Genomic DNA, 115,343 nt, shown 5'->3' on the forward strand with positions numbered 1-115,343 from the left:
TTTTTAGAAAGAAATCACAAATCAATTTTGATGAAAAAAGAACTAGATATTTTCTTTACAGCTTTAATGTTTTTCACTAGAATCCCATGTCCAAAATGGATCGATCATTCTAGTGAAATTCTGAATAAAAGCACACGCTATTTTTCGATAATAGGTTTTATTGTTGGTGGTATTTCCGCACTTATTTTCTATGGTTCTAGTTTTCTTTTTCCAACTTCTATTTCTATCATCATCAGCATGATTAGTTCAATCTGGATTACAGGAGCTTTCCATGAAGATGGGTTTGCTGACGTCTGCGATGGGTTTGGAGGTGGCTGGACCAAGGAAAAAATCCTAACAATTATGAAAGATTCTCGCTTGGGAACCTACGGAACTGTTGGGCTTATAGGAATTTTAGCATTAAAATATCTAACTCTATCTCAATTCTCATATAATTGGATTATTTTTGCAATCATTTCTGGACATATGATTAGTCGTTTTTTTGCGACGGGGATAATTTATTTCCTTCCTTATGTTCAAGACATAGATAAAAGTAAAGTAAAACCTTCAGCAGACAGAATGCCTTTTTCTTCGCTTTTTGTAAATGCAATTTTTGGTATCGGAAGTTTATTTTTATTCCAAGATTTTAAAATTTTCTTGGTATTAATTTCGATGACCATTGCTACTTATCTTCTTGGAAGATATTACAAAAAATGGATTGGCGGACATACTGGTGACTGTGCTGGTGCAGCGCAGCAGATTAATGAAATAGTCTTTTATCTTTCAATAATAGCAATTTATGGAAATTAAAATAATACGACATACAACTCCAAATATTGAAAAAGGCATGTGTTATGGCCAAAGCAATATTGGTGTAAAAAATACATTTGATGAAGAAGCTGAAGTGGTTTTAGAAAAAATCGGTTCTGTTTCTGATTTCAAAATTTATAGCAGTCCTTTGAATAGATGTGCTTTATTGGCTCAAAAGATTAATCCAAATTTTACGGTATCTAGAAAGATTTTAGAAATGTTTTTTGGAGATTGGGAGTTGGTAGCTTGGGATGAAATTCCTAGAGAAATCTCTGATCCATGGATGCAAGATTTTGTAAACACAAAAGTTCCAAACGGAGAATCTTATCTAGATTTACACAAAAGAGTTACTTCTTTTTTCGATGAAATTGTTGCTAAAAATGAAAATGCTGTAATCGTTACGCATTCTGGAGTTATTCGTAGTATTTTATCTCATATAACAGATTTAGATTTAAAAGATTCTTTTTCATTCGAAATTCCATACGGATGTGTTATTTCTGTTTTTTATGAAAACGGAGAATTAACTACAAATTTCAAACTTCAAGAATATGCTTAAAAAAATTATTCCATTTTTCTTAATTGCTATTTTTAGTGCTTTAATTTTAATTTCTTGTGAATCTAAAAAAGAAGAAAAAAAAGAGGTACAGAAAGAAATAAAAATTGCTCCATCTAACATAAAATACGCAGAAGGTTTTCAATTAGAATCAATTGAAAATGTGCAAAAACTTACTATTTCTTCACCAAAATCTGAGAAAAAAGAAACTTTTGTTTTAGCAAAAAAAGGTGTAGAAATTCCAGAAAATTTAAAATCATATACAAAAATTGAAGTTCCTATCCAGAAAATTATTGTTACTTCTACAACACATGTTCCGATGTTAGAAGCAATCAATAAAGAGAGAACTTTAGTTGGTTTCCCGAATACTTTTTATGTTTCTTCAAAGAGAACTCGTGCTTTGATCAACGCTGGAAATGTAAAAGAAGTTGGAAATCAAGCTGAATTAAATAGTGAAAAAGTTTTAGATCTTTCTCCAGATATTTTAGTTGGTTTTATGGTGGACAATGAGCCAAAATCGTACACAACAATTCGTAGAGCTGGAATTCCGATTCTTTTAAACGGAGATTGGCTTGAAGCTTCTCCGCTAGGAAAAGCAGAATGGATTAAGTTTTTTGGAGCTTTATATGGAGAAAATGATTTCGCGAATAAAGTTTTTAATAATATTGAAACAGAATATCTGAAAGTAAAAGAATTAGCAAAAACAGCGAAAAATGTTCCAACGCTACTTTCTGGACATATGTATAAAGATATTTGGAATCTTCCTGCGGGAGAAAGTTATGCAGCTGTATTTTTTAAAGATGCAAACACAAATTATTTATGGAAAGATTCAAAAGGAACTGGAAGTTTATCTTTAAATTTTGAATCTGTTTTGGATAAAGCTAAAAACGCTGATTTTTGGGTTGGTGCAGGAAGTTATACTTCTTACGATGAATTAGCAGAAGCTAATAAACATTACACAGAATTTAATGCATTTAAAAATAAAAAGGTATATTCGTTTGGAGCAAAAAAAGGAGAAACAGGCGGATTATTATATTATGAGTATGGAATGCTTCGTCCTGATTTGATTTTAAAAGACATTGTAAAAATTACACATCCGGAACTTTTAGAAAATTATCAAAATACTTTTTTTGAACCTTTGAAATAAAAATATGTAACAAAAAAAATAAAACTATGAAATATATTGTCTTCGATTTAGAAGCAACTTGTTGGGAAAAAGCAAATGGGAGAAAACATGAAGTGATTGAAATTGGTGCTGTAATGGTAAATGAAGAAAAAGAAATTGTATCTGAATTTGTACAATTTGTAAGACCGGGTAATCAACCAATTTTAAGTGATTTTTGTACAGAACTAACTTCTATCACACAAAAAGATGTAGAAAATGCTCCATTTTTTACAGAAGCAATCGAAAATTTCAAAAAATGGATTGGAACAGAAACAGAAGATTACGTTTTATGTTCTTGGGGATTTTTTGATAGAAACCAATTAGAAGCAGAATCAAAACAAAAAGGTTTAAACTATGATTGGGTACAAAAACATATCAGTATTAAACATCAATATACCGATGTTAGTTCTGCCAAAAGACACATGGGAATGAAAGGAGCTTTAGCTCGAGAAAAATTTTCATTAGAAGGAACACATCATCGAGGAATTGATGATGCAAGAAATATTACAAAGATATTTTTAAAATATTTTGACCAATGGTCTATAACTGAAAAAACTGTTTAAGAGAAATCCTAAACAGTTTTTTTATGTTTTATTTAAAAGCTTATTTCAACAGAATTAAGCTAATTCTTTTAATCTTTTAATAGTCTCCGAAGGATTTTCACTACCAAAAACAAAACTTCCTGCTACAAAAGCATTTGCTCCTGCTTCAGCTAATTTTTCGATATTTTGATCTGTTACTCCACCATCTACTTCGATAATTAATTCAGGATTAGCCTCGTTTTTCATCTCCGTTAATTTCTGAATTTTCTTATAAGTAGCTTCAATAAATGATTGTCCTCCAAAACCAGGATTTACACTCATAATTAAAACTAAATCAATTTCTGAAAGAATATCTTCTAAAACAGAAACAGGCGTGTGTGGATTTAAAGAAACTCCAACTTTCATTCCTTCCGCACGAATAGCTTGGATTGTACGGTGTAAATGTGGACAAGTTTCGTAGTGCACTGTAAGAATATCTGCTCCAACTTCTTTGAATTGTTTGATATATCTATCTGGCTCTACAATCATTAAATGTACATCCATTGTTTTTTTCGCATGCTTATTAATCGCTTTGATTACTGGCATTCCGAAAGAAATGTTTGGAACAAAAACTCCATCCATCACGTCAATATGAAACCAATCAGCTTCACTATTATTAATCATCTCAATATCTCTCTGTAAGTTTCCAAAATCCGCAGATAATAAAGATGGTGCTATATATTTTTTCATAAAATTATAATGTTGTGTTGTATGCGCAAAAGTAATTTAAATCAAAATAATTTCCATAAAAAAACTCTCGAAAAATCGAGAGTTTATATTTTAACCTAAATAAGTTTTTAAAATCTTACTTCTAGAAGTATGTTTCAATCTTCTGATTGCTTTTTCTTTAATCTGACGAACTCTTTCACGAGTTAAATCGAAAGTTTCTCCGATTTCTTCTAATGTCATTGGGTGATTTCCACCTAAACCAAAGTATAATTGAATAACATCACCTTCTCTTGGAGTTAATGTTTCAAGAGCTCTTTCAATCTCTACTCTTAATGATTCGTGTAATAAATCTTTATCTGGATTTGGAGATTCTCCTGAACGTAAAACGTCGTATAAGTTTGAATCTTCTCCTTCGATTAATGGAGCATCCATTGATACGTGACGACCAGAATTCTTCATAGATTCTTTTACATCACTAATAGACATATCTAATTTTTTTGCGATTTCTTCAGCAGATGGCGGACGCTCATTTTCTTGCTCTAAGAACGCATACATTTTATTAATCTTGTTAATCGAACCAATTTTGTTTAATGGTAAACGTACAATTCTTGATTGCTCAGCTAGAGCTTGAAGAATCGATTGTCTAATCCACCATACAGCATACGAGATAAATTTGAATCCACGAGTTTCATCAAATCTTTTTGCTGCTTTAATTAATCCTAAATTTCCCTCATTAATTAAATCTGGTAATGTTAACCCTTGATTTTGATATTGTTTGGCAACAGATACTACGAAACGTAAGTTTGCTTTTGTCAATCTTTCTAATGCAACTTGATCTCCAGCTTTAATACGTTGTGCTAATTCTACCTCTTGTTCTGCAGTAATAAGATCTACTTTACCAATTTCTTGTAAATATTTATCTAATGATGCAGTCTCTCTGTTCGTTACCTGTTTAGTAATTTTAAGTTGTCTCATCTAAATTTATGAAGGATTTAATTTTAACTTTACTTTCTATTGATATATACGTCACACTTCAAAAAAATGTTACAAGAAGTTACAACTTTTTTTAGTTTTTATAAAATATTAACAAAAAACAGTCTTTTAATTGCTGTTTATTTTAAAAAAGTAATTATAATATATTACTAAATAAATAAGGATTGAATTAATAATTTTAAAAAATCACAGAAATAAACTTTAAATTAAAGCAATCTAAAAAGAATACTTTTTTCTTTTAAAAATCTAATTTTAAGAAAATTACTTTGCTTGATTCCAATAGAAATCCATTTCTTCCAAAGTCATTTCCGTTAATTCCAGATTATTTTCTTTTGCTTTTTGCTCTAAATATTGAAATCTATAAATGAATTTTTTATTAGTTCTTTCTAAAGCGTTTTCTGGGTTAATGTTTAAAAACCTTGCATAATTAATAATCGAAAACAAAACATCTCCTAGCTCAGATTCCATTTTATCCTGATCATTTTCTTTAATTTCATGCTGTAATTCTTCTAGTTCTTCTTGAACTTTTTCCCAAACTTGCTCTTTATTATCCCAGTCAAAACCTACACCACGAGCTTTTTCTTGAATTCTACTCGCTTTTACCATCGCTGGCAAAGATTTAGGAACTCCTTCTAAAACAGATTTCTTCCCTTTTCCTTCTTTAAGTTTCAGTTTTTCCCAGTTTCGTTTTACTTCTTCTTCATTTTCAACTTTTACATCTCCATAAATATGCGGATGTCTATAAATTAATTTTTCGGAAATAGAATTTGCAACATCAGCAATATCAAAAGCTTTTTTCTCCTCTCCTATTTTTGAATAAAAAGCGATATGTAACAATAAATCTCCTAGCTCTTTTTTTATTTCTTCTAAATCATTTTCAATAATTGCATCTCCCAGTTCGTAAGTTTCTTCAATGGTAAGATGACGTAAAGATTCTAAAGTTTGTTTTTTATCCCAAGGACATTTTTCTCTTAAATCGTCCATAATATCCAACAAACGACCAAATGCTTTTAGTTTTTCTTCTTTCGAATTCATTATTAAAATGATTTATAAAATTTATGATTTGCAATTCTTAAAATACCTTTATCACCAGAACTATCTCCGTAAGCGTAAATATCTTCGTAAGAAGCTAAATCTACTACTTCAGAAATTCTGTTTACTTTTTCTTCACCGTAGCAGTTTTTTGTTCCTAATTTTCCGTTGAAAATTCCTTTAGTATAATCAAATTCCGTAGAAATTAATTTTACTCCATAATATTTAGCAAAAGGTTCTACCCAAATATTTATAGAAGCAGAAACGATAAACACATCATGGTTTTCTTTCTGATGCCATTTTAATTTCTCAACAGCTTCATCACGCATCATTTCTAAACCTTTTTCCTCAAAAAATAGAACTGCTTGCTCTTCCAACCACTCTTTTAACTTTCCTTCGTAGAAATAATCCATTACGATTTCTTTCAACTTTTCATTCGAAATAATTTTAATTAAATATAATTTAATGTAAAAAGAACGAAGCAGTAAACCAACATACATTTGTGTTTTTCCATGTGTAAATTTGATGAATTCAAACATGGTATCTTTTGTAGTTAGCGTTCCATCAAAATCGAAAATGGCTAATGTTTTTTTCATTTTTTGTATTTAAGAATTATCATATCATCTTCATTGTGAATCACTTCGTAATCTTCTGTTTCCTGAAGATCCGAATCTTTCACATCGAAAGCTTTTTTAAATTGATTATCTAATACAATATACTCATAATCTCTATCTTTTGTATTTTCGATAAGCTCTTCAAAATTATACGCTTCCATTCCTTTTACTTTTCTAAAGAAAGAAAACTGATTAATATTGATAATTTTTTCTTGATTTTTTATTTGGTCAAAAATTAAGTTTCCGTTTGATAAAATTTTATTTTCTGAACCAATAATTGATTCTACTTTCTCCCCATAAGCTTCCCAATCTTTTGATTTATAAATATTAGAAACTGTAAGTTGCACCATAAAACCAACAGAACTAACTAAACAAATCAGAACGAAAATAGAACTGAATTTTTGTTTCCAATTTTCTTCTTTTTGTAAAATCTGAAAAGATTCTGTAAACAGTAATAAAAGCATTGGATAGAAAAGTAAAATATACTTTGTAGTTTTTGTATAAGCATATAATCCAAAAAGAATCATTGCTAAAAAAGTATAGATTACCAAAAATGGATTTTGTTTTTTAAGTCTTTTAAAAGTCAAGATTATAAAAAGCGTCAAAGGAACTGTAAAAACTAACCAGAATCCTTCTGAGTAATATCTTTCATGTTCCCCAATAAGTTTTGTCAAAGGAGAATACCAATAGAAATCCGAATGTGCTAAAGATGGGTCATCCGAAAATTGGTGAATAAAATATGGAATATCTGCATAAACCAAAATATCTGCAAAATAAAGCCCGAAAACAGCTGAAGAAATTAATCCATAAATCACTGCACGAATATATTCTCTTTTGAAAAAGAAAAGATAAATCGTTGCTGCTCCAATATATACAACTCCGTTAAGATGTGTAAGAAAAGCTAATCCGGCAAAAATCGCAGAAAAAATAAAAGGTAAATTTTTCTTTGTATTTATATATTTATCTAAGAAAATAAAAGAAATAAAACCTATTGTCATTTGCATGATTTCTGGGCGAAAACTAGAGGCAAATTCTTGAAATTCGTTGGTAAGTAATAAAACACTAAATGGTAATAATAACACGGTATCATTCCACTTAACTTTGTATTTATTTTTAATATAATAATAGAAAATCCCTAAAAAAAGAATAGCATAAAGTAGTCCATTCATATGCAATGTAAAAAGAGACCAACCAAATACTTTTGTAATTCCATATCCGCTATAAACTAAAAATTTATGGAAAACAGATTGGTATTCATCAATACCTAAATTTCCAAATTCTCCAATTAAATTAGAATGTACTTTTCCGTCTTTTAATAACCAATAAACTTGTTCACCAATATAATCATCATCTAGACGAGCATTTTGGTTGAAATTAATAATAAAGAAAAATACAATTCCTATTACTAGGAAAACTTGTAAATATGTCTTTTTTAGGGGAGTTATCATCTTTTAGAAATAAATTATATAACAGAAAAATAAAATCCAAAGAATTAAAGAACTTTGAATTACACCATCTTTGTAAATTACTTTTGTTGGTGATTCTGTATTATTAAAAAGAATTGTTTGTTGTAAATAGCGTAAAATTCCTAGCAATACGAAAATTGCTGAAATGAAAATATAATCTGATTTAAATTGCTCGATAATATCATCAGAAGTAACATACATAATATAAGATACAAAGGTGATACTACTCATCATCGTAATCAGAATATCAATAAATTGTAGAGAATATCCTTTTAGTGCTGTTCTAGATTTTTCACCTGAACTATGAATTTCTCCTCTTCGTTTTGCTAAAGCTAAAATCAGAGAAAGGAAAAAAGTTAATAAAATCAGCCATTTCGAAATCTCGATTCCTGTAGCAAATCCTCCTGCAAAAACTCTTAAAACAAAACCAGTTGCAATAATTAGAATATCAATAATCGCTATATGTTTTAGTTTAAAGCTATAAGCTATGTTTAAAACAATATACCCGATAATGATATATTTTACAGACGGAACAATAACAAATAAAAATAATGCTAAAATAGAAAGTAACACACCCATAATTATTTTAGCTTGTGTTTTAGAGATTGTTCCACTTGCTAATGGTCTAAATCTCTTTTTTGGGTGCAATTTATCTTTCTCTATATCGACATAGTCATTAAGTATGTATATACTACTAGAAGCAATACAGAAACTTAAAAATGCGTAAATAGAGTTCAGATAAATATCTTTCTCAAAAAAAGAGCCTGCAAAAAATGCAGGCATAAATATAAAAAGATTCTTTATCCACTGTTTTACGCGTATCAGCTTAAATATTTCAGTGAAAAATTTCATTCTTTATTAGTTTTCTTCAGAAGCAGCTTCTTCAGTTTCTACTTCTTCTTCGTTTGCGATTGCAGTAAAGTCTAAACCAGCTTTTGCTAATAAGTTATACCATTGAATTACCTTACGAATGTTTGAAACATACACTCTATCTTCATCATATTCTGGTAAAATTTCACGGAATAATCCAACGATTTCTTTTTCATCTGCTTTGTGACTTACAGCAGCTTTTCCGTCAAATTTCTCTGATAAATCTTTGAAAATATCTCTTAAAGGTACTTCCTCTGTATATGAATAAATTGCGATATCATTTAAAGCACTTACATTGTGTGCAGCATTGATAGGAAAACGCTTCTTATCAACAATGTTTCCAACGATAAATCCTCCTTTTGATTGTGCAATAATCTCGTATAATCCAGGCTTACCTGCAATTGAAATAATTTTTTCTAAAGTCATATTATTAATATTTTATTTTCTTTTTAATTTAGGAAAACGCATTCTATATTCTGGTGTAATTTTCCCTTTTGCTATGTTTTCTAATTTCTTTTTGATCAATCTTTTCTTTAAAGAAGTAAGATGATCTGTAAATAAAATTCCATCAATGTGATCATACTCATGTTGGAAAACTCTTGCTGCTAAACCAGTAAGTTTTTCTGTATGCTTCTGGAAATTTTCATCTAAATACTCTACAACAATTGTGTCTTTTCTAAAAACATCCTCACGCACATTTGGAATACTTAAACATCCTTCGCTAAATGCCCATTCATCTCCTTCTTCCTCTACAATCTGTGCATTGATAAATACTTTATTATAATTTGCTAGAAAAGCTCTTTCTTCTTCTTCTAAATCTTCATCATCTGCAAATGGTCTCGCATCTACAAGAAAAAGACGAATCGAAAGTCCTATTTGAGGAGCTGCTAAACCTACACCATGAGCATTTGCCATAGTTTCACGCATGTTATCGATAAGTTTATCCAATTCAGGATAATTTTCATCAATATCAACTCCTACTTTTTTCAATACGGGATCTCCGTATGCTACAATTGGTAAAATCATTTTCTTTTGTTTACTTCAAGGCTGCAAAAATACAAAGTTCGACCGATTTTTCAACCTCTTACTAAAAGTTTTTATAAATCTGGGGAATATCTGATTATAAGTTGTGTAAATAATCTTGTAGAATGATTGTTGCACTAATTTCATCGATAAGTGCTTTATTCCTACGTTGTTTCTTTTTCAAACCACTATCAATCATCGTTTGAAAAGCCATCTTAGAAGTAAATCTTTCGTCTACTCTTTTTAACGGAATTTTAGGAAAAGTTTTCTGAAATTTGTCTGCAAATTCATTTACTAACACAGCACTTTCGCTTGCAGTATTATTCATTTGTTTTGGATCTCCAAGCACCACTGTTTCTACATTTTCTTTTGAAAAATATTTCATTAAAAAAGAAAATAATTCTTTAGTATCTACAGTTGTAAGCCCTGAAGCTATTATCTTCATTTCATCAGTTACCGCAATTCCAGTACGTTTCATTCCGTAATCTATCGCTAGTATTCTTCCCATATTTTCATTTGTTTTGTTGAGCAAAGATACTCAGAAATCGATGACAATTCTATCAAAAACGATTCCATTTTTCAAATATTATGTATTTTTGAAATAAAATGATGAAATCAACGATTTATTCTTTTCTGACACTTTTTCTAATTTTAGCTTGTACAAAAAAAGAAACTCCAAAATTTCAAATAATTGGAGATTTTAATGGTGATAAAATTTCTGAATCACTTTTTGAAAATAAAATAAAGAATGAAACTTACGAAATTAAAAGTTCCAACTCTTTGATACATAACTTCGAGATTCCTACAAGCACAAATAACCTTTTGTTACTGGAAAATATTGGTGATTTAAACCAAAATGGAAAAGATGAAGTTGCAATTATTTATAACCTTCCCGATTTCTCAAATTTAAATAGTGTTCATATTTTAGAATATAAAAATGAAAAGTGGACAAGAACCCTAAAGTTTTCTTTTCTAGAACTCGATTTATATAGTTCTGATTTTAATATCAATAATTATATTTATTTAAACCCTAAGAATAAAGTTTGTATTAAAAAATATATTGGAGGAGAACATTTGGATCTTGAAATTCCATATCCGTAAAATTCTCATTATTTTTGTAAAAAATTCAATCCGATGTTTAAGAAATATTTCAAGTACTTTTTTTTAGTTTCAGTTTTAACTGCAGTCAGTGTTTTAGGAATTTATTATTTCGTTGAAAATCAAACGAAAGACAGAATCTATACTTCCACTACAAAAATTCCAAAAAATAAAGTTGGTGTGGTACTTGGAACAGGAAAATTTACCAGTAGAGGTCATGTAAATCTTTTTTATAAATATCGAATTGAAGCGACTTTAAAACTTTATAAAGCTGGAAAAATCGAATATGTTTTGGTCAGTGGAGACAATAGTCGAAAAGATTATGATGAACCTTCTTTGATGAAAGAAGATTTGGTAAAAGGTGGAATTCCTGAGAATAAAATCTTTTTAGATTATGCTGGTTTTCGAACTTTAGATTCTGTTGTACGAGCAAATAAAGTTTTCGGTCAAGATTCTTTCACGATTATTTCGCAAAAATTTCATAATGAAAGAGCTGTTTTTATTGCTGAGAATAAAAATCTTAATGTTGTTGGGTTTAATGCTAGAGAAGTTTCTTCAAGATATAGTATAAAAACTGTTATCCGAGAATATTTTGCTAGAACAAAAATGGTTTTGGATTTAACTTTTAATGTACAACCTAAATTTCTAGGAGATCCTATTAAAATTTAAACCAAAAAAAACATTTAATTAACTCTAAAACAAATTTTTAGAAATATAAAATATTTGCAACTTATTGATAATAAACGTAATTTAAGTAAGAGTTACACTAATCAAATTACTTATTAAATTATTATCAAGATGACGAAAACCAATCCTTTTATCAAAAGACATCAAGAAGTTGCAGAGAAAGTTTCACAAATCAAGTCTAGCGAAAATGAAGAAGCAAAAAAATTGCTAAAAGAATTGATTTTAAAAGAAAGTCTGGAAGAATTGAATGTGGATATTCAGAATAATTTTCAGATTGAAGAAGAGAAAGTAACAAGAAACAAATCGGATTTTCCTTTAAGCTATGATGTTTTTTATGAGAATGAACATGAGTGTGTAAAATTCAAATATCGTTTTCCTACAGATTCTAAAGATGTAAATTTTTATTTTGAAGTTTTATCTTCAAGTTTTCCAAATCCTATTACTTTTAAAAAAGAAGATGACAAGCATCAACTAGAAATTGATTTAAAGACTTTTATCAAATGGGAATATCGAAATTATGATGATATCAAAAAAGAATTGAATTCAGAAAAAGAAGTTTTCTCAGAAAAAACTTTAAATCCATTAGAATTTGAAATCAAAAAAATGAATTTTAATATTCGAGCTTATAATCAGAGTTTAGAAGCTTTAATTAAATAAAAAACACAAAAGGTTCAGTTATTTGAACCTTTTTTTATTCTTGTTGTAACCATTGGAATTTCCCATTTTTCCAAAATATAAATCCTCCTCCACAAGATTCTGTAGCATGAAGATATAAAGCGTTATAATTTAAATAGACTTTTTTATTATCTGGAACATTTGCAAATTCTATAAAATCATCTTCATAATTTGACCAAAGCGGCTCATTCTCTCCAACTAATTCAAAAATTCCAGCCCAAGAATAATCTCTTACTTCAAAAGTTGAATTCTCTTTATTCACGAAAATAATTTCATTTTTCTTTTTAATATTTAAAATAACTAAACGACTTACATCTTCGTTTTTTTCTTTTAAAATAAAAGCATAATCAGAAATTCCATCTCCAAAAAAATCTCCATGTAAATATTCTGAAGAAAAATCTTCAAATAATCCAGTTTTTAGAATTTCTTCTTTCAACTTATTATCAAATTCTACATTTGAACCTAGAAAACCAGAAAACACATACCCTTTCTCAAATTTATCATCAAAGTTTTTAACTTCCAGCCATTCTCCTGAAATTTCTTTACCTTCATCTGTAATGGTTAGAGTTTCTCCAGTGTTTTTTATTTCTCCAACATTTTTACCAAAATAAAATTTGCCAATTTTGTTAGATTTCAAACTCGGTGCATCTCGTATCACAAGACCGTTAAAAGCTGTAACTATACTTTTATTTTGCGCATAAGAATTTTGTAAAAAGAATAAGAAAAAAGCAGTCAGAATAAGTATGTTTTGTTTCATAAAACCTTATTTAAAACGATAATAAATTAATTTAATTCACAAAAATAAAAAATACCATAATTAATTAACACTAATTCTTTTTTTAAAATATTTATTTAACCAATTTTAAGTTTTAATCAAATTTGGCATCCATTTTGTAATTCGATGAATGATTTAAGAAAAATCTTATATATATTTACAAACGATTTAAACATAACAACAGATGAGAAAGACAATTACACGAATTTCAATATTTTCAATTTTATTAGCATCATTCGCAGCATGTAAGTCAACGCCAAAAGCTGTAAACCAACCAGGAGAAGTAGAAATTATCGTTCACTGTTCTGGACCAGATTACTATTCTACAGACAAATTTATTAGAGGAAACTCTATCGGAGAAAGCTCTGATATGACACTTTCTAAAAAGAAGTCTAGAAACAACACTTTACAAGAATTATCTTCAAAAATTTCTACTACAGTAAAAGCTGTAATTGACAACTACGAAAAGTCAGTAGAAACTGCATCTGGAGAAGATATCGAGAAAAGATATGAGGCTTTAACAAGAGAGGTAATCAACCAAAACATCAGCGGATATAGAACTATCTGTGAGAAAGTTACAAAAACTAAAGAAGGAAAATACAAGACTTATTTAGCGTACGAAATTTCTATCGATAATTTAATCAACCCATTAATTAAGAAATTAAACAAAGATGAGCACATCAAAGTTGATTATGATTACGAGAAGTTTAAAGAAACTTTCGAAGAAGAATTAAAAAAGCAAGAAAACAGATAATCTCTGATTTTTCTATAAATAATACGAAATGAGGCTGCTTTTTGCAACCTCATTTTGTATTAATACGTTTTAGTTTTACACTTTACACCTTTCAATATCGCTTTATTTAAAAATTACCTACTTTAGCAAAAATCAATTTCAAAATGAAAAAAAATTACCTTTTAAAAATTTCTTCATTATTAATTTTTAGCTTATTTATTGTCCTTTCTACAGGTTGTGCTGCAAAAAAATATCGAAAACAAGCCATGCAATTAGAAAAAGCTGGTTTGGTAGAAGATGCTGCAGAATTATATCGAAAATCTTTGACAAAACAACCAGACAATATTGAAGCAAAACTTGGTTTAAGAAAAAATGGTCAAATTGTTTTGGACAGAAAATCAGATGTGTTTTTAAAATCATATAACACTGGAACAAACAAAGAGGCTGTTTATAAATTTCTTGAAGTTCAAAACTATTATAACAAAATTAAAGCTGTAGGAATTACTTTAGATTTTCCGACAGAGCACAATGCTTATTTTGAAGAAAAAAAGAGTCTTTATTTAGGCGAATTATATGATGAAGGTAAAATTTTATTTGACAAAGATAATTTTTCTCATTCTGGACAGAAGTTTAGTGAAATTGTTAAAATTGATTCGAAATTTAGAGATGCTAGGCATCAATTAAACAGAACAAAAGCAGAACCAAAATACAGACAAGGAATTGAATACCTGAACAATAACACACCTAGAAAAGCTTATTACGAGTTTAAAAGTGTTGCTTCAATTATTCAAGATTATAAAGATGTTGTACAGTTAAAAAATGAAGCACTTGAAAATGCTACGATAAATATTGTTGTGATCCCTTTTCAAAACGAAAGAAGAAATTCTACGCTTCAAAATGAACGTTTACAGTCAATTGTTCAAAATGAATTAAACGGAATAAATTCTCCTTTTTATAGAATTATTGATGGAAGTTCTATTGCTTACAATGATGCTAAAAAAATGGAAAAAGCAAAAAAATTAGGTGGTCATGCAATCTTTACTGGTGTAGTTTCAAAGAATTATCACAGAACAGGAAAACTTCGAAGAGAATCAAAAAGAGGATATTTAAGAAAAAAATATAAGCAAGAAAATAAAGACGGAACTACAACTACGGTTACCAAATATGAGAAGATTGAATATTCAGAATATTCGATGACAAATCAAGCTAATTTAGAATTGAGATATCAATTAATAGCGACAAATAATAATGAAATGTGGATTTCTGATGAAATTTCTATCGCAAATCAAGATGCAATTCATTATGCAAAAAGTAATCATAATTACAAGAATATTGTAAAAGGATATTGGGAACATAAATCTAAAAAATCATCTTCTGATAAGGTTTATGATGATTATAGAAATAATAAAGAGTTGAAAAATTTATTCAAAGGTTCTAAAGAAATAAGTTCCTCTGATTATCTACTAAAAACTTTGATGCAAGAAGCTGGAAAACAAATTAAAAATGAAGTTGAAAGATTTAATCCTGAAAACTAAAATGAAACAAACCATCTACAAATCGACAATATTTTTCTTCTTTATTTCTTTAATCATTTCTTGTGGTTCAAGCAAAGAAGTAGAAAACCCTCAGCCAAATTGGTTGGTGCAAAAACCTATTGACAATGAATATTTTTATGGCGTTGGTAAAAGTCATAAATACGGAGATCCAACAAAATATATTTCAAAAGCAAGAGGAGAAGCTTTGAATGATTTAGCACAAGAAGTTTCTGTGAATATTTCTTCTAAAAGTGTTTTGTATAAATTTGAGAATGAAACTGGAATTTCAGAATATTATCAAGATAGAATTAATACGAGTTCTAAAGATTATTTAGAAGGATTTACTCCTGTAGATTCTTATGAAAATCAAAATGCATATTGGGCTTTCTATAAAATTAAAAAAACGACCTATTATAGAATAAAAGAAGAAAGAAAACAAAAAGCTTTCAATGAAGCTTATGCTTTATATAATGAAGGGAAAAGTGCCGAAAAAGCAAATTATGTAGATGCTTTTAAGAAATATATTTTGTCTTTTGAAAGAATCAAAAATTATTTAGGAGAAGACATGATTTACCAAATGAATGGAGAAGACTTTAATATTTCTAAAGAAATTCTTGTGGCAATTCAAAATTGTTTAAATCAAATAAAATTTAATGTTCCCAACAAGAAATTAAACTATAAAAGAGGAGATCAAATTCTTCTTGATGATTCAATCATCACACTTGTAAATCTTAAAAATAATCCTTTAGAAGAATATCCTATTATTTTAAATTCTAAAGCGCTTGAAATTTATAAAACAAAAAGAGAAACTAATACTTCAGGAAGTTTAGATTTTGATTTTAAACTAAATTCTACAAATGATTTAGAGAGATTGAATATTGAGTTTGATTGGAGGTTTTTGGTAAATTCTACTACAAATGATTTATTGATAAGAAAAATTCTTTCTGTTGTAAATGTTCCTAAAACGGAATTAACTTTCCAGATAGAGCAACCAAAATTATTTTTAAATAGTTCTAATGCTACAAATTTAACTCAAAGTATCAATCAGAGTATTTTATCTTATTTCCAAAAGAAGAAAATAAAATCTAGTACAGAATCAAAAGCAAGAAATATTTTCAAACTATCTTATAAAACAAAGAAATATAATTCAAAAGGAAGAATTGTTTTTGAAATATCTTATGTGATAAAAAAACAACGAAAAGTAGTTTTAGAAAATGTTTTCAGTAAAAGTTTTGACAAAAATATGTATGGAAGTTTTGATGCACAAGAACTTTGGAAAAAGACAAAAAGTGAATTTGAAAGAAAGCATTTAAATTCTATTTATAAAAAAATGATTCAAGAATAAAACACTTGATTTTATAAAAGAAAAAATCCAAAAGACTCTGATGAATCTTTTGGATTTTTTTATTTTGAACAAAGTGTAAATTACTTAATAATGAATTTTCTTGTAGTAATTTGTCCTTTATTATTTTCTAATTTTAAAATGTAAGTTTGAGCTGATAAATCAGAAACGTTTACAGTTTGAGATCCTGTAGTTAATTGAGTTTTCTTAACTAATCTTCCTGATAAATCGAAGATAGAACCTGCAACATTTTCTTTTACATTGATAGTAATGTTTTCTTTAGCAACCGTTGGGAAAATCTCAACTGGGATTTGGTTGAATTCAGAAACATTGACATGGTTTTTATCATATTTATAAGTCATTGTTAACTCAAAATCACTATTTGCATCTTCAAATTTGATTGTGTACTCAATTGTAGCATCACCTTCAGTATCAGAATTATTCCAGAAATAGTTTCCAGCACTATGTAACTGACCATTAGCATCAATAATCACATCAGCATCACCTGCTGCAGGATATTGAGCACCATTTTCTACTGAAAAATAACATGTAGTTCCATAACAAAATTGTAAATGAGAACCATCACTTCCAACAATATCAGCAATTGTAACTTTTAAGTTAACTGGAGCATCAGTATTATTATCAACATAAAACACTAATTTTCCTGAGTTTTCAATTGTATTTGTTGTGATTAAATCCCCATCATTGATTGGTGTACCATCTTTATCTGTGATTGAGATTTGAGCAAAACTAAAAAGTGTAAAAAATAAGAATAGATTTAAAAAAAGTAATTGTTTTTTCATTGTAAAAAATTTTTATGTTAAAATTAAGGATTTAAAAAAGAGAATGCTAAAAATAACATTCTCTTTATATTTTATTTATCAAATATAATAAAAATTATTCAATGATAATTGACTTACTGTAAGATCCTTTATCAGAAGAAACATTGATAATGTAGTTTCCTTTCTCTAATGAAGATACTGGAATCTCTAAGTTTTGAGCTCCTTTTAAGTTAGTATAATCTTTAGATAATACTTGTTTTCCTAACATATCAAAGATTTGAACTGAATAGTTTCCTTCTGCTTCGAAAGAAACAGTTAATCTATCAGATGCAGGGTTCGGGAAAATGTTCATTTTAGATCCTGTAGCTACTTCTTCAGTATCTAACCATCTATCTAAATAAAGTTGAGTTCCTCCAACAAATTCTCCTGAATCGTTATCAATAATTACAGGAATAACATGCATTTTAGTAATATCTGATCCTGATGGTACTTCATATGTAAAGTCATAAGAAACAGTGTTTCCATCCATAACATCTGAAGCTCCAATAGATCCTTCTTGTCCATTATATCCTCCTAATAAAGCCCTACCTACGTGGTCGTAAACCATATCAGCAGCTGGAACTGGGTTTGCTAAACTTTCATAACCTCCCATTGCTCCTTGATCACCTCCAGAATAGTAGTTAGCTTGAGCATATCCAGAGTCTGTTCCTGTTACACCATCTTCAGTAATGATTACTCCTAATCTATAGTTATGAGTAGAAACATTAGCTTTAAATGTTGCGTCTACAGAAATAGTTACAACTCCATCTTCTGGATAAGAAGTATCAGCTTCAACAGATGCTACTGCTGGTAAATCTTTTAATAAGTTATAAGCTTGCTCCATTGCATCTTGAGAAACTCCTTCTCCTAAGAATCTTCTATTTACATTCATTGAAGGATATCCTGTAAATCCTGCACTAGAATCATATTCAGTTACAGTCATTGGATCACCATTATGAACAGCAACTCCGATAAACTGCTCTGGATAAGTATCAGCCATATAATCCATAGCTACAGCACCACGAGGACACCATCCACACCATGTTCCAGTTCCTTCTTCAACAATAACTGGTCTATCAATATGCTCACTTAAAGTACTATATTTTCCTGACATTGAATTATTATCCATGTTATCGTCATCTCCTCCATTTACAGAAACAATTTCGAAGTTGATATCATTTTCAACAATTCCAGAAACGTTTAAATTCACAGGGTGAGAAATATTTTGGAATCCAAATGCAGCAATAGGTTCATCTAAAGTAATAGACTCTGTATTATCTCCATTAGCATCACTCCATTTTAACTCCACTGTATTAATAGTTTCTACACCATTATTTACAACTGTAAAGTTAAATGTGTAATCAGTATCTTGAGCGATAAATCTATCAAAAGTAACAGCATATAATTCTGCATCATTAGAAGCATCTAAGTTTTCAACAGAAACATTATCAATTCCTACAACGAAAACATCTGAACTATCATGGTGACGGAAAGTAATATATACTTCACTTTCTCCAGCAAATGAAGATAAATCAACACCTCCAGTGAAGATAGTTCCTCCTGCAGTTAAAGTTTGAACAAAAACAGCATCAGAAGCTAAAATTGCTTCCGTATCATTTGATGTTGTTACATAAACTGAAAATTTCTCAGCAAAATAAGTTTGATCAAAAGCTAAATAGTTAAATTTTAAAGCTAAACCATCAGCTGAAGCAGATGATAAATCAATAGCTGTAGAAGTCATTAAGTTATCAGGACTTAAAACTGTATTATCTTTCCAAGAATAAGAACCTGCTACATTAGATCCTAATGTTGCATTAGCATTCTGTAGTTGAACTCCTTCCCAGTTATTTCCGTCCCCATCTTCATCAGAAAGAGTCCAGTTTCCCATTCCAGATTCAAAATCATCTGACCAAATTTGAGCTTCAGTAGCTTGAGTTAGCATTAATGAAAATGCAAAAAGAGTAGTAATTTTTTTAATCATAATCTTATATATTAAAAGTTAAAACAAAATTAATTTAACATTAATTTCCGCCAAATATAACATATAATTTATTTTATTTAAAATTATTTTAAAATTATATTAATTTATTTTGATTTTTTTTCCATCATTAATATTTAAGAATTACTATAAACATTATTATTTCAGTAATTTTTAAGCTTTTTTCTTTAATATAATATTAACAAACAATTAACATCTAAAAAGTTTTTAAGAAAATCGTAAAAATAATATAGTATATTGCTCTCAAAACAAAAAAACACGAAAAAATTTGAAAACAATTTTAAAAAGAGGTGATAAAAAGCTAATCAACTCTTGGGCTTTTTATGACTGGGCAAATTCGGTGTATTCTCTTGTGATCGGAACCGCAGTTTTCCCTATATACTATGAATCAATTACCAAAAATGAGCAAAATGAAAACCTTGTTAACTTCTTAGGTTTTGAAATACACAATACCGCTTTATATTCTTATGCTTTATCTTTTTCTTTCTTAGTCGTAGCATTTCTTTCTCCAGTTCTTTCCGGAATTGCAGACTACACTGGAAATAAGAAAAAATTCATGCAATTCTTCTGTTACCTAGGTGCTTTATCTGTTTCTTCTCTTTTCTTTTTTGAAGGACAAAGTACGCTTTGGGTTGGAATTTTCGGAACTATTTTAGCAAGCATTGGTTTTTGGGGAAGTATCGTTTTTTACAATGCATATCTTCCCGAAGTTGCTTTTCCAGAACAACAAGATAGGGCTAGTGCCAAAGGTTTTATGTTAGGATATATCGGTTCTGTTCTTTTACTTGTTTTTAACTTATCTATAGTGATGATGCCAGACATGTACGGAATTACAAATGACAAACTTCCAGCTCAAATTTCCTTCCTAAGTGTTGGTATTTGGTGGATTGGTTTCTCACAAGTTACTTTTTCGAAACTTAGAAATAATGTATATCAAAAGAAACCTAAAAACGATTATATTTTCAAAGGTTTTAAAGAATTAGCTAATGTTTGGAAACAATTAAAACATTTAAGAGAATTAAAAATCTTACTGATTTCTTTCTTTTTATACAGTGTTGGTGTTCAAACAATCATTTTATTATCGAGTGTTTTTGGAACAAACTTAGGTTTAGAAACACAAGATTTAATCATCACAATTATTTTAGTACAATTAGTAGGGGTTGTTGGAGCTTTTCTTTTCTCAAGAATTTCAGAAAAAATCGGAAATATCAAAGCTTTAAAAATCACGATTATTATTTGGGCGATTGCTTGTTTTGGTGCTTTTTTATTAGAAAAAGAAGACCCAAATGTTACGCTTAAATTCTATATTTTAGGAGCTTTCTTAGGATTTGTTTTAGGAGCTACACAAACGCTTTCTCGTTCTACATATTCTAAACTTTTACCTGAAGACACGGAAGATCATGCAACTTATTTTAGTTTCTTCGATGTTACTGAAAAAATCGCGATTGTTTTAGGAATGACACTTTCAGGAATTATTGTTGCTGCAACAAATTCTTTAAAACCATTTATCTTACTTCTTGGAGTTTTCTTCATCGCAGGATTTATCGTTTTAAGCTTTATGAAAAAAACAAAATATGTAAAATAATATTTTTAATAAATCTATCTCTATCCAACAAATAGAGATAGATTTATTCTACAATTATCTTATTTACCAAAGTCTTTTCTTGTGTGATTTTGATTTTATATTTCTTATCTAATTCCGAACAAAACACTTCAAAATCATCAAAATACTCCATCTCAAAATTATAAGTAGTTGTATCTTTTATTTTACTAAAAATCGAAATTGCATACCACTCTTCTACTTGCCTGATCAGATCTTGCATTGTCACACATTTCCCCTTCCAATACTTCCCTCCTAGTGTTTCCAAACTTATTTCTCCATCCTTTTTTATGCAGTGTTCTAAATTTTCATTCGTATTTTTTTCCGCATAACACAAAACAACTTCTTCTGTGATAGATTTAATATTTATTCGAAAAATATTTTTGATAGATTCCTGAATTTTCGATAAAATCTCATCGGAATTTACTTGTTCTAAAGACACAATTTTCACATCCACAGTAGAAGAAATTGTTTTTAGTCTAGCGTCAATATTTTTTTCTTCGAGTTTCATATATTCCTTCAAAAAATCAAAAACTTTATAATTAGAAAAAATCTGATATTCTTTTCCTTTTAAAGTTTGAACTTCTAAATTTCGAGAGTTTTCAGAATCTTTTGATTTATTTATTTCGATTAAATCTTGAGAAAAACATGAAATATTAAACAGTAAAAAAGCAACTAAAATTATATTTTTCATAAAAAAAGAAAGAGTTTCATTAATGAATTTACATTTTATTTTCAAAAAACTGATATACAATATATTAAATTTAAAATCATTCTTAAATTCCTAAGATAAAAACTCTTTTAATTTCTTATCATTCTTTTTTCTAAAAATTAAGTATCTTAAATCTCTATTACCAAACCAAAATTAAATTGAAAACAACAACTACAATCGATAATTTAAAAAAACTAATTCCTTCTCTTGATGGCGAATTGCATTTAGATAATTTACACAAAGACATATACGCAACAGATGCTTCTGTCTATCGAAAAATTCCGCTTGCTGTTTTTTATCCTAAAACAAAAAATGATATAAAAAAAATCATTCAATTTGCTGAAGAAAATCAGATAAGTATTACACCAAGAACTGCGGGAACTTCTCTTGCTGGACAAGCAATTGGGCATGGAATTATTGTCGACACTAGTAAACATTTCAATCAAATTTTAGAGTTTGATGAAAAAAATAAAACCATCACTGTAGAACCGGGAATTGTTCGAGATGAATTAAATGTTTTTTTAAAACCTTATGGTTTATTTTTTAGCCCGATTACTTCTACCGCAAATCGCTGTATGATTGGTGGAATGGTCGGAAATAATTCTTCTGGAACTACTTCTATTAAATATGGCGTAACACGCGATAAAGTCAAAAAACTAAAGTGTATTTTGAGTGATAGTTCTGAAGTTGTTTTTAGCGAACATTCTGAGCAAAGTTTTATTCAAAAAGGACATGGTTTTAACTTAGAAAATAAAATTTACAATTTCCTTCATAAAAATCTTTCCAATAAAGAAATTCAAACGGAAATAGATAAAAATTATCCAAAAAAATCTATTCATCGAAGAAACACAGGTTATGCTATCGATATTTTAAAAGATACTTGTGCGTTTACCAATTCTGAAAAACCTTCAAACATCGCTTCTTTGCTTTGTGGAAGTGAAGGAACTCTAGCTTTTACAACTGAAATCACCTTACAATTGGATGATCTCCCTCCAAAAAACAACCGATTGATTGCTGCTCATTTTCACAATTTAAATGATTGTATGAATGCAGTTGTAATTGCGATGAAACATGATTTGTATTTGTGTGAGTTAATGGATAAACGAATTTTAGATTGTACAAAAACAAGTCATGAACATCAAGAAAATCGTTTTTTCTTAGAAGGAGATCCTGAAGCAATTTTGATGTTAGAACTTCGAGATAATTCGGAAAAAAGTTTGGAAGAAAAAGTTTTAGCACTTAAAAAAGACTTAGAAAAAGATAATCTGAGTTATGCATTACCAATTTTAAAAGGGCATGATATTGACAAAGTTATCGAATTGCGTGCTGCTGGTCTAGGACTTTTAGGAAGTATCATCGGAGATAAAAAAGCGGTTGCTTGTATTGAAGATACTGCGGTTACAGTGGAAGATCTTCCAGCTTATATTCGAGATTTCGATGCGATGATGAAAAGTTATAATCAAGAAGCAATTTATTATGCGCATGCTGGAGCTGGAGAAATTCACTTACGACCGATTTTGAATTTAAAAAAGGAAGAAGATGTTGTTTTGTTTCATAAGATTTCGGAAGAAGTTGCAAAATTAGTTTTGAAATACAACGGTTCTTTAAGTGGAGAACATGGAGATGGAATTGTTCGTTCTTCTTTTATTCCAATGGTTTTGGGACAAAAAAATTATACTTTCCTAAAAGAAATAAAATATCTATTTGATCCAAATAATATTTTTAATCCTGGAAAAATCATCGATGCAGATGATATGACCAAAGATTTGAGATATGTTCCTGAAAGAGTTGAACCTGAAATTCATACTTTTTATGATTATTCGGAGGAACAAGGAATTCTTCGTTCTGTAGAAAAATGCAATGGTGTTGGAGCTTGTAGAAAAACGGATGTTATCGGAGGTGTGATGTGTCCGAGTTATCGTGCTACAAAAAATGAAAAAGATACTACGAGAGCAAGAGCAAATATGTTACGTGAAGTTTTGACAAATTCAGATCAAAAAAATCCTTTTGACAATGAAGAATTAAAAGAGATTTTGGATTTATGCTTGGGTTGTAAAGCTTGTAGTTCCGAATGTCCGAGTAATGTAGATGTCGCGACTATGAAAAGTGAGTTTTTATATCAATATTACCAAGATCATGAAATTCCACTTCGAACAAAGATTTTCGCACAAAACAGTAGTTATAATAAATTGGGGCGAAAATTTTCTGGGGTTTCTAATGTTTTATTAAACCAAAAACTCACAAAAAAAATGCTTGGTATTGCTCCAAATCGTAGCATGCCGAAATTTCATAAAACAACTTTTTATTCTTGGTATAAAAAACAGCAAAACAAAGAAAATTCTGGTCAAAAGATCTATGTTTTTTGTGATGAATTTACAAATTCATACGATGTTTCCATTGGAAAAAATATGTTGAAATTATTTTGGAAACTTGGTTATAATCCAATTTTAGTTGGCGAAAATGATAGCGCTAGAAGTTTACTTTCAAAAGGTTTCTTAGAAGATGCTAAAAAGAAAATCGATGAAAACATGGAGGTTTTCTCTGAAATAATCAGTGAAGAAACGCCATTAATTGGAATTGAACCATCGGCAATTTTAGGTTTTAGAGATGAATTCCCAAAATTGGCTACGAATAAAAAATTAGCTCACGAGTTGGCAAAAAACACTTTTACTTTTGAAGAATTTTTTGCCCAAGAAATCAAAAAAGGAAAAATAAAATCTAAAGATTTCACAGATCAAAATGCAGAAATCAAAATTCATGTGCATTGTCATCAAAAAGCATTATCGAATACTTCTTTCACTTTTGACATTTTAAATTTGCCTAAAAACTATAAACCAACTATCTTAAATAGTGGATGTTGTGGAATGGCTGGTTCTTTCGGTTTTGAAGAAGAACATTTTGATATTAGTATGAAAATTGGAGAAAATTCGCTTTTCGGAAAACTTCGAAATTTAGACAAAAACATCATCATTTCTGCTTCTGGAACGAGCTGTAGACATCAAATTAAAGATGGAATTGCAAAAGTTGCAGAACATCCGGCAACGATTTTATTTAATGCTTTAAAAAACTAAATTATGAATATAGAAACTTTAAAAATTTACACAGAAAACATTGAAGAGCAAAAAGAGTTTTATTCAGAAACTTTAGGTTTTAATTTGATTAAAGAAAGTAAAGATTCTTTGTCTTATGAAATTGGAAAATCGGTTTTGATTCTTGAAAAAAGAGAAAATGCAAGTCCTCATCATTATGCGATAAATATTCCGGCACACAAAGAAGAGGAAGCTTTAGCATGGTTAAAGGAGAGAGTTTCTATTATAAAGCATGAGGAACATGAAATTCAAACATTTAAAAATTGGAATGCAAAAGCTATTTATTTTTATGACAAGGATAAAAATATTGTAGAATTCATTGCGAGAAGAAATTTAAAAAATGAAACTCAAAATCCTTTTTCTACAAAACAGCTTTTAGAAATCTCCGAAATTGGTGTTGCCACTTCGGATATTGAAAGAGATTATAATTATCTACATGCAGATATTCCTTTAGAAATTTATTATGGTAGTTTCGAAGAGTTTTGTGCTGCTGGAGACGAACATGGCTTATTTATTTTCAAAAACAAAAATGAAGGAAGTTGGTTTCCTACTCATGATAAAGCGATTTCTTCAGACTTTGAAATTTCATTTATTCAAAACAATAACAATTTCACGTTGCTTTATGAAGATGAAAAATTTAAAATGCAGAAGATTCTTTAAATAGATATCATCTTTTTTGATTTTCTAAAAAATATTCAGATTGTCAAGTTCCCCTTTTGAGAAGAGTTATAGGTGTGCTTTAGAGCAAACGTTATTATCTCATAAATTTTCAAATATAATAATGTTTAATATCGAAGTTTTATAAAATAAAAAAGAGTATCATTATAATACTCTTTTTCTTTTTCAATAATTAAAAAACAATCACGGTAAACTATTCGTTTTTTTCTCAATAAAAAACTAACTCCACTTTTTCTAGCAAATTTTTAGTTTTTAATTATCAAAATACATACAATTATTGTTATCAATTCCTCATTGACACATTGCAATATTAAGACTATTTCCCTGCTTTAACAATACCTGAAAACAGGGATATTTAAAATTAACTATTTTTAGTATAAATACTAATTTTTCGATTTTAACATATTTTCTACAACAGAAAGTAAGATATACACAATTATTACTAATGGAATCGCAACTACCTTAAGGATAATCGCTAACAGTATTGTGATTGCTAAAAATATAAATTTTATAAGATTATCTTTTAGTTTAAAAGTCTTGAATTTTAATGAAAATAATGGAATTTCTGCATTCATCATATAACTACCTAAAATCGTAATTACAATCAAAACGTACTTATTTTGGATTAATTCCACAAAAAACGCACTAGAACTATAGTTTAAAATCAATGGTAAAGAAACCACCATTAATGTATTTGCTGGTGTTGGTAAACCAATAAATGAAGTTGATTGTCTTGTGTCAATATTAAAATTTGCCAAACGGTAACAAGAAGCTAAAACAATCAATAATCCGAAAAATGGTACATAGGACATTTCTGAGAAATTATTAAACCAGACTACATCTTCCTCTCCTATCGCTCTTCTTAGTAATTGAAACATTACAATTCCTGGTACTACTCCACTCGTCACCATATCTGCAAGCGAATCTAATTGTTTTCCTAATTCACCCGAAACATTTAAAATTCTTGCAAAAAAACCATCAAAAAAGTCAAAAAAGATTCCTAAACAAACAAAATATGCTGCATATTCTAACTGACCGATACTTGCAAATAAAACTCCTATTACTCCTGATAATAAATTTAATAACGTGATTAAATTTGGGATATGTTTTTTCAAATTAATTTAATATTTAGTTTGTGTAAAAATATAAAACTAAAAGCAAAATGCTTATCATTTCTGAAATAATAACAAATCTGCTAATCAAAAATAAAATTGTTTAATTAGTATTTTTCAATACCAGTACAATTATTCCATTTTCATGAATTAAATGTTTACTAAAATTTAATTGACCTATTTTTAAAATTGTAAAAATCAAGAATTTTGAAAAAAACAGACGAAAAACTGTTTGAGCGCTAGCGAGTTTTTTGAGTCTTTTTCAAAGTTTGTAGATTTTTGATTTTAAAAATACGAGTCTTGATTTTTTTGGTTCGTTTTTTTATCAAGAAAAAAATGAATAAACTTCATTCTTAAATTTTGATAAAAAACTCATTTTCTCTTTTAAAGAGTCATTCTTTCATGAGTTGGATTGAAATGTCTATCGAAATTATTAGTATTTTTGAATAAATTACAGTTAAATGAAAAATTTCATCAACAAAATTTTTGAAAATCACTCACTTATATATAAAGTTTGTCTTTACATCGTTTCTGTTTCTCTAATTGTTTATTTATTTCCAAAAGGAGGACAATTTAAATACGAGTTTCAGAAAGGAAAGCCTTGGCAATATGATTCTTTCTACGCACCTTTTGATTTTGCAATTCAAAAAAGCGATGAGGAAATCAAAAAAGAGAAAACAGAAATTGAAAATAATTCTCTTTTATACTTCACAAAAGACACTGCGGTTTCTAAACAAGTAAAAACTGAATTTGAAACTACTTTTAATAATTTTTTAGCGCCAAACACTACACTTAATATCAATCAGAAAAATGCTGTACAAAGTGTTGCAGAACATATTTTAAGCAAAATATATTCAAAAGGATTTATTGGTTCGGAAAGTCAGAAATACATCAAAAATCCAGATCAAATTATAGCATTAAGAGTTGGAACTACAGTAGAAAACATTAGTCCTACTACACTTTTCAATAATTCAAACCTGCTTCCTTTTATTCAAAAAGAAACAGAAAACATTAAGAATCAAAATATTAAAAATGAACTAATTTCATTACTTACGCAATATTTAAAACCTAACATTTCTTACGATCAAAACTTCACCAAAAAAGCATTGGACGAAGCTTTACAAAAAATTTCTTACACAAAAGGATTGGTAACGGAAGGCGAAAGAATTATTCAGAAAGGAGATATTGTTGAAGGAAAAAAATTAGCAGTTCTTAATTCTTTAAAAAACGAATTACAATCCCAAGTTTGGAGTAAATCAAATTATAACTGGATTGTACTCGGATATTCGATACTTGTTGCACTTGTATTACTGATGCTTTTATTATTCCTAAGAAAATATCGAGAGGAAATCTATGAAAGTAACAACAAAGTTCTTTTCATTTTCTTCAACATCATTTTGATGGTCTTGTTGGTAACGATGACTGTAAAATACGAAGTAAATTATATCTACGTGATTCCGCTATGTATTTTACCAATTATCCTAAAAGCCTTTTTTGACGCAAGACTTGGTTTATTTACCCACGTTCTGACCGTGCTTTTACTTGGTTTTATTGTTCCAAACAGTTTTGAGTTTATCTTTTTACAGATTATTACGGGAATTGTAACCATTCTGACCGTTTCTGAGCTATACAAGAGAGCGAATCTATTTATTTCTGTAGGACAAATCACTTTGATCTATATGATCTCTTATTTCGCCTTTTCAATTATTCAGGATGGAAATGCGCAACAGCTAGACACAAAATACTTCATCATGTTTGCGATGAACGGTGCGCTGTCGTTTTTGTCTATGTTTTTAATTTTAATCTACGAGAAGACGTTTAAACTGGTTTCTGACGTGTCTTTACTAGAACTTTCGAATACGAACTCGAAATTATTGCGAGAATTGGCTGAAAAAGCTCCAGGAACCTTCCAGCATTCGCTTCAGGTGGCAAACCTAGCAGAAGCTGCTGCAAACGAAATTGGCGCAAATTCGATGCTTACACGTGTTGGAGCACTTTACCATGATATCGGAAAAATGAACAATCCGATGTTTTTTACCGAAAATCAAACTACAGGTTTTAATCCGCATTCGGAATTACCGCCAAAAGAAAGTGCGAATATTATCATCAATCATGTTTTGGACGGAATTGAGATAGCAAAGAAAAACCGTTTGCCAGATCGAATTATCGATTTTATACGAACGCATCATGGAACGACTTTGGTTTATTATTTTTATAAAAAAGAAGAAGAGTTAGATCCGGAAAATGTTTCGGAGGAAGATTTCCAATATCCAGGTCCGATTCCATTTTCTAGAGAAACGGCAATTTTGATGATGTGTGATTCTGTAGAAGCGGCTTCAAAAAGTTTGCAAAGACCAACAGCAAAAAACATCGATGATTTGATTGATAACATTATTTCGAAACAAATGTCACTTGGGCAGTTTAAAAATGCAGATATTACGTTTCAGGAGATAGATACAGTTAAAAAACTCTTAAAGAAGAAGTTAAAAAACATTTACCATCTTCGAGTAGAATATCCAAAATAAAAAATGAAAAAAAATTGATTTTTTTTTGAAAAAAGCTTGCACAGTAACAAATCTTGTCCTACATTTGCAACCGCAAAAACGAAGTAATAACGCTTCGAAACGTTCTTAAAAAGACATACAAACGGAGAGGTGGCAGAGTGGTAATGCAGCAGCCTGCTAAGCTGTCAACCTTATGGTTGCCCGGGTTCGAGTCCCGGTCTCTCCGCTAGATAAAATTAAAATTCGGGGTGTAGCGTAGCCCGGTCATCGCGCCTCGTTTGGGACGAGGAGGTCGCAGGTTCGAATCCTGCCACCCCGACAAATTTTAATTTACATCACTCGGTCGCGTAGCTCAGCTGGATAGAGCATCTGCCTTCTAAGCAGACGGTCAAAGGTTCGAATCCTTTCGCGATCACAAGAAGCCTTACTAAAAATAGTAAGGCTTTTTTGTTTTTAATAGACGAAGAAAATTAACTTTAACTTTTTCTTTTTAACATTGAAATTATGTTAATAGATTTAATTTCAATATTAAAAAGAATTAATGAACAAATATTCAACAGTAATATGGATAACAGTTTTAAAAATGTATTAATTATTATTTCTGCCTGTAGAATAATAAAAATAATACTTAGAAAGTCAATTCTATACAGAAAATTAAATAAATTTCTAATTCAAGAATTAGAGTTTATTTTTAAAAAAAACTCAAAACGTATTATTTGTAAAAGCTATTAAATTTTGATAAATAAGTAAAAAATTAATCATTTTTTTAATTCTTCAATTTATAAATCTTTCATCTAACTTTCTAAGTTATAATCGTAAAAAAAGTTCCTACACACTCACTTTTAGTAAATAAACTAATCTCCTCAAGTTTTTTTATTTAATACTTATTCTAATTCTTCTTTAAGTATATGATTTTCTTCAATCATTCTTTCAATATTTTTTTTACACATCTTAATAAATTTTATTATTGATTACCCCCTAGTAAAGTACTATAAAATTAATTTTTTATTGATTTTATTTTCGTTTTCTTCATTTTACTTTTAAATATTTAAAATTAGTTGAAATACTAATTTATTAGAATTAGTATTAAACATTTTCTTATATCAACCATCATATTTGTTAAATTTTTATATTTAACATTAGGAACTTATAAACGATAAAATGGAAAATTTAAATTTAACAGGAGGAGTTTTAATTATAGGATCTTTGTATTGGGATAAAGAAAATAATAGACCAGAATGGAGAGAAAAATTTTTAATGAAAAATGATATAAAAGTTAAAATACCAATCCGATATGGTAGGAAATCAAGTAACGATGTTTTTACCATGGTATTTTCTAAGAGTATTTCAGATAATAATTTTGGAACAGGTTATGTAAAACAATTAAAAAGAACTAAGATTAATAATTGGAATGATTTAGAATTTGAAGTACTTAAAATGGCAAAAGCTGAAGGTATAAGAAAAACAATAGCTAATCCAATTCCAATATTCAAAAAAGAATGGTGTACAATGTCAATTCTTTTTAATCCAAGAACTATTAACGAAGAAAAAAAGAAATTTATAATAGAAGAATGGATAAAGAGAATTGAAAAAGATTATCCTGAAAATGATAATGCTAATTATAAATTTGGTAATGAAGAATCTGTTTTAAACGAAAACTATACTTTAAATTTTGATTGGTTTCAACCAACAGATGAGAAAGACTTAGATCAATTAAATAATATTGATTTTTTAATCTGTTCTGTAACAAAACAAAAAAATGATACAAACAATTATCCAACTACAAAAGAAATTGTAAAGTCAATTAAAAATGATAATAAAAGATATTATTTTAAAAACAATAGAAAATATAATATTTCTACTTTTGAAGATGATAAAATATTAGAAAATTTAGTAGCTCTTAATTCTTAAAACATTATCTGAGAATAAATATATTTAATATTTATAAGCTCCATCAATCTTAATTAATTGATGGAGTTTATTTACATTATCTTAGAAGTCTGTATACTTCTCTTCCAATCGGTGTTCTTTTAAATGTTCTTTTCTTATTATTTTTCATTACTGATTCTTCATCTTGAATTTGTATATAGCAATTAGTTTCAATAAATAGAAATATGAGAATTCTATCAGTAGGTAATAAACCATTATAAAAATGAAAATGTTCTCTATTAGGAATTTCTGATTTCAATAAACTATAAATTCCTTTTTTTCTTGCCAATTCAATTATTTCATTGGCTTTTAATGTAATGTTTTCCATGAAGCTTAAAATTACAATTCACATAAAGTTAAATAACTATATATAAACACTTTAAAAAATAATATTTTGCTAAAAAATTAAACCCAATTAGCTCTTATCTATAAACCTGTTTCTCAAGAGAGAATAATCTTGTTTTAACTCCTTTAAATTTTAAATTCTAAAAAGATATAAGTGTATCAGAAGATTTTGATAATTCAATATTTATATTTAAATCTATATTTTTTTAATATCTTCAACTATTTTATATTATACTTTCAACAAAGCATTATAAATAGTTTAAAGAAAACCTTATCAATAAAATACTTCAAATCATCTAATAACAAACCCTCCCAAAACCAACAAAAAAAAGGCGATTCCAATAAGAATCGCCTTTTTACACTAATATATTTTTAAGTAATATTAAAAGTCAGCATTTACATCCCAAGCTTCTAATAATTCTTTTACTCTCTTGATAAACATTCCTCCTAATGCTCCGTTCACTACTCTGTGGTCATAAGAGTGCGAGATAAACATTTTGTGACGAATTCCGATGAAATCACCTTCTGGAGTTTCAATAACCGCAGGAACCTTACGAATAGCTCCTAATGCTAAGATAGCAACTTGTGGTTGGTTGATAATTGGTGTTCCGAATACAGAACCGAAACTTCCAACGTTTGTTACCGTATAAGTTCCTCCTTGGATATCATCTGGTTTTAATGCTCCTTTTCTTGCTCTTGTTGCTAGATCGTTAATTGTTTTAGTCATTCCAACTAAGTTTAACTGATCAGCATTTTTGATTACAGGAACGATTAAGTTTCCATCAGGTAAAGCAGCAGCCATTCCTAAATTGATATTTCCTCTCTTGATGATTTTGTCTCCATCTACAGAAATATTAATTAATGGGAATTCTTTGATTGCTTTTGCTACAGCCTCCATGAAGATTGGTGTAAAAGTGATTTTTTCTCCTTCTCTTGCCAAGAATTGGTTTTTCACTTTGTTTCTCCAGTTCACGATGTTTGTAACGTCTACCTCGATGAATGACTGTACGTGTGCAGAAGTTTGCACTGAAGCAGTCATGTGGTGAGAAATCATTTTACCCATACGAGACATTTCAATGATTTCGTCATTTCCATTAACAGATACTGGAGTTGCAACAGCTTTTGGTGCTTCTGCTTTAGGCGCAGGTGCAGCAGCTGGTTTTGCAGCAGCTTTAGGAGCTTCTGCTTTTGGTGCATTTCCTCTGTTCTTAATATATGCTAAAATATCGTTTTTAGTAACTCTTTGGTCTTTTCCTGTTCCAGCAATAGCTTCCAATTCTTCCATTGAAACTCCTTCTTCTGAAGCGATGTTTCTTACTAATGGAGAAAAGAATTTTCCTGAAGCTGATGTCTTCTCGATTGTAGTTTTTGTATCTACAGCTTTTTCGATAGTTTTTTCTACTTCAGCAACTGCAGCTGGAGCTTCTTCCTTCACTTCTGTAGTAGCTTCTCCACCTTCCGTCTCGATGATTGCGATTGTTGCACCTACTGCAACTACATCATCCACGTCAAATAGTCTTTCTACTAATACTCCTTCAACTTCACTAGGCACTTCCGAATCAACTTTATCTGTTGCAATTTCTACAATTGCTTCATCTAATTCAATAGTTTCTCCTACCTCTTTTAACCAAGATGTAATCGTTGCTTCTGCAACACTTTCGCCCATTTTAGGCAATTTAAGTTCAAATCTAGCCATAATTATAAGTTGTTTTCTGCTGCGAATTTAATGAAAAAGATGAGATTTATTAAATAAGAACTTGTTAAAACTAATTTTAAAACAACTTAATTAATGAATAATTCACAATAAAAAAATATTTAAATTGATTTTTACGTAACATTATTTTAATTTTTAATCAATATTTACATTCATAGAATTAATTAAATAAATTTTCAATAAAAAATATTTTCATATTAAAATATTCGCAAGGATATTAACAGTTAAAGAGCTTATTTTATCAATTTTTCAATGAATACTCTTTTTAATATTTTTTGATTAAAAAAAAGAACCTTTTTCGTTGAATTTATTATTCATTATGTATTTTATAACAAATAAACTTTTTGAGTTGTTCTTTTAACAGAAAATATTGGTTTATAACAATTGTTTTTATCTTTTCAGTGTAAAATGTTCTTTTTTACGCATCTCTATTTTATTGAATATTAGACATTATCATGTTTAAAATCTTATGAGGAAATTTTGTTTTATCTAAAACACACCCCTAACCCCTCTCGAGAGGGGAACTTGACAATCTGAATACTTCTCAATCAAACGTGATAATATTTATTATCATGTACGATATTTCAAGATGGAACTATGTTAAATTAAAAAAATCCTATCGCTTAAAAAGCAGATAGGATTTCATATTCAAATATTAATAGTATACTTATATAGTCATTGAAAAAATTCTTGTTTCTGGCTTATTCTCTATTAATCTCAAATCAAAAGCCATACAAATGTTACGGATAAACATTCGCCCTTTTTCTGGAACTTTTAGTCCGTTTTCAGTGATTTCTAACAATCCATCCTCTTCCATCTCCTTTAAAAGGTCTAAACACATCGGAAGCTCGTCGAATTTCATCTTATCGTCTTCCCAAGAAGTTTCCAGATTACACATGATATTTAAAATATGTTTTCTTACAATCAAATCTTTTTCTGTTAAAAGATGTCCTCTATAAACTGGAAATTTTCCTTCGTTTACAATTCTTTGATAATCTTCTACTTTTTTCTCGTTTTGAGCAAAACTATACCAAGAGTCTGCAATAGAAGAAACTCCAAGACCAATCATTAATTGTGTTTTTCCAGCTGTGTATCCCATAAAGTTTCTATGAAGTGTTTTATTCTCCATCGCTTTATACATAGAATCTGACGGCAATGCAAAATGATCCATCCCGATTTCCTCATATCCATTGTCAAAGAAAAGCTGTTTTCCTAACTCATATAAATATCTTTTCTCCGAATCTTTTGGTAAATCATTTTCATCAAAACCTCTCTGCCCTACTCCTTTTACCCATGGCACATGTGCATAACTGTAATAAGCAATTCTGTCTGGCTTTAATTCGATTGTTTTACGAATTGTCTCACGAATACTTTCTTCAGTTTGAAAAGGAAGTCCGAAAATCAAATCATGACTCACAGATTCGTATCCAATTTCTCTTGACCAATTCGTAATTTTCTGAACTTCTTCAAAAGTTTGAATTCTATGAATTGCTTTCTGAACTTTTGGGTCGTAATCTTGAATTCCGAAACTATTTCTCTTAAATCCTAAATCAAATAATCCTTGAAGTTGTTCTTTTGTAGTATGATTTGGATGTCCTTCGTAGCTATAATCAAAAGTTTCTGTTCTTTCTGCTCTTTCGAAAATTCCGTCGATCAACCATTTCAAATTTTCCATAGAGAAAAATGTTGGAGTTCCTCCTCCTAAATGAATCTCACGAATTCTTGGCTTCTCACCAAACAAATCACAGTATAAATTCCATTCTTTTAAAACAGTTTCGATATAAGGTTCTTCTACCTCGTGTCTTTTCGTAATTCTTTTATGACAAGCACAAAATGTACATAAACTCTCACAAAACGGTAAGTGAATGTATAAGGAAATCCCTTCTGTATCATTACTTTCAATAAAAGATTTCTTCACTGTTTGTTTCCAATCTTCTAATGCTATTCCTTCTTTATCCCAAAAAGGCACTGTAGGATAACTAGTATAACGTGGTCCTGGAATATTATACTTTTGTATTAAATTTGAATTCATCATCACTTTTTTCTACTTCGATTTTTGAAAATTTTGTTTCAAATTTTCAGTTTCACTTTTCTAATACAAATTTACGGAAATTGAAACCTGCGATTTAATGATTTAAATCATATTTGAAAAACATATTTTTATTTAGAATGTATTTAAATACGAATCGAAATCAAAGAAAAAAAGCGAGCTTCGGACTGAAAATTATTTCATCAAAACTCGCTTTATACTCTTTTTTCATGTTTCTTAAATCATTTCCATTTTCGGAAATAAAAGTCTTTTTTCTACTTCAAGATATTCTTTAAAATTGTTTACAAAATAGGTCAATTTTAAATATACTTGCTCATATTTTTCGTTCTGTGCTTTGTTTTCTAATAATGTTGTAATTCTCTCTAATAATGAAGAAATCAGTTTTTGTTCTGCTTTTAATAAAACAAAAACTTTGTGCATTTCTACTTCTTTATCTCCAAAAAACTGTTCTTTTCGTACTTTCGGAAATAAGAAATATTCTTCTTTTTGTAGGTGTAGTTTTAAATTTACTTCTAAAGATTTCAATAATTCAAATAACTCTACATTTTCATTGTAAAAATTAGCGTCATTTGCCATGTAACTTGAAAATAAATACAAAATATCAGACATTTGACTATTCAAATATTTATTTCTCAATTTTTCAGTGTAGTTTACAAGAAACTCAAGATCGATTTCCTCTTTTTCATAATCAAATTTTAAATTACTTAATTCTTTTTGAAGACTATTAAAGTCAATTTTTTTTTCTAAACAAGTCTCTTCAATCGTACATTTTGATTTTTGAAAAAAATCAATATTGTGTTTTTTTAAAATCCACGCAGCATTAAAATTATCATTTACAATCTCTGCTAATGTCTTCTCGTTCATAAAGAATTTGGGGTTAAAATTATACAAAATAACCTTACAAAGATATTGCAGAAATCAGTATTTGACTCTATAAAAAATATTAAAAAAGCAGTCTTAACTAAAACTTTAACACCTGAATATCTGAAACTTAAAAAAGCTTAATTTTTCTTTTATTAAAATAGAATTACAAGATTTTTTTGACTTTTTTATTCTTGCGAAAGGGATTGTAATGGAAAGCTTTTCTTTTGAAAAAAATTAGAAATTCTTTGCAGACGGAGGCGACCAACGGAAGCCCACGGATTGCTTAGAAATTCTTTTTTTGAAAAAAAAACTTGCAATGGAAAGCCCGACCTTTTTCTGAGTTTCTGTGAACGAAGAAAAATGGTTTCGCCCAAATTGTTTTATTGAATAAAAAGTTTACACACGATCGCTGGCGCGAGTTTGAAACTCGTGACCACTCAAATGCTAGAAACAATGGGCACACTTTACAAAAGTGCGCCAGGTTTTCAATTAAAAAATAAGGAGAACTTAACAACCTTGCTCTCAAAAAGGGAACTCTTTATTTTCAATAAAAAAAGCTACTTCTTTCGAAATAGCTTTTGAAAATTTTTATTTTGTAAAAATTATAAATTACTAGCATGTACTAATAAGTCTACAATTTTAGTTGCATATCCGTACTCGTTGTCATACCATGAGATAATCTTGAAGAAATTTGGATTTAACTCTAAACCAGCACCTGCATCAATTACAGAAGTTCTTGGCTCTGATAAGAAATCTTGACTTACAACTTCCTCGTCTGTATATCCTAAAATACCTTTCATTTCGTTATCTGCAGCATCTTTCATCACTTTCATGATTTCGTCATACGTTGTAGGTTTTTCTAAACGTACAGAAAAATCAACCACAGAAACATCTGGAGAAGGAATACGGAAAGCCATTCCTGTTAATTTCCCTTCCAATGCTGGAATTACTTTCGTAACTGCTTTTGTAGCACCAGTTGTTGTAGGAATGATATTATTAAGCGCAGATCGTCCTCTTCTTCTGTTTCCAAGCGGAGCATCTACTGTGTTTTGAGAGGCTGTTGCAGCGTGTACAGTTGTCATGAATCCTTCGATGATTCCAAAATTATCGTGTAATAATTTTGCAACTGGAGCTAAACAGTTTGTTGTACAAGACGCGTTTGAAAAAATTGTTGTGTCTGCTGTCAATTCTTCGTGGTTTACTCCCATTACATACATCGGAGCATCTTTTGAAGGTGCAGAAATAATCACTTTTTTCGCTCCTGCTTGAATGTGTCTGTTTGCTTGGTCTAATTTTGTAAAAATCCCTGTAGATTCAATTACAAAATCAACATCTAAAGCTCCCCAATTAATATCTTCTGGATTTCTCTCTGCTGTGATTCTTATCTTATTTCCGTTCACCACTAAAGCTCCATCTTCTACATCAACAGTTCCGTCAAATCTCCCGTGAACAGAATCATATTTTAATAAATATGCCAAATAATCTACATCTAATAAATCATTAATCGCTACAACTGTAACATTTTCCCTTTTCACAATTGATCTGAAAGCTAATCTACCGATTCTTCCAAATCCATTAATCCCGATTTTAATCATTTGCTTTTCTTTTATATTATTAAGTCATTTTATAATGACATTACTTCGCTAACTTTTAATAGCTCTTTATTAATCTTTGTATTTTCTTTTATCGCTTTTTCAAGATCTGTGGTTTTCACTTCATTATTGATCAATCCAACCATCAGATTTGTTTTACCGTCCAAAGCTACTTCTACGGCTTTCATTCCAAGTCTACTTGCCAGAACTCTGTCAAAACACGTAGGAGAACCTCCTCTTTGCATGTGTCCTAAAACAGAAACTCTCACATCGTATTCTGGAAGATTTTCTTCTACATAATCTGCAAGTTCAAAAACATTTTTTCCTGTTTTATCTCCTTCTGCAACAATTACGATACTTGAAGATTTTCCACTACGTTTACTTCTTTTAAGAGATTCTAGCATTCTGTCTAAGCCTAGATCTTCTTCTGGAATCAAAATTTCTTCTGCTCCAGCTCCAATTCCTGCATTTAGCGCAATGTGTCCGGCGTCTCTTCCCATTACTTCTACGAAAAATAATCGGTTGTGCGAACTTGCCGTATCTCTAATTTTATCTACAGCTTCTACCACTGTATTTAATGCTGTATCATATCCGATCGTGAAATCCGTTCCGAAAATATCATTATCGATAGTTCCAGGAATTCCAATACAAGGGAAACCGAATTCTTTGTTGAAATACATTCCTCCTGTAAAAGTTCCATCTCCACCAATCAAAATTAACGCATCGATTTTTGCTTCTTTCAAAGCTTTATAAGCTTTCTCTCTCCCTTCTTTAGTTTTGAATTCTTCAGATCGAGCCGATTTTAAGATAGTTCCTCCTTTATTTATAATATTATTTACAGTTCTTGGTCCAAGTAAGACATAATCTCCTTCGATTAATCCTTGATACCCTCTATAAATTCCATAACATTCGATTCTATAATGTGAACAAGTACGAACCACCGCACGAAGTGCTGCATTCATACCTGGCGAATCTCCACCAGAAGTTAAAACTCCTATTTTTTTGATACTTCTTCCCATATATTTATTCTACGAATTCTAAAAAATGTAGTTCTAAAATCAGCTAAACTATTCACTGAGACTACCATTTTTTCACTAAAAAAATCCGATTCTTTTAATTACTATAAAAATACGAATCTTCTATTATTTTATTCATGATTTTACTCATAACTTATTCTAAAATAATCGATTTTCACATAATTCATTTTTTAGAACCAAAAAACAAACTACTAACTCTTTTTCGAGTTATTTTTTACTAAAAGATAAGTATTTTATTGTTTTGCATAAAAAATACGCAAATTAAAAAATCTAATTTATTGTTGGCCAAAGTGGAACTTCTTCATCTCTCCATAAAACTCCGAACTGAATCTCTGTCAAAACATCATTTGTAAACCAAAACATCATGTTTCCGTTTGTCAAATCAAATAGTTCTCTTTTTAAAGATTCATCTTCTGAATAATCTTCGTATTCAATTTCTCCAAGTTCTAATTGTGCAATAATTTTGGCTACTTCTTCTTTACTTTTTCCAATTAAAATTCTTTTTTTAAGCTGAAAAAAATCAGAGAAAACTGTAATTGTTTCCAATTTCCAATCTTCCTCTTCATCGAAAGTAAAAGAAACTCCAATATTATCATAATCCCAAGTTTCAGAAGCATCTCCTCCATCCTCAGAATGCATTTCTAAATCAACATTTGATGGTTCACCTAATAATAATTTGATCTCGTTTTTTAGAAAACCAAATTTGATTAAACCTAAACCTTGACCTATCTCTATATTTTTTATTCTTTCCATTTTTCTAAAATTATTATCAAAGATACTCTATATATTTATTATAAATTAAAAATTTAGTCTTCACAAATATTAATTTTTGTTAAAATTTACAATTTCAAATATGGTTTGTATCTAATTCTCTTTTTTAATTTATTAGCTATAAGCTTCTTAAAACTTCTCTTTTTTTGTACTATTTTTTTTCTTAATTTAAAGTATAACTAATTAATAATAAACAAATTAAAATATGAAAAGATCTATAATCGACTACGCAAAGATTACTCCTGAAATCTATAAAATGTTAGAAGAAAAATTCCCTGATGGGTATGGAGACAAAGATGTTATTTACTTCAAAGGAGTAGATAATGCTACAATAGAAGCGCTACAAGTGGAAGGAAATGATATAATTTATTTAGTAAAATTGTCACCAGAACTGGACAAAAAACTAAATACTTCCAACTGAAATCCGAAGAAATAAAAAAGGCTGTCTCTAATTACAAGAAACAGCCTTATTATTTTTTATATACTATTTTTAGTTCAAAAAAGCCTCTACGTTTTTCTGAATTCTAGCTTCAATATTTTCAACATCTGCTTTCACAAAAGTTTCTCCAGTTATTTGCTCATAAAGTTCAATATATCTGTCCGAAATTTCTTTCACTTTCTCTTCAGACATTTCTGGAATTACTTGTCCTTCCAATCCTTGAAAACCATTTTCGATCAACCATTGACGAACAAATTCTTTTGATAATTGTTTTTGCTTCTCTCCTTTTTCTTGTCTTTCCGCATATCCATCTGCATAAAAATAACGAGAAGAATCTGGCGTATGAATTTCATCAATCAATACAATTTCTCCTTTACTATTTTTACCAAACTCATATTTTGTGTCTACTAAAATCAATCCACGTTCCGCAGCAATTTCAGTTCCTCTCTGGAAAAGAGCTCTGGTATATTTTTCTAAAACAACATAATCCTCTTCAGAAACAATTCCTTTTGCAATAATATCTTCTCTCGAAATATCTTCATCGTGCTCTCCTTCTTCCGCCTTCGTTGCAGGCGTAATGATTGGCGCCGGAAATTTATCATTTTCCTTCATCCCTTCTGGCATCGCAACACCACAAAGCAATCTTTTTCCAACCTTATATTCTCTAGCAGCATGCCCAGAAAGATATCCACGAATCACCATTTCTACTTTAAATGGCTCACATAAATCTCCTACAGCAACATTTGGATCTGGAATTGCCTGAATCCAATTCGGAACAATATCACTTGTTGCATCCATCATTTTTGATGCAATCTGATTCAAAATCTGCCCTTTAAATGGAATTTGTTTTGGCATGATCACGTCAAATGCAGACAATCTATCCGTAGCGATCATTAAAAGTTTTTCATCGTCAATTTTATAAACTTCTCTTACTTTCCCTCTATAAACCTCCTGATTTTCCGAGAATTTATAGTTCGTGTTGTTAATTGTGTTATTCATTTTAGTTTGTTGTGTTGTATCGCAAATGTACTATTTTTTCATCAGCAAAACATAAAAAAACAACATCCATATTCACACAAAAAACAACAGAGTTTTAAATGAAAATTCCATTCTTGAGAATAGAATTCTCACATTAGCTAGTACGATTTTATAAATTGTTTTGATATAAATTTAAACAGACTCAAAAAACTCTTAAAAATATTTGGACAAATCCCTTCATTACATTTCGGGTCGGGCTTTTCGTTCCAAGTTTTATTTTTCTGAAAAAGAATTCTAAAACAATCCGTGGGCTTCTTAGGTCGCCTACGTTTGTTAAGAAATTCTAATTTTCAGAAAAACAAAAGCTTTCCACTACAATCCCTTTTGCAAAAAAAAGCCCCTTCAAAAAATGAAGAGGCTTTCTAAATATTCTTTTACTCAAAAAAATTAAGCTAACATCGTAACTGGGTTTTCTAAGTATTGTTTGAATGTTTGTAAGAATGCAGCACCTGTTGCTCCGTCCACAGTTCTGTGATCACAAGCTAAAGTTACTGTCATTACATTTCCAACTACAATTTGTCCATCTTTTACAACTGGCTTTTGCACAATTGCTCCAACAGATAAAATTGCTGAGTTAGGTTGGTTAATAATAGATGTAAACTCACGGATTCCGAACATTCCTAAGTTAGAAACTGTAAATGTACTTCCTTCCATTTCAGCTGGAGTTAATTTCTTAGACTTAGCTCTTACCGCTTTATCTTTTACGTCAGCTCCAATTTGAGTCATTGTCATATTATCAGTAAATTTCAATACAGGAACAACTAATCCGTCAGCAACAGCAACAGCTACACCAATATTGATGTGTTTGTTATAAACTGTAGCAGCGTCAGTCCATTGTGTGTTTACTTGTGGATGTTTTCTTAAAGCCATCGCACTAGCTTTTACAACCATATCGTTGAATGATACTTTTGTATCAGGAATCGCGTTGATCGCTTTTCTTGATGTAATCGCATTATCCATATCGATATCAATCGTTAAGTAATAGTGAGGAGCAGTAAATTTAGATTCACTTAATCTACGTGCGATAGTCTTACGCATTTGTGAATTCTTCACTTCTTCTTGTTGCTCTTCTCCTGTAGGAACGTAAACTGGCGCAGCTGGTGCAGAAGCAGCAACTGGAGCAGCTTTAGGAGCTTCTTGAGCTAGAGCAGCAACTGGTGCTTCCTCCGTATAGTTCTCAACGTCTCTTCTTACGATACGTCCGTGATCTCCTGTTCCGTTTACTTTTGCTAAGTTGATTCCTTTTTCTTTTGCAATCTTCTTAGCTAAAGGTGAAGCTTTAATTCTTCCGTTGCTTTCTACAACAACAGTATCTACCATAACAGTTTCTTCTTTCTTAGAATTATCTGCTTTTGGCATCTCCGCTTCTTTTACATCTGAATTATGTGGAGTAGACTCAAGAGCTTCTCCTTTCTTAAATTTTTCAACGATGCTAGAAATATCAGTTCCATCTTCTCCGATTACAGCTAAAAGACTATCTACCTCAGCAGATTCTCCAGCATTTAATCCAACATATAAAAGAGTTCCTTCATAGAAAGATTCGAATTCCATCGTAGCTTTATCCGTTTCGATTTCTGCTAAGATATCTCCTTCTTCTACTTTATCTCCAACTTCTTTTAACCAGTTTGCTACAGTTCCCTCTGTCATTGTATCACTTAGCCTTGGCATAGTAATAAACTCAACGTTCGCTGGTATTTCAACTGGTGCAGCTTCTTTAGTTTCTTCTGCTTTTGGTTCCTCTTTAGTCTCCGTAGTTTCCTCAGCGGCACCTTCACCGTTGATTAGACTAGAAACATCTTCTCCTTCATCACCAATGATAGCTAATAAAGAATCAACTGGAGCTCCTTCTCCTTCTGGAACACCAACATATAAAAGAGTTCCTTCGTAGAAAGATTCGAATTCCATCGTAGCTTTATCCGTTTCGATTTCTGCTAAGATATCACCCTCTTCTACTTTATCCCCTACTTTTTTCAACCATTGAGCTACAACTCCTTCTGTCATCGTATCACTCAATCGAGGCATTTTGATAATTTCAGCCATAATTTTATCTATGTTTTAAGAATGGATAATCTTCTTGTTCGTATACTACATCATATAGTAATTGCTTGTCTGGGTATGGAGATTCTAAAGCGAATTTCTCACATTCAGCAACTTTTGCTTTTACTCCAGCATTCATTTCTGCAATTTCATCTTCTGTCGCGTATCCATTTTCTCTAATCACAGTTAAAACTTGTAAGATTGGATCAATTTTTTGGTACTCTGCAACTTCTTCTTTCGTTCTATAGTGTTGTGCATCCGACATAGAGTGTCCTCTATAACGGTATGTCTTCATTTCTAAGAATGTAGGTCCTTCTCCTCTTCTTGCTCTGTCAATTGCTTCATGCATAGCTTCAGCAACTTTTACAGGGTTCATTCCATCTACTGGTCCACATGGCATTTCGTAACCTAATCCTAACTTCCAGATATCTGTATGGTTTGCAGTTCTTTCTACAGAAGTTCCCATAGCATATTGATTATTTTCTACGATGAAAACAACTGGTAATTTCCAGTTCATTGCCATGTTGAAAGTCTCATGTAAAGAACCTTGACGAGCAGCTCCATCTCCAAAATATGTTAATGTAACTCCTGGTCTTTTATGAAATTTATCTGCAAATGCAAGTCCTGCTCCTAATGGGATTTGTCCACCAACAATTCCGTGTCCTCCATAAAATCCTTTGTCTCTTGCAAAAATGTGCATTGAACCTCCAAATCCTTGAGATGTTCCTGTAGCTTTACCTAAAAGCTCAGCCATTACCCTTTTTGGATCTACACCCATTCCAATAGGCTGAACGTGGTTACGATAAGCAGTGATCATTTTATCATGCTCTAAATCCATTGCGTGTAAAGCTCCTGCTAATACAGCCTCTTGTCCATTGTATAAATGAAGGAATCCTCTTACTTTTTGTTGAATATATAATGAAGCTAATTTATCCTCAAATTTTCTCCAAAAAAGCATGTCCTTATACCAATTTATATAAGTTTCTTTGGTGATGTTTTTCATAATTAAAAATCTAATTAAAACAAGTGTATTCGCAAAAATACTATTTTCATTTTAAAGCAAAACGAAAATAGTATTTTATTTATTCTTTTATAATATTTTTGACTTTATATCTTCTTTATAAAGATAATAAATTTTTATACATACGCTTCAATTGGCGCACATGAACAAACTAAATTTCTATCTCCAAAAGCATCGTCTACACGACGAACTGATGGCCAGAACTTATTCTCCTCTACAAATGGTAATGGGAATGCAGCCTGTTGTCTTGTATATGGTAAATCCCACTGATCTGCTGTCAACATAGCTTGTGTATGTGGTGCATTTTTCAATGGTGTATTTGAATCTTCTTTTGATGAATTCTCAATTTCTTCACGAATTGAAACTAAAGCATCACAGAATCTATCTAACTCTGCTTTGTTTTCACTCTCTGTTGGCTCAATCATTAACGTTCCAGCAACTGGGAAAGAAACTGTTGGAGCATGGTATCCATAATCCATTAAACGTTTTGCAATATCTGTTACCTCAACTCCATTGTTTTGTTTGAATGGTCTGAAATCTACAATCATCTCATGAGCACAGAATCCGTTTTCTCCTGTATAAAGGATTTCGTATTCTTTCTCTAAACGAGCTTTCATGTAGTTTGCGTTTAAGATAGCATTTACAGTAGAATCTTTTAATCCTGACGCTCCTAACATTTTAATGTATCCGTAAGAAATTAAAAGAACTAAAGCAGATCCCCAAGGCGCAGCAGATACTGCAGTAATTGGAGATTCTCCTCCTGTAGGAATCACTGGGTTTGATGGTAAGAATGGCGCTAAATGTGCAGCAACACAAATAGGTCCAACTCCTGGTCCTCCTCCTCCGTGAGGAATTGCAAATGTTTTATGTAAGTTTAAGTGACAAACATCCGCTCCAATTGTTGCAGGATTTGTTAATCCAACCTGTGCGTTCATGTTTGCTCCATCCATATAAACTTGTCCTCCGTTTTCGTGGATGATTGAAGTGATTTCTTTAATAGTACTTTCAAAAACTCCGTGAGTTGATGGATAAGTTACCATTAATCCAGCTAAATTATCTTTGTGTAATTCTGCTTTCTCTCTTAAATCAGCAACATCGATATTTCCTTCTTCTGTAGATTTCGTAACAACTACTTTCATTCCAGCCATGATAGCTGAAGCTGGGTTAGTTCCGTGTGCAGAAGATGGAATTAAAATAATATTTCTGTGGTGATCTCCTCTTGACTCGTGGTAAGCTTTGATTACTAATAATCCAGCATACTCTCCTTGAGCTCCAGAGTTTGGCTGCACTGAAGTTGCAGCAAATCCAGTAATCACATTTAATGCTTTTTCTAATTCTTCAAAAACAGTGTGATATCCTTGTGCTTGCTCTACTGGTGCAAATGGGTGAATACTGTTCCAGTTACTCCAGCTTAATGGAAGCATTTCAGAAGCAGCATTTAATTTCATTGTACAAGAACCTAAAGAAATCATTGAGTGATTTAATGATAAATCTTTACGCTCTAATCTTTTGATGTAACGCATCATTTCTGATTCTGAATGGTAAGTATTGAATACTTCATTCGTTAAGAAATCAGAAGTTCTTTCTAAAGAAACAGGTAATTCTTCTGTAGCAGTAACTTCATTCATTACTACAGCTTCTTTTCCTGCTAATTGAGCGAAAATATTTAAAATTTCATTTACATCATTTAATGAAGTAGTTTCATTTAATGAAATTGTAACAACATTTTCTGAAGAATAGTTAAAGTTAACCTCTGTAGCTTCTGCTAATTCTTTTAACCTCGCCTTATCTTCAACCTCAACAGCTAAAGTATCAAAGATTACTTCGTTTGTTTGAACAAATCCTAAATCTTTTAATCCTTTATTTAATGTATTTGTTAAGTTTCTTACAGAATTTGCGATGTAAGTTAAACCTTGTGGTCCATGATACACAGCATACATTCCTGCCATTACAGCTAAAAGAACTTGTGCAGTACAAATATTTGAAGTCGCTTTCTCTCTCTTGATATGTTGCTCTCTAGTTTGAAGTGCCATACGTAAAGCTCTTCCTCCATTAGCATCTTGCGTTACTCCAATAATTCTTCCTGGAATATTTCTTTTATATTTTTCTTTTGTTGCAAAATAAGCAGCGTGTGGCCCACCATATCCCATTGGAATTCCGAAACGTTGTGTTGTACCAACAACTACATCAGCTCCCCATTCTCCTGGAGGTGTCAATAATGTTAAGCTTAATAAATCAGCTGCTACAGCAACTCTAGCTTCCACATCATTTGCTTTTTCAACAAAGTTTTTATAATCAACGATTTTTCCGTCTTTTCCTGGATACTGTACTAAAGCTCCGAAAACGTTTTCGTTAAACTCGAAAGTATCAGGGTTACCTATGATTAATTCAATTCCTAGTGGAGTTGCTCTAGTAACTAAAACATCAATTGTTTGTGGTAAAACATCTTCAGCAACAAAAAATTGTAAAGCATTTGCTTTCTTTTGCGCTCTTGATCTTGTAGAATATAACATGATCATTGCCTCACCAGCAGCAGTTCCTTCATCCAATAAAGAAGCATTTGCAAGCTCCATACCTGTTAAGTCAACAAGCATTGTTTGATAGTTCAATAAAGCTTCTAACCTTCCTTGAGCAATCTCTGCTTGGTAAGGAGTATAAGCTGTATACCATCCTGGGTTTTCTAAAATATTTCTTTGAATTACTCCAGGTAAAATAGTTGGGTGGTATCCTAAACCGATGTAAGATTTAAACGTCTTATTTTTTTCAGCTAACTCTTGAATATGGGCCATATACTCATATTCACTCATTGCAGCGTCCAAATCTAACTCGCTATTTAATCTTATATCTTCAGGTACAGTTTTATTTATCAATTCATCCAACGAATCAACTCCTATTGTAGCCAACATGTCTTGCACTTCGTTTTCACGAGGTCCAACATGTCTTAAAACGAAAGAATCTGTTTTCATTCTAAAAAAATTTAGTTGTTTTGAGATTCCAAAAGTACTGAAAAATGTATTATAAATAACAGATTATTATCATTGATTTTTATAGCTCAATTTTCTAAGGCTATACTCTTTAAATTACTGACAAAAAATAAGTATATCTTTCTCACATATTGTTATATAATATTCTTAAAAAAAGGAATCATTCTTGAATTTAACATCCTAATGACGTATCTTCAAATAAGTAAACTTTAAACTGATAAAAATGAAATCATATCTTTACTTTATCATCGCAGCAACTTTTTGGGGATTGAACTTATTTTGTGTAAAAATAATGCTGAAAGAAGTAAATTTTGCTGAAGTTGGTTTGTGGAGATATATCTTTGGAGTTATCACTTTAGCATTTCTTTGTATAAGGTGTTTTCCGAAACTAAAAGATTTAAAAGATAATTTTGTTGGTGCTTCTCTAGTTGGAATTATTGGTTTATTTGGTTTTAATTTTTTCTATTTCTTAAGTTTAATTGATGGTTCTGCTATTACCATCGCATTAATTTTAAGTTTAACTCCTACTTTTTCACTTATTTTTTCCTTTTTATTTTTCAAAACAGAATTAAAAGCAGGACAAATAATTGGAGTAATCTTTTCTTTTATCGGTGTTTTTTATCTTGTAGTAAAAGGTCATATTTTAAATATTGAAGCTATGAAATTTAATATTTCAGATCTATACATCTTATTAGGAAGTTTCATGTTTGCGTTACACAATCTTTGGGTTAAAAAATTCTCACATAATACTTCTCACAAAACGTTTACACTGATAACAGCAATGATTTGTTTGGTTTGTTTTATCATCATTACACCTTTTTATGGAATAAAATCTGTCACAACTCATGGATCTGATTTCTGGCTTTCGGCTCTTGGTCTTGGAGTTTTAGGTACTGCAATTGCTTATTTTTTATGGAATCAGGGAATCAAAATAAAAGGAGCAAATCAGGGAGCAATTTTCATGAATTTCATACCAATTTCTGCTGCTCTTTTAGGAGAATTCTTTTTTCAAGAAAAATTACATGAATATCATTTAATAAGTGGAGTTTTAATTATTTCTGGTTTGATCATCACAAATATGAAACTAAAGAAACCTATTTTGAAGCGTGTCAAGAGTAATTAAAAATATCTTGGCTTCTCATAATTTTTAGTTTCATGAGAGAAATAAAAATCATGAGTAAGAAAAACCACATAATTCATTTTATCTCTATAAATGGTGTTTTTCTCAAACTCCATAGCACAACCAACTTTTGAATTTTTAAATTTAAACCTCATTAAAAAAGTCGTCAACTCTTTATCTACATAAGAATATCCTAATTCAAAAAAATTATCATACAAAAGATTTACAGAATAATTAGTTTCAAATTTTGTATTCATTTTATTTGTAAAAATCATCGGTTTTAGTTTCCATTTTTTTCCTATTTCAAAAACATAACCCAAAAGCCCGTATATCTCAATATCTTTTTTTTGATCAAAAGTTTCATATTCATTCTTTAAAAAATTGAGCGAAGAAACTCCTACAAACAAATTTTCTGTAAAAAACATAAGTCCTGAACCTAAATTAAAGTGATTGACATTTTCTTTAAAATTTGGATCTGGGTCTACATAAGTATATTTTGTAGTATTAATTATTTTTTGATTAAAACCAAAAGCGAAACCAAGAGAAAGATGTGATTTCTTAGTCAATTGAATTAAATAACTCAAATTTCCATTAAACCTACTATAATTTGAATCGTATATATTCTCTACTTCTCTGTTTAAATAATTTAGATTCAATTCCATTTTATCTGAAATCGAAGTTTGCGCAAAAAAATTATAAGTTTTTGCTAAACTTCGATTGTTCAAAAAATTTTCAGAAATACCAATTCCTCCAACTCGCAAAATACCTGGTTCATTTATAGAATAGCCCGGATTTATGGAACTTAGATTATAAATATATTGGACATATTTTGGAGTTTCTTGAGAATAAATAGTAAAAGGTACTAAAAGCAGTAAGTATAATTTCTTCATAGAGTTTTAAATATTTAATTCTTATGATTTTCTCTAAAACTCTCCTTAGCAACTTCATTTTAATCATATTTAAATTTCAAACTCAAAACGCAATTTTTAAACAAATATTACATTTTTAATTTCAATTTATTACGAAATAAAAACGGGAACTAATCAACATAAATCAGCTATACAATACTAAAAACTAGACTTTTAAACAATTAATTAGTAATTTGTTAACATCTTATATTTTTATAATAGGTAAATAATTGTATTTTTACTTTTACTATAAACGAAACTTATTAAATGGGAAAAATTATTGCTATAGCCAATCAAAAAGGTGGAGTTGGAAAAACAACAACTGCAGTTAATTTGGCAGCAGCTTTAGGAGTTTTAGAAAAAAAAGTATTATTAATCGATGCTGACCCCCAAGCAAATGCCTCTTCAGGCCTTGGTATTGCTGTAGATGAAATAGAAAATGGAACTTATGAACTTTTGGAAAATTCTTCAAGAGCATCGAGTTTGGTCATTGAAACGACTTCTCCAAATGTAAAAATCATTCCTGCTCATATTGATTTAGTTGGTATCGAAATAGAATTAATCGACAAACCCCAAAGAGAATTTATGCTTAAAGAATCTTTGAAAGAAGTAAAAGACAATTATGATTATATCTTAATTGACTGCGCTCCTTCTTTAGGCCTGATTACTCTAAATGCTCTAGTTTCTGCAGAATCCGTAATTATCCCGATACAATGTGAATATTTTGCCTTAGAAGGTCTTGGAAAATTATTGAATACAATTAAAAGTGTTCAAAAAATCCATAACAAAAAATTGGATATCGAAGGTTTACTTTTAACCATGTATGATTCAAGATTAAGACTTTCAAATCAAGTAGTTGAAGAGGTAAGAACACATTTTAACTCCATGGTTTTTGATACGATTATCCAAAGAAATATTCGTCTTGGTGAAGCTCCTAGTTTCGGAGAAAGTATTATCTCTTATGATGCCACTAGTAAAGGTGCGATAAATTATTTAAATTTAGCCCATGAAATTTTAAAAAAGAATGAGAACTAATGGCAAAAGCGACTAGAAAACAAGCATTAGGGAGAGGATTATCAGCATTATTAAAAGATCCTGAAGCAGATATTAAATCTGTAAAAGATAGAAATGCTGAGAAAGTTGTAGGAAACATTATTGATATTGACTTAGATGCAATTGATGTAAATCCTTTTCAGCCTAGAACTTATTTTAATGAAGAAGAATTAAAAGAATTAGCTAGTTCGATTAAAGAATTAGGCGTAATTCAACCAATAACTGTACGAAAGTTAGATGGAAATAAATTTCAGTTAGTTTCTGGAGAAAGAAGATATAGAGCTTCTAAAATTGTTGGATTAAGAACTATTCCTGCTTATGTACGTATTGCAAACGATCAGGAAATGTTGGAAATGGCTTTGGTTGAAAATATTCAACGTAAAGATTTAGATCCAATAGAAGTTGCTCTGACTTACCAAAGATTAATTGATGAAATACAATTGACACAAGAAGAAATGAGTAAACGTGTAGGAAAAAAACGTTCTACAGTTACAAATTATCTTCGACTTTTAAAGTTAGATCCTATTATCCAAACAGGAATGAGAGACGGATTTTTGTCTATGGGACATGGTAGAGCTCTTGTAAATGTGGATGATATAGATTTACAATTAAAAATTTATGAAAAAATAATTAAAGACAAATTATCGGTTCGAGAAACTGAAAATCTTGTTAAAAACTTAAAAGAAGGCAATACTTCTGTAAAAAACGCGAAAGAAAGCAAGGAATTACCTAAATTTGTGCGAGATAACGTAGATAATTTTAACAAATATTTTGGAAACAAAATCAATGTTAAACTTACTGGTAAAGATAAAGGTAAGATTATTGTCCCTTTCGAATCCGAAGCGGACTTTAATAGAATTAAAAATTTATTAAAATAGTGAAATTAGGTAGATTATATTTTCTTTTTATGTTTTTCATCGGAACTACTATTAGTTCTTATGCACAAAAAGAAATTGAGGAGGTTGTCGTTGATAAAGAAAATATTGTGAAAACATCTAGCGAATATAAGCCTTTAGCACCTGCTAGAGCTGCTTTTTATTCTGCTATCGTTCCAGGTTTAGGACAAGCTTACAATAAAAAATATTGGAAAGTACCAATTGTATACGCTGCACTTGGAACAACAATTTATTTATATGCAGATAATAGCAAATCTTATAGAAGATATAGAGAAGCATATAAATTAAGAATTGCTGGAAAAAAAGACGAATTTACGGACGCTAATGGAAATGAACTTTTGAGTTTGGCAACATTAGAACAAGGACAAAAAACTTTCAAAAAAAATAGAGATTTAGCTCTTCTGGGAACAATTGGTATTTATCTAATTCAAGTTGTTGAAGCTAGTATAAATGCACATTTATTACAATTTGACACAAGTAGAAATTTGAGTATCAAACCGTCATTACAGTTTGACCAAAATAACTACAGCCCAGTTGTAGGAGCATCATTTAATTTAAAATTTTAAGAATGAAGATTGCATTACTAGGTTATGGTCGCATGGGAAAAGTTATTGAAAGAATAGCTTTAGAAAGAGGTCATGACATTGTTTTAAAAATAGGTAGAGATTCAGAAAATATTGATTTATCCATTGCAGATGTAGCAATTGATTTCAGTATACCATCTGCTGCTTTCGATAATATTTCTATGGCAATTAACGCTGGAGTTCCTGTAATTTCTGGGACAACAGGTTGGCTAGAAAAATATGATGAAATTGTAGAATTATGCGAAGCTAAAAAAGGAGCTTTTATTTATGGTTCAAATTTTAGTTTAGGTGTAAATATCTTTTTTGAGTTAAATGAACATTTAGCAAAAATGATGCGTACACTTAATCAATACCACGTTTCTATGGAGGAAATTCATCACATGAAAAAATTAGATGCTCCAAGTGGTACAGCAATTTCTCTTGCAGAAGGAATTTTAAAACATACAGAAAAATCTACTTGGGAATTAAACAATCAATCTACGGATGATACGATTCCTATTTATGCAAAAAGAATTCCGAATGTACCAGGAACACATGCAATCTCTTATGTTTCAGATGTAGATACAATCGAAATCAAACATACTGCACATTCAAGAGAAGGATTTGCTTTAGGAGCTGTAATTGCTGCAGAGTGGATTTTTGGAAAAGAGGGAATCTTTACAATGAAAGACGTTTTAGGAATATAAAAAATACACGAATAAAAGAAAATAAATATGAGTTTAGTACAAATGTGGTTTCTATTCATGCTACTTGTTCAAGTAGTACATTTTTTAGGAACTTGGAAATTATACAAAAAAGCAGGAAGAAAACCTTGGGAAGCTTTAGTTCCTATTTATAATGCAATTGTTTTAATGAAAATCATCAACAGACCTTGGTGGTGGACATTCTTACTTTTTGTACCTGTAGTAAATTTATTAATGTTCCCAGTTATTTGGGTAGAGACGATCAGAAGTTTTGGTAAAAACTCTACTTTTGATACTATTGCTGTAATTGTAACTCTTGGACTTTATACTTATTATGTAAACTATGCTACAGATGTTGAGTATATTGAAGACAGAAGTTTAAAACCAGGATCAGAAGTTGGAGAATGGATTAGCTCTATTCTTTTTGCAATTATTGCAGCGACAATGGTTCACACTTACTTCATTCAACCTTTTACAATTCCTACTTCTTCTTTAGAAAAAACACTTCTTATTGGAGATTTCTTATTTGTAAGTAAAGTGCACTATGGAGCAAGAACACCAATGACAACAGTTGCCACACCAATGGTTCATGACTCTTTACCACTAGTAAAAGCTAAATCATATTTAACAAAACCTGAATTACCTTATTTCAGACTACCTGGGGTAGAAGAAATTGAAAGAAATGACATTGTTGTATTTAATCATCCAACAGATACTGCTAAGACAATGTGGGGAGATAAATCAGGAGAATTTACTTACAAGCCAATTGACAAAAAGACAAACTATGTTAAACGTTGTGTTGGTCTTCCAGGAGATTCTCTTTCAGTAAAAGATGGATATGTTTATATCAATGGAAAGAAAAACAAGCTTCCTAGTAGAGCTAAAATTCAATTTTTCTATGAAGTTGAATTAAATCCAAATGCAAGTATTCCTTCAGATATTCTTAAAAACGTAAGAGAAGGGCGTAAACTAAGTAACACTAAATTACTTTTAAATCTTCCTTTAGCAGATGCTGTTAGACTTAAAAACAATCCAAGTGTAAAAAGCATTATTAGACAAGTTACTCCTGCTGGACAATTTGATAAAACTGCTTTCCCACACAGTAGAGATTATGATTTTAACTTGAGTAATCTTGGTCCTATTTACATTCCTGAAGAAGGAAAAACTGTAAAATTAGATACAAAAGTTTTACCTTTCTATAGAGAAGTTATTGAACTTTATGAGAATAACAACTTAACTATAGATGGAGAAACAATTTATATTAATGGGCAAGTAGCAGATTCTTACACTTTCAAACAAAACTATTTCTGGATGATGGGAGATAACAGAGATAACTCTCTAGATTCTCGTGCATGGGGATATGTTCCTTTTGATCATATTGTTGGAAAACCTGTTTTCATTTGGATGAGTTGGAATTCTCAAGGACAAGGATTTGATAAAATTCGTTGGGAAAGAATGTTCACAACTGTTCATGGAGAAGGAAAACCAGTTTCTTATTTCTATTATTTCTTAAGTGCTTTATTAGTTTATATCGCTGTTAGAAAATTTCAAAAGAAGAGAAAAGAGAATAAATAATTCTTATTTTATATAAAATACAAAAGGACACTTTTTAAATGAAGTGTCCTTTTTTTTGGTTTTTATTTATTTTTTAATAATTTGGCTAAAACCTTTAAAAACAAAATATAATGAAAAAGATTTTAAAAAATGCTGGTTTAGCCCTATTAGCCGTTTCCGTAATTTCCATTACTTCATGTAGTAAAGAAGAAGATCAAAATACTATTCAACAAGAAGAAAGAATGGATTTTTCTAATATGGATTTACAACTAAATTTCAACTTTGATAAACCAGTACAACACAAAAACTTGATGAATGCTAATCAAATTGTTCAAAAATTAGTTGAATTTGGAGAAGAAATAGAAAATAATTTTGAAGAAAATCCAAATTTATTATCTATTTCTAATCAATTTGAATACAAAAACAACATTCTTTCAGAATATAATGCTAAAATAAAAACTACTTCTGAAAATGTTCATTTTAGAAAAAACATTGAGACTATTGAAATTGCAAAGAAGGACAATGATTGGGGTACTTTTGAAGAGTTTTATAATTTAGTAAAAGACGAAGATGGAAATATGCCATCGGACGCGCATTTCTTGGTTACTTTTAAAAAAGAAAGAAACCAACCAATTATGGTAAAAATGCAATTACCTAGTTTCTAAGATTAAAAATACGTATCAATAAAATCAAAGCCTTAGCATTTACTAAGGCTTTTTATTTCTTCAAAATCTACAATAATTCGTATTTTTGCCTTTCGATTTAAAATAATTTCTTCTTTCAAAACTGAAGAAATATAAAGCTTAAACAAGAATGAAAACGATTATACATCCATCCTATTTTGGTTCTATTGCAGAATATGCTGTATTCGCACAATCTGAAAAGGTGATTTTTGAAAATTTTGACAACTATCAAAAACAGACTTATAGAAACAGATGCTATATCTATGGTGCAAATGGAAAATTAAATCTAAATATTCCTATCAAACACATCAAAACAGACGGAAAGAAATTAACAAAAGATATTCTTATTGATAATTCGTTTCATTGGAGCAAACAACATATTAAATCATTGCAAAGTGCTTATCGTACTTCTCCTTTTTTCGAATTTTATGAGGATGATTTAATCGAAGTTTTAGAAAAAAAGCATGATTTTCTGATAGATTTAAACTTAGAAACAAATGCTTTTATTCAAGATGCATTACAGATTGAAATTCCTACTGAAAAAACGGAGGAATATATGAGAACTTATGAAGATTCGGACATTTTAGATTTCAGACATCTTGTAAATGCAAAAAAACAACCAGAATTTGATTTCAAAACTTATGTTCAAGTTTTTGATGATAAATGTGGTTTTATTCCAAATCTAAGCATCTTGGATTTATTATTTATGGAAGGTCCAAATTCTATTTCTTTTCTTGAAGAAATGAAAATAAAATAAAACATACTCAGAAAGAGATTTTAATATAAAAAATCTCTTTCTTTTTAAAATTGCAACACTCTTCTATTTCTCAATTTCAATTAGTTTTAACTAAACTTTGATTTTTATTTACAAAAAAATTTAAATCCTTTCCTTTTTATACTTACTAATTTTAGAAGTGATTATCCAAAAAACGATACGAATCAACTAAAATTAAGCAGTATGAGAAACTTAAAATATTTATGGATTCTGATTTTTATTTTTTCTTCATGTAGTAATAATGATGACGAAGATTGGGGATCAAACACTACTGCTTTAGGAGCAACAAATAATCTTTTACATGTAAATATTGAAAGTTTCAATTTCGATTATATCTTTTATCGAGTAGACATCGAATGGTCTACAAATGCACCTGATGGAATGGTAAATGAATTTCAAGTAATTTTTGGAGATAAAAACTTTTACTCAGATAGTAATACAGGAAGAATTTATGGTGGAAAAGATGTGGACGGAACTATAAATGATGTCAATTTTGATTTCAACAATTTTAATATTGACCCTTTCTGGGATTTGAATTTAATCATTTTTCCACTTTCTAAAGCAAATACAACAATTCCTTTTCAATTATTCTATAAAGGGAAACCTTTGAAAAGAAGTACTTTCAAGTTTTATGGTGGACAAATTATAGATAATTACGATTGTGCTTTAAAATATGAGTATAATATCTGTGAGTGTTTTAATGGAGTACCGGATTGGTATGATTTAAAAAATTATCAAAAAGACACTTATGTTTTATATCAAGGAAATATTTATCAATCATTATTTTTAATTGTAGATAATAATCAAACGCCAGATGCTTCGCCTGTTTGGAATAAAATTGGGCCCTTTGATGAAACAATAATTCCTATTTATGAGAATAATAATATAATTGACAATTGGATCAAAAATAAAATTTATCAAAAAAATGAATTAGTTGTCTTTGAAAAAGGAGTTTATAAAGTTTTGAATAATAATACTTTTGGAGAAGATACTCCAGATAAAATTTCTAGTTATAGCTACCTCGGAGAATATAAATTTTGTGAATAAAAAAAGAGCCTTAATTAGGCTCTTTTTAATTATTATTAGTAGCTCATTTCTACAATTTTCTCCACATCTGAAGGTTTTAAAGCTTGATGTTCTCCAATTGCTTTCCAACCTCTTTCTTCAAATTTCTTAGAAATATGTTGCGCTGTTCCTTCAAATTCTTCTGTATAATCTGAAAGTTTTGTAGCAATTCCTAAAGATTCAAAGAACTCATTTGTTTTCTCAATAGCGATTAAAGCTTTCTCTTCTTCAGTTCCAAACTTCACCTCGAAAACTCTTTCTGCAAACTGTGCTAATTTTTCTTTCTTTGTTTCGAAGTTATATTTATAGTGACTTGCAGTGATAATTGCTAAAGTTCTCGCATGATCAATTCCGTATAAAGCTGTCAATTCGTGTCCCATTGCATGAATTGCCCAATCTGTAGGAACTCCTTGTTGAATTAATCCGTTTAAAGCCATCGTACAACTCCACATAAAATTCGATGCAGCCTCATAATCTGAAGTATCTTCTATAATTTTTGGAGCAACTTCAATTAATGTTTGTAAAATACTTTCTGCGAAACGATCTTGTAATTTCGCTCCTACAGAATATGTCATATATTGCTCTAAAACATGTGTAAATGCATCCGCAATTCCGTTTGCTAATTGTCTTTTTGGAATTGATTTAATAACTGTCGGATCTAAAACAGAGAATTGTGGAAATAAACCTGGTCCTCCCATTGCTAATTTCTCCTTGATTTCTCTTCTAGAAACTACTGCTCCCGAATTCATTTCTGAACCTGTTGCTGGTAATGTTAGAACAGATCCAAATGGTAATCCTTTTGTAACTGGTTTTCTATCTGTCAATAAATTCCATGGAGTGTCTCCTTCGTAATAAGCTGCTCCAGATAAAAATTTTGTTCCATCAATGATTGAACCTCCACCAACTGCTAAAATAAAATCAATTTTTTCTTCTTTGATTACTTTTAAAGCTTCTAATAAAATTTCATATTCTGGATTTGCAGGAATTCCTCCAAACTCCACTAATTCAAAATCTTTTAAAGCTTCTTTTACTTGCTCGTAGATTCCATTTTTCTTGATACTTCCTCCTCCATAAGTCATTAAAACTTTTGCTCCAGTAGGAATTTCATTTTTAATATTTGCTATCTGATCTTTTCCAAAAAGAATTTTTGTTGGATTTTTATATTGAAAATTGTTCATTTGATTTTTTAATATTTTGTTCTTGATTATTTTTCTTTGATTGCGTCCCAAACGGTTCTGTACATATCATTTAACAGTTTTTCATCCATTTCAAAACCATCTCTTTCACTCATTTTGATTAAAATAGAAATTGGTTGAATTGAATATGCATACAATATGTAAAGCGAAACTTTTTTAATAACTCCTTCTTCTTGACCTCTTTCCCAAAGCTTCAAAAGTGGCTCGATATGTTTCAAACCTGCTTCTCTACTTTCTTTATCAATCATTGGAGAATTATCACATTGAGCTAAAAAATTTCCATGTTTTTTAAAATTCAATTTATACTGCACTATATTTTTCCAAACTAAAGCAAAACCTTCTTTGATATTCATCTCTTCTGAATAATTTTCAAAAGCATAGTAGCTAAAATTCTCTTTAGTTTCTATATATAATTTATTGACTAAATCTTGTTTATTTTCGAAATACACATAGGTTGTTCCTACAGAAACTCCAGCCATTTTTGCAATTTTGGACATAGGAGCATCATGAAAACCTTGATTATTAATAAGCTCTAAAGTCGCATTTAACAAGGCTTCTCTTTTCTTTTCACACTTTTCTCTTCTTGCCATTATTTACTTTTTTGATAAACTTTATAAGCCCAAAATATAAACATAAACTGAACAAAAATTCGAATTATCGCTGCTGTATGAGAACCAATCGCTGGATTTTCTTTAAAATAATCCCAAACATGAATTGGTAAAAACAAGCACATCAAAATTAAAATTCCCAAACTTGCTTTTTCTCTAAATCTTTTTGAGAATAACTCAATTCCTAGAACTAATTCTATAATTCCTGAAATATATACCACTGTTGTTTTTGGTAAAAATTCTGGTACAAAACCAAAATAAAATTCTGGATTTATCAAATGTGTGATTCCTCCTAGAATCAATAAAACAGCTAAAGCGATTTTCAGAAGTTTTTGCATATCGTTTACTTTAAATTCTGAGACAAAATTACAATACTTTTTAAAATGAATGAACGTTCATTTTGTTAAAATAATTATAAACTTAATAAAAAAACCCCCATTGTAATAATGAGGATTTCTTCTAATATATTGAACTTATTTAAACTTTTTGACTCAAAATTCGTTTCAAGCATATTCATTACTGGCTTGTAAAAAATTTTAACCATAGCTAAGGCTATGCTGAAATTTTTTTCCTTCTCCATCAATAAACATCAAATGAAACTCCTAGTGTTGGCAAAAAAATTTAAACAAGTTCATTGATTTCTCTACTGTTCTAATAAAAATTTCTTTAGAAGTTTAAACAAATCTTCAAACTCTGTAAGTGGTAAAGTTTCTGATTTATCAAATACATTATGATAATGCGCAATTCCTCCTAAAGTATAAATAAAGAAACTCGGAACACCTTTTTCATAGAAGAAACAATGATCGCTATTACAAGCACTTCCACGTATTTTTACTTGTTTCAATAAATTATTTTCTTTGTTTAAACTAACTAATTTGTCAAACTCTTTCTTAAACTCTTTTCCATTTACCACCTGAATTCCGTCATCTCCTGTTCCTAAAATATCCAAATTCAGTAAAAACTTAATGTTTTGTAAAGGAAATAAAGGGTTTTCAGTAAAATATTTAGAACCAACCAAACCTATTTCTTCTGAACCAAAAGCGATAAAAACAACTGAATATTTTAGTTTTTCTTTATTGAAATCTTTAGCCAAATTAAGCATCATTGCAATTCCACTTGCATTATCATTTGCTCCAGGAAAATATACAGAATCTCCCATTCTACCTAAATGATCGTAATGACCAACAACACAAATCAGACTATCTTTTACTTGTCCTTCCAAATAACCGATAACATTCTGAGATTGGTATTTTTCAGTATAAACATTATTGAATTTTAAAGTTATTTCATCTGATTTTTTATTTATTTTATCTTTCAAAACTATCAAATGCGGTCTTGCAGCAACTTCTTGAGAAGCAGTATATGTCAATTTATCTTTGATAACTTCCACCACTCCTTTGATTGGAATTTCTTGAGATAACTTCAAAAACATGATCATTTCATAAACAAAACCTTGAACTTCCCTTGACTCATCTGCAATTAAAGTTTTATCAATTACGACAAACTTATCTCTACTTTTTAAAAGTTTTAGTTTGAATTTATCAATATCCATGATCTCTTCTTTGGTAAAGAAAATTAAATCTTCTTTTCCATCAAATTTTGGTGAAGAAGGATCAATTAAAAAATCTTTTCCTGGAACTAATTCTTGATCATCAATTTTAAAAACAATCTTTCCTGAAATAGCATTTGCAGGATGTTCAAACTTTTGGAAGTAAGAATTATTAAAAGCTTTTAATCCATTTTTTTTAAACTCATTTCGAATGTATTCTGCAGCTCTTTTTTCTCCATTATTATAAATTCCACGTCCATCAAAACTTGGAGAACACAAAGTATCTAAAACTTCTCTAGCATATTTTATGTCTTGGGAAAAAGATTGGAAACAAATAAAAAGAAGTAATATTCTGAAGGTTATTTTCATATTTTTAGTCTTAATTTTTAGCAAATAATTTTTTATTTCATTTTTTCAAAGCTAAACAAAAAATAAATACCTATTCTGATTCTACAGGAATTGATTTCAGACGAAAACTATTAAAAATCCATTGAAATAAAATACATAAAACGATTGCGAAAATTGTTCCTAAAAGATTTAACCAAAGAAAAGAAACATGTACAATATGAAGTCTTTCTAAGAAAAAAATGGTGATTATTCCTAATTCTGAAACTAAAAAACCTAAAAAAGCAGCATCTGAACGAACATATTTTACAAAAAAACCGATAAAAAATAATCCTAACATAGAACCACAAAATAGAGATGCAATAATGATTAAAGCTTCGATAAGATTCGCGAAAGGCGTGATAAAAAGTGATATCAAAACACAAATAATTAACCAAGTATATTTCAATAATTTTTGAAGTCGATTGTATTCTTGTGTTTCCGTTTTTATTTCTTTTTTATGATAAAAAATATCATGAAGTGTCGTTTTAGAAAGATTATTAATACTATAAATAATCAAGAAAATAGAAGCGAAAAATAACATCCCGAGAATGATTCCAACCAAACCAACTGGCATATTATCCCGAATAAAACTTATAAAAACATAATCTTTATCTCTCTTGTTCAAATTGATTCCGTATACATTTGCAAATTTCTGCATCAACTGCCTACCTTCCCTTCTCAGTTTTGTCTCTTTTTGTTCTAATTGTCTTAATTCTTCTCTGTTTTTATTAAAAATTTGTTTGTTTTCTTCATTTTTCACCAAAACATGTGCAACTTTCATTTTTTGAGAAAAAACAGTTCCAAGTTCATCTTCTAATTTTTGATATTGTGGGGCGAAAGTAGAATTCTTGATTTGCGCTACATTACTTTGATTAAAATGAAGTGGTGCTTTGTTGAAAATATAAAACACATATAAAAGTGCTGCCATTGACAAAATCAGAAACATCACCGGAATTTTCGTAATTGCTTTGATAATCATTTTCCATCGAATTAACTTTACTGGCGTATCTGATAAATAGGAAGAAACATTTTGCTGGCTTGTAGAATAATTTCCAAGAAAAAGAAGAGAACTTCCGAAAATTGCTGTCCAAATATTGTATTTATCTTTTAAGTCTATTTTAAAATCAACGAGATTTAATTTATCAGAATATCCAGCAACATCTACAATATGTTTTACGGAAGTAATTCCTGTCAATTTAAAAAATAAAATACCGAAAGTTATCAACATCAGTCCGATAATTGAATACATATGGTATTTTTTCATCGTAACAATTGCATTGATATTTATAAAAATAAAAAACAACAAAACGATTATTCCAATGATAATATTTGTCCAGTTTAAACTTACTTTTAGAATCGAAGAAATAATAATTGCGGGTGCTAAAATAATCATCCCAGTAGCCATTCCTCTTTGTACTAAAAAAAGAATAGAAACTAAAATCCGTGTTTTATCATCAAATCTTTTTTGAAGAAAACCATAAGCTGTTTGAATGTTATACTTATAAAAATATCGATTGTAAATTGGTACAACAATCAAACAAACCAAGATAATTGCAAGCGGAATTCCGAAATAATATTGAATAAATCCCATCCCAACATGATAAGCATGACTTGGTATAAATATTAGAGAAGTAATCGTGAATTGTGCTGCTAAAACGGAAATATGAATACTACGAAGTGAGTAATTTTTATTGTGCTTGGTCTTTTTATTTTCCTTTCGGGTAAGCCATACTCCTTGCAAAGTTATTGCAATACTAAGAAGAATCAACAAAGCCCAATCTATCCAATGCATATCTAAATCATTACTACTCAAATAAATATAAACATTATCTTAATAACTTTTTAATAAAAAATAGTATTAACAATCTGAATATCTGATTTTTATACTTATTTTTAGATGGTATTGAAATAAATTTAGAATGTTGTTGATTAAAAAATATTTTTCTTGAAAAGGATAGAAAATTGAAAAAAAGAGTTCTAATTTTTTTATATAAATAGAATGAATTTTTGCTTTTTAATCACATATATTTAAAATATATTTGTAGTCTTATTAAAATCAGTTTTAGATGAAATTTATAGTATCAAGTTCTCAACTTTTAAAACAGCTTCAAATACTTGGAGGTGTGATAAATAGTAACAATACATTACCTATTTTAGATAATTTTTTATTTGAATTAAATGCAAATGAACTAAAAATTTCTGCTTCAGATTTGGAAACAACTATGTGTTCTACAATTGAAGTGGAATCAGATTCTGAAGGTACTGTAGCAATTTCTGCTCGTTTACTGTTAGATACCTTAAAAACTTTTCCTGACCAACCTTTGACTTTCAAAACAGAAGCAAACAACACTGTGGAGATTAGTTCAAACCAAGGAAAATATGAATTAGCATACTTTGATGGTGAAGAATTTCCTAAATCTGTAACTTTAGAATCTCCAAGTAAAACAGTTATTTCTGGTGAAATTTTAGCAACAGCTATTTCTAAAACAATTTTCGCTACTGGAAATGATGATTTACGTCCTGTGATGAGTGGAGTATTTTTCCAATTTAGTCCTGAAAACTTAACTTTCGTTGCAACAGATGCTCACAAATTAGTAAAATATACTAGAACTGATGTTACTGCAAACGAAAAAGCAGAATTCATCATGCCTAAAAAACCTTTAAATTTATTAAAAGGAATTTTAGGAAGCAATGATACAGACGTTACAATTGAATACAATGAAACAAATGCAAAATTCATTTTTGATAATGTTGTTTTAATTTGTCGTTTAATTGATGGAAAATATCCTAACTACAACGCAGTTATTCCTCAAGAAAATCCTAATAAATTAACTGTAGATCGTGCTACATTCTTAAACTCTGTAAAACGTGTGTCTATTTTCTCTAGTAAAACTACACACCAGATTCGTTTAAAAATGGCAGGAACTGAGTTAAACATCTCTGCAGAAGATATCGATTATGCAAACAAAGCAGACGAAAGATTAAACTGTGATTATCAAGGAGATGATATGCAAATTGGATTTAACTCAAGATTCTTAACAGAGATGTTAAGCAATTTAGGTTCTGATCAGATTTTAATAGAAATGTCAATGCCTAATAGAGCTGGTATCTTAACTCCAATTGATGGTGTAGAAGAAGGTGAAATTATCACGATGTTGGTAATGCCAGTTATGCTAAATAACTAAGAAGTTGAAAAACAATATAAAAAGCGGATATTCGAGTTGAATATCCGCTTTTTTATTTCAAATAAATAAAACAAAATAAAGGAATTATTTCTTTAGAATTTTAATGGTTTTCTTTCCTGATATCGTATAAATATTGATAAAATAAATACCTTTCTCAATATTTTTCATCTCCACTTTTGGAGTTTGATTTTTTTCTACTAAAACAACTTTTCCTAGTGAATTTACAAGTTCCATTTTTTCTACTTTAGCATTTGATTTTATAAAAAAGAAATCATTTACTGGATTTGGGTAAACAGAAATTTCATCTTTATTTAAAGTATTTACAGAAAGATTTTCTTCTGTTGTAAAACTTACTTTCGTTGTCCATTCACTTTTATTTTCATCCGAACAAACTGATCTTACATAAACATCGTAAGCAGTATTTCCTGAAAGATTTTCTAACTCATAATCGTCTTCCTCTTCTACTGAAATTGTTGTTCCTTCTGAAAGAATATCAAACCCAGATACTCCGTAAAGAATTTCGAAATTTTCTAAATCTGATTCCCATTTCACTTTTACTGAAGTTGATTCTACATCCTCTACTTCCACTTCTGTTGGAATTTCACAAAGAATTGTTTCTTCTAAAGTTGTAAAAGTTGAAACTGCTGTCCAATCACTTTTATCATCTGCTCCACAAACATTTCTCACATAAACATCATAAGAAGTATTTGAAACTAAATTTTCTAAAACTTTATCTGAACTTGTAGCTGTAACTGTTGTTCCCGAAGTTGTATGATCAAACCCTGAAACACCATAAAGAATCTCAACATTTGTAGTATTTTCCCAAGAAATTTTTGCTGTTGTTTCTGTAATTTCTGAAACAGCAACCGCCGTTGGTAATTCACAAGGTATTGTTTCTGCTAAAGTTGTAAAAGTTGAAATTGCTGTCCAATCACTTTTATCATCTGCTCCACAAACATTTCTCACATAAACATCATAAGAAGTATTTGAAACTAAATTTTCTAAAACTTTATCTGAACTTGTAGCCGTCACTGTTGTTCCTGAAGTTGTATGATCAAATCCTGAAACACCATAAAGAATCTCAACATTTGTAGTATTTTCCCAAGAAATTTTTGCTGTTGTTTCTGTAATTTCTGAAACAGAAACTGTAGTTGGTAATGCACAAGGTGTTGAAGTATTTACTTCTTCAATTAATAAATCATCAATAGAAATGTACCATGGAGAATTATCTGCTTCTACATGAATTCCTAAACGAAAATCTGTGTCATTTGTAATAGTAAATTCTCCCTCAATTTTTGTGTATTCTTCAGCATTTACTTCATTCGTAGAAATAACTTCTGTCCAAGTTGTATAATCTGTAGCTTCTCCTTTTTTGATAGAAACCGTCCAAGCTCCACTTCCGTCTGAGATATACCAAAAAGAAAAACGGTATGTTTTATTTTCCTCAAAATTTAAATAAGGAGTAACAATCCAGTCATCTGCAGTGTAATCTGTATAGATATAATTTTCTCCTGTTCTAGGCTGTCTATTGTAAAATGATTCTTGATTTGATGAAACCCAATCTCCTGTAGATTCTAAGCATTCACCAACTTTATCACTTCCTAGTGAAGGAAGATCTTCAAAACTATTTGAGTAAGGTAAATCCAAATACGTAACTGTTGAACAAGCAGTTCTAACCAAAATTTTATTTGAAAAATCACTTTCTTCAGAATCACTACATACAGACTTTACATAAAAATCATAATCTGTAGATCCTTCTAAATTTGGTGCTGTAAAAAATAAATCTGAAGTTATTTCTTGCATTCCTTCTCCAAGTGTAAATCCTGCAAGTCCATATTCCACGATATAAGAAGAAGCCTCAGAATCATTCCAATTTATTTTAATGGAATTCCCAGTGATTTCTGAAGCTTCTATAGTTGTAGGAAAAAAACATGTTTTGTTTTCAATATTAATTGCATCAATATACCAACCTTCTCTACTTCCTGAAAAGTCTGTAGTTGATTTAAATCTGATTTTTACATCTGCTCCTTTATAATTTTCTAGTGAAAAATATTCTTTTTTCCACATTGTATTATCCACAGACTCATCATTAGTTCCCCATTCTACATAAGAATCTTCATGAAAATATCCGTTGTCTATAAAATTTTGATTTCCTCCTAAATATTCTGTAGAAGTTAAAGTTTGATAATTTTCTCCACCATCTGTAGAGACTTCCACGTAGCATTTATCATAACCTCCTTCTGTTTTTGCAATTTGCCAAAAACTCAAAACTGGCGATTCTACAGCACTTATGTCTATAGAATTTGTCAATTCTAAAATATGTGTAGTATTTCCTGTTTCATAAGGATTTTTAATAGCTTGTGTTCCATTTTTAAAAATTTCCGAATCAATAATCCAGTTATCATTTAATGTGAAAACTGTACTTTCTGAATCAAAATTTTCTTCAACAATCTGAGCATTTATTTCAGAAATAGTTAATAGGGTTAATAAGAAATAAAGTAGTTTTTTGCGCATTTTTAATTTTATTTAGACTAATTATAAATAATATGATGCAAATGTAAATCAAAAACATTCTATTAAACAAACTTATTTAGAATTATTTTAAATAATATTTCCTAATACATAAATAGCTTATTTTAAAATATTTAAACCTTAAAAAATGTAACTTTAAGAAAATACTTTTTACATTATGCATCGAAACAGTTCCAATATTTTGAATTTATTACCGAAACATCTGCAAAAATTTGTTGTAGAAATGCCTTATGAATCTTATACAGAAAAAGATCATGCGAAATGGCGATATGTTTTAAATATGAATTTGAGATTTGCACATGAGTTTGCACATCCTTTCTATCCAAAATGTCTTGCAGAACTAAATCTTTCTCCAGAAAAAATTCCAACAATTGAAGAATTAAGACAAAAAATAAAACACACAGGTTGGAATATTGTTGCTGTAAATGGCTTTATTACTCCAAAAACTTTTATGGAATTTCATGCTGAAAAGTTCTTAGTTGTTGCAACAAATATTCGAAACTTAAAACATATAAACTATACTCCTTATCCAGATTTAATTCATGATATGGTTGGACACATTCCTTGTGTTTTTTATGAAGAATACGCAGATATTATGACTTATTTTGGTAAAATTGGAACAAAAGCAATCTCTTGTAAATTGGATTTCGAAATTCATGAAGCTTTAAATCTACTTTCTATTTTGAAAGAAGAGAGAAATCCTGATGAGAAAAAAATACGAGAAACAGAAAATCTAATTAATAGCAAAAGAAACTCAGAAAAGGAGTTATCTGAAATGGAAAAAGTTAGAATTCTTCATTGGCATACAGTAGAATATGGTTTGATGGGAACTGTTGAAAAACCTATTGTTTATGGAGCTGGTCTTTTATCTTCTATTGTAGAAAGCTATCAAGGTTTAACTAAAAAAGTTAATAAAAAAGCGTTTAATTTAGATGCTTTCTTTTCGGAATTTGATATTACTAGTCATCAAAAGGAACTTCGTGTTGTCAAAGATTTTAAAACTATTAAAGAAATTACAAATCAATTTGTTTCTAAATTAAGTTTAAATATTGGTGGAAGTCATGGTTTAAAAGAATTGATAAAATCTGAAGAAGTTGGAACTTTAGAATTGAATTCTGGAATACAAATTTCAGGAATTTTCGTAGAATCTTTCATTTCAGATGAAAGAGTTGATTTTATTGAAACTGAAAATAAAACTGTTTTTGCTAAAGAAAATAAAGAACTTTTAACTCAAAATAAATTTGCTTCCCCTATTGGAGAAATTTCAGAATTCAAAATTGATAATGAAGAAATATCTTTTTCAAATTTAAGTGAATTTCAACTGATTTTGAATAAAGAAATAGAAATTAAATACAAATCTGGTATTAAAGTTTCAGGGAAAATTGATTCTTATCTTTTTGAAAATAACACACTTTATTTATTGATTTTGAAAAAATGTAATATTGAAATAAAAGGAGAAACTATTTTTCATGAGCAAAATATTTTAGCTTTTGGTAAAAAAATAACTTCTGCATATTCCGGAGTTGCGGATAAAAACTCTTTTGAAGAATTTGAAGATCCAGTCTTTTTTGATTTTACCATTTCTCCGACTAAAAAAGAAAAAATTCTATTTCATTATTATGGAGAAATCAGAAAAATGAGAGCTTGTAAAGTTTTAAATATTGATATTCTAAAAGATACTTTCAATTTCAGCATCGAAAATTTCCCTGAAGATTGGTTGATTATTTTAGAAGTTTACGAACTTATTTTTGATTCGAATTCAACATTTGAAACTATTGTGAAAAATCATTTGATGAAAATGCGAAAAAATGAAGAATTAAAAACTTTGATAGATAAAGGAATTCAACTTATAAAAGAAAAAATCGAGATTAAAAACTAATTTAATCTCGATTTGAAATAAGCGATTTTAAAAAACTTATTCTTTATAAATACTCTCAAAAGTCAAAGGCTGATTATTCTCAAAATCGTATAATGTCAACCTACGAAGTGTGTAATAATCGTTCCAATAATTCTCTAAAGTATTCAGATAACTAACAACTGCTCGATCCTGTTCTTGTTGCGCAATATTCAAATCTGTAATGGTGATTTTTCCAAGAATGTATCTTTTTTTAGTGATATCATATCTTTTTAGCGCAACTTCTTTCGCTTTTTCAGCGATAATTAAAGTGTTTTTTTGATTTTTCCAACGAAGTGTTTGTAAGGAAATTTCTTGTTCAAACTGAATTTCTTGGTTTTCAATTTCTGTTTTCGTCAAATCTAAATCTGCTTGTGCAATTTTCACTTTCGATTTTCTCACACCCCAATCAAAAATTGGAATTCCTAATCGAAGTGAAACATTTTGAGATTGACTAAAATTATTATTATCGTATAAAGTATTAAACTCTGAAGCTTGTGAATTCGTACCAACATTTCCAGAAATACTAAACTCTAAAAGGTTAGAACCTTTTTCTCTTGCCAAATTTCTTTCTGCTTCTAGTCTTCTTCGTCTAAAATCAATTACAGCTTTTCTGTTGTTTTTTGCATATTCCAAAGCTGTCTGTTCGTCCACTTCAAAATGTGTCAAATTCTCTGGAAATTCAAGATCCAATTCTTGATTTTCCAATCCTAAATATCTAGAAAAATTCTGTCTTGCAAGTTTTAATTGTAATTCTGAATTTGTCACATCATTTTCCGCATTCAGCTTACTTAATTCCATTTGTAAAAGTTCGTTTTCGGCAATCGTTCCGATTTTAAATCTTCCTTTTGAAATCTTATAAAGTGTATCTTGGTTAGATAAATTCTTTTGTGCAATTTCTAATTGTTTTTGTGCTTTCAACTGTGCAAAAAATAACCTACTTGTTTCCAAAGAAATATTTTCCATGTTTTCTACAAATTCCTTTTTTGCACTTTCATTCATCAATGGTTCAATCTTTTTAGACCATCTGTATTCATTGAAAAAAAGTGAATTTTGAGAATAACTAATAGAAAACGGAACGGCTGAAAAACTCTTTGTTGTAGAATTATCTTCATTAAAATTATAAATCGCATTTAATCCTGAAGAAACGAAAATGGTACCTCCTGTAAATGGTACATTCTGACGAATTCCAAGATCAAAAGAACCAACTGCTGTATTTTGTTTGATAAAATTAAAGGTTCCATCATTTTGTTGAATTCTCTGAATAGAATTTGTGTATGATGGCGAAGCATCTAATCTTAATTCTGGAAGAAAAGAAGCTTTAAAGTTTTTATATCTCCAAAATTGCGCATAATAGCGGTTTTTGGTAGACTGATAATCCGGAGATTCGGTTTGTGCTTTTTTGATAGCATCTTTTAGCGTTATTTTTTGTTTTTGTGCTAAAAGTGTAAAAGGCAAAAAACAAGCTAGAAATAGTATTTTTTTCATTTTAATTTTCTTATTGTGTTAGGGATCGTAATGAAAAGCCCGGAAGAAAAAAATTTAGAATTCTATTTGATTTTGAGCGATTGGAATGAGCTTAAAATCAAATTAGAAATTCTTATTTTTTAGTGAGGACTTGTAGTGGAGAGCCCGACCTGATGCCTGGTTGAAGGCGGAAGGGAACACCCAAAAAATTATTCATAACGCATTGCTTCAATTGGACTTTTATTTGCTGCTTTTTTGGCTGGTGCAATTCCGAAAATCAGACCAATCAAACTAGAAACAAAAAAGGATAATAAAATAGATTTTACAGATAAAATAGTTTCAATTCCTGTAGAAAATTCCAAAATAACAGAAGCTACAACTCCAAGAACAACTCCAAGAACTCCTCCACCCAAACTAATAATAATAGATTCGGAAAGGAATTGTAAAACAATATCTTCTTTTGTTGCGCCAATAGCACGCATAATTCCAATTTCTTTGGTTCTTTCTAAAACAGAAGCTAGCATAATATTCATAATTCCAATACCACCAATAAGCAGAGAAATTCCTGCGATAATACTAAGAACGATATTGAAAATTTGTTTGGTTTTTTGCTGTTGTTTTAAAAGATGAACTGGAATAAAAATTTCGAAATCTAAAATATCACTGTGTTTTCTTTTTAGCATTCTTGAAATAATATCTGAAGATGCGGAAAGATTTTCTGAATTATCAATTTGAATTGTCAATTTATCTAATTGATGATAATTTCCTCTAAATTTCTCTTTTTTCTCTTCTTCTCCGTAATAGTTTTCTTGAGAATTTTTCTGGCTTACTTTTTTTCTATTTTTATAACGAACTAAGAAAGTTTTGATTGGCACATAAATATCTTTATTCACATCTCGAATACCCAGATTTTCTTGTGCTTTTTCAGAAATCATCTTCTCTTCTGTAATACCTATAACTGTTAGCCAATTGTCTTTTACTTTAATTTGTTTACCAAGAGCTGTTTCTCCTGTAAAAAGTTTTTTCTCTAAAGATTTTCCAATAATACAAACTGGCGAACCTTTTTTAAGATGTTCATTACTGAATTTTACTCCTTTTTCAATTGGCATATTAGTAATAGAAAAATAGGCATTTGTAATTCCGATCAGTTTTACATTTTTCTGTTTTTCTCCTTTAATCACTCTAGTTTCCATGATGATTTCTGGACTCATCATTTTCACTGTTGGAAGAATTTTTTGAATACTTTCTAAATCTTGCATATCCAAACCTTTAGAAACATTCTTTTTCTTTACTTCCTCCCCATCCTCATTTTCTGAAGATTTCTGGTTTTCCTTATCATCTGGAATTGGTTCAATCACAATGTTATTAACACCAATTAATTCCAATTGCGAAAGAATTTCTTTTTCAGCTCCATTTCCTATTGCAAGCATCGTAATTACTGCTCCTACTCCAAAAATAATTCCTAGAGCAGTCAGAAATGTTCGAACTTTATTTGTTTTAATAACACGTAAAGCCTCTGAAATATTAGATTTCAGTTTTTCTATAAATATTTTATCGAATTTCATATAGGTTTTTTAAAATTAGAATTTCCTTAAACAGAAACTATTTTATTCAATTCGATTTATTTTTTTATCCTCTAAACCTGAAGGCTCTGTAAGTAGTATTTCTTCGTCCGCTTTTAGTCCTTTTTGAACTACAACTTCATTATCATTTGATTGTCCAAGAATTACTTGTTGTTTTACTTTAGAGAAACCATCCTTTTTGTAGACATAATTGATACTGTCTTTTGTAAAAATAGCTTCTAAAGGAATGCTTAAAACCTCATCTTCTTTGAAAGTCAAAATCGCATTGGAAGTTGTCATTCCAGGACGAATATTTTCGTTAGTTGTATTTAATTTGATTGTTACAGGAAACAACTTTACATCTGAATCACCTTTAGTTTCTGCAATATTTGCAACATCTGTTACAACTCCTTCAATTTCTAATTCAGGGAAAGCATCAAAACCAATTTTTGCAGTCATTCCTTTCTTGATTTTTCTTACATCTACCTCATTCGCATACGTTTTAGATTCCATTTGAGATAAATCTGGAATAGTTGCAAGTGTTAAATCCCAAACACTAAAAGAAGAACCCGATTTTTTCTTTTTACCATACCAATCTTTCGCATAAATAATCATTCCGGCACTTTCAGAATGTACTACCAAAGATTCTTTTAATTTTAAAAGATCGTCTCTTTTATTTTGAAACTTTGAAACTTCAGTACCTACTTCAATCATTTTAGCTCTCGCTTGTTTTTGTTTGATGATGTAGTTTTCTTTCTTTTCTTTTAAATCTCTTTTAGACTTTTCAAGATTAATTTCCAGTTTTCGAATAGTTGCTGGCGGTTCGTAAATAGATTGTTTTAATTCTAATTCTGTAGTTTGAATAGAGAATTCTAAATCTTTTATAGCAGTTCTTTCTTGTTTTAAATTTAATGTAGTATCTAATTGTTGTTGGGTAAACTTAGACATTGCTCCTTCCAAATTCAAATTCGCATCTGAAATTAATTCGAAAATTTCCGTTGGATCTAAAGTTGCAACATAATCTCCTTCTTTAATTACAGTTCCTTCTGTTACAATATCTTTTAATTTTATTTCCCTAATTCTATGCTTTGTAAGTGCTACAGGTGCTTTGATTTGCTTAGAATTAATCGAACTTAATTCTCCTGAAGAAACAATAATACTCTCAAAGTCTCCTTTTTTAACCTTTGAAATAATCATTGTATTTTCTGAATCTGAAGAAGATAAGAATGAGTAACCTGTAAAACCTAAAATAGCAATCCCTCCTATTATTAAAAGTCTCTTTTTGTTCATAACGTTATACTTTGTCTATAGTAACGCTACCAAAGCTAATAAATTTTATTTTACTTTAACATTATTTCTTTATGAAAAACGGTTTATTTAGAACAATTATTTATTTTTTAAGTTTTTTTTAACATTAAACATGTTATAAATTCAAAGCATTCTATAACAATCTCATATTGTATTTTTTAAGTAAAATTTTAATTATAAAAACAAAAAACCTGTATCCAAAGAATACAGGTTTTCTACTATTTTATTTCAGATTCATTACACTTGAATCACTCCTAAATTGAATGGTTTTTCAATTGGAGAATGATTTGCAGCCTCGATTCCCATACTAATCCATTTTCTAGTATCTAAAGGATTAATTACACCATCTGTCCACAGACGAGCAGCAGCATAATATGGCGTAGTTTGGTTATCGTATTTTGCTTGAATTGTCTTTAAAATTTCTTGTTCTTTCTCTGGAGAAATTTCTTCACCACGAGCTTTCATAGAAGCAGTTTCTATTTGTAATAAAACTTTTGCAGCTTGTGCTCCTCCCATTACAGCTAATCTAGCACTTGGCCAAGCAAAAATTAATCTTGGATCGTAAGCTTTTCCACACATTGCATAATTTCCAGCTCCATAAGAGTTTCCTACAACAACACTAAATTTAGGAACTACAGAATTCGAAACGGCATTTACCATTTTCGCTCCATCTTTGATAATTCCTCCGTGCTCACTTTTACTTCCAACCATAAAACCTGTAACATCATGTAAGAAAACTAAAGGAATTTTCTTTTGGTTACAGTTTGCAATAAAACGAGTTGCTTTATCCGCACTATCCGAATAAATTACTCCTCCAAATTGCATTTCCTTCTTAGCGTTTTTCACTACTTTTCTTTGGTTTGCTACAATTCCTACAGCCCAACCATCGATTCTTGCGTATCCACAAAGAATTGTTTTTCCGTAGTCTTCTTTGTACTGTTCAAACTCAGAATTATCTACCAAACGCTCGATAATCTCAATCATGTTATATTGATCTGCTCTTGATTTTGGTAAAATTCCGAAAATCTCTTCTTGATCTTTTGCTGGTTCTTTTGGCTCTGCACGATTAAATCCTGCTTTGTCATAATCCCCAATTTTATCCATGATATTTTTGATGGTATCTAAAGCATCTTTATCATCTTCTGCTTTATAATCTGTAACTCCAGAAACTTCACAATGTGTTGTTGCTCCTCCTAAAGTTTCATTATCGATACTTTCTCCAATTGCTGCTTTTACTAAATAGCTTCCTGCTAAGAAAATACTTCCAGTTTTGTTTACAATTAAAGCTTCATCACTCATAATTGGTAAATAAGCTCCTCCTGCAACACAACTTCCCATTACAGCAGCAATCTGCGTAATTCCCATAGAACTCATGATTGCATTATTACGGAAAATTCTTCCGAAATGCTCTTTATCTGGGAAAATTTCATCTTGCATTGGTAAATAAACTCCAGCAGAATCTACTAAATAGATAATTGGTAATTTGTTTTCCATCGCAATTTCTTGCGCTCTTAAATTTTTCTTTCCTGTAATTGGAAACCAAGCTCCAGCTTTTACTGTTGCATCATTTGCCACAACGATACATTGCTTTCCTTTTACATATCCCATTTTCACAACAACACCACCAGATGGACATCCTCCATGCTCTTCGTACATTCCGTCTCCAACAAAAGCTCCAATTTCGATACTATCTTTATCGTCATCCAATAAATATTCGATTCTTTCTCTCGCTGTCAACTTTCCTTTTGCATGCAGTTTCGCAATTCTTTTTTCTCCTCCTCCAAGATAAACTTTCTGCAATTTTCTTTTTAAATCTGATAACTCTAGTTTATTAAAGTCTTCGTTTTTATTAAATTGTATATCCATGTTTTTTGGTTTCATTTTTTGTTGTCGCTAATGTACAAAATCATAAGAAAATAATTTTATTATTTTCCTTGGATATATTTTCCTTGGAATATATTTTTTATTTACCTACATTTGTTCCGAACTTAAAAACTAATAAAATGAAAAAATTAAAAATCGCTTTCTGGATTTCTACAGTACTACTTTGTATTGTTCCTTTGTTTTCAGCAAGTATGTATTTCACTAAATATGAAATGATTGCTGGATTTTTCAAAATCTTAGGTTACCCTACATATATTATCTATCCTTTAGCAGTTTTAAAAGTAATAGCAGTTGTTGTTTTATTAATAAATAAAGGAATTCGACTAAAAGAATGGGTTTATGCAGGATTATTTTTTAACTTCACACTCGCATTTTTTGCACATGTAATGATTAGTGATGGAGCGCAAGGAACTGCTTTAATAGGATTAGTCCTTTTAGCAATAACATATATTTTAAATAGAATTATAGACAAAAAGAAATACAACAAATGAAAAAAATCGCAGTATTAGGGGGAAGTAATAGTAAATCTTCCATCAATAAAAAATTAGCTGTATACGCTTCATCTTTTTTAGAAGGAATTGAAATTGATATTTTAGATTTAAATGATTATTCATTACCAATTTATCATTTTGATCATGAAGAAGAAAATGGAATTCCACAGATTGCGAAAGATTTAAGTGCAAAACTAAAAACGTATGATGGTTTTATTGTTTCTCTTGCAGAGCATAATGGAACTTACACAGTATTTTTCAAAAATATCATTGATTGGTTAAGTAGAACAGATTATAATATTTGGAATAAAAAACCAATGTTATTATTAAGTACTTCTCCTGGAGAAAGAGGTGCGGCAAACGTAATGAAATTAGGACAAACTTTCTTCCCGAGAGTTGGAGCTGAAATTTCTGGTTCATTTAGTTTTCCTTCTTTCCACGATCATTTTAAAGATGGAAAAATCATTCACGAAGATCTATTAAAAGCATTAGAAAAAGAAATTCGTAACTTTGAAAATTCTTTATAAAAAATCATCATGGGAGATATTTCAAAAGACATACAATCTACATTTCCTTCAGAAAAAGTGAAAGCTTTAATCAATATTGTTTATACAGCAAATTGGTTAAACTCTAAATCAAATGAACACTTAAAACCATTTCAAATTACTTCTCAACAGTACAATATTTTGAGAATTTTAAAAGGTGCTGGAAAACCAATTACGGTTCAAACTGTAAAAGATAGAATGGTAGTTCGTGCACCAAATGCAACAAGGTTAATGGATAAACTTTTTACAAAAGAGCTTATTACCAGATCTAGATGTGAAAAGGATCGAAGGATTGTATATATTGAAATAACAGAAAAAGGAATCGATTTAGTGGAGAAATGTAAAATGGATGATAATGATTCTCTTTTGGAAAATATCACAGACGAAGAAGCAGAAACTTTAAATGCTATTCTAGATAAATTAAGATAAATTCAGAATATTATTCATAAAAAAAGCTACTCAATTGAGTAGCTTTTTTATTTTTTAGAAGTTTGGCTTTAAACTATATTTCTTATAGAATTCATTAATTGCCTCTAATACTTCTTGTTCTGTATCTACAATTTTGATTAAATCTAAATCTTTTTCGCTAATATTTCCATATTGCTCTAATAAAGTAGATTTTACCCAGTCCATCATTCCTGACCAGAAACTAGAGTCTACCAAAATAATTGGGAAAGCTCCAATTTTCTTTGTTTGAATTAAAGTAATCGCTTCAAAAACCTCATCTAAAGTTCCAAATCCACCAGGCATTACAACAAATCCTTGTGAATATTTTACGAACATTACTTTACGAACAAAGAAATAATCAAATTCTAAATTTTTATCTCTATCAATATATGGATTATCGTGTTGCTCAAAAGGAAGTTCAATATTTAATCCTACTGAAACTCCTTCTCCACGGTGCGCACCTTTGTTTCCTGCTTCCATGATTCCAGGACCTCCACCAGTGATAACTCCATATCCGTTTTTAGAAAGTTCGTATCCGATTTTTTCTGCTAATTCATAATGCTTTGTTCCTTCTTTTGTTCTAGCAGAACCGAAAATACTCACACAAGGACCGATTTTACTCAACTTTTCATATCCATCCACAAATTCAGACATAATCTTAAATAAAGACCATGAGTCATTTGTTTTTATCTCGTTCCAAGTTTTGTGTTCGAACTTTTCTCTAATTTTTCTATCATCATTTGTCATCTTCTCTTGTATTTTAATAGAAAATTACGCTTCCAATTCTAATTTTAAGAATTTGGCTGTATAACTTTCTTGGTTATTAATTATTTCTTCAGGAGTTCCTGTTCCTAAAACAGTTCCTCCGTTTTTCCCACCTTCTTTTCCTATGTCAATAATATAATCTGCCAGTTTTATCACATCTAAATTATGCTCAATAACCAAAACAGTATTTCCTTTATTCACTAATTTATTTAGAACTTCCATCAACACACGAATGTCCTCAAAATGCAATCCAGTAGTAGGTTCATCTAAGATATAAAAAGTATTTCCTGTTGCTCTTTTAGACAATTCTGATGCCAATTTTATTCGTTGGGCTTCTCCTCCAGAAAGTGTAGTTGATTGTTGCCCCAACGTTATATAACCCAAACCAACGTCTTTTATTGTCTTAAGCTTCCTAAAAATTTTCGGAATATGCTCAAAAAAGTCTACAGCTTGGTCAATTGTCATGTCTAAAACATCTGAAATTGACTTTCCTTTATAGCGAACTTCCAACGTTTCATGATTGAATCTTTTTCCTTGACAAGTTTCACATTCTACCTGAACATCTGGTAAAAAATTCATTTCAATCACACGAACTCCACCACCTTGACAAGTCTCACATCTTCCTCCTTTTACATTAAAAGAAAAACGTCCTGGTTTGTATCCGCGAATTAAAGCTTCTGGTGTTTTTGCAAATAAACTTCTGATTTCTGCGAAAACACCAGTATAAGTTGCAGGATTCGAACGAGGTGTTCTTCCAATTGGCGATTGATCAATTGCAATTACTTTATCAATATTTTCTAAACCTTCAATTTTCTCATAAGGCATCGGTTTTTTGACACCATTATAAATATGTTCGTTTAAAATTGGATAAAGTGTTTCATTAATCAAAGTAGATTTTCCACTTCCTGAAACTCCTGTAACCCCAATTAATTTTCCTAAAGGAAATTCAACAGAAACATTTTTCAGATTATTTCCTTTTGCTCCAATTAATTTTAAACTTTTTCCGTTTCCTTCTCTTCTTTCTTTTGGTATTTCAATTTGTCTTTTTCCACTTAAATAATCTGAAGTTAAAGTATCATGTTCTAAAAGTTCTTTAAATGAACCTTCGCTTACGATTTCTCCTCCGTGTGTTCCAGCTCCTGGTCCAATATCTAAAACATAATCTGCTTGTAAAATCATGTCTTTATCATGTTCTACTACAATTACCGAATTTCCAATATCACGAAGTTTAAGAAGCGAATCAATTAATCGTTGATTATCTCTTTGGTGTAAACCAATACTTGGTTCATCTAAAATATAAAGAACTCCAATTAATTGTGAACCAATCTGCGTTGCCAAACGAATTCGTTGTGCTTCTCCTCCAGACAAAGATTTTGAAGTTCTATCTAAAGTTAAATATCCTAAACCAACATCTAATAAAAATTGAACTCTTGTTCTGATTTCTTTTAGAATTTCGTTGGCAATTTGTTTTTGTTTATCGTCTAATTTTTCATCTAAACCTTCTAACCAAAGTTTTAAATCAGAAATATCATATTTCGCGACTTCAGAAATATTTTTTTCATCAATCTTGAAATAAAGTGATTCTTTTCTCAGACGCTGTCCTTTACAAGATTTACATGGAACTTCATCCATAAAATCTTTTGCCCAACGAGTTATTGATCTAGATTCAGAATTTTCATATTGACTTTTAATGAAATTACTAATTCCTTCAAAATCAATTTCGAAGGTTCTTGTAATTCCCATTGCTTTAGAAACTACTTCAAATTTTTCATGACCTCCATTAAGAATAATTTCCATTGCTTCCTCTGGAATTTTACTAATCGGATCTGAAAGTTTGAAATTATATTTTTCACCAATAACTGCCAATTGTTTGAAAATCCAAGATTTCTTTTCTTCTCCAATTGGAGCGATTCCTCCTTTTTTGATAGAAAGCGAAGTGTCTGGAATAATTTTTTTCAAACTAATTTCTCTCGTAATTCCTAAACCTTTACAATTCGGACAAGCTCCTTTTGGAGAATTGAAAGAAAATGTATTTGGTTCTGGAGTTGGATAAGAAATTCCTGTCGAAGGACACATTAAATCACGACTAAAAAATCGAGGCTGGCTTGTATCCATTTCTAAAACCATCAAGATATTTTCACCAGCATACAAAGCAGTTTTAATTGCTTCAATCAGTCTTTTTTCAATAGTTTCAGTAATTCGGAAACGATCAATTACAATTTCGATATCATGTGTTTTATATCGATCCAATCGCATTCCTTTTTCGATTTCACGAATTTCACCATCCACACGAACTTTTAAGAAACCTTGTTTGGCAATTTGCTCAAAAAGCTCACGATAATGTCCTTTTCTAGAACGAACAACTGGAGCTAAAACCATCACTTTTTTATCTTGGAAAATTTCCAAAATCAGTTCTTTGATTTGCTCTTCGCTATAACTCACCATTTTTTCATTTGTATTATACGAATAAGCAATTCCAGCTCTAGCGTATAATAAACGTAGAAAATCATAAATTTCCGTAATCGTTCCAACTGTAGAACGAGGACTTTTGTTCGTTGTTTTTTGTTCGATAGAAATAACAGGAGATAAACCTTCGATTTTATCTACATCTGGTCTTTCCAATCCTCCTAGGAACTGGCGCGCATATGCAGAAAAAGTTTCTACATATCTTCTTTGACCTTCTGCGTAAATGGTATCGAAAGCAAGTGAAGACTTTCCGCTTCCGCTTAAACCTGTAATCACTGTAAGTTTTTCTCTTGGTATCTGCACATTCACATTTTTCAGATTGTGAACTCTTGCACCTAATACCTCTATGTTATCTTGATGTTTTGACATTGGCTTCTGTGAAAACTACAAATTTAAAAAAAAGGATTTCAAAAAAATCATAAAGTTGTAAAATTGATACAATCGGCTTTTATAATTACATCTTAACTAATCTTAATACTATTTTAACATTTTAACCTACAGTTAATTACATAAACATACCTTTGATATAAATTAAAATTATAAAAGAAATTATGAAAAAAACTCTACTCTTAAAAAGTCAACTCTTTTTAATTCTTGTTTTTATCTTTCAAATGACATTCGGACAATGTCCTGATTCAGATTTAACCTTTGAAACACAAGAAGAAATAGATCAATTTTTAGAAGATTACCCTGACTGTACAGAACTAGATGTACATGTTACTATTGGAACTGTAAACCCAAACACTACGAACATTACAAATTTAAATGGTCTACAAAATATCACTAAGATTCATGCTTCTCTTACAATTAGAGCAAATGGTTCTTTAGTAAATTTACAAGGATTGCAAAATTTAACTACAATTGAAGATAACTTTAGAATTGAAGGTAATGATGCGCTTCAAAATTTTAATGGATTAGATAATTTAAACTCTATTGGAGGATATTTTACTGTTTTAAACAATGATGCTTTAGATAATTTTGAGGGAATTTCGAATTTAAGTGCAATTTCTGAAGATTTACTAGTCAAAGGAAATACTAATCTTGAAAATTTTGCTGGAGCTACAAGTCTAATGTCTGTTGGAGGTTATTTAAAAGTTGAGGAAAACTCTTCTTTATTGAATTTTTCTGGACTGGATAATCTAACTAATATTTTAAGCAATTTAGAAATTAACTCTAACAATAATCTTCAAAATCTTCAAGGCTTGGGCAGTTTATTTTCTATTGGAGAAAATTTGATTATCAATGAAAATAATGCGTTACAAAACTTTGCTGGAATTAATAGTTTAGAAACCGTTGGTTTTTTTGTAAATATTCGTTTGAACGAAAATCTTTCTTCTTTAGAAGGTTTAACGAGCTTATATTCCGTTGGACATTATTTTAGAATTGAAGGAAATCATAATTTAACAAATCTATCAGGTCTGGAAACACTTACAACAATTGTAAACTATTTAAGTATTTTAAATAATAATGGACTTTTAAATCTTGAGGGTTTAAATAATTTAAATCTTGTTGAAGGAGATTTATACATTGGAGGAAATGATCTTCTTACAGATTGTTCAGCAATTTGTGAGTTCTTAAATATCGAAGACAGCGTTGGAGGAACAATTACAATTCAAGAAAATCTGACTGGTTGTAATTCTTTAGCAGAAATTGAAACAGACTGTAACTGTCAAAACGAGTTTCCTGAGGATTTTTCTTTATCGAATTTAATTTTCCAATGTAGTGCAACAGAAGAAGAAATAACAGTTCCTATAATTTCTAATTCATGTGATGAAACTATTACTGCTACAACTGAAACAGATTTGAATTTTGAAGAATTTGGTGAGTTTCAAATTTTATGGAATTTTGAAAATTCTGAAGGGGAGATAATGCAATACTCACAAACAATCATTATTCAAGATACTATTGATCCTGTAACTCCTACTCTATTGGAATTGACCGAAAACTGTGAATTAGTTGTTACAGAAGATATGTTTCCAACTACAGAAGATAATTGTGCGGGAATTATTACGGCAACTACAGAAAGTAATTTAGTTTTTGATCAAGTTGGGGAATATGAAATTGAATGGACTTTCACAGACACTGAAGGAAATTCGGTTTCTACAATTCAGATTGTAAATATTGTAGATACTATAAATCCTGAAATCCCTGAATTAGAAGAATTGACTGAAAATTGTGAATTAGTTGTTTCAGAAGAAATGTTTCCTACGACAGAAGATAATTGTGCTGGAATCATAACAGCAACATCAGAAAGTAATTTAGTTTTTGATGAAATTGGAGAATATGAAATTGAATGGATTTTCACAGATGCTGAAGGAAATTCGGTTTCAACAATTCAGATTGTAAATATTGTTGATACTGTAAATCCTGAAATTCCTGAATTAGAAGAATTAACAGAAAACTGTGAATTAGTTGTTACAGAAGAAATGTTTCCTACAACAGAAGATAATTGCGCTGGAATTATTACAGCAACAACGGAAAGTAATTTAGTTTTTGATGAAATTGGAGAATATGAAATTGATTGGATTTTCACAGATACTGAAGGAAATTCGGTTTCAACAATTCAGATTGTAAACATCGTAGATACTGTAAATCCTGAAATTCCTGAATTAGAAGAATTAACAGAAAACTGTGAATTAATTGTTACAGAAGAGATGTTCCCAACAACAGAAGATAATTGTACAGGAATTATTACAGCAACTACGGAAAGTAATTTAATTTTTGATCAAGTTGGGGAATATGAAATTGAATGGATTTTTACGGATAATGGTGGAAATTCGGTTTCTTCTATTCAAATTATAAACATCATTGATGAAGAAAATCCTGAAATTCCAATCTTAGAAACTTTAACATTAGAATGTAACAATTCTGAAGATTTGGTTGCAACAACTTTTGACAATTGTGATGGAGAAATTGAAGGAGTTTTAGAAAATAATAATTTAGCCGAAGGAGAAAATATTGTAACATGGATTTTTGAAGATTCAAGCGGAAACTCTGTTACAGCAAACCAAACAATTATTTTAATTGACGATGCAGCACCAACTCCTCCAGTAATTCCTATAACGTTTGCAGAATGTGAATTTACTGTTACCACAGTTCCTACTGCTTATGATTTATGTTCGGATGTAATTATTGTTACGCATGATCAAGAAAGTTTGACTTATAATTCTCCAGGAGAATATTTTATCGTTTGGACTTTTGAGGATGATAATGGAAATATTTCTGAGACAACACAAGTAATTGTTATTGAAGATACAGAAGCACCAACTTTTGAAAACTGTCCAGAAAATAAGATTATTGATTTAAATATATCTTGTGAATATGAAATTCCAGACTTTACAGATTTTGACTTTGATTTAATGGATAATTGTTCAAATGAAATTTCAATTGTACAAACTCCAGAAGCGGGAACAATTATTACTGAAAATACTGAAATTACAATCTCTTTCACTGATGATGCAGAAAACGAATCTCAATGTAACTTTATTATAGAAATTGTAGATACAACTGCTCCTGAAATTGAATGTCCAGGAACGCAAAATATTTTAGTTGAAGCGGATGAAAGTTATACTTTAGAAGATTTCACTACAGAAATTCCTGTTTTAAATGCTTGTGATAATTATACTATTACACAAAATCCTGAAGCTGAAACAGAATTAGAAATTGGTTATCATGTTGTAACACTAGAAATTGTAGATGATTTTGGAAATACACAATCTTGTCAATTTATTGTAAACGTAACAACGGATTTAGATATTTCGGAAACAGAAATTGAAAATCAAATAAGTATTTATCCAAATCCTGCTACAGATATTTTAAAAATTGAAAGTCTGCAAGAAATTCAAAATGTGTATGTTTTAGATTTAAATGGAAAAATCATTTTAAAACAGAAATATGAAAATCAAAATATTGATGTTTCCAATATTTATAGAGGAATGTATTTTGTAAAAATTGAAACCAAAAATAAATCCATATTACAGAAGATACTTTTAAAATAAATTAAAGAAGGGGAATCAATTGATTCTCTTTTTTTGTATCATTGTTTTAAATAAAAAGCATTAAAACTATGATTAAAAAACTTAAAAGCCTCGAATTTATCCTTACATCTATTTTATTTATAAGTTTTATCATCTTCAATTTTGTTCTAAGAAATCAAGAAAACAACATTTTCACAATCTTTTTACCAATACTCTCTTTTGCTATAATTTCTTATTTTATTTTTATAAAAAACAATGAACAAACTTTTATTCCCCTAGGGATTTCTCTTTTACTTGCTAGTTTTAATTTGATTTATTATACAGGTGATTATTCCTTTTCTTTTTATTCAGGAAATCTTGAAGTAGAAATTTTTCCTTTTGGCTTACTTCTTTTTTTATTTATCAAAAAACACGAAAAATTCATCAACCTTTTCAAAAATCCAAAAGTTACTTCTAACAAAAAATAATAATTCTAGTCAAAATTCTTCGTTCCTCTTCTCATAAAAATGCAAATTTTAAAAGTAGATTCTTTCAAAATCAATATCTTTGCGCCATGATGAGAATTGACATTATAACGGTTTCACCAGAATTGATCCAAAGTCCTTTTGAGCATTCTATTATCAAAAGAGCAAGAGACAATGGTTTTGTAGAAGTTCACTTTCATAATTTAAGAGATTATGCATTGAACAATTATGGAAAGATTGATGATTATCAATTTGGTGGTGGTGCAGGAATGGTTCTGATGATTGAGCCAATTGACGCTATTATTACGAAGTTAAAAGCAGAAAGAGAATATGATGAGATTATTTATATGACTCCAGATGCGCCAACTTTGACACAGCAAACAGCAAATACACTTTCTTTAAAGAAAAATATCATGATTTTGACTGGACACTATAAAGGTGTAGATCAGCGAGTTCGTGATGCATATATTACAAAAGAAATCTCTATTGGAGATTATGTTTTAAGTGGTGGAGAGTTAGCTGCTGCTGTTTTAAGTGATAGTATTATTCGTTTGATTCCTGGAGTTTTAGGAGATGAGACTTCTGCTTTAACGGATTCTTTCCAAGACGGATTACTTTCACCTCCTGTTTATACTAGGCCTTCGGAATATAAAGGTATGAAAGTTCCGGAAGTTTTGCTTTCAGGTAATTTTCCAAAAATTGATGAATGGAGAAGTGATAAAGCCGTAGAAGTTACAAGAAGAGTTCGCCCTGATTTATTAGACGAAGAAGAATAAAAAAGATACTTTTTTCAAAATATTTAAATCCGCTTCCAGTTTTGGTTAGCGGATTTTTTCATTTTATTAACTTTTAATTTCAGCTATAAATATTATTTTAAGTTAATTTTTAATCATAATTAATATTTTTAACTTTTTATAATTCTATACTATCATTTTTTAATTAAAACTACAAATTAAACTTCATTTTGATATTTTTGCAACAATTACAAATTGCAAAACAAAAATTAACATGAAGTTAAAATTATTTTTTTTATTGTTTATAAATTCAATAGTTACTTTCGCTCAAATTACTTTTGAAAAAGGTTATTTTATAAACAATGACAACGAAAAAGTCGAATGTCTAATTAAAAATGTAGATTGGAAAAACACTCCAACAGAATTTTTCTACAAAACTTCTGAAAATGGAGAGGTAAAAAAAGAAACAATCGACAATGTAAAAGAATTTTCAGTTCTAGATAAAACAACTTTTAAAAGATTTCAAACAGATATAGATGTTTCTTTGGATGACCTTAGAAGATTGGATAATACTAGAAATCCAAAATTCGAAAACAGAACTATCTTTTTAAAAGAAATCATTTCTGGAAAAGCAAATCTTTATATTTATGAAGAGCCTGGGTTAAAAAGATTCTTCCTAGAAAAAGAAGATTTACCGATTACACAATTGATTTATAAAAGATTTAGAATCAATAGTGATTACAACAAAATCCGTGAAAACAATTATTTTAAACAACAACTTAAAAAACATTTAATCTGTGCAGATATAAAAGTTTCAAAATTAGAAAGAGCTGTTTATCACTCAGAAAGCTTATCTAAAATTTTCATTGATTACAACTATTGTGGAAAAGAAAAAGAGAAGAAAAAAGAAATCAACAAAGTTGAAAACAAAGCAAAAACTAAATTTCATTTTTCTGTAATTCCATCTTTCAAACTGACAAACCCCAGTTTTGAAGGACCATATTATACATTCAAAAATCAATATATGGATGAGGAGCTTAAAGATTTAAATCCAGTACAAATAGGAGTTGAACTTGAAATGATTTTACCTTTCAACAATGGAAAATGGGGAGCTTTTATTAATCCTAATTTCAGAACTGCAAGCCAAGATTTAGAATTTGAATTAGATAAGGCAGAAATCAAAATGAATATTTTAGAGATTAATGTTGGTTTCAGACACTACATGTATTTATCAAAAAAATCTAAATTATTTATCAACGGAATGCTTTCTCATGATATTTATTTCAATTCTTATATCAATTTTGAAGAACGACCAAAATATAGAGAAAACCTTGATTTAGAAAGCGGAACTGGTATTGCTGCTGGTGTTGGTTTTAAATTCTTAGATAAATTTAGTGGAGAAGTTCGTTATTATTCAAATAAAGATTTCTTGAGAAACCACATACATTGGAAAGGAACAAGTTCTAGCCTTTCAATTTTATTTGGTTACACTATTTTTTAAAAAACATTTCAGAGCTGGTTGAAAATTTAACCAGCTTTTTTTTTGAAATCAACAGTTCTTTTAATTTTCTATATTTGTAAAAAATAAGCTAAATGAGTTTAATCAAAGAATTTAAGGAACAAGCATCTACATCTTTCAAAGTTGTCGCAGTACTTTGGATCATTTTTATTTTGGATATTTTATTTTCCAATTTATTCAATTTTCACTTTTCAAGATTCGGAATAATCCCTAGAAAAATTTCAAGCTTAGGTGGAATATTTTCAGCTCCATTTCTGCACGGTTCTTTGTATCATATTATTAGTAACACAGTTCCTCTTTTTATTCTTTTATCTGTCTTCTTGACTTTTTACAAGAAAAATGCTGCAAAAATTTTACTAATTGCTATCACTCTTGTTGGTTTACTTACTTGGGTTATTGGTAGAAATGCAAGTCATATTGGAGCAAGTGGAGTTATTTATTTTTTAGCAAGTTTTTTATTTTTCAGTGGTTTATTTCAAAAAAAAGCCATTTCAATTATAATTTCCATTTTAGTTTTTCTTTTCTATGGAAGTATGTTTTGGGGAATTTTTCCAAGTTTACCATACATCTCTTGGGAAGGGCATTTATCTGGATTTTTAGTTGGTCTATTTTTAGCTTTTATGTACAAAAAACAATTAGCTGAAAATAACGAAGAACAATATATTTAGTTCATAGACTTTTTAATTTCTTTTTTCAATTTATTAAAAGCTTTTTGAATCTTTTCAGAAGAACAAGCAATATTCATTCGCATATAATTATGATATTCTTCTCCAAACCATTTTCCTGGAGTAAGACCTATTTTTGCTTTTCTAAAAACTAATTCTTCCAAAGATTCTAGATCTAAATTTAATTCTGAAAAGTTTAACCAAATTTGGTAAGTTCCTTCTAATTCAAAAACTTTAATTTGTGGTAATTCTTTATGTAAAAAAGTTTGAATCCAACTAAAATTCTCTTGTACAAATTCTAATAAAAAATTTAACCATTCCTCTCCTTTTGTAAATGCAGCAATTGTTGCATACATTGTTAAAGAATTTTCATGATGTAAAAAATATTTTTCTGTGAAATTTTTAATATTTTCTCGAATTTCTACATCTGGAATATATATAAAACCACTCGAAATTCCTTGTAAACCAAAAGTTTTAGAAGGAGAACCAACTAAAGTAATATGTTTCGAATTTTCGAAAGAAGTGAAACTTGTAAATGGTTTTTCATTAAAAATGATATCTGAATGAATTTCATCACTTATAACAATGACATCATATTTTTCAGCCAAAAAATAAATTTTCTCAACATCTTCTTTATCCCAAACACTTCCTATTGGATTATGAGGATTGCAAAAAAGAAAATACCGAACTTCTCTTTTCGACATTTTCTTTTCTAAATCTTCAAAATCTATTTTATATCGTTGATTTTCTATTTTTAAAGGACTTCTAAGGACTTTTCTATTGTGCGAAGTAATAATTCCTGTAAAAGGAGGATAAACTGGCGTCTGAATGATTATTTCTTCATTTTCTTCTGTGAGCTCTTTTACAAGAATTGAAATTGCAGTCAAAAGGTTATTTACACGAATAAAATTATCAGTCTTCAAATGAATATTTTGTTTTTTCAAATACCAATCCGAAATCGCTTGATTTACTTTTTTCGAAACATCTTCATATCCATAATTTTCTCTATGAACTACTTTTAATAATTCTTCTGTAATTGGTTTTGCAATTTTATAATCCATATCTGCAATCCAAAAAGAATCTATATCAGAAATTCCGAAATGTTGTTTTAAAACTTCTGGATTTTTCTTCACAAAATTGGATTCAAAAGAATCTTCAAAAATTTCAATCTTATTCATTTTTAGTTTTATTTCCCTTTCTTCGCACGAATCATTTGCTCTAACATGTCCCACATTTCTTCTGGAATTTGATCTAAGAAATTAAATTCTCCAGCTCCTTGCAACCATTCTCCGCCATCAATCGTAACCACTTCTCCATTAATATAAGCTGAAAAATCAGAAAGTAAATAAGCTACCAAATTCGTAAGTTCTTGATGTTCTCCAACTCGTTTTAAAGGAATTTTATTTTTCAAATCAAACTTATCTTTCAAATTTCCAGGAAGCAAACGATTCCAAGCTCCTTCTGTTGGAAAAGGTCCTGGAGCAATTGCATTCATTCGAATTCCATATTTTGCCCACTCCACAGCTAAAGATCTTGTCAAAGCCAAAACTCCAGCTTTTGCACAAGCAGACGGAACTACATAAGCAGAACCTGTCCAAGCATATGTTGTAACGATATTTAGAAAAACTCCTTCTTCTTGATTTTTAATCCATTTTTTTCCAAGTGCAAGTGTACAGTTTTTTGTTCCTTTTAAAACAATATCTAAAATCGTATCAAAAGCATTTGCTGAAAGTCTTTCTGTTGGTGAAATAAAATTTCCTGCAGCATTATTGATTAAAGCATCAATTTTCCCACATTTTTCATAAGCAATACCAAGCATTTTTTCTACTTGTTCATAATCTCTAACATCACACGCAATTGGAATAATTACTCCTTTGATTTCTTCTTGAAGTTCTTCTGCAGTAATTTGAAGTTTTTCAAAATTTCTTGAAGTAATAATTATTGTTGCACCTAATTGCGACAAATATTTGGCCATAGATTTTCCTAAACCACTTCCGCCACCAGTAATTACAATTGTTTGATTGAAAAAACTGTTCTCCTTAAACATTCCTTGTTTGTAGTTCATTTCTCGTTTTTCCTCTAAAGTATTAATTTTTTTGCAATTAGCTTAACAAAATATTTTTTAAATTTTTCTTTAATTTGGTTTGTAGACTACAAAACTAATTGTATATTTGCCCACGCTTTTATAAAAGGAATTCGCAAAAGTAATCAATAGATAAATAACAGAAAATACGATACTTTAAAAGATATTTACAATGAAAAGGACTTATCAACCATCGAAAAGAAAAAGAAGAAATAAACACGGTTTTAGAGAAAGAATGGCTTCTGCTACTGGAAGAAAAGTTCTTGCAAGAAGACGTGCAAAAGGTAGAAAAAGAATCTCTGTTTCTTCAGCTCCAAGGCCAAAGAAATAATGATTTATTTTTAAAATATATAAGGTGTTACTTTTTTTTAGTAGCACCTTTTTTTTATACTTTTTTGAGTTCCAAACTATAAAATAACAATACAACAACACAACAAAACTAAATATCATGCCTAGAAACAAAAACATTAAGTCGATTTTGATTATTGGTTCTGGACCAATTATTATTGGACAAGCATGTGAATTCGATTATTCGGGGTCTCAAGCTATTCGCTCATTAAAAGAAGAAGGAATTGAAGTTATTTTGATTAATTCAAACCCTGCTACAATTATGACTGATCCTTCTTTGGCAGATCACATTTACCTTAAACCATTGACAACTAAGTCTATTCGTGAAATCTTAGAGATTCATAATGTAGATGCTGTTTTACCAACAATGGGAGGTCAAACTGCCTTAAACTTATGTATCGAAGCTGATGAAAAAGGGATTTGGGAAGAGCATGATGTGGAACTTATCGGAGTAGACATCGATGCGATTAATATTACGGAAGATCGTGAAAAATTCCGTGAATTAATGTTAGAAATCGGAATTCCAATGGCACCTCAAGCTACAGCAACTTCTTTCTTAAAAGGAAAAGAAATTGCTCAAGAATTTGGTTTCCCATTAGTAATCAGAGCTTCTTATACTCTTGGTGGAGCTGGTGCTTCTATCGTTTATAAAGAAGAAGATTTCGACGAATTATTAAGAAGAGGTCTTGAGATTTCTCCTATCCATGAAGTGATGATCGACAAAGCTTTAATGGGATGGAAAGAATATGAGTTAGAGTTATTACGTGATAAAAATGATAACGTAGTAATTATCTGTACTATTGAAAATATGGACCCAATGGGAATCCATACTGGAGATTCTATCACTGTTGCACCAGCAATGACTTTAAGTGACAGAACTTTCCAAAAAATGCGTGATATGGCAATCCATATGATGCGTTCTATCGGTGATTTTGCTGGAGGATGTAATGTTCAGTTTGCAGTAAGTCCTGATGAAAAAGAAGATATTATCGCTATTGAGATTAATCCTCGTGTATCTCGTTCTTCTGCTTTAGCTTCAAAAGCAACTGGTTATCCAATTGCAAAAATCGCATCTAAATTAGCTTTAGGTTACCATTTAGATGAATTAGATAATCAAATTACAAAAACTACTTCTGCTTTATTTGAACCAACTTTAGATTATGTTATCGTAAAAATTCCTCGTTGGAACTTTGATAAATTCGAAGGATCTGATAGAACTTTAGGATTACAAATGAAATCTGTTGGAGAAGTAATGGGAATCGGACGTTCGTTCCAAGAAGCATTACACAAAGCAACACAATCTTTAGAGATTAAACGTAATGGATTAGGAGCTGACGGAAAAGGAGAAAAAGATTATGAGATTATCTTACATAAATTAAAATATGCAAGTTGGGATAGAGTTTTCGTAATTTATGATGCAATCCAAATGGGAATTCCATTAAGCAGAATTCATGAGATTACGAAAATTGATATGTGGTTCTTAAAACAATACGAAGAATTACATATGTTAGAGAAAGAGATCTCTACTCATAAATTAGAAACTTTACCACAAGATTTGCTTCTTTTAGCAAAACAAAAAGGATTTGCGGATAGACAAATCGCTCACATGTTAGGATGTTGGGAAAGCGAGATCTATAAAAAAAGAGATGAATTCCAAATTAATAGAGTATATAAATTAGTAGATACTTGTGCAGCTGAATTCGAAGCACAAACTCCTTACTACTACTCTACTTTTGAAAATAAAATGATTGTTAATGGCGAAGCTTATTCTGAAAATGAAAGCGTTGTTACTGACAAAAAGAAAATCGTAGTATTAGGTTCTGGACCAAACAGAATTGGACAAGGAATTGAGTTCGATTATTCTTGTGTACACGGAGTTTTAGCTGCAAAAGAAGCTGGATACGAAACTATCATGATTAACTGTAATCCTGAAACAGTTTCTACAGACTTTGATACTGCTGATAAACTTTATTTCGAACCAGTATTTTGGGAACATATTTATGACATCATCCGTCATGAAAAACCAGAAGGTGTAATTGTTCAGCTTGGAGGGCAAACTGCCTTAAAACTTGCTGAAAAATTAGAAAAATACGGAGTAAAAATTATCGGTACTAGCTTCGAAGCTTTAGATTTAGCAGAGGATAGAGGTCGTTTTTCTAGTTTACTAAGTGAAATGGATATTCCTTTCCCTAAATTCGGAACTGCAACAACTGCAGATGAAGCTTTAGCAATCGCTGATTCTTTAGATTTCCCAATCTTAGTTCGTCCTTCTTATGTATTAGGAGGTCAAGGAATGAAGATTGTAATCAACAAGCAAGAATTAGAAGAGCACGTTGTAGATTTATTACGTAAGATTCCAAATAACACATTATTATTAGACCATTATTTAGATGGAGCTATCGAAGCAGAAGCAGATGCAATCTGTGATGGTGAAGATGTGTATATTATCGGAATCATGGAGCACATTGAGCCTTGTGGAGTTCACTCTGGAGATTCAAATGCTACACTTCCTCCATTTAACTTAGGAGAATTCGTAATGCAACAAATTAAAGATCACACAGTGAAAATTGCAAAAGCATTAAAAACTGTAGGATTGATTAATATTCAGTTTGCAATCAAAGATGATAAAGTTTATATCATTGAAGCAAACCCTAGAGCATCTAGAACAGTTCCATTTATCGCAAAAGCTTACCAAGAGCCATATGTAAACTATGCTACGAAAGTAATGCTTGGAGATAAGAAAGTGAAAGACTTTAATTTCAATCCTCAATTAAGCGGATATGCGATTAAACAACCTGTTTTCTCTTTCAACAAATTCCCGAAAGTAGATAAGAGATTAGGACCTGAGATGAAGAGTACTGGAGAGAGTATCTTATTCATCGATAGCTTAAAAGATGATGAGTTCTACGAATTATATTCAAGAAGAAAAATGTATTTAAGTAAATAATAAACGATTTACTTTCCTATAAAATTGAAAACCAAACTATTCTTTGAGTAGTTTGGTTTTTTTATTTCTTATTTATAGTTATCAAATTCTAGAAGCTTATAATTTTCTGATTGAATTGTCTTATAATCGTGTTTAAAATATTCTTCAAAAATCTTTTCTTGTTGCGCATTCATTTCGTCAGTTGTTTCTTTCCAAACCTCATAAGAATTCCATTCTATAAACATTGCTAATCTATTTGGATACTCTACTGGTTGTGCAATTCTTTTTGAGAAAAAAGCTCTATTTTTCATGATAAAAGGCGTCCAAACAATACTATCATAATGTAAAAATTCTTCCAGATGTTCCTCGTTTTGAAATTCATAAACATTAAATTCTATTGCTCTAAAATCTTTTTCTTTTTTGTTTAAAAAACTTCTCTCACTACTTTTTGTAACATTGATAAAAGAGAAAATCACAAAACTCAACAACACAATTCCTAACAAAATTCTTGGTATTTTCATAATTCAATATTTTCATCTCTATTAAAGTTAGTCATTTAAAAACCCAAAACATAACAACGCATGAGTGGAAAACAAAAATTATCTTTTCTTTCTGAATTTAAAAATTGTTCTTTTTTCAAAATAATTCTATCTTGAACGCTATTCTTATAAATTGAATTATGAAAAAAATATATTTATTTCTATTTGCTACTATTTTCTTTTTTAGTTTTCAAAAAAAGGATACTTTACCAAAAGGATTTTCTTATGTAGACTATAAATTACCATCGATTATTACAGATATTCGCTATCATTCTAAAGATAATTTTGTTGGAAAAAAAATTGATGGTTATGAAAAATCTGTTTGTATTTTGACAGATGAAGCCATCGCAGCATTAGATAAAGTTCAGAAAGAATTAATCACTAAAAATTTAGGCTTAAAAATCTATGATGGATACCGTCCACAAAGAGCTGTAAACGAATTTGTACGTTGGGCAAGAGTTTTAGATGATACTCTGATGAAACAAAAATATTATCCAAATGTGCGAAAAAGAAACCTTTTTAGAGATGGATATATCGCTTCAAAATCTGGACATTCTAGAGGGAGTACAGTAGATTTAACTTTAGTAAATTTTGAAACTGGAGAAGAATTGGATATGGGAAGTCCATGGGATTATTTTGGAAAAGAATCTTGGGTGAAAAATCCAAATTTGACACCAGAACAAAAGAAAAACAGACAAACTTTACAGAAAGTAATGAACAAACACGGATTTCGTTCTTATAGCAAAGAATGGTGGCATTTTACACTAAGAGGGGAGCCATATCCGAAAACATATTTTAATTTCCCTGTGAAATAAAATTCAAAAAAAAAATCGTGAACTTCAACAATTCACGATTTTCTTTTTTTTATACCCAAGCTTTTGGATTTCTTAAGATTTCTTCTAACTCTTCTTCTTTAGAACCAGCCTCTGGATGATAATCATATCTCCATTGAACTTTTGGCGGTAAACTCATCAAAATACTTTCGATTCTTCCGTTTGTTTTTAGTCCGAAAAGCGTTCCTCTGTCATGTACTAAATTAAATTCTACATAACGTCCTCTACGGATTTCCTGCCAATCTCTTTGTTCTTGCGTATATTCTAAATCTTTTCTTTTTTCAACAATTGGAGCATAACACTCTAAGAAAGAATTTCCGATTCCTGTTACAAAATCAAATCTATCTTGTAAAGAAAACTCTTCTGTTGCTTTTAAATAATCAAAGAATAATCCTCCAACTCCTCTTGCTTCATTTCTGTGTGTATTCCAGAAATAATCATCACAAGCTTTCTTATATTTTGGATAAAAATCTTCATGATGCTTATCACAAGCTGTTTTACAAACTTGATGAAAGTGTTTCGCATCTTCTTCAAAAACATAATATGGAGTCAAATCTTGTCCTCCTCCAAACCAACAATCTTTTACATCTCCATTTTCATCATACATTTCGAAATAACGCCAATTTGCATGTACAGTCGGAACCATTGGATTTTTTGGGTGAATAACTAAAGAAAGTCCACAAGCAAAAAATTTCGCTTGAGAAACACCAAAATTCTTACGTAAAGCTTCCGGCAATTCTCCATGAACATAAGAAATATTCACTCCTCCTTTTTCGAAAACTTCTCCATTTTCGATAACACGAGTTCTTCCTCCTCCACCTTCAGGACGATCCCAAAGATCTTGTTGAAAAGTAGCAACTCCATCTAAAGATTCAATTTTTGCACAAATTTGATCTTGTAAATTATGTATATATTCAAGAAATTTTTCTTTCAAACCTTTCGTATTTTAATTTTCGGAAACAAAGATACAATTTGATTAGTTAGTAAAAACATATTCTAAGATGTTTGCACCCATTTTCAACGCTTTTGTTCTTGTTTCTTCATCGTCATTATGAATTTCTTTATCCTCCCAACCATCACTTAAATCTGATTCGTAATCATAAAAACAAACCAATCTTCCATCAATAAATAAACCGAAACCTTGTGGCTTTTTCTTATCGTGCTCATGGATTTTTGGAACTCCTTTCGAAAAATCAAATGTTTGGTGATAAATTGGATGATTGTATGGAATTTCCTGAAATTCGGCATCTGGAAATAGTCTTTTCATTTCTCGACGAATATATTTATCCATTCCATAATTATCTGAAATATGTAAAAAACCTCCTGATTTCAGATAATTTCGTAGATTCTCCAAAGCATTTTCAGAAAATATCACGTTTCCATGCCCTGTCATAAATACAATTGGATAATTAAAAATCTCTACATTATCTGCTGCAACAGTCGTTGGTGTTTTTTCTATTTTGGTTGAAATATATTGATTGGAAAATTGAATCAAATTCGGCAATGCTGTCGGATTTGCATACCAATCTCCTCCTCCTTCATATTTTAAAATTGCAACTTCCTGCGCATTTAAAACCATAGAATTAAATAATACAAAAAGAAAAAAGCTAAAGGTTTTTAAATTCATAGTTCTAGATTTTATTTTGTAAAACTAACTAATATTTTATTATTTGTTTAAAATTCTAAAACAAAAAAAATCCTGTTCAACAACTGAACAGGATTTTTTTATAAAAAGAAAAATAAAATTATCTTCTTCTTTCTTTAATTCTTGCTTTTTTACCAGTAAGATCTCTAAAGTAGAAGATACGAGCTCTACGTACTTTACCTCTTTTGTTAACTTCGATTTTCTCGATAGCTGGTAAGTTTACTGGGAAGATACGCTCTACTCCAACAGTTCCTGACATTTTACGGATTGTAAAAGTTTCAGTTAATCCTGTTCCTCTTCTTTGGATTACAACTCCTCTAAAGAACTGAGTACGAGTTTTAGCACCCTCTACAATTTTGTAATACACAGTTACAGTATCTCCTGCTGCAAACTCTGGTAATTCGTTTTTTGTAACAAATTCGTCTTGTACAAACTTTACTAAAGATTCCATTTTATATCTTTTATATATGGTTTAATAAAAATCAACATACACGGTTTTCGTCAGAGGTTAATTTTGAGTTGGCAAATTTATAAAAAAACTATATAAATTCACACACCTACCTGTTAAATATTTTCATTTAATAATTCTTTAATATTTATTCTCATTTTCAAAGCTTTACTATTTTATTTTTTTTGATTCAAAAAGTAGTTTTTTCTAAAATAAATTTAAGTTTTGGTTTAAAAATTCTAAGTCTTCTATAATTTAATGTAAAAATTAGTCTTCTTCCTCGATAGAATCTACAATAATTTGTTGAATTTTCGTACGAATATTTTCTTTTACTAAACCTCTATTTTTAGCATTCGGATAAATTCTATTCGACAAAAACACATAAACCAATTCTGTCTGCGGATCTGCCCAAACATAAGTTCCTGTAAAACCACTATGTCCAAAACTTGACTCTGAAACACAACCACAAGTAACCGAAATAGACGAATCTAACTGTGGTTTATCAAATCCAACTCCTTTTCTCACACCATTTTTTTCAAAATAACGATGATTAAATTTGTGAAATGTTTCTGGCAAAATATATTGTTTTCCTCCATAATAACCTTCCTGAAGATACATCTGCATAATTTTCGCAATATCATTCGCATTTGCAAAAATTCCCGCATGTCCTCCTACTCCACCTTGCATTGCTGCTCCCATATCATGAACATAACCATGCACTAAAGTATTTCTATAATAATCATCAATTTCTGTTGGAACAATTTCTGCTTTTTTCAAACCAGCCTGAATTGGATTATAAGTAGTTCTGTAAGCTCCCAAAGATTTGTAAAATCGTTTTTTAGTCAAATAATCCAAATCTTTTCTATAAGTATCTTCAATGTATTTTTTAAACAAAAAATAAGGCAAATCGCTGTATTTATATCCAACTTTTTTTCGCTGGTCTGCTTCAATTACTCTAGCATAAATAGAGTCTTTATAATCATTTCTCATATAAAGATTTGGAGCAACTTTTACATTATAATTTCCTTTGCTATAAATTCGATAATATTTAGAATCTGGTTTTTTCGTTTTTTTATCTAAAGTGTTTACATAAAAAGGAATCCAAGCTTTCAATCTACCATAGTGCGAAAGAACTTCTTTCACCGTTAAAGTATCTTTGTTAGATTCTTTAAGAAAAGGCATAAAAGTTCCCAATTCACTATCTAGTTCAAACTTCCCTTCTTCTTCCATTTGCATCACAATAGGAAGTGTTGCAAGAATTTTTGTCAAAGAAGCTACATCAAAAACATCTGTATTTTTAATTTTTTGTTTCTTATCCGCAGTCTGATATCCGAAACTTTTTTCATAAATAACACTTCCATTTTTTGCAACTAGAACTTGCATTGCCGGAGCCATTTTTTCTTCTAAAACAATTGCTGCAATCGAATCAATTTTCATCAAATGTTCTGAATTCATCCCAACAGTTTCTGGCAAAGAATACGAAAGTCTTTCTAATTTCTTTGTTTGAATTCCTGTACCAACAGGAAAATCAGATAAAATAGAAACTGGCAATTTCCCTTTTGCTTCTAGAGCTCCAAAAATTATTTGAGCAGAAACGCTTTGTGCCATTTCACTATTTTGATAAGAAACTAAAATACTTTCAATATTTCCAAACATTTTTAAATCCAACAAACTATAAGGACTTGTAAAAACATCTAGAATAACTTTCTTTTTTCTTGAAATTTCTTGTACCCAAACTATTTCAGAATTTTTGAATTTATAACTTTTCCAAGGATGCGCATTTGATTTATGAAAACCTAAAATCACTACATCATAAGGTTTCAATTTATCCAACACAACATCTATTGTTTTTCCATCAATCACATCTACTTTTGCATATTTCTGAAGTGTTTTTACAAAAATTTTATTTTCTGCATCTCCAAGTTTTACATAAGCAATTTTGGTAGTATCTAAATTTTGAATCGGAATTAAATCTTCTTTATTTTGAATCACAGTCATTGCATCTTCAATCAATTCTCTGTGTAAAATTACATTTTCTTTTGTGTGTAAATCTTCGATCAGATTTTCTTCTTTAATTGGCTCAAAATGTTCTAAACCTGCCCAATATTTTGCTTCTAAAATTTTACGAACAGAATAATCTAAACGTTCTTCTGTCAATGTACCTTTTTCGATAGCTTCTTTAAAAGTTTTTATAGCATTTGGAATATCTTGAGGAAACAAAAGAATATCATTTCCTGCCATAAAAGCATCAAAATCCAATCTTCCTTTTTCAGAAAAATCAGCTGCTCCTTTCATATTCAAAGCATCTGTAATGATTAATCCTTGAAATCCCATTTTTGTTTTCAGATAATCTGTAACAACTTCTGGACTTAATGAAGTTGGAATATTTGGATTTAATTGCATGCTTGGAACACTTAAATGTGCGACCATCACACTTGCAACATCATGATTAAATAATTGGTAATATGGATATAATTCTTCCGAATCAATTCTTTCTTTATCAAACAAAACACTTGGTAAAGTTTTGTGCGAATCTGTAGAAGTATCTCCATGTCCTGGGAAATGTTTTGCACAGGCTAAAACGTGTTCACTCTGCATTCCTTCTGTAAAAGCAATTGCTTTTTGTGCAACATTAAATTTATTTTCACCAAAAGAACGATTTCCAATAATTGGATTATTCGGATTAGTATTAATATCAACCACAGGAGCAAAATTCATTGTAATTCCAACACGTTTACAATGTATTCCAACTTGCTCTCCAAATTTACGAATCAGAGAAGTGTCTTGTATGGCTCCAAGAGTCATGTTCCAAGGAAATTTATACGTATTATTCAAACGCATGTTCAATCCCCATTCTCCGTCAAAACCAATTAATAAAGGAACATTTGCAATTTTTTGATATTCATTTGTAAGTTTTACTTGTCGAACTGGTTCTCCTTTCATAAAAATCAGTCCTCCAATTTTATATTTTTTAATGGTTTCTTTCAACTTTTTTTCTTCCTTCACATCTCCAGTAGAATATGCAGGAACCATAAAAAGTTGTCCGATTTTTTCTTCCACAGTAAATTTTTGTAAAACACTATCTACCCACTTTTGTTGCTTTTCAGAATCTTTCGTAATCAAAGGATTATTTTGCTGAGAAAAAGCATTCGCAATAAAAAAGATAAACAACAATAATGACAGTATTTTTTTCATAAGTGATTGGGTATAAATAATTAAAGCTTAATTTGATTTAGTGTGATTGTTTCGAACTAGAAATTTATTTATTTTTTGGAATAAATTATTTAAAATTTTTCATAAAACTGCATTCGACAGCTTTCGAATTTTTAGCCTAATATACTTATTAAATATAGAAAAGACAAGGCATATACACACCTTGTCTTTCACAATTTTTTCAAATAAATTTATTCTACGAAAAAAGAATAAGAACCTAATTAAGATACTTTTGCAGGAATAAATCGCTGATGCCAGCTCTTAGAAGCTTCTACTTCCCATTCTGTTTCAAAAGCTTGTTTTGTCTGCACCATGTTGTTAAACACAATTGTTTCTGCAGTTATTTTTCCTTCTTTCGCATAATTTTGGAAATCTGCTAAAGAAAGAATATTAATATTTTCTCCAACTTTAAAAGTGATATTCATTTTGTTCATCAAATCTACTTGGAAAGCTTGCTCTATTTGTTTGATGGCATTTACAGATGAATCAATCGAACATCCTGAAACATTATTGAAACTTTCATCTACAGCCAATACGATAAATTGGTTGTATTTAATCGTATAACTTCCTTTCAAATCATCTCCATGACGAACCCATTGAGATACAAATTGCTCTAATTTTGCACCAATTTCAGAAACCTCAGCTTCTGTAAACTCTCTATTTGCTTGGTAAATCCAGACTCTTGATACATCTGGCATTTCATTAAAATCTACAAACATATTCTTTCTTCTTTTTAACTTAATTTGTTATTCAAAGCTCTTAATTTGATCGCTGTCAAAATTTTCTTTGTGTAAAGTGGGAAATCTGATTTTTGAATCCAAGAATAATATCCTTGATCTTTTTGTAAAACTTCCTCTACTTTTTGTCCTTTATATTTCCCGAAAGTAAACATTTCGTCTCCATCTTTATCAAAAACGATAAATCCTGCGAAATCTGCTCTTTCACTGTGCGTTGAAAATTTATTTAAAAACTTAACGTCATTTTCTAAATCTTCGTATTTATCAAGTTGTGCTTTTAATATTTCGTACGTTGCTAAAGTATCTGCTTCTGCTGAATGTGCATTTTCTAAAGTTTTATCACAATAGAATTGGTAAGCAGCACTTAAGGTTCTTTGTTCTTTTTTATGATAAATAACCTGAACATCTACAGCAACTCTGTTTTTCATGTCAAAATCCACATCCGAACGCAACATTTCTTCTGCCAAAAGTGGAATATCAAAACGATTTGAATTAAAACCAGCTAAATCACAATCTTTAATCATTGCCTGCACTTGTGGAGCTAATTCTTTAAAAGTTGGCTCATTTGCTACTTTTTCATTTGTAATTCCGTGAATTTCTGTGGACTCTTTCGGAATTTTCATTTCTGGATTTACCAACCAAGTTTTACTTTCTTTATTTCCATTAGGAAAAATTTTTAAAATAGAAATCTCAACAATTCTATCTTTTGCAATATTAATTCCTGTTGTTTCTAAATCAAAAAATATGATTGGTCTATGTAGTTTCAGTTCCATAAGTATTTTCTAGTTTTTCAAACGTAAAAGTACAATAATTAGAATAATTCTTAGTAAAAGTTTAATGGAATCTTTCGAGAGAATTCGTTAATTTTAAATAAGGTGAAATGCCATTTTTTTAACAGCTATTTTCAAAAAAGATAAATTATGAATCGATTTTACCCACTTTTTATTTTGCTTTCTTGTTTATTTTTAATGCAATGTGATACAAAAGAAAAAAAATCAAGCCTTCCGAAAGTACATCATACAAAGCATAAAAAGATTATCGATGCGAAATTGATGATGACTTTTGCTGCAATCGCAGATGAAATGAACGAACACGAGCATGATGAAAAAAACACTATTGAAGGTTATTTGAAAAGAAAAGATCTTGAAACCAAAGGTCAATGGGAAATGGTTTGGGTAGCTCGAAATTATGAAAATAGTATTTCTGCATTTATAGCGAAACTAAAAGAAGATAATTCGAAATATGTAATCGCTTTTTCTGGAACGGATTTGTACAATATTTTCGAAGATTCTAAAATTTTAGAATTGAAAGATGTGGAACCACTTTTTGAAACTATGCCAGACGAAAAAGTATCAAAAGGTTCTAAAAAACTTTATGAAATTTTGTTTAAACTTAGATATCAAAAGAAAACTATTTTTGAAGTCATAGATCATGCTCGAAAAGAAAATCCAGATGCTAATTTTTATTTCTGCGGACATAGTTTAGGTTCTACTTTGGCTGTTTATTATAGTTATTTTGTAAAACTACGTTGCATCAAAAATCACATGAAAATAAAAATGCATCTTTGGGCTTTTGCAAATCCTAGTTTTTATAATCGAGAGTTTGTAAATCAGTTTTTAAAAACCAATTTTGACAAACATTTTTATTCTATTAAAAACGATCAAGTACACATGAATTATTTCTGGAATATGGAAAATCTCTACAAAATTCCGTATCCGATGAGTGATAAACTAAAAGAAAAAATTAAAAAATTCGGAGAAGATTTTGCAAAAAAGCTACCAACAGAAGAAGATAAATATGTTTCTTTTCCTTCTATAAAAATTGAAAATAAAATTCCAGTTCATGAGCGAATTCAAGAGAAGAAATTGAAAACAAAAATTGACTTCATTAAATGGGAGGTTTTTAACCATAATCGAAATCATTATTTGTACAGTTTAGGAGGAAAATGTGTTCCGAAAGATTACAATGCTCCTGAAGGAAATTATTGTCATGTAAAATAATTTTTAGGATATTCTTAAAACAAAAGGATTACAATTGTTTGTAATTTTAATAGAATCACTAACATTTTGTTTATGAAATCTATTAATTACAGCCTCATAATTGGTTTATTCTTTTCACTTCTCAGTTGTGATGATTCAACAACAGAAGATCAAACCATGGATATTTCTAGTACAGAATCGTTGACAAAACCACAAGAAGAAGAACGAGATGAAGATTTAGCAGATTTAGAATCTTTACAAGTACAAACCATTGATACGAAACTGATGATGACATTTGCTGCTATTGGAGATTTTATAAACCAGCATCCTTTTAGCGAAGAAAAAGCTGTAAAAACTTATTTGGAAAGAACCGATATCGAAACTAAAAACCAATGGAGTTTTAAATGGTTTGCAACAAATCGACTTCATGGAATTTCGGCATATTTCACCCAAAATAAAACAGACAAAAAAATCTATACACTTACTTTTGCAGGAACCGATTTGACCAATATTTTTGAAGTTGCTGATATTTTCAAATTAGATGAAACTTTAGCTTTTTCTGAAGATCATCCAGATTTACATATTTCAAAGGGAGCAAAAGAACTTTTTGAAATTGCGATGACTCTTTCAGATCAAGGTTATTCGGTTGAAGATTATATTCAAAATATTTACTTAAATAATCCTGATGCAAAAATTTACATTGCAAGTCATAGTCTTGGAACTACATTTTCTGTTTTGTTTTCTGCAACAGTTTACGAGCAATTTCAAGCAAATAATCAAAATATTGATATGGAAGTTTGGCTTTTTGGACATCCAACTTTTTACTCGCAGAGTTTTGTCAATTATTATTTAAACCTGCCTTTTAAAAAGAATTTCTACTCTCTCGAAAACGATCAAGTTCACACACGATTTTTCTGGAATTTTGAAGAACTTTACAATATTCCTTATCCTATAACGGAGCATTTAAAATCAGAGTTGATTCACCTGGGAGAAGAATTACATTCTGAATCTGTAATTGGTTTAAATCAATATAGTCCGCTTCCAGCAACACTTGTTACAAATGAAGCTCCACTAAATAGTTTTATCAAAGAGTCTACTTTAAAGAACATTCTTGAATATTTAGAATTCGTAGAATATAATCATAATCGAAATCATTATTTACACACTTTCGGAGGAAACTGCGTTCCTGAAAATTATAATGCTCCAAATGGAAATCATTGTAAAAATTAATCAAAACTAGAACATCAAAAACTTAAAATTATGAAAGCAAAATACTACTATCTTTTTATTTTATTTTTTGTCATTTTTCAAAGTTGTAATAATGATGACACAACAGATTTGAACGGACTATACACAGATGATACTAAAGGAAATTTAGGTTCTGGAAATATTGATCAAGATATTCGCCTTATGATGACTTTTGCAGCAGTTGGAGATGTTTTAAATGATCATAAATTTAATGAAAGAAAAGCGCTAGAAGCATATTTGAAAAGAACAGATTTGGAAATAAATAATAATTGGGAATTAAAATGGTTTGGAACCAATTTCATTTATAGTATTTCTGCTTATGTGGTGCAAAGTAAAAATAATCCTGACCAATATGTTGTAGGATTTACGGGTACAAAACTTCTAAACCTTTTTGAAGTAACAACAATTCTCGACTTAGATGAAGTTGTTCCTTTTTTTGAGGATAATCCGAATGCGAAAGTATCAAAAGGTTCTAAGAAAATATTCAAAATTGCAATGAAGCTTAAAGATGGAGATAAGACAATGTATGATTTTATCGAAAATATTGTAGATCAAAATCCAGATGCAAATTTCACTTTTACTGGACATAGTTTAGGTTCTGCTTTTTCGGTTTACACTACAGCTTTTGTTTTTGATCAATTGAAAAAAGAAGGAAAAACAGTAGATATTGATATTTGGGGGTTTGGTCAACCAACTTTTTATAATCAAGCTTTTGTAGATGAATATTTAGATCTTCCTTTTGAAAAAAACTTTTATTCTCTTGAAAATGATATCGCACACACAAAATTATTCTGGAATTTAGATAAACTCTATGACATTCCTTATCCTATTTCTGAAAATTTAAAAGCTTCTTTGATTGATTTGGGAGAAGGATTTTCTAAAAACTTCCCTACAGGTGAAGATGCTTATGTTGCTTTTCCTACAATTTATGTAAAAAATACTTTTCCAATTCATAAAAGTGTAAGTCATACTATTTTGAAAAACTATATTGATTATTTTCAATATGCAGCTTATAATCACGATAGAAATCATTATTTGTATAGTTTTGGGGCGAATTGTGTTCCGAAAGATTATAATGCTTCAAGTGGAAATCATTGTGATGATTAGATTTTTGACTGGATTTTTTTTCTATTTTTAAACAAAAAAATGAACCAACATAAAAACGAAACAGAAGAATTATATCTTAAGAAAATAAATCAAGTTTTTGAATTTATAGATTCCAATTTAGAAGAAAATCTAACGTTAGAAGAAATAGCAAAAGTTTCTAATTTTTCGCCTTATCATTTTCATCGTATTTTTAAATTTATCACTAAAGAAACTTTAAATCAATATATAACTAGAAAAAGAATTGAAAAATCGGCTTCGCTTCTACTTCATCAAAAAGATAAATCAATCACTGCTATTTTTCTTGAATTAGGTTTTGAAAACAACACAACTTTTACCCGAACTTTTAAAAAGTTTTATCAAATAAATCCAACAGAGTTTCGAAAGGGAAATCAACATAAATTTCATAAAATAAAACAACAAATTAGCAAGAATGGTAAAGTTTATCCTTCAACAGAAGAATACATTTGTATCCTAAATAACTTAAAAAAATGGTTCGATATGAATGCAAAAATTGAAGTAAAAAACATCCAAAAAATGCATCTTGCTTATGTTACAATTATTGGTGAAGAAAATATTTCAGTAGCTTATCAAAAATTAATTCATTGGGCAAAAGAAGAAAATCTTTTTTCTGATAAAAGTAAAATGTTGACAATCTATCATGATAGTTTTAAAATTACAAAACCCAAACAAGTTCGAATGAGTGCTTGTATGATTTTGGAAAAAGAAATTGCAGAACAAAAAATGGTAGATCAAACAATTTTAGAAGAACAAAAATGCATTGTTGGAAGTTTTGAAATTCATCCTCAAGAATTTGAAAAAGCTTGGACAAGTCTGTTTATTTGGATGAATGAAAATAATTATAAAAAAGCAGATAAAAATCCTTTTGAAATTTATCATAACAATTTTGAAGAACACCTAGAAAAGAAATGTATTGTAGATTTTCATATTCCGATTCAATAATCTAATTAATCTTTATCACGACTTAATTGTGATAAAGATTTTTTAAACAGCTAAATCTTCTTTTTTGTGTCTTTGCTCTTCATCTTCTCTCCTTTTCAAAAATGCGAAACCAAAAGTCAAAACTCCCACACGACCAATAAACATTAATAAAATCATCATCAATTTTCCAGCTGTTGAAAGTCCACTAGTAATTCCTGTAGAAAGTCCAACCGTTCCAAGAGCAGAAGCCGTTTCAAAAAGTAAATCTTGAAGATTAAATTTTTCTGTATAAGTCAATAAAAATGTAAAGAGGAAAATTAAACTAGTATAAAGTATAAAAATCGAAGTTGCAACATAAAGCCTTTCAAAAGGAATTTTTCGCCAAAAAAGAGTAATTGTTTCTTGACCAAAAAGTCGACTTTTTAAAATAGCAACCATCGCAAAAAGAGTTGTGATTTTTAACCCTCCTGCGGTTCCAGAAGGCGAAGCACCAATGTACATTAACATTGTAATTAAAAGTAATATTGGCATAGAAAGTTGTCCAATCGGAACAGTATTAAATCCTACTGTTGTCATCGCAGACATCGCTTGAAAAAAAGCAATTAACAATCCATCTTTATTTTTAATTTCCATTCCTGATTCACTAAAATATATCATTATCGTTCCAAAAAATAATAATCCTAAAAAACCTAGAAGTATTAATTTAGAAGTATATGTTATTTTTTTTGTTCTTCTTGAAATCAAAAACCAAAGATCTGTAACTACTATAAAACCTAATGAACCTGCAATAGAAAGAAAAGCAATAATTCCATTAAAAATATAATTTCCTTGAAAACCAATAAAACTATCTTTTGTTAAGCTAAAACCTGCTGTACAAAAAGCAGAAATACTATGAAAAATACTATACCAAATCGCTTTTAAAACATCCATCCCTTCTGCTTTGAAACAAAAATAAAGAACTATAGAGCCGATGACTTCCATAGAAACCGTAAAATAAAAAGCACTAATCAGAAAATCTTTAATTTTCATTGATTTAGGAGTTGTAAACTCTGCATTCATGATTTTTGCGTGCCAATTTGTAATTTTCCTAGAAGTCAGAAGTAAAACATATGTTGTCAGAGTCATGTAACCAATTCCTCCAATTTGAATCATAATTAAAATCCAAATCTGCCCAATTAAAGTATAAGATTCTAAAATATTTACTGTTGCTAGACCAGTAGTAGAAACAGCAGAGGAAGCCGTAAAAAGATTGTCAATTACTGAAATATCTGTTTTTTGAAGAAAAGGAATTGAGATTATTAAAAAACCGATAAGTGTATACACAAAAAAACCCCAAACTAAATTGACTTGAGGAGATTTTTTGACACGAATTTTTTTATAGTTTTTTACTAATCTTGAAAATAATGAAGACTTCATATCCTTTTTGTTTTAACTAGTCATCTTTTGATAGAGGTTTGAAGTTCCCCAGTGTTCTTTTATCTTACCATCTTCTACTTTAAAAATATTAAATGAATCATAAGTTATTTCTTCGTTGAAAGCTGGAACACCAAACAAAGCATTTCCATCATGAATTCCTTGTCCTTCAAAACGCAAACAAATTCGCTCATCATCTCCAAAAAGATCTTTTATTTTAATCTGAAAATCTGAAAAAGCATGATGAATTTTTTCAATATAAGATTGCATTTCCACAACGGTGTTTACATCCTCCACTCCAAGACAAGTTCCATGACTTACACAATCGGTAGAAATTATTTGCGTAAGTTTATGACGCCCTTCCGAATTTTCTATACATTCGATAAAGTCTTCTACTAATTTTATACTTTTCTTATTTAACATAACAGAATATTTTTGGCAACTCTTCTAAAGTTAATGAGTTTTTCATATTAAAAGAAGAAAATTAACCTTTCTGAAAGTTTTTTTAATAAAATTTAAAACTTAACAAACTCATATTTAAGTAATAAAAAAAACGAATTAAAAAAAACACCATTTTTCCACAAAAAAGACTTGCAGAATGGAAAAATGTTTCTATATTTGCAACCGCAATCAGGAAATGATTGCACTCGGAGAAATGGCAGAGTGGTCGAATGCGGTGGTCTTGAAAACCATTGACTGTAACAGGTCCGGGGGTTCGAATCCCTCTTTCTCCGCGACCAGGAAGAATGGCAGAGTGGTCGAATGCGGTGGTCTTGAAAACCATTGACTGTAACAGGTCCGGGGGTTCGAATCCCTCTTCTTCCGCTGAAAGCTCGTAATTTTACGAGCTTTTTTTATGTGATATTGTTTACAATATTTCCACATTTTATTAGTTTTCATAATTCAATAAAGGCTTTCTTTCCAGAAAGCCTTTTTCTTTTTAAAAAGAAAAGGGATTGTATAAAAAATTATACAATCCCTTTTTTAATATATTTTAAAATCTATTTCCTTTTTAGCTTAAAGATTTCTCTAAAGAAGCTTTTACGAAAGCTACAAATAAAGGATGTGGATTTAATACTGTACTTTTATATTCTGGGTGATATTGCACTCCAACAAACCATGGATGATCTTCTATTTCTACAATTTCTACTAAATCTGTATCTGGATTTTTTCCTGTAGCAATCATTCCTGCATTTTCGATTTGCTCTAAGTATTCATTGTTGAATTCATAACGATGTCTATGACGTTCATCGATTATTTCTTCTTTATAAACCTCTCTAACCTTAGAACCATCTTTTAAAGCACATTTCCATGCTCCTAAACGCATTGTTCCTCCTTTGTGAGTAATAGTTTTTTGCTCCTCCATAATATTAATTACTGGATGTGGAGTTTTTCTATTCATCTCTGTAGAGTTTGCTTTTTCTAAACCTAAAACATTTCTTGAATATTCAATTACTGCCATCTGCATTCCTAAACAAATTCCTAAAAATGGAATCTTTTGCTCTCTAGCATACTGCACAGCTGCAATCTTACCTTCAATACCTCTTTCACCAAAACCTGGCGCAACTAAAATACCGTCTAATCCTTTAAGTTTTTCAGCAGCATTTTCTTCTGTAAACTCTTCAGAGTGTAACCAATTTACATTTACCTTAGTTTCATTTGTTGCTCCTGCATGAATTAAAGCTTCTGTGATTGATTTATAAGAATCGTGTAACTCAACATATTTCCCAATTAATCCAATTTCAATTTTAGATTTTGGGTTTTTATGTTTTGTTAAGAACTGATTCCATTCTGTAAGTAATGGATTATCTTTTGAAGTTAAATTTAAATTCTTAAGCACTACATTATCCAAACCTTCTTGTAACATTAAATTTGGAACATCATAAATCGTTTCTGCATCTAAAGAAGAGATAATTGCTTCTTCTTCTACATTACAGAATAATGCTAATTTTCCTTTAATGCTTTCAGATAATTTGTGTTCAGAACGACAAACTAAAACATCAGGGCTTACACCACTTTGCATCAACATCTTTACAGAATGCTGTGTAGGTTTTGTTTTTAATTCTCCCGCAGCTGCTAAATAAGGAACTAAAGTAAGGTGGATCACAACAGAGTTGTTTTTCCCTAAATCCCAACGTAATTGACGTACAGCCTCCACGTATGGTAAAGATTCAATATCTCCAATTGTTCCTCCAATTTCAGTAATCACAATATCATACTCCCCAGTATTACCAAGAATTTGTATTCTATTCTTGATCTCATCTGTAATATGAGGAATAACCTGAACTGTTTTTCCAAGGAATTCTCCTTTTCTTTCTTTTTCGATTACTGATTGGTAAATTCTTCCCGTAGTAACATTATTTGCTTGTGAAGTTGGGATGTTTAAATATCTCTCGTAATGTCCCAAATCCAAGTCTGTTTCAGCTCCATCATCCGTTACGAAACACTCTCCGTGCTCATAAGGATTTAAAGTTCCTGGATCAATATTAATGTATGGGTCTAGTTTTTGAATTGTTACAGAATATCCTCTTTCTTGCAACAATTTGGCCAATGATGCGGCAATAATACCTTTTCCAAGAGATGAAGTTACACCTCCTGTAACAAAAACGTATTTAGTATTTTTCATGGTTGTGTTAGGTTTTGCCAAAAGTACAAACTCTATTTAAGTTGACAAACTATTATTCTCAACTATTAAATATTTCTTTCTATAAAAATACATATTTATTTCATAAATATCTGTAAATCAGTTGCTTAAAAAAATATTTTATCGTAATATGCGAAAAATTTAAAAAGCTTATAATCAAGCTGTAAAATAATTGTCAAATATTAAAATTTATGTAAAATGGAAAAAAAAGTCGTATTAAAAGTATTAATTTTTTATGTTTTATTTTTTTCGTCCTGTACAAACGATAAAATAGATGAAAGTCTCATTGACCCTATAAGATTAACAGAGGAAATTGAAATTACAGAAATAAATGAAAAATTAGAACTACACACCTTATCCGTTATCTCCAATTGGATGACAAGACCACAAGACAGAGCCGATACACAAATGTATTTTGATAACATACATCTAGATACAAAAGGGAACTGGCAAATTGTTTGGTATGCAAATCAGACTAAAACAGAAAATAAAGTTGGAGGAATTTTATCTAAACATCGTATAAATAAAAACACATTTAATTTTTCTCCAAGTACTAAAACTTTATCTGAATTTAAGAGTTATGGTAATTTCTTGGGAGTTAATGTTGCTAGTGGTGCTGAAAAATGTGCTTCAGAAATATTAAACCTTAAAGCTAGAAATTATACCACAAATGAATTGGTTGATTTTGTTTCATATTTAGAAAGTTATGTTGAAAAAGATCCTGTTAAAAATCTTCCTATTAAAATTTATGTTTCTGGAGAAAGTGAATCAGGAGGAATTTCGCTTTTAATTTCTACCTATATCTATGAAGCTTTACAAGAAAAGCTTTCTGACGTAAAATTATTACCAAATGACATTCGAGTAAAGTGTTTTACATTCAATGCTCCAAGTTATATTAGTAGTGATTTCGCTTCATATTTTAATTCATTACCAAAAAAAGCAGACAACCAAGATGCTTTTGCAACGATAGATTATCAAGGAATTCATAGTAAAAAAGATCCTATATCATTTCTATTTCCTCAAAATGTTTTTGAAGGAATAAATGCTATTGATTATCCGATGAGTGAAGAATTAAAAGAAGAGTTAAATAGTATTTATTATGAAATTTTTCAAAAATGTGAAGAAAATGGCGTTTCCTATGTTTCCATTTCTGAAAACATTGAAGGAAAACATGATTTCATCGAACTGAATCTTCAAAATAAATTAAGTTTTGATGTTCCTGAAGTCTTAAATTCTTTAAAAGATTTTAAAGCTTATGCTTATTGGCAACATAATTTCAGAAACACAACTCTTAACAACCAAGGAACTTGTATCCCAATAAATCCACAAGTTTTTGAAAATTGTCCAGAAGAAGAAGATATAATTATTCCAATTAAAAACTTATTTGTAGAATCCTACTATAATGTTCTAATCTCAGAATAAAATCAGAATTAGAATTCGCCCCCGCAACTTCTCTTCTACAAAATCATTCCCAATCCGAAAAGAATCGAAAATAAAAAAGTACTCAATGCTAACTTTTTCAATTCAGGATCAAAATCTTCAGGTTTCTCTGTTCGAATAGCTTTTATCAAATGCATCAAAATAGGAACGAAAGCAACAATATAGATAAATTGCTTATAAGACCTAAAATCTATAAAAGAATAAGCTAAAGCACATATTACAGCTCCTAAAATAAGAAAAGTGTGATATTTTACTGCTTTCTTAGAACCTATTTTTACAACAAGCGTATTTTTATTAGATTTTCTATCCGAATTAATATCTCGCATATTGTTCAAATTCAATACTCCTGAACTTAATAATCCCACTGAAATTGCTGGTAAAAATATTTTCCAATCTAAAATTTGAGTAAAAAGAAAATAAGTACCACAAACACTAAGAAGACCAAAGAAAATAAAAACAAAAACATCTCCTAAACCGCTGTAACCGTATGCATTTTTTCCCATTGTATATTTCATTGCAGCAACAATACTTGCAATAATCAATACAATAAAAATTAAAGTAAATAGAAAGTTTTCTCTTCCAAATGCGGTATAAATCAATGCTAAACCTAAAATTGCTGAAATAACAGAAGTTACAATAATTGCATTCAGCATTTGCTTTGGACTAATTGCACCTGATTGTAGAGCTCTCTCAGGCCCGATTCTTTCATCATTATCTGTTCCTTTTACACCATCACCATAGTCATTTGCAAAATTAGAAAGTACTTGGAAACCTATAGTAGTAAATAATGCAAGAATAACTATTCTTGCATTAGTATAACCGTTTGCTGCAGCTATAAAGCTACCCAATATAATTCCTGACACAGACAATGGCAAAGTGCGCAATCTTGCTGCACTTACCCAGTCTTTAAATGTAGCCATTTTAATATTTTTCTTCTTCTCCGCTTAGTGCTAACGCTTCTCTTACATCAATTTCTTTTCCGTAAGATTGCGTAATCACAAAACAGTCTTTAAATCCTAATTTAATTAAATCTTGTTTAAGCATATAAACCTCTTCATAAGTTGGAAAGTTTCCAATAGAATACTTATTAATTCCACTAATATTCTTCTCAGCTAAATTCGTAAAGTTTTCTGAAATTAACTCAATATTAAAATCTTCATATGCTCCTAATTGTACACTATAAACAACTTCTTGATCTTCAAAAGAAGTTCCAGAATCATCAGTAGACTCAGGTTGTTCCATCTGATTTGCTAAAAGATTGTTGTACTTATGACGTAAACCTTGATATGTTTTAAGTGTATCTGCGTTAATTGTATCTAAATTTCTTTCATTAAGGTAATTTTCTAAAGCCTCATTATTATTTGGAGAGAAAGAAAAGAAAACAACAACAGTGGCTAATAAACCTACAATTGCAACTCCTAAAAGGAATGTTCGTTGCTTTTTATACTTTTCAAGATCTGAATCTTTACTTTCAATAGTTTCATTTAGTATTCTAACCTTAGCAGCCTCATCTTTAAGTCTAACTAATTCGTTTTGTTCTAAATATGGCATAATTATAAATTAAGGGTTAAATAAGCTTTCACGGCTAAATCTAACTTTTTTACAAATAGTATGCAAAAAAATCTTAATATTTTATATACTTTTTAATGTCGTTATAAAATTATAATTCTTCGGCGTTTGCGATTAACTCTGCAATATCTAACACCTCAATTTCATTTTCTTGTTCTTTTACCTTCACTCCGTCTGTCATCATTGTATTACAGAACGGACAACCTGTAGCAATAATTTCTGGTTTTACTTCTAAAGCATCTTCTGTTCTTTCAATATTGATGTCTTTATTTCCTTTTTCTGGCTCTTTAAACATTTGAGCTCCACCAGCACCACAACATAATCCATTTATTCTACAACGCTTCATTTCTACTAATTCAACTTCTAATTTTTGAATTAAATCTCTTGGCGCTTCATAAACTTCGTTTGCTCTTCCTAAATAACAAGGGTCATGGAAAGTAATACGTTTTCCTTTGTAACTTCCACCTTCAATTGTCATCTTCCCTTCATCTAAAAGAGTTTTTAAGAATTGTGTATGGTGCATTACTTCGTAATTTCCTCCTAATCCTGGGTATTCATTTTTAATTGTGTTAAAACAGTGAGGACAAGCTGTTACGATTTTCTTCACTTCATATGCATTCATGATTTCGATATTCGTCATGGCTTGCATTTGAAATACAAATTCATTTCCAGCTCTTTTTGCTGGATCTCCAGTACAACTTTCTTCCGTTCCTAAAACCGCAAATTCTACATTTGCTTTATTTAATATTTTTACAAAAGCTTTTGTTATCTTTTTTGCTCTATCATCAAAACTTCCTGCACATCCAACCCAAAATAAAACTTCCGGTTGTTTTCCTTGGGCCATCATTTCGGCCATTGTTGGTACATTCATTGTCTGTGTATTTTTTGGTGTATTTTGTAAAAGGGAAGAATTTTAGAAATTCATTCCCTTTGTAAATTCGAATATTATTTTTAATTAAATCTTGACTTTAAGGAGTATTAATCCTCATCTTTCCAATTCAAACGATCCATTTGATTGTACTGCCAAGGTGCTCCATTATTTTCTACATTTGTCATCATCAAGTTCAACTCTTGCGGTGCAGCAGATTGTTCCATTACTAAATACTGACGCATTTCCATAATAATAGAAAGAGGATCAATATTTACAGGACATTCTTCCACACAAGCATTACAACTTGTACAAGCCCAAAGTTCTTCTGGAGTAATATAATCGTTTAGAAGTTGTTTTCCATCATCTTGGAAACTTCCATTTTTATCAATGTTTTTTCCAATCTCTTCCATTCTATCACGAGTTTTCATCATGATAGCTCTTGGAGATAATTCTTTACCTGTTTGGTTTGCTGGACAAACTGAAGTACAACGTCCACATTCTGTACAAGTATAAGCATTCATTAAAGAAACCCAACTTAAATCTGTAGCATCACTTGCTCCAAATTTCTCTGGTTCACCTTCTTCTTCTGTTGGTTCAGCAGGAGCTGCAAACGGATCTGCACTTGGATCCATCATCATTTCCACCTCTTTCTTTACAGTTTCATTGTTTTTAAATTTCCCTTTTGGCTCTAAATTCGCATAATACGTATTTGGGAAAGCTAATAAAATGTGTAAGTGTTTTGAGAAATATAAATAATTTAAGAAGAATAAAATACCAGCAATGTGTAACCACCAAGTAACTCTCTCAATAATGTGAAGTGTATCAGGATTTGAAGGTAAAATATCTGCAATAAATCTACTGATTGGATTTCCTGCATGCATTTCCTGGAAATGAACATCTGATGCGTTCATTGTAAGAAATAAAACCATTAAAACTGTTTCGATATAAAGAATTAAGTTTCCATCTTCTTTTGGCCAACCTTTCATTTCTTTATTCCAGAAACGTTTTAGTTTTACAACATTTCTTCTAATCCAAAAAATAGTAACCGAAACAATTACTAAAAGTGCTAAAATCTCGAAACTTCCAATTAAAAATGAATAAAATCCTCCTAAAAATGAAAGTATTCTGTGCGTACCAAATAATCCATCAACTACTATTTCTAGTACCTCAATATTGATAATAATAAAACCAACATATACAATGATATGTAAAATTCCTGCTATTGGTCTTCTCACCATTTTTGATTGCCCTAAAGCAATATTAATCATGTTCTTCCAACGAAGATTTGAATTATCAGACCTATCTAGTGGTTTTCCTAATTTTATATTTCGTATTAACTTCTTTACATTTCGTGTAAAGTATCCTATTCCTACCACTAAAAGAATAGCAAAAAGAATATTTGGTATGTATTGCATTTGTTTTTGGTTTGTTAATTGTTTGAGGTAACTATTTTATCTCGTGTTTTGTTGTTTTTGTTTAGTTAAAATTTTAAAATTACTCATTCGGATTTGCTGGTGGCGAATATGGTTTTTCTTTTCTTCCGAAAACCGAAATATTCACATAACGCTTAGGATGTAATTTGATATCCTGAATTAATTGTTCTAATTGTCTTGAAGCATTCTTTAGATTCACATATAAAGTGTCGTTCTTCATTAATTTACCTAAAGTTCCTTCACCATTTTGAACTCCTACCATTAAATCATCTAAATTGGTCATCGCACTGTTAAGTTTATTAAGTGTATTCCCAAGATTTGCATTAGAAATTGTATCCGAAATCTTTTCAAAATTTGCAGTAATTTCTGTGATATTATTTAAGGTTTTATCAATATCTCCTCCTTTTTTAGTAAATCCTTCTAAGTTGTGAGAAATTTTCTTGAAATTATAAACTGTTCCATTTAAATCTTTGATTGCTTCTTTTAGTAAAACTCTTGATTGTGTATTCAGCACATCATTTAATCCTACCATAAGCGAATCTGTACTTGTAAGTACTACAGAAAGTTTTTCTTGAAGTGGCTCTAATTTTTCTGCAACTGTCGTCAAAATATCTGGCTCCACTATTCCTGGAAGATAATCTCCAGACTCTGCAGTTGTTCCGTCAAATTTTGGCATAATTTTAATAATTTGACCACCTGCTAATCCAGCACTTGCAATAACTGCTTCACTCTCTTTTGAGAAAGTAATGTCATTTTCTAATGAAAAAGCAACGATAATCTGTCCTTTTTCTGCAGTATCTGGATCAAAATATATTTTACTTACTTTACCAACCTGTAATCCGTTCATTCTTACAACACTTGCTGTATTCAACCCATGAACATTATCATATTTGGCATAAAAAGTTCTTAAACTTCCATCGAATAAATTATGTCCTTTCAAATAGTTATATCCCCATATAAAAAGGGCTATAACTACTAGAAATGTAATTCCTGTTTTTAATTCTCTAGTTAGTTTCAAAATAGCATTATTTTAGTTAAAGCAATATTACTAATATTTTTCGGATTTCCTTATTTATTTTTTTATTCAAATAATTCATCCAAACTTATCTTATCTCCATTCTTGAAAGCTACAATATAGGCAGTCTTAAAACCTTTATTCTTAGCTAATTTCAATTTCTCATTCACTTGTTTATAGCTATTCGTTTCTCCGTAATAATATCTAAATATTTTTCCAATTTGTACTCTTTGAACTCCTTTTAGTCCTTTAAAATTCCTAGAATAAGTCTTAATTTTATTTCTACTAGAAGCAATTTGAACTTTATAAATCACTCCTTCTATAATATCTGGTCTTTCTTTTTTCGTTTGTTTTACTTCTTTTTTCTCTTCTTTTTTAGGCTTTTTCTCCTCAACTTTCTCTTGCTCTGCAACAGTGTTTAATTCTAAAATTTTCACATAATCTAAAATCGCATTTGCAATAGAGTTCGAAATTTCATTTTGACCTTTTTCTGAAATTAAATAATCACATTCTTTTTTATTGGTCAAAAAACCTGCTTCAATCAAAATACTCGGCATATATGTTTGGTGTAAAACAATCAACCCTAATTGTTTTACTCCTCTATTCTTTCTTTTTAATTTATCGGTAAAATTATTTTGTACCAAACTTGCAATCGTTAAACTTTTATCCAGATTTTCTTCTTGAATTAAAGTTAAACCTAAAAAAGACTCAGGAGAATCTAAATCAAAACCTTCATAGTTTTCTTTATAATTTTCCTCTAATAAAATTACGGAATTTTCTTTTTTCGCAACTTCTAAATTTTTCTGATTCGCATTTACCCCTAAAACATAAGTCTCCGTTCCATGTGCTGCTGAAGTGTGCGCATTCAAATGTATGGAAACAAAAAGATCTGCTTCTGCCTTATTTGCAATGCTTCCTCGCTCCCACAAATCCACAAAAACATCTTTTTGTCTCGTATAAATAACTTTGATATTTTTTTTCTTTGTTAAAATTTCACCAACTTTTTTTGTT

Annotated in this window: 98 protein-coding genes and 5 tRNA genes (1 of these 103 only partly in view); 47 read left to right on the forward strand and 56 right to left on the reverse strand. The window is 29.8% G+C overall.

The genetic code is table 11. The annotated features are described in order from the left end of the window. Positions 1-30 precede the first annotated feature (30 nt). Genes I0K12_RS00565 through I0K12_RS00580 form a run of 4 tightly spaced genes read left to right on the forward strand, consistent with a single transcriptional unit; the run spans position 31 to position 3,070 of the window. Complete coding sequence (locus I0K12_RS00565; RefSeq protein WP_196884955.1) at positions 31-789, forward strand: adenosylcobinamide-GDP ribazoletransferase; 759 nt, start codon at positions 31-33, stop codon at positions 787-789. Further along, a complete protein-coding gene (gene cobC, locus I0K12_RS00570; protein WP_196884956.1) occupies positions 779-1,345 on the forward strand; it encodes an alpha-ribazole phosphatase in 567 nt (188 codons plus the stop codon). The genes I0K12_RS00565 and cobC overlap by 11 nt, the downstream gene beginning before the upstream one ends. Then, positions 1,338-2,489, forward strand: a complete 1,152-nt coding sequence (locus I0K12_RS00575; protein WP_196884957.1) for an ABC transporter substrate-binding protein — start codon at positions 1,338-1,340, stop codon at positions 2,487-2,489. Before cobC ends, I0K12_RS00575 begins: the two co-directional genes overlap by 8 nt. 26 nt (positions 2,490-2,515) lie before the next feature. Then, entirely contained in the window at positions 2,516-3,070 is a 555-nt protein-coding gene (locus I0K12_RS00580; RefSeq protein WP_196884958.1) for a 3'-5' exonuclease, read from the forward strand. A gap of 54 nt (positions 3,071-3,124) precedes the next feature. On the opposite strand, the gene rpe is transcribed toward I0K12_RS00580, so the two are convergent. From rpe to ruvX, 9 genes are all read right to left on the reverse strand, one after another. Beyond that, on the reverse strand, positions 3,125-3,778 hold the full coding sequence (gene rpe, locus I0K12_RS00585) for a ribulose-phosphate 3-epimerase (RefSeq protein WP_196884959.1): 654 nt from the start codon (positions 3,776-3,778) through the stop codon (positions 3,125-3,127). Positions 3,779-3,868: 90 nt separating this feature from the next. Next, complete coding sequence (locus tag I0K12_RS00590; RefSeq protein ID WP_196884960.1) at positions 3,869-4,732, reverse strand: RNA polymerase sigma factor RpoD/SigA; 864 nt, start codon at positions 4,730-4,732, stop codon at positions 3,869-3,871. A 279-nt stretch (positions 4,733-5,011) separates the two neighbouring features. Then, a complete protein-coding gene (gene mazG / locus I0K12_RS00595; protein ID WP_196884961.1) occupies positions 5,012-5,785 on the reverse strand; it encodes a nucleoside triphosphate pyrophosphohydrolase in 774 nt (257 codons plus the stop codon). Between the two features lie 2 nt (positions 5,786-5,787). Next, positions 5,788-6,378, reverse strand: a complete 591-nt coding sequence (locus I0K12_RS00600) for an HAD family hydrolase (protein WP_196884962.1) — start codon at positions 6,376-6,378, stop codon at positions 5,788-5,790. Beyond that, positions 6,375-7,844 (reverse strand): glycosyltransferase family 39 protein, encoded by a 1,470-nt coding sequence (locus I0K12_RS00605; protein ID WP_196884963.1) that lies wholly within the window; start codon positions 7,842-7,844, stop codon positions 6,375-6,377. The genes I0K12_RS00600 and I0K12_RS00605 overlap by 4 nt, the downstream gene beginning before the upstream one ends. Positions 7,845-7,847: 3 nt before the next feature. Next, on the reverse strand, positions 7,848-8,714 hold the full coding sequence (locus tag I0K12_RS00610; protein ID WP_196884964.1) for a decaprenyl-phosphate phosphoribosyltransferase: 867 nt from the start codon (positions 8,712-8,714) through the stop codon (positions 7,848-7,850). Positions 8,715-8,720: 6 nt separating this feature from the next. Next, positions 8,721-9,158, reverse strand: coding sequence for a DUF5606 domain-containing protein (locus I0K12_RS00615; RefSeq protein WP_196884965.1), 438 nt, complete (start codon positions 9,156-9,158; stop codon positions 8,721-8,723). A gap of 12 nt (positions 9,159-9,170) precedes the next feature. Further along, positions 9,171-9,758 (reverse strand): peptide deformylase, encoded by a 588-nt coding sequence (def, locus tag I0K12_RS00620; RefSeq protein ID WP_196884966.1) that lies wholly within the window; start codon positions 9,756-9,758, stop codon positions 9,171-9,173. A gap of 94 nt (positions 9,759-9,852) precedes the next feature. Beyond that, complete coding sequence (gene ruvX / locus I0K12_RS00625; protein WP_196884967.1) at positions 9,853-10,263, reverse strand: Holliday junction resolvase RuvX; 411 nt, start codon at positions 10,261-10,263, stop codon at positions 9,853-9,855. A gap of 101 nt (positions 10,264-10,364) precedes the next feature. On the opposite strand from ruvX, the gene I0K12_RS00630 reads away from it, so the two are divergent. From I0K12_RS00630 to I0K12_RS00640, 3 genes are all read left to right on the forward strand, one after another. Then, the gene (locus tag I0K12_RS00630; protein ID WP_196884968.1) at positions 10,365-10,856 is read left to right on the forward strand and encodes a hypothetical protein; all 492 of its coding nucleotides are present in this window, start codon (positions 10,365-10,367) and stop codon (positions 10,854-10,856) included. Positions 10,857-10,889: 33 nt separating this feature from the next. Beyond that, positions 10,890-11,522 (forward strand): vancomycin high temperature exclusion protein, encoded by a 633-nt coding sequence (locus I0K12_RS00635; protein ID WP_196884969.1) that lies wholly within the window; start codon positions 10,890-10,892, stop codon positions 11,520-11,522. Positions 11,523-11,651: 129 nt separating this feature from the next. Continuing rightward, positions 11,652-12,197: a hypothetical protein gene (locus I0K12_RS00640; RefSeq protein ID WP_196884970.1), complete on the forward strand. Its 546-nt coding sequence runs from the start codon at positions 11,652-11,654 to the stop codon at positions 12,195-12,197. A 34-nt stretch (positions 12,198-12,231) separates the two neighbouring features. Here the strand turns inward: I0K12_RS00640 and I0K12_RS00645 are convergent, their stop codons facing one another. Continuing rightward, a complete protein-coding gene (locus I0K12_RS00645) occupies positions 12,232-12,972 on the reverse strand; it encodes an SH3 domain-containing protein (RefSeq protein ID WP_196884971.1) in 741 nt (246 codons plus the stop codon). 202 nt (positions 12,973-13,174) lie between these two features. Here I0K12_RS00645 and I0K12_RS00650 point away from each other — a divergent pair, with 202 nt between their 5' ends. The 3 genes from I0K12_RS00650 (at position 13,175) to I0K12_RS00660 (ending at position 16,603) form a co-directional block, all read left to right on the forward strand. Then, positions 13,175-13,744, forward strand: coding sequence for a hypothetical protein (locus I0K12_RS00650; protein WP_196884972.1), 570 nt, complete (start codon positions 13,175-13,177; stop codon positions 13,742-13,744). A 143-nt stretch (positions 13,745-13,887) separates the two neighbouring features. Then, entirely contained in the window at positions 13,888-15,258 is a 1,371-nt protein-coding gene (locus I0K12_RS00655) for a hypothetical protein (protein WP_196884973.1), read from the forward strand. After that, entirely contained in the window at positions 15,227-16,603 is a 1,377-nt protein-coding gene (locus I0K12_RS00660) for an LPP20 family lipoprotein (RefSeq protein ID WP_196884974.1), read from the forward strand. The genes I0K12_RS00655 and I0K12_RS00660 overlap by 32 nt, the downstream gene beginning before the upstream one ends. An 80-nt stretch (positions 16,604-16,683) precedes the next feature. On the opposite strand, the gene I0K12_RS00665 is transcribed toward I0K12_RS00660, so the two are convergent. After that, complete coding sequence (locus I0K12_RS00665; RefSeq protein ID WP_196884975.1) at positions 16,684-17,403, reverse strand: T9SS type A sorting domain-containing protein; 720 nt, start codon at positions 17,401-17,403, stop codon at positions 16,684-16,686. Between the two features lie 94 nt (positions 17,404-17,497). After that, positions 17,498-19,402, reverse strand: a complete 1,905-nt coding sequence (locus I0K12_RS00670; protein WP_196884976.1) for an Omp28-related outer membrane protein — start codon at positions 19,400-19,402, stop codon at positions 17,498-17,500. A 295-nt stretch (positions 19,403-19,697) separates the two neighbouring features. Between I0K12_RS00670 and I0K12_RS00675 the strand changes: the two genes are divergently transcribed. Next, a complete protein-coding gene (locus I0K12_RS00675) occupies positions 19,698-21,005 on the forward strand; it encodes an MFS transporter (protein WP_196885582.1) in 1,308 nt (435 codons plus the stop codon). 43 nt (positions 21,006-21,048) lie between these two features. Here the strand turns inward: I0K12_RS00675 and I0K12_RS00680 are convergent, their stop codons facing one another. Continuing rightward, on the reverse strand, positions 21,049-21,714 hold the full coding sequence (locus I0K12_RS00680; protein ID WP_196884977.1) for a hypothetical protein: 666 nt from the start codon (positions 21,712-21,714) through the stop codon (positions 21,049-21,051). 176 nt (positions 21,715-21,890) lie between these two features. Here I0K12_RS00680 and I0K12_RS00685 point away from each other — a divergent pair, with 176 nt between their 5' ends. Both I0K12_RS00685 and I0K12_RS00690 read left to right on the forward strand, forming a co-directional pair. After that, positions 21,891-24,803, forward strand: a complete 2,913-nt coding sequence (locus tag I0K12_RS00685) for an FAD-binding and (Fe-S)-binding domain-containing protein (RefSeq protein ID WP_196884978.1) — start codon at positions 21,891-21,893, stop codon at positions 24,801-24,803. A 3-nt stretch (positions 24,804-24,806) separates the two neighbouring features. Beyond that, positions 24,807-25,481, forward strand: coding sequence for a VOC family protein (locus tag I0K12_RS00690; RefSeq protein ID WP_196884979.1), 675 nt, complete (start codon positions 24,807-24,809; stop codon positions 25,479-25,481). A 401-nt stretch (positions 25,482-25,882) separates the two neighbouring features. On the opposite strand, the gene I0K12_RS00695 is transcribed toward I0K12_RS00690, so the two are convergent. Next, positions 25,883-26,614: a CDP-alcohol phosphatidyltransferase family protein gene (locus I0K12_RS00695; protein ID WP_196884980.1), complete on the reverse strand. Its 732-nt coding sequence runs from the start codon at positions 26,612-26,614 to the stop codon at positions 25,883-25,885. Between the two features lie 458 nt (positions 26,615-27,072). Between I0K12_RS00695 and I0K12_RS00700 the strand changes: the two genes are divergently transcribed. From I0K12_RS00700 to I0K12_RS00720, 5 genes are all read left to right on the forward strand, one after another. Then, complete coding sequence (locus I0K12_RS00700) at positions 27,073-29,136, forward strand: HD family phosphohydrolase (protein WP_196884981.1); 2,064 nt, start codon at positions 27,073-27,075, stop codon at positions 29,134-29,136. A 123-nt stretch (positions 29,137-29,259) separates the two neighbouring features. After that, a tRNA-Ser gene (locus tag I0K12_RS00705) sits at positions 29,260-29,341 on the forward strand. An 18-nt stretch (positions 29,342-29,359) separates the two neighbouring features. Continuing rightward, positions 29,360-29,434: transfer RNA gene (locus tag I0K12_RS00710), tRNA-Pro, on the forward strand. Between the two features lie 22 nt (positions 29,435-29,456). Next, positions 29,457-29,530, forward strand: a tRNA-Arg gene (locus I0K12_RS00715). A gap of 746 nt (positions 29,531-30,276) precedes the next feature. Further along, on the forward strand, positions 30,277-31,026 hold the full coding sequence (locus I0K12_RS00720) for a hypothetical protein (RefSeq protein ID WP_196884982.1): 750 nt from the start codon (positions 30,277-30,279) through the stop codon (positions 31,024-31,026). 76 nt (positions 31,027-31,102) lie between these two features. Here I0K12_RS00720 and I0K12_RS00725 read toward each other — a convergent pair whose 3' ends face one another. The 7 genes from I0K12_RS00725 to I0K12_RS00755 all read right to left on the reverse strand — a co-directional run bounded on the left by I0K12_RS00725 (position 31,103) and on the right by I0K12_RS00755 (position 39,399). Beyond that, entirely contained in the window at positions 31,103-31,372 is a 270-nt protein-coding gene (locus I0K12_RS00725) for a hypothetical protein (RefSeq protein ID WP_196884983.1), read from the reverse strand. 399 nt (positions 31,373-31,771) lie between these two features. After that, the gene (locus I0K12_RS00730; RefSeq protein ID WP_196884984.1) at positions 31,772-33,085 is read right to left on the reverse strand and encodes a dihydrolipoamide acetyltransferase family protein; all 1,314 of its coding nucleotides are present in this window, start codon (positions 33,083-33,085) and stop codon (positions 31,772-31,774) included. 685 nt (positions 33,086-33,770) lie between these two features. Then, the gene (gene hemN, locus I0K12_RS00735) at positions 33,771-35,135 is read right to left on the reverse strand and encodes an oxygen-independent coproporphyrinogen III oxidase (RefSeq protein WP_196884985.1); all 1,365 of its coding nucleotides are present in this window, start codon (positions 35,133-35,135) and stop codon (positions 33,771-33,773) included. A 234-nt stretch (positions 35,136-35,369) separates the two neighbouring features. Next, positions 35,370-36,017 carry a hemerythrin domain-containing protein gene (locus tag I0K12_RS00740; protein WP_196884986.1) on the reverse strand — a complete coding sequence of 216 codons (648 nt, stop codon included), beginning with the start codon at positions 36,015-36,017 and terminating at the stop codon, positions 35,370-35,372. 602 nt (positions 36,018-36,619) lie between these two features. Continuing rightward, positions 36,620-37,612: a type I glyceraldehyde-3-phosphate dehydrogenase gene (gap, locus tag I0K12_RS00745; protein WP_196884987.1), complete on the reverse strand. Its 993-nt coding sequence runs from the start codon at positions 37,610-37,612 to the stop codon at positions 36,620-36,622. Positions 37,613-37,641: 29 nt separating this feature from the next. Continuing rightward, positions 37,642-38,628 (reverse strand): 6-phosphofructokinase, encoded by a 987-nt coding sequence (pfkA, locus tag I0K12_RS00750; protein WP_196884988.1) that lies wholly within the window; start codon positions 38,626-38,628, stop codon positions 37,642-37,644. 288 nt (positions 38,629-38,916) lie between these two features. After that, positions 38,917-39,399, reverse strand: a complete 483-nt coding sequence (locus I0K12_RS00755) for a hypothetical protein (protein WP_196884989.1) — start codon at positions 39,397-39,399, stop codon at positions 38,917-38,919. A gap of 223 nt (positions 39,400-39,622) precedes the next feature. On the opposite strand from I0K12_RS00755, the gene I0K12_RS00760 reads away from it, so the two are divergent. Then, positions 39,623-39,838, forward strand: coding sequence for a hypothetical protein (locus tag I0K12_RS00760; RefSeq protein WP_196884990.1), 216 nt, complete (start codon positions 39,623-39,625; stop codon positions 39,836-39,838). Between the two features lie 69 nt (positions 39,839-39,907). Here the strand turns inward: I0K12_RS00760 and I0K12_RS00765 are convergent, their stop codons facing one another. The 4 genes from I0K12_RS00765 to gcvP all read right to left on the reverse strand — a co-directional run bounded on the left by I0K12_RS00765 (position 39,908) and on the right by gcvP (position 46,918). Further along, the gene (locus tag I0K12_RS00765) at positions 39,908-40,855 is read right to left on the reverse strand and encodes a phosphoribosylaminoimidazolesuccinocarboxamide synthase (RefSeq protein WP_196884991.1); all 948 of its coding nucleotides are present in this window, start codon (positions 40,853-40,855) and stop codon (positions 39,908-39,910) included. A gap of 426 nt (positions 40,856-41,281) precedes the next feature. Next, on the reverse strand, positions 41,282-42,934 hold the full coding sequence (locus I0K12_RS00770) for a pyruvate dehydrogenase complex dihydrolipoamide acetyltransferase (protein WP_196884992.1): 1,653 nt from the start codon (positions 42,932-42,934) through the stop codon (positions 41,282-41,284). A 4-nt stretch (positions 42,935-42,938) separates the two neighbouring features. Beyond that, the gene (gene pdhA / locus I0K12_RS00775; protein ID WP_196884993.1) at positions 42,939-43,934 is read right to left on the reverse strand and encodes a pyruvate dehydrogenase (acetyl-transferring) E1 component subunit alpha; all 996 of its coding nucleotides are present in this window, start codon (positions 43,932-43,934) and stop codon (positions 42,939-42,941) included. 134 nt (positions 43,935-44,068) lie between these two features. Continuing rightward, a complete protein-coding gene (gcvP, locus tag I0K12_RS00780; protein ID WP_196884994.1) occupies positions 44,069-46,918 on the reverse strand; it encodes an aminomethyl-transferring glycine dehydrogenase in 2,850 nt (949 codons plus the stop codon). A 241-nt stretch (positions 46,919-47,159) separates the two neighbouring features. Here gcvP and I0K12_RS00785 point away from each other — a divergent pair, with 241 nt between their 5' ends. Next, on the forward strand, positions 47,160-48,059 hold the full coding sequence (locus I0K12_RS00785; protein ID WP_196884995.1) for a DMT family transporter: 900 nt from the start codon (positions 47,160-47,162) through the stop codon (positions 48,057-48,059). Here the strand turns inward: I0K12_RS00785 and I0K12_RS00790 are convergent. After that, positions 48,056-48,946, reverse strand: a complete 891-nt coding sequence (locus I0K12_RS00790) for a PorP/SprF family type IX secretion system membrane protein (protein WP_196884996.1) — start codon at positions 48,944-48,946, stop codon at positions 48,056-48,058. The two genes, I0K12_RS00785 and I0K12_RS00790, sit on opposite strands and share 4 nt — an antisense overlap. A 285-nt stretch (positions 48,947-49,231) precedes the next feature. Here I0K12_RS00790 and I0K12_RS00795 point away from each other — a divergent pair, with 285 nt between their 5' ends. From I0K12_RS00795 to I0K12_RS00830, 8 genes are all read left to right on the forward strand, one after another. Further along, on the forward strand, positions 49,232-49,999 hold the full coding sequence (locus I0K12_RS00795) for a ParA family protein (protein ID WP_196884997.1): 768 nt from the start codon (positions 49,232-49,234) through the stop codon (positions 49,997-49,999). After that, on the forward strand, positions 49,999-50,895 hold the full coding sequence (locus I0K12_RS00800; protein WP_196884998.1) for a ParB/RepB/Spo0J family partition protein: 897 nt from the start codon (positions 49,999-50,001) through the stop codon (positions 50,893-50,895). Before I0K12_RS00795 ends, I0K12_RS00800 begins: the two co-directional genes overlap by 1 nt. Beyond that, the gene (locus I0K12_RS00805) at positions 50,895-51,479 is read left to right on the forward strand and encodes a DUF5683 domain-containing protein (RefSeq protein ID WP_317194402.1); all 585 of its coding nucleotides are present in this window, start codon (positions 50,895-50,897) and stop codon (positions 51,477-51,479) included. The genes I0K12_RS00800 and I0K12_RS00805 overlap by 1 nt, the downstream gene beginning before the upstream one ends. Positions 51,480-51,481: 2 nt before the next feature. Next, positions 51,482-52,183 carry a 4-hydroxy-tetrahydrodipicolinate reductase gene (gene dapB, locus I0K12_RS00810; RefSeq protein ID WP_196884999.1) on the forward strand — a complete coding sequence of 234 codons (702 nt, stop codon included), beginning with the start codon at positions 51,482-51,484 and terminating at the stop codon, positions 52,181-52,183. A gap of 27 nt (positions 52,184-52,210) precedes the next feature. Beyond that, positions 52,211-53,755: a signal peptidase I gene (gene lepB / locus I0K12_RS00815; protein WP_196885000.1), complete on the forward strand. Its 1,545-nt coding sequence runs from the start codon at positions 52,211-52,213 to the stop codon at positions 53,753-53,755. A 110-nt stretch (positions 53,756-53,865) separates the two neighbouring features. Continuing rightward, positions 53,866-54,399, forward strand: a complete 534-nt coding sequence (locus I0K12_RS00820; RefSeq protein ID WP_196885001.1) for a hypothetical protein — start codon at positions 53,866-53,868, stop codon at positions 54,397-54,399. A 148-nt stretch (positions 54,400-54,547) separates the two neighbouring features. After that, entirely contained in the window at positions 54,548-55,174 is a 627-nt protein-coding gene (locus I0K12_RS00825) for a WbqC family protein (protein ID WP_196885002.1), read from the forward strand. A 201-nt stretch (positions 55,175-55,375) separates the two neighbouring features. Then, the gene (locus I0K12_RS00830) at positions 55,376-56,239 is read left to right on the forward strand and encodes a hypothetical protein (protein ID WP_196885003.1); all 864 of its coding nucleotides are present in this window, start codon (positions 55,376-55,378) and stop codon (positions 56,237-56,239) included. A 35-nt stretch (positions 56,240-56,274) separates the two neighbouring features. On the opposite strand, the gene I0K12_RS00835 is transcribed toward I0K12_RS00830, so the two are convergent. The 5 genes from I0K12_RS00835 to I0K12_RS00855 form a co-directional block, all read right to left on the reverse strand. Beyond that, positions 56,275-57,435, reverse strand: coding sequence for an iron-containing alcohol dehydrogenase (locus I0K12_RS00835; protein WP_196885004.1), 1,161 nt, complete (start codon positions 57,433-57,435; stop codon positions 56,275-56,277). Between the two features lie 26 nt (positions 57,436-57,461). Beyond that, the gene (locus I0K12_RS00840; RefSeq protein ID WP_196885005.1) at positions 57,462-58,043 is read right to left on the reverse strand and encodes a TetR/AcrR family transcriptional regulator; all 582 of its coding nucleotides are present in this window, start codon (positions 58,041-58,043) and stop codon (positions 57,462-57,464) included. Beyond that, positions 58,043-58,399 carry a hypothetical protein gene (locus tag I0K12_RS00845; RefSeq protein ID WP_196885006.1) on the reverse strand — a complete coding sequence of 119 codons (357 nt, stop codon included), beginning with the start codon at positions 58,397-58,399 and terminating at the stop codon, positions 58,043-58,045. Before I0K12_RS00845 ends, I0K12_RS00840 begins: the two co-directional genes overlap by 1 nt. Before the next feature lie 305 nt (positions 58,400-58,704). Further along, positions 58,705-59,979, reverse strand: coding sequence for a M28 family metallopeptidase (locus I0K12_RS00850; protein WP_196885007.1), 1,275 nt, complete (start codon positions 59,977-59,979; stop codon positions 58,705-58,707). A gap of 70 nt (positions 59,980-60,049) precedes the next feature. After that, positions 60,050-61,789 (reverse strand): hypothetical protein, encoded by a 1,740-nt coding sequence (locus I0K12_RS00855; protein WP_196885008.1) that lies wholly within the window; start codon positions 61,787-61,789, stop codon positions 60,050-60,052. A 274-nt stretch (positions 61,790-62,063) separates the two neighbouring features. On the opposite strand from I0K12_RS00855, the gene dnaN reads away from it, so the two are divergent. Next, positions 62,064-63,182, forward strand: coding sequence for a DNA polymerase III subunit beta (gene dnaN / locus I0K12_RS00860; RefSeq protein WP_196885009.1), 1,119 nt, complete (start codon positions 62,064-62,066; stop codon positions 63,180-63,182). Positions 63,183-63,266: 84 nt separating this feature from the next. On the opposite strand, the gene I0K12_RS00865 is transcribed toward dnaN, so the two are convergent. Continuing rightward, positions 63,267-65,696 carry a fibronectin type III domain-containing protein gene (locus I0K12_RS00865; RefSeq protein ID WP_196885010.1) on the reverse strand — a complete coding sequence of 810 codons (2,430 nt, stop codon included), beginning with the start codon at positions 65,694-65,696 and terminating at the stop codon, positions 63,267-63,269. 175 nt (positions 65,697-65,871) lie between these two features. Here I0K12_RS00865 and I0K12_RS00870 point away from each other — a divergent pair, with 175 nt between their 5' ends. Continuing rightward, on the forward strand, positions 65,872-67,593 hold the full coding sequence (locus I0K12_RS00870; RefSeq protein ID WP_196885011.1) for an aromatic amino acid hydroxylase: 1,722 nt from the start codon (positions 65,872-65,874) through the stop codon (positions 67,591-67,593). Between the two features lie 36 nt (positions 67,594-67,629). Here the strand turns inward: I0K12_RS00870 and I0K12_RS00875 are convergent, their stop codons facing one another. From I0K12_RS00875 to I0K12_RS00890, 4 genes are all read right to left on the reverse strand, one after another. Continuing rightward, positions 67,630-69,096 (reverse strand): TolC family protein, encoded by a 1,467-nt coding sequence (locus I0K12_RS00875; RefSeq protein WP_196885012.1) that lies wholly within the window; start codon positions 69,094-69,096, stop codon positions 67,630-67,632. Between the two features lie 188 nt (positions 69,097-69,284). Beyond that, complete coding sequence (locus I0K12_RS00880; protein ID WP_196885013.1) at positions 69,285-70,640, reverse strand: ABC transporter permease; 1,356 nt, start codon at positions 70,638-70,640, stop codon at positions 69,285-69,287. A gap of 42 nt (positions 70,641-70,682) precedes the next feature. Next, positions 70,683-71,927, reverse strand: a complete 1,245-nt coding sequence (locus I0K12_RS00885) for an efflux RND transporter periplasmic adaptor subunit (RefSeq protein ID WP_196885014.1) — start codon at positions 71,925-71,927, stop codon at positions 70,683-70,685. A gap of 255 nt (positions 71,928-72,182) precedes the next feature. Beyond that, on the reverse strand, positions 72,183-73,811 hold the full coding sequence (locus tag I0K12_RS00890) for an acyl-CoA carboxylase subunit beta (RefSeq protein ID WP_196885584.1): 1,629 nt from the start codon (positions 73,809-73,811) through the stop codon (positions 72,183-72,185). Positions 73,812-73,948: 137 nt separating this feature from the next. On the opposite strand from I0K12_RS00890, the gene I0K12_RS00895 reads away from it, so the two are divergent. Genes I0K12_RS00895 through I0K12_RS00905 form a run of 3 tightly spaced genes read left to right on the forward strand, consistent with a single transcriptional unit; the run spans position 73,949 to position 75,294 of the window. Beyond that, a complete protein-coding gene (locus I0K12_RS00895; RefSeq protein WP_196885015.1) occupies positions 73,949-74,320 on the forward strand; it encodes a DoxX family protein in 372 nt (123 codons plus the stop codon). Next, the gene (locus I0K12_RS00900; RefSeq protein ID WP_196885016.1) at positions 74,317-74,847 is read left to right on the forward strand and encodes an NADPH-dependent FMN reductase; all 531 of its coding nucleotides are present in this window, start codon (positions 74,317-74,319) and stop codon (positions 74,845-74,847) included. The genes I0K12_RS00895 and I0K12_RS00900 overlap by 4 nt, the downstream gene beginning before the upstream one ends. Before the next feature lie 9 nt (positions 74,848-74,856). Beyond that, entirely contained in the window at positions 74,857-75,294 is a 438-nt protein-coding gene (locus tag I0K12_RS00905; RefSeq protein ID WP_196885017.1) for a MarR family winged helix-turn-helix transcriptional regulator, read from the forward strand. Positions 75,295-75,348: 54 nt separating this feature from the next. On the opposite strand, the gene I0K12_RS00910 is transcribed toward I0K12_RS00905, so the two are convergent. Then, positions 75,349-76,059 carry a TIGR00730 family Rossman fold protein gene (locus tag I0K12_RS00910; protein WP_196885018.1) on the reverse strand — a complete coding sequence of 237 codons (711 nt, stop codon included), beginning with the start codon at positions 76,057-76,059 and terminating at the stop codon, positions 75,349-75,351. A gap of 24 nt (positions 76,060-76,083) precedes the next feature. Then, positions 76,084-78,912, reverse strand: coding sequence for an excinuclease ABC subunit UvrA (uvrA, locus tag I0K12_RS00915; protein WP_196885019.1), 2,829 nt, complete (start codon positions 78,910-78,912; stop codon positions 76,084-76,086). A 182-nt stretch (positions 78,913-79,094) separates the two neighbouring features. Between uvrA and I0K12_RS00920 the strand changes: the two genes are divergently transcribed. The 4 genes from I0K12_RS00920 to I0K12_RS00935 all read left to right on the forward strand — a co-directional run bounded on the left by I0K12_RS00920 (position 79,095) and on the right by I0K12_RS00935 (position 85,905). Further along, entirely contained in the window at positions 79,095-82,541 is a 3,447-nt protein-coding gene (locus I0K12_RS00920) for an HYR domain-containing protein (protein WP_196885020.1), read from the forward strand. 535 nt (positions 82,542-83,076) lie between these two features. After that, positions 83,077-83,760, forward strand: coding sequence for a tRNA (guanosine(37)-N1)-methyltransferase TrmD (gene trmD / locus I0K12_RS00925; RefSeq protein WP_196885585.1), 684 nt, complete (start codon positions 83,077-83,079; stop codon positions 83,758-83,760). A gap of 232 nt (positions 83,761-83,992) precedes the next feature. After that, positions 83,993-85,219 (forward strand): hypothetical protein, encoded by a 1,227-nt coding sequence (locus tag I0K12_RS00930; protein WP_196885021.1) that lies wholly within the window; start codon positions 83,993-83,995, stop codon positions 85,217-85,219. Positions 85,220-85,311: 92 nt separating this feature from the next. Beyond that, positions 85,312-85,905, forward strand: a complete 594-nt coding sequence (locus tag I0K12_RS00935; RefSeq protein WP_196885022.1) for a rhomboid family intramembrane serine protease — start codon at positions 85,312-85,314, stop codon at positions 85,903-85,905. On the opposite strand, the gene I0K12_RS00940 is transcribed toward I0K12_RS00935, so the two are convergent. Together I0K12_RS00940 and I0K12_RS00945 are read right to left on the reverse strand one after the other, a co-directional pair. Further along, positions 85,902-87,080, reverse strand: a complete 1,179-nt coding sequence (locus tag I0K12_RS00940) for a MalY/PatB family protein (RefSeq protein WP_196885023.1) — start codon at positions 87,078-87,080, stop codon at positions 85,902-85,904. The genes I0K12_RS00935 and I0K12_RS00940 overlap by 4 nt on opposite strands. Before the next feature lie 8 nt (positions 87,081-87,088). Further along, positions 87,089-87,967 (reverse strand): SDR family oxidoreductase, encoded by an 879-nt coding sequence (locus tag I0K12_RS00945; protein ID WP_196885024.1) that lies wholly within the window; start codon positions 87,965-87,967, stop codon positions 87,089-87,091. Between the two features lie 190 nt (positions 87,968-88,157). Between I0K12_RS00945 and rpmH the strand changes: the two genes are divergently transcribed. Together rpmH and carB are read left to right on the forward strand one after the other, a co-directional pair. Beyond that, positions 88,158-88,316, forward strand: coding sequence for a 50S ribosomal protein L34 (rpmH, locus tag I0K12_RS00950; protein ID WP_196885025.1), 159 nt, complete (start codon positions 88,158-88,160; stop codon positions 88,314-88,316). A 117-nt stretch (positions 88,317-88,433) separates the two neighbouring features. Further along, complete coding sequence (gene carB, locus I0K12_RS00955) at positions 88,434-91,280, forward strand: carbamoyl-phosphate synthase large subunit (protein WP_196885026.1); 2,847 nt, start codon at positions 88,434-88,436, stop codon at positions 91,278-91,280. A gap of 68 nt (positions 91,281-91,348) precedes the next feature. Here carB and I0K12_RS00960 read toward each other — a convergent pair whose 3' ends face one another. Continuing rightward, positions 91,349-91,780 carry a hypothetical protein gene (locus tag I0K12_RS00960; RefSeq protein WP_196885027.1) on the reverse strand — a complete coding sequence of 144 codons (432 nt, stop codon included), beginning with the start codon at positions 91,778-91,780 and terminating at the stop codon, positions 91,349-91,351. 158 nt (positions 91,781-91,938) lie between these two features. On the opposite strand from I0K12_RS00960, the gene I0K12_RS00965 reads away from it, so the two are divergent. Then, entirely contained in the window at positions 91,939-92,613 is a 675-nt protein-coding gene (locus I0K12_RS00965) for a M15 family metallopeptidase (RefSeq protein ID WP_196885028.1), read from the forward strand. A gap of 49 nt (positions 92,614-92,662) precedes the next feature. On the opposite strand, the gene hemF is transcribed toward I0K12_RS00965, so the two are convergent. From hemF to I0K12_RS00995, 6 genes are all read right to left on the reverse strand, one after another. Further along, entirely contained in the window at positions 92,663-93,565 is a 903-nt protein-coding gene (gene hemF / locus I0K12_RS00970; RefSeq protein ID WP_196885029.1) for an oxygen-dependent coproporphyrinogen oxidase, read from the reverse strand. Positions 93,566-93,607: 42 nt separating this feature from the next. Then, positions 93,608-94,258: a DUF4159 domain-containing protein gene (locus tag I0K12_RS00975; RefSeq protein ID WP_196885030.1), complete on the reverse strand. Its 651-nt coding sequence runs from the start codon at positions 94,256-94,258 to the stop codon at positions 93,608-93,610. Between the two features lie 118 nt (positions 94,259-94,376). Continuing rightward, positions 94,377-94,727, reverse strand: a complete 351-nt coding sequence (gene rplS / locus I0K12_RS00980) for a 50S ribosomal protein L19 (RefSeq protein WP_196885031.1) — start codon at positions 94,725-94,727, stop codon at positions 94,377-94,379. Positions 94,728-94,991: 264 nt separating this feature from the next. After that, positions 94,992-97,919: a glycoside hydrolase family 3 N-terminal domain-containing protein gene (locus I0K12_RS00985; RefSeq protein ID WP_196885032.1), complete on the reverse strand. Its 2,928-nt coding sequence runs from the start codon at positions 97,917-97,919 to the stop codon at positions 94,992-94,994. Positions 97,920-98,158: 239 nt separating this feature from the next. Continuing rightward, positions 98,159-98,656, reverse strand: a complete 498-nt coding sequence (locus tag I0K12_RS00990) for an ABC transporter ATPase (protein WP_196885033.1) — start codon at positions 98,654-98,656, stop codon at positions 98,159-98,161. 14 nt (positions 98,657-98,670) lie between these two features. Further along, a complete protein-coding gene (locus I0K12_RS00995; RefSeq protein WP_196885034.1) occupies positions 98,671-99,447 on the reverse strand; it encodes a 3'-5' exonuclease in 777 nt (258 codons plus the stop codon). A 147-nt stretch (positions 99,448-99,594) separates the two neighbouring features. Between I0K12_RS00995 and I0K12_RS01000 the strand changes: the two genes are divergently transcribed. From I0K12_RS01000 to I0K12_RS01015, 4 genes are all read left to right on the forward strand, one after another. Next, on the forward strand, positions 99,595-100,674 hold the full coding sequence (locus tag I0K12_RS01000; protein ID WP_196885035.1) for a lipase family protein: 1,080 nt from the start codon (positions 99,595-99,597) through the stop codon (positions 100,672-100,674). A 72-nt stretch (positions 100,675-100,746) separates the two neighbouring features. Further along, positions 100,747-101,883 carry a lipase family protein gene (locus I0K12_RS01005; protein WP_196885036.1) on the forward strand — a complete coding sequence of 379 codons (1,137 nt, stop codon included), beginning with the start codon at positions 100,747-100,749 and terminating at the stop codon, positions 101,881-101,883. A 30-nt stretch (positions 101,884-101,913) separates the two neighbouring features. Next, the gene (locus tag I0K12_RS01010; protein ID WP_196885037.1) at positions 101,914-103,008 is read left to right on the forward strand and encodes a lipase family protein; all 1,095 of its coding nucleotides are present in this window, start codon (positions 101,914-101,916) and stop codon (positions 103,006-103,008) included. A gap of 39 nt (positions 103,009-103,047) precedes the next feature. Further along, the gene (locus I0K12_RS01015) at positions 103,048-103,968 is read left to right on the forward strand and encodes a GyrI-like domain-containing protein (RefSeq protein WP_196885038.1); all 921 of its coding nucleotides are present in this window, start codon (positions 103,048-103,050) and stop codon (positions 103,966-103,968) included. Positions 103,969-104,010: 42 nt separating this feature from the next. Here the strand turns inward: I0K12_RS01015 and I0K12_RS01020 are convergent, their stop codons facing one another. Further along, positions 104,011-105,363, reverse strand: coding sequence for a TrkH family potassium uptake protein (locus tag I0K12_RS01020; protein WP_196885039.1), 1,353 nt, complete (start codon positions 105,361-105,363; stop codon positions 104,011-104,013). 12 nt (positions 105,364-105,375) lie between these two features. Further along, positions 105,376-105,783 (reverse strand): ester cyclase, encoded by a 408-nt coding sequence (locus I0K12_RS01025; protein ID WP_196885040.1) that lies wholly within the window; start codon positions 105,781-105,783, stop codon positions 105,376-105,378. A gap of 226 nt (positions 105,784-106,009) precedes the next feature. Between I0K12_RS01025 and I0K12_RS01030 the strand changes: the two genes are divergently transcribed. Beyond that, a tRNA-Ser gene (locus I0K12_RS01030) sits at positions 106,010-106,094 on the forward strand. A gap of 6 nt (positions 106,095-106,100) precedes the next feature. Further along, positions 106,101-106,185: transfer RNA gene (locus I0K12_RS01035), tRNA-Ser, on the forward strand. A gap of 187 nt (positions 106,186-106,372) precedes the next feature. Here I0K12_RS01035 and I0K12_RS01040 read toward each other — a convergent pair. Beyond that, positions 106,373-107,986, reverse strand: a complete 1,614-nt coding sequence (locus tag I0K12_RS01040; RefSeq protein ID WP_196885041.1) for a CTP synthase — start codon at positions 107,984-107,986, stop codon at positions 106,373-106,375. Positions 107,987-108,202: 216 nt separating this feature from the next. Here I0K12_RS01040 and I0K12_RS01045 point away from each other — a divergent pair, with 216 nt between their 5' ends. Continuing rightward, positions 108,203-109,426: a hypothetical protein gene (locus tag I0K12_RS01045; protein WP_196885042.1), complete on the forward strand. Its 1,224-nt coding sequence runs from the start codon at positions 108,203-108,205 to the stop codon at positions 109,424-109,426. 35 nt (positions 109,427-109,461) lie between these two features. On the opposite strand, the gene I0K12_RS01050 is transcribed toward I0K12_RS01045, so the two are convergent. From I0K12_RS01050 to I0K12_RS01075, 6 genes are all read right to left on the reverse strand, one after another. Next, the gene (locus tag I0K12_RS01050; RefSeq protein ID WP_196885043.1) at positions 109,462-110,364 is read right to left on the reverse strand and encodes a 1,4-dihydroxy-2-naphthoate polyprenyltransferase; all 903 of its coding nucleotides are present in this window, start codon (positions 110,362-110,364) and stop codon (positions 109,462-109,464) included. 1 nt (position 110,365) lies between these two features. Then, positions 110,366-110,995: an SPOR domain-containing protein gene (locus I0K12_RS01055; protein ID WP_196885044.1), complete on the reverse strand. Its 630-nt coding sequence runs from the start codon at positions 110,993-110,995 to the stop codon at positions 110,366-110,368. A 109-nt stretch (positions 110,996-111,104) separates the two neighbouring features. Next, positions 111,105-111,884: a (Fe-S)-binding protein gene (locus I0K12_RS01060; RefSeq protein WP_196885045.1), complete on the reverse strand. Its 780-nt coding sequence runs from the start codon at positions 111,882-111,884 to the stop codon at positions 111,105-111,107. Positions 111,885-111,991: 107 nt separating this feature from the next. Beyond that, the gene (locus tag I0K12_RS01065; RefSeq protein WP_196885046.1) at positions 111,992-113,299 is read right to left on the reverse strand and encodes a (Fe-S)-binding protein; all 1,308 of its coding nucleotides are present in this window, start codon (positions 113,297-113,299) and stop codon (positions 111,992-111,994) included. Positions 113,300-113,378: 79 nt separating this feature from the next. Beyond that, the gene (locus tag I0K12_RS01070) at positions 113,379-114,335 is read right to left on the reverse strand and encodes an MlaD family protein (protein ID WP_196885047.1); all 957 of its coding nucleotides are present in this window, start codon (positions 114,333-114,335) and stop codon (positions 113,379-113,381) included. Positions 114,336-114,397: 62 nt separating this feature from the next. Next, on the reverse strand, positions 114,398-115,343 hold the 3' portion of the coding sequence (locus I0K12_RS01075; RefSeq protein WP_196885048.1) for an N-acetylmuramoyl-L-alanine amidase. The gene runs 206 nt beyond the window's last position; only the last 946 of its 1,152 coding nucleotides appear in the window; its start codon lies beyond the right edge, outside the window; its stop codon occupies positions 114,398-114,400.

The organism is Aureivirga sp. CE67, from assembly GCF_015767245.1.
Taxonomy (GTDB): domain Bacteria; phylum Bacteroidota; class Bacteroidia; order Flavobacteriales; family Flavobacteriaceae; genus Aureivirga.

What these genes read in the sequence shown, in the direction of transcription:
- I0K12_RS00565 (WP_196884955.1), top strand. Translation starts at nt 31, where the DNA reads ATGAAAAAAGAACTAGATATTTTCTTTACAGCTTTAATGTTTTTCACT.
- cobC (WP_196884956.1), top strand. Translation starts at nt 779, where the DNA reads ATGGAAATTAAAATAATACGACATACAACTCCAAATATTGAAAAAGGC.
- I0K12_RS00575 (WP_196884957.1), top strand. Translation starts at nt 1,338, where the DNA reads ATGCTTAAAAAAATTATTCCATTTTTCTTAATTGCTATTTTTAGTGCT.
- I0K12_RS00580 (WP_196884958.1), top strand. Translation starts at nt 2,516, where the DNA reads ATGAAATATATTGTCTTCGATTTAGAAGCAACTTGTTGGGAAAAAGCA.
- rpe (WP_196884959.1), bottom strand. Translation starts at nt 3,778, where the DNA reads ATGAAAAAATATATAGCACCATCTTTATTATCTGCGGATTTTGGAAAC.
- I0K12_RS00590 (WP_196884960.1), bottom strand. Translation starts at nt 4,732, where the DNA reads ATGAGACAACTTAAAATTACTAAACAGGTAACGAACAGAGAGACTGCA.
- mazG (WP_196884961.1), bottom strand. Translation starts at nt 5,785, where the DNA reads ATGAATTCGAAAGAAGAAAAACTAAAAGCATTTGGTCGTTTGTTGGAT.
- I0K12_RS00600 (WP_196884962.1), bottom strand. Translation starts at nt 6,378, where the DNA reads ATGAAAAAAACATTAGCCATTTTCGATTTTGATGGAACGCTAACTACA.
- I0K12_RS00605 (WP_196884963.1), bottom strand. Translation starts at nt 7,844, where the DNA reads ATGATAACTCCCCTAAAAAAGACATATTTACAAGTTTTCCTAGTAATA.
- I0K12_RS00610 (WP_196884964.1), bottom strand. Translation starts at nt 8,714, where the DNA reads ATGAAATTTTTCACTGAAATATTTAAGCTGATACGCGTAAAACAGTGG.
- I0K12_RS00615 (WP_196884965.1), bottom strand. Translation starts at nt 9,158, where the DNA reads ATGACTTTAGAAAAAATTATTTCAATTGCAGGTAAGCCTGGATTATAC.
- def (WP_196884966.1), bottom strand. Translation starts at nt 9,758, where the DNA reads ATGATTTTACCAATTGTAGCATACGGAGATCCCGTATTGAAAAAAGTA.
- ruvX (WP_196884967.1), bottom strand. Translation starts at nt 10,263, where the DNA reads ATGGGAAGAATACTAGCGATAGATTACGGAATGAAACGTACTGGAATT.
- I0K12_RS00630 (WP_196884968.1), top strand. Translation starts at nt 10,365, where the DNA reads ATGAAATCAACGATTTATTCTTTTCTGACACTTTTTCTAATTTTAGCT.
- I0K12_RS00635 (WP_196884969.1), top strand. Translation starts at nt 10,890, where the DNA reads ATGTTTAAGAAATATTTCAAGTACTTTTTTTTAGTTTCAGTTTTAACT.
- I0K12_RS00640 (WP_196884970.1), top strand. Translation starts at nt 11,652, where the DNA reads ATGACGAAAACCAATCCTTTTATCAAAAGACATCAAGAAGTTGCAGAG.
- I0K12_RS00645 (WP_196884971.1), bottom strand. Translation starts at nt 12,972, where the DNA reads ATGAAACAAAACATACTTATTCTGACTGCTTTTTTCTTATTCTTTTTA.
- I0K12_RS00650 (WP_196884972.1), top strand. Translation starts at nt 13,175, where the DNA reads ATGAGAAAGACAATTACACGAATTTCAATATTTTCAATTTTATTAGCA.
- I0K12_RS00655 (WP_196884973.1), top strand. Translation starts at nt 13,888, where the DNA reads ATGAAAAAAAATTACCTTTTAAAAATTTCTTCATTATTAATTTTTAGC.
- I0K12_RS00660 (WP_196884974.1), top strand. Translation starts at nt 15,227, where the DNA reads ATGAAGTTGAAAGATTTAATCCTGAAAACTAAAATGAAACAAACCATC.
- I0K12_RS00665 (WP_196884975.1), bottom strand. Translation starts at nt 17,403, where the DNA reads ATGAAAAAACAATTACTTTTTTTAAATCTATTCTTATTTTTTACACTT.
- I0K12_RS00670 (WP_196884976.1), bottom strand. Translation starts at nt 19,402, where the DNA reads ATGATTAAAAAAATTACTACTCTTTTTGCATTTTCATTAATGCTAACT.
- I0K12_RS00680 (WP_196884977.1), bottom strand. Translation starts at nt 21,714, where the DNA reads ATGAAAAATATAATTTTAGTTGCTTTTTTACTGTTTAATATTTCATGT.
- I0K12_RS00690 (WP_196884979.1), top strand. Translation starts at nt 24,807, where the DNA reads ATGAATATAGAAACTTTAAAAATTTACACAGAAAACATTGAAGAGCAA.
- I0K12_RS00700 (WP_196884981.1), top strand. Translation starts at nt 27,073, where the DNA reads ATGAAAAATTTCATCAACAAAATTTTTGAAAATCACTCACTTATATAT.
- I0K12_RS00720 (WP_196884982.1), top strand. Translation starts at nt 30,277, where the DNA reads ATGGAAAATTTAAATTTAACAGGAGGAGTTTTAATTATAGGATCTTTG.
- I0K12_RS00725 (WP_196884983.1), bottom strand. Translation starts at nt 31,372, where the DNA reads ATGGAAAACATTACATTAAAAGCCAATGAAATAATTGAATTGGCAAGA.
- I0K12_RS00730 (WP_196884984.1), bottom strand. Translation starts at nt 33,085, where the DNA reads ATGGCTAGATTTGAACTTAAATTGCCTAAAATGGGCGAAAGTGTTGCA.
- hemN (WP_196884985.1), bottom strand. Translation starts at nt 35,135, where the DNA reads ATGAATTCAAATTTAATACAAAAGTATAATATTCCAGGACCACGTTAT.
- I0K12_RS00740 (WP_196884986.1), bottom strand. Translation starts at nt 36,017, where the DNA reads ATGAACGAGAAGACATTAGCAGAGATTGTAAATGATAATTTTAATGCT.
- gap (WP_196884987.1), bottom strand. Translation starts at nt 37,612, where the DNA reads ATGATTAAAATCGGGATTAATGGATTTGGAAGAATCGGTAGATTAGCT.
- pfkA (WP_196884988.1), bottom strand. Translation starts at nt 38,628, where the DNA reads ATGGGAAGAAGTATCAAAAAAATAGGAGTTTTAACTTCTGGTGGAGAT.
- I0K12_RS00755 (WP_196884989.1), bottom strand. Translation starts at nt 39,399, where the DNA reads ATGGAAAGAATAAAAAATATAGAGATAGGTCAAGGTTTAGGTTTAATC.
- I0K12_RS00760 (WP_196884990.1), top strand. Translation starts at nt 39,623, where the DNA reads ATGAAAAGATCTATAATCGACTACGCAAAGATTACTCCTGAAATCTAT.
- I0K12_RS00765 (WP_196884991.1), bottom strand. Translation starts at nt 40,855, where the DNA reads ATGAATAACACAATTAACAACACGAACTATAAATTCTCGGAAAATCAG.
- I0K12_RS00770 (WP_196884992.1), bottom strand. Translation starts at nt 42,934, where the DNA reads ATGGCTGAAATTATCAAAATGCCTCGATTGAGTGATACGATGACAGAA.
- pdhA (WP_196884993.1), bottom strand. Translation starts at nt 43,934, where the DNA reads ATGAAAAACATCACCAAAGAAACTTATATAAATTGGTATAAGGACATG.
- gcvP (WP_196884994.1), bottom strand. Translation starts at nt 46,918, where the DNA reads ATGAAAACAGATTCTTTCGTTTTAAGACATGTTGGACCTCGTGAAAAC.
- I0K12_RS00785 (WP_196884995.1), top strand. Translation starts at nt 47,160, where the DNA reads ATGAAATCATATCTTTACTTTATCATCGCAGCAACTTTTTGGGGATTG.
- I0K12_RS00790 (WP_196884996.1), bottom strand. Translation starts at nt 48,946, where the DNA reads ATGAAGAAATTATACTTACTGCTTTTAGTACCTTTTACTATTTATTCT.
- I0K12_RS00795 (WP_196884997.1), top strand. Translation starts at nt 49,232, where the DNA reads ATGGGAAAAATTATTGCTATAGCCAATCAAAAAGGTGGAGTTGGAAAA.
- I0K12_RS00800 (WP_196884998.1), top strand. Translation starts at nt 49,999, where the DNA reads ATGGCAAAAGCGACTAGAAAACAAGCATTAGGGAGAGGATTATCAGCA.
- dapB (WP_196884999.1), top strand. Translation starts at nt 51,482, where the DNA reads ATGAAGATTGCATTACTAGGTTATGGTCGCATGGGAAAAGTTATTGAA.
- lepB (WP_196885000.1), top strand. Translation starts at nt 52,211, where the DNA reads ATGAGTTTAGTACAAATGTGGTTTCTATTCATGCTACTTGTTCAAGTA.
- I0K12_RS00820 (WP_196885001.1), top strand. Translation starts at nt 53,866, where the DNA reads ATGAAAAAGATTTTAAAAAATGCTGGTTTAGCCCTATTAGCCGTTTCC.
- I0K12_RS00825 (WP_196885002.1), top strand. Translation starts at nt 54,548, where the DNA reads ATGAAAACGATTATACATCCATCCTATTTTGGTTCTATTGCAGAATAT.
- I0K12_RS00830 (WP_196885003.1), top strand. Translation starts at nt 55,376, where the DNA reads ATGAGAAACTTAAAATATTTATGGATTCTGATTTTTATTTTTTCTTCA.
- I0K12_RS00835 (WP_196885004.1), bottom strand. Translation starts at nt 57,435, where the DNA reads ATGAACAATTTTCAATATAAAAATCCAACAAAAATTCTTTTTGGAAAA.
- I0K12_RS00840 (WP_196885005.1), bottom strand. Translation starts at nt 58,043, where the DNA reads ATGGCAAGAAGAGAAAAGTGTGAAAAGAAAAGAGAAGCCTTGTTAAAT.
- I0K12_RS00845 (WP_196885006.1), bottom strand. Translation starts at nt 58,399, where the DNA reads ATGCAAAAACTTCTGAAAATCGCTTTAGCTGTTTTATTGATTCTAGGA.
- I0K12_RS00850 (WP_196885007.1), bottom strand. Translation starts at nt 59,979, where the DNA reads ATGAAAATAACCTTCAGAATATTACTTCTTTTTATTTGTTTCCAATCT.
- I0K12_RS00855 (WP_196885008.1), bottom strand. Translation starts at nt 61,789, where the DNA reads ATGCATTGGATAGATTGGGCTTTGTTGATTCTTCTTAGTATTGCAATA.
- dnaN (WP_196885009.1), top strand. Translation starts at nt 62,064, where the DNA reads ATGAAATTTATAGTATCAAGTTCTCAACTTTTAAAACAGCTTCAAATA.
- I0K12_RS00865 (WP_196885010.1), bottom strand. Translation starts at nt 65,696, where the DNA reads ATGCGCAAAAAACTACTTTATTTCTTATTAACCCTATTAACTATTTCT.
- I0K12_RS00870 (WP_196885011.1), top strand. Translation starts at nt 65,872, where the DNA reads ATGCATCGAAACAGTTCCAATATTTTGAATTTATTACCGAAACATCTG.
- I0K12_RS00875 (WP_196885012.1), bottom strand. Translation starts at nt 69,096, where the DNA reads ATGAAAAAAATACTATTTCTAGCTTGTTTTTTGCCTTTTACACTTTTA.
- I0K12_RS00880 (WP_196885013.1), bottom strand. Translation starts at nt 70,640, where the DNA reads ATGAAATTCGATAAAATATTTATAGAAAAACTGAAATCTAATATTTCA.
- I0K12_RS00885 (WP_196885014.1), bottom strand. Translation starts at nt 71,927, where the DNA reads ATGAACAAAAAGAGACTTTTAATAATAGGAGGGATTGCTATTTTAGGT.
- I0K12_RS00890 (WP_196885584.1), bottom strand. Translation starts at nt 73,811, where the DNA reads ATGGATATACAATTTAATAAAAACGAAGACTTTAATAAACTAGAGTTA.
- I0K12_RS00895 (WP_196885015.1), top strand. Translation starts at nt 73,949, where the DNA reads ATGAAAAAATTAAAAATCGCTTTCTGGATTTCTACAGTACTACTTTGT.
- I0K12_RS00900 (WP_196885016.1), top strand. Translation starts at nt 74,317, where the DNA reads ATGAAAAAAATCGCAGTATTAGGGGGAAGTAATAGTAAATCTTCCATC.
- I0K12_RS00905 (WP_196885017.1), top strand. Translation starts at nt 74,857, where the DNA reads ATGGGAGATATTTCAAAAGACATACAATCTACATTTCCTTCAGAAAAA.
- I0K12_RS00910 (WP_196885018.1), bottom strand. Translation starts at nt 76,059, where the DNA reads ATGACAAATGATGATAGAAAAATTAGAGAAAAGTTCGAACACAAAACT.
- uvrA (WP_196885019.1), bottom strand. Translation starts at nt 78,912, where the DNA reads ATGTCAAAACATCAAGATAACATAGAGGTATTAGGTGCAAGAGTTCAC.
- I0K12_RS00920 (WP_196885020.1), top strand. Translation starts at nt 79,095, where the DNA reads ATGAAAAAAACTCTACTCTTAAAAAGTCAACTCTTTTTAATTCTTGTT.
- trmD (WP_196885585.1), top strand. Translation starts at nt 83,077, where the DNA reads ATGAGAATTGACATTATAACGGTTTCACCAGAATTGATCCAAAGTCCT.
- I0K12_RS00930 (WP_196885021.1), top strand. Translation starts at nt 83,993, where the DNA reads ATGAAGTTAAAATTATTTTTTTTATTGTTTATAAATTCAATAGTTACT.
- I0K12_RS00935 (WP_196885022.1), top strand. Translation starts at nt 85,312, where the DNA reads ATGAGTTTAATCAAAGAATTTAAGGAACAAGCATCTACATCTTTCAAA.
- I0K12_RS00940 (WP_196885023.1), bottom strand. Translation starts at nt 87,080, where the DNA reads ATGAATAAGATTGAAATTTTTGAAGATTCTTTTGAATCCAATTTTGTG.
- I0K12_RS00945 (WP_196885024.1), bottom strand. Translation starts at nt 87,967, where the DNA reads ATGAACTACAAACAAGGAATGTTTAAGGAGAACAGTTTTTTCAATCAA.
- rpmH (WP_196885025.1), top strand. Translation starts at nt 88,158, where the DNA reads ATGAAAAGGACTTATCAACCATCGAAAAGAAAAAGAAGAAATAAACAC.
- carB (WP_196885026.1), top strand. Translation starts at nt 88,434, where the DNA reads ATGCCTAGAAACAAAAACATTAAGTCGATTTTGATTATTGGTTCTGGA.
- I0K12_RS00960 (WP_196885027.1), bottom strand. Translation starts at nt 91,780, where the DNA reads ATGAAAATACCAAGAATTTTGTTAGGAATTGTGTTGTTGAGTTTTGTG.
- I0K12_RS00965 (WP_196885028.1), top strand. Translation starts at nt 91,939, where the DNA reads ATGAAAAAAATATATTTATTTCTATTTGCTACTATTTTCTTTTTTAGT.
- I0K12_RS00975 (WP_196885030.1), bottom strand. Translation starts at nt 94,258, where the DNA reads ATGAATTTAAAAACCTTTAGCTTTTTTCTTTTTGTATTATTTAATTCT.
- rplS (WP_196885031.1), bottom strand. Translation starts at nt 94,727, where the DNA reads ATGGAATCTTTAGTAAAGTTTGTACAAGACGAATTTGTTACAAAAAAC.
- I0K12_RS00985 (WP_196885032.1), bottom strand. Translation starts at nt 97,919, where the DNA reads ATGAAAAAAATACTGTCATTATTGTTGTTTATCTTTTTTATTGCGAAT.
- I0K12_RS00990 (WP_196885033.1), bottom strand. Translation starts at nt 98,656, where the DNA reads ATGTTTGTAGATTTTAATGAAATGCCAGATGTATCAAGAGTCTGGATT.
- I0K12_RS00995 (WP_196885034.1), bottom strand. Translation starts at nt 99,447, where the DNA reads ATGGAACTGAAACTACATAGACCAATCATATTTTTTGATTTAGAAACA.
- I0K12_RS01000 (WP_196885035.1), top strand. Translation starts at nt 99,595, where the DNA reads ATGAATCGATTTTACCCACTTTTTATTTTGCTTTCTTGTTTATTTTTA.
- I0K12_RS01005 (WP_196885036.1), top strand. Translation starts at nt 100,747, where the DNA reads ATGAAATCTATTAATTACAGCCTCATAATTGGTTTATTCTTTTCACTT.
- I0K12_RS01010 (WP_196885037.1), top strand. Translation starts at nt 101,914, where the DNA reads ATGAAAGCAAAATACTACTATCTTTTTATTTTATTTTTTGTCATTTTT.
- I0K12_RS01015 (WP_196885038.1), top strand. Translation starts at nt 103,048, where the DNA reads ATGAACCAACATAAAAACGAAACAGAAGAATTATATCTTAAGAAAATA.
- I0K12_RS01020 (WP_196885039.1), bottom strand. Translation starts at nt 105,363, where the DNA reads ATGAAGTCTTCATTATTTTCAAGATTAGTAAAAAACTATAAAAAAATT.
- I0K12_RS01025 (WP_196885040.1), bottom strand. Translation starts at nt 105,783, where the DNA reads ATGTTAAATAAGAAAAGTATAAAATTAGTAGAAGACTTTATCGAATGT.
- I0K12_RS01040 (WP_196885041.1), bottom strand. Translation starts at nt 107,986, where the DNA reads ATGAAAAATACTAAATACGTTTTTGTTACAGGAGGTGTAACTTCATCT.
- I0K12_RS01045 (WP_196885042.1), top strand. Translation starts at nt 108,203, where the DNA reads ATGGAAAAAAAAGTCGTATTAAAAGTATTAATTTTTTATGTTTTATTT.
- I0K12_RS01050 (WP_196885043.1), bottom strand. Translation starts at nt 110,364, where the DNA reads ATGGCTACATTTAAAGACTGGGTAAGTGCAGCAAGATTGCGCACTTTG.
- I0K12_RS01055 (WP_196885044.1), bottom strand. Translation starts at nt 110,995, where the DNA reads ATGCCATATTTAGAACAAAACGAATTAGTTAGACTTAAAGATGAGGCT.
- I0K12_RS01060 (WP_196885045.1), bottom strand. Translation starts at nt 111,884, where the DNA reads ATGAATGTACCAACAATGGCCGAAATGATGGCCCAAGGAAAACAACCG.
- I0K12_RS01065 (WP_196885046.1), bottom strand. Translation starts at nt 113,299, where the DNA reads ATGCAATACATACCAAATATTCTTTTTGCTATTCTTTTAGTGGTAGGA.